106 protein-coding genes, 3 tRNA genes, 1 other RNA gene and 2 pseudogenes (2 of these 112 running past the window's edge) are annotated in these 113,075 nt (G+C 62.3%); 68 read left to right on the forward strand and 44 right to left on the reverse strand.

Features of this window, described 5'->3' with window-relative positions:
* Positions 1-192, reverse strand: the 5' end (the start) of a protein-coding gene (gene aroC / locus BLQ76_RS08750; RefSeq protein ID WP_090672008.1) for a chorismate synthase. The gene continues 903 nt to the left of window position 1, outside the view; 192 of the gene's 1,095 nt are visible here — the first part of the coding sequence; its start codon is at positions 190-192; its stop codon lies off the left edge, out of view.
* A 156-nt stretch (positions 193-348) separates the two neighbouring features.
* Here aroC and BLQ76_RS08755 point away from each other — a divergent pair, with 156 nt between their 5' ends.
* Complete coding sequence (locus tag BLQ76_RS08755; RefSeq protein ID WP_090672011.1) at positions 349-564, forward strand: DUF1344 domain-containing protein; 216 nt, start codon at positions 349-351, stop codon at positions 562-564.
* Positions 565-579: 15 nt separating this feature from the next.
* On the opposite strand, the gene BLQ76_RS08760 is transcribed toward BLQ76_RS08755, so the two are convergent.
* The 4 genes from BLQ76_RS08760 to BLQ76_RS08775 all read right to left on the reverse strand — a co-directional run bounded on the left by BLQ76_RS08760 (position 580) and on the right by BLQ76_RS08775 (position 3,622).
* On the reverse strand, positions 580-1,179 hold the full coding sequence (locus BLQ76_RS08760; protein WP_090672013.1) for a histidine phosphatase family protein: 600 nt from the start codon (positions 1,177-1,179) through the stop codon (positions 580-582).
* Between the two features lie 10 nt (positions 1,180-1,189).
* Positions 1,190-2,008, reverse strand: coding sequence for an enoyl-ACP reductase FabI (gene fabI / locus BLQ76_RS08765; protein WP_090672015.1), 819 nt, complete (start codon positions 2,006-2,008; stop codon positions 1,190-1,192).
* Positions 2,009-2,141: 133 nt separating this feature from the next.
* A complete protein-coding gene (locus tag BLQ76_RS08770) occupies positions 2,142-3,074 on the reverse strand; it encodes a DnaJ C-terminal domain-containing protein (protein WP_090672018.1) in 933 nt (310 codons plus the stop codon).
* Between the two features lie 125 nt (positions 3,075-3,199).
* On the reverse strand, positions 3,200-3,622 hold the full coding sequence (locus BLQ76_RS08775; protein ID WP_183193115.1) for an RT0821/Lpp0805 family surface protein: 423 nt from the start codon (positions 3,620-3,622) through the stop codon (positions 3,200-3,202).
* Positions 3,623-3,699: 77 nt separating this feature from the next.
* On the opposite strand from BLQ76_RS08775, the gene pdxH reads away from it, so the two are divergent.
* Positions 3,700-4,314, forward strand: a complete 615-nt coding sequence (gene pdxH / locus BLQ76_RS08780) for a pyridoxamine 5'-phosphate oxidase (RefSeq protein WP_090672024.1) — start codon at positions 3,700-3,702, stop codon at positions 4,312-4,314.
* A gap of 26 nt (positions 4,315-4,340) precedes the next feature.
* Here the strand turns inward: pdxH and tldD are convergent, their stop codons facing one another.
* Together tldD and BLQ76_RS08790 are read right to left on the reverse strand one after the other, a co-directional pair.
* Positions 4,341-5,756, reverse strand: coding sequence for a metalloprotease TldD (gene tldD, locus BLQ76_RS08785; RefSeq protein WP_090672027.1), 1,416 nt, complete (start codon positions 5,754-5,756; stop codon positions 4,341-4,343).
* A gap of 71 nt (positions 5,757-5,827) precedes the next feature.
* Positions 5,828-6,319 carry an invasion associated locus B family protein gene (locus BLQ76_RS08790; RefSeq protein ID WP_090672030.1) on the reverse strand — a complete coding sequence of 164 codons (492 nt, stop codon included), beginning with the start codon at positions 6,317-6,319 and terminating at the stop codon, positions 5,828-5,830.
* Positions 6,320-6,618: 299 nt separating this feature from the next.
* Between BLQ76_RS08790 and coxB the strand changes: the two genes are divergently transcribed.
* The 10 genes from coxB (at position 6,619) to rnhA (ending at position 15,759) form a co-directional block, all read left to right on the forward strand.
* Positions 6,619-7,563, forward strand: a complete 945-nt coding sequence (gene coxB, locus BLQ76_RS08795) for a cytochrome c oxidase subunit II (RefSeq protein WP_244519543.1) — start codon at positions 6,619-6,621, stop codon at positions 7,561-7,563.
* A 22-nt stretch (positions 7,564-7,585) separates the two neighbouring features.
* On the forward strand, positions 7,586-9,190 hold the full coding sequence (ctaD, locus tag BLQ76_RS08800) for a cytochrome c oxidase subunit I (protein ID WP_090672033.1): 1,605 nt from the start codon (positions 7,586-7,588) through the stop codon (positions 9,188-9,190).
* 102 nt (positions 9,191-9,292) lie between these two features.
* Positions 9,293-10,252 (forward strand): heme o synthase, encoded by a 960-nt coding sequence (locus BLQ76_RS08805; RefSeq protein ID WP_170842548.1) that lies wholly within the window; start codon positions 9,293-9,295, stop codon positions 10,250-10,252.
* A 140-nt stretch (positions 10,253-10,392) separates the two neighbouring features.
* Positions 10,393-10,989, forward strand: coding sequence for a cytochrome c oxidase assembly protein (locus BLQ76_RS08815; protein ID WP_090672676.1), 597 nt, complete (start codon positions 10,393-10,395; stop codon positions 10,987-10,989).
* Positions 10,990-11,100: 111 nt separating this feature from the next.
* The gene (locus BLQ76_RS08820) at positions 11,101-11,991 is read left to right on the forward strand and encodes a cytochrome c oxidase subunit 3 (RefSeq protein WP_090672041.1); all 891 of its coding nucleotides are present in this window, start codon (positions 11,101-11,103) and stop codon (positions 11,989-11,991) included.
* A gap of 161 nt (positions 11,992-12,152) precedes the next feature.
* Positions 12,153-12,461 (forward strand): DUF983 domain-containing protein, encoded by a 309-nt coding sequence (locus BLQ76_RS08825; protein WP_342028250.1) that lies wholly within the window; start codon positions 12,153-12,155, stop codon positions 12,459-12,461.
* Positions 12,458-13,240, forward strand: coding sequence for an SURF1 family protein (locus BLQ76_RS08830; protein WP_244519545.1), 783 nt, complete (start codon positions 12,458-12,460; stop codon positions 13,238-13,240). Before BLQ76_RS08825 ends, BLQ76_RS08830 begins: the two co-directional genes overlap by 4 nt.
* 22 nt (positions 13,241-13,262) lie before the next feature.
* Positions 13,263-14,324 (forward strand): 4-hydroxy-3-methylbut-2-enyl diphosphate reductase, encoded by a 1,062-nt coding sequence (gene ispH / locus BLQ76_RS08835; RefSeq protein ID WP_170842549.1) that lies wholly within the window; start codon positions 13,263-13,265, stop codon positions 14,322-14,324.
* Positions 14,324-15,289: a homoserine kinase gene (locus BLQ76_RS08840; RefSeq protein WP_090672050.1), complete on the forward strand. Its 966-nt coding sequence runs from the start codon at positions 14,324-14,326 to the stop codon at positions 15,287-15,289. Before ispH ends, BLQ76_RS08840 begins: the two co-directional genes overlap by 1 nt.
* Positions 15,290-15,297: 8 nt before the next feature.
* On the forward strand, positions 15,298-15,759 hold the full coding sequence (gene rnhA / locus BLQ76_RS08845; protein WP_090672682.1) for a ribonuclease HI: 462 nt from the start codon (positions 15,298-15,300) through the stop codon (positions 15,757-15,759).
* A gap of 9 nt (positions 15,760-15,768) precedes the next feature.
* Here rnhA and BLQ76_RS08850 read toward each other — a convergent pair whose 3' ends face one another.
* Complete coding sequence (locus tag BLQ76_RS08850) at positions 15,769-16,254, reverse strand: peroxiredoxin (RefSeq protein WP_090672053.1); 486 nt, start codon at positions 16,252-16,254, stop codon at positions 15,769-15,771.
* A 17-nt stretch (positions 16,255-16,271) separates the two neighbouring features.
* A complete protein-coding gene (locus BLQ76_RS08855) occupies positions 16,272-16,988 on the reverse strand; it encodes a protein-disulfide reductase DsbD domain-containing protein (protein WP_210184157.1) in 717 nt (238 codons plus the stop codon).
* 177 nt (positions 16,989-17,165) lie between these two features.
* On the opposite strand from BLQ76_RS08855, the gene BLQ76_RS08860 reads away from it, so the two are divergent.
* Complete coding sequence (locus tag BLQ76_RS08860) at positions 17,166-17,774, forward strand: YqgE/AlgH family protein (RefSeq protein WP_090672059.1); 609 nt, start codon at positions 17,166-17,168, stop codon at positions 17,772-17,774.
* An 8-nt stretch (positions 17,775-17,782) separates the two neighbouring features.
* Here the strand turns inward: BLQ76_RS08860 and BLQ76_RS08865 are convergent, their stop codons facing one another.
* From BLQ76_RS08865 to thrC, 4 genes are read right to left on the reverse strand one after another with little or no spacing between them, the layout of a single operon-like run.
* Positions 17,783-20,677, reverse strand: a complete 2,895-nt coding sequence (locus BLQ76_RS08865; RefSeq protein WP_280140059.1) for an EAL domain-containing protein — start codon at positions 20,675-20,677, stop codon at positions 17,783-17,785.
* A gap of 37 nt (positions 20,678-20,714) precedes the next feature.
* Positions 20,715-21,278 carry a GNAT family N-acetyltransferase gene (locus BLQ76_RS08870; protein WP_244519546.1) on the reverse strand — a complete coding sequence of 188 codons (564 nt, stop codon included), beginning with the start codon at positions 21,276-21,278 and terminating at the stop codon, positions 20,715-20,717.
* A gap of 55 nt (positions 21,279-21,333) precedes the next feature.
* Entirely contained in the window at positions 21,334-22,638 is a 1,305-nt protein-coding gene (locus tag BLQ76_RS08875) for a M16 family metallopeptidase (protein WP_090672068.1), read from the reverse strand.
* Positions 22,635-24,044 (reverse strand): threonine synthase, encoded by a 1,410-nt coding sequence (thrC, locus tag BLQ76_RS08880; protein ID WP_090672685.1) that lies wholly within the window; start codon positions 24,042-24,044, stop codon positions 22,635-22,637. Before thrC ends, BLQ76_RS08875 begins: the two co-directional genes overlap by 4 nt.
* 146 nt (positions 24,045-24,190) lie before the next feature.
* On the opposite strand from thrC, the gene BLQ76_RS08885 reads away from it, so the two are divergent.
* Positions 24,191-24,766, forward strand: a complete 576-nt coding sequence (locus BLQ76_RS08885; protein ID WP_090672070.1) for a hypothetical protein — start codon at positions 24,191-24,193, stop codon at positions 24,764-24,766.
* A gap of 4 nt (positions 24,767-24,770) precedes the next feature.
* Here the strand turns inward: BLQ76_RS08885 and BLQ76_RS08890 are convergent, their stop codons facing one another.
* Positions 24,771-25,454, reverse strand: coding sequence for an HAD family hydrolase (locus BLQ76_RS08890; RefSeq protein WP_090672073.1), 684 nt, complete (start codon positions 25,452-25,454; stop codon positions 24,771-24,773).
* 156 nt (positions 25,455-25,610) lie between these two features.
* Here BLQ76_RS08890 and BLQ76_RS08895 point away from each other — a divergent pair, with 156 nt between their 5' ends.
* On the forward strand, positions 25,611-26,753 hold the full coding sequence (locus BLQ76_RS08895; protein ID WP_090672076.1) for a site-specific DNA-methyltransferase: 1,143 nt from the start codon (positions 25,611-25,613) through the stop codon (positions 26,751-26,753).
* 280 nt (positions 26,754-27,033) lie between these two features.
* Here BLQ76_RS08895 and mutY read toward each other — a convergent pair whose 3' ends face one another.
* On the reverse strand, positions 27,034-28,209 hold the full coding sequence (gene mutY, locus BLQ76_RS08900) for an A/G-specific adenine glycosylase (protein ID WP_244519547.1): 1,176 nt from the start codon (positions 28,207-28,209) through the stop codon (positions 27,034-27,036).
* Here mutY and BLQ76_RS08905 point away from each other — a divergent pair.
* The 7 genes from BLQ76_RS08905 (at position 28,187) to BLQ76_RS08935 (ending at position 37,057) form a co-directional block, all read left to right on the forward strand.
* The gene (locus tag BLQ76_RS08905; protein WP_170842529.1) at positions 28,187-28,924 is read left to right on the forward strand and encodes a glycosyltransferase family 25 protein; all 738 of its coding nucleotides are present in this window, start codon (positions 28,187-28,189) and stop codon (positions 28,922-28,924) included. The genes mutY and BLQ76_RS08905 overlap by 23 nt on opposite strands.
* Positions 28,921-30,144 carry an O-antigen ligase family protein gene (locus tag BLQ76_RS08910; RefSeq protein ID WP_139183963.1) on the forward strand — a complete coding sequence of 408 codons (1,224 nt, stop codon included), beginning with the start codon at positions 28,921-28,923 and terminating at the stop codon, positions 30,142-30,144. Before BLQ76_RS08905 ends, BLQ76_RS08910 begins: the two co-directional genes overlap by 4 nt.
* Positions 30,144-30,671 (forward strand): DUF721 domain-containing protein, encoded by a 528-nt coding sequence (locus BLQ76_RS08915; protein WP_244519548.1) that lies wholly within the window; start codon positions 30,144-30,146, stop codon positions 30,669-30,671. The genes BLQ76_RS08910 and BLQ76_RS08915 overlap by 1 nt, the downstream gene beginning before the upstream one ends.
* 102 nt (positions 30,672-30,773) lie before the next feature.
* Positions 30,774-31,454 carry a DsbA family protein gene (locus BLQ76_RS08920; RefSeq protein WP_090672086.1) on the forward strand — a complete coding sequence of 227 codons (681 nt, stop codon included), beginning with the start codon at positions 30,774-30,776 and terminating at the stop codon, positions 31,452-31,454.
* Between the two features lie 116 nt (positions 31,455-31,570).
* Positions 31,571-34,252 (forward strand): pyruvate, phosphate dikinase, encoded by a 2,682-nt coding sequence (gene ppdK, locus BLQ76_RS08925; protein WP_090672089.1) that lies wholly within the window; start codon positions 31,571-31,573, stop codon positions 34,250-34,252.
* A 304-nt stretch (positions 34,253-34,556) separates the two neighbouring features.
* On the forward strand, positions 34,557-36,176 hold the full coding sequence (locus BLQ76_RS08930) for a long-chain-fatty-acid--CoA ligase (RefSeq protein WP_090672092.1): 1,620 nt from the start codon (positions 34,557-34,559) through the stop codon (positions 36,174-36,176).
* Positions 36,177-36,217: 41 nt separating this feature from the next.
* Positions 36,218-37,057 carry a DUF1499 domain-containing protein gene (locus BLQ76_RS08935; protein WP_090672096.1) on the forward strand — a complete coding sequence of 280 codons (840 nt, stop codon included), beginning with the start codon at positions 36,218-36,220 and terminating at the stop codon, positions 37,055-37,057.
* Here the strand turns inward: BLQ76_RS08935 and BLQ76_RS08940 are convergent.
* Positions 37,041-37,892, reverse strand: a complete 852-nt coding sequence (locus BLQ76_RS08940; protein WP_090672099.1) for an MBL fold metallo-hydrolase — start codon at positions 37,890-37,892, stop codon at positions 37,041-37,043. The genes BLQ76_RS08935 and BLQ76_RS08940 overlap by 17 nt on opposite strands.
* An 82-nt stretch (positions 37,893-37,974) precedes the next feature.
* Between BLQ76_RS08940 and trhO the strand changes: the two genes are divergently transcribed.
* Together trhO and BLQ76_RS08950 are read left to right on the forward strand one after the other, a co-directional pair.
* A complete protein-coding gene (gene trhO / locus BLQ76_RS08945; protein WP_090672102.1) occupies positions 37,975-38,871 on the forward strand; it encodes an oxygen-dependent tRNA uridine(34) hydroxylase TrhO in 897 nt (298 codons plus the stop codon).
* A gap of 90 nt (positions 38,872-38,961) precedes the next feature.
* Positions 38,962-39,363, forward strand: coding sequence for a hypothetical protein (locus BLQ76_RS08950; protein WP_139183964.1), 402 nt, complete (start codon positions 38,962-38,964; stop codon positions 39,361-39,363).
* A gap of 89 nt (positions 39,364-39,452) precedes the next feature.
* On the opposite strand, the gene BLQ76_RS08955 is transcribed toward BLQ76_RS08950, so the two are convergent.
* The 4 genes from BLQ76_RS08955 to BLQ76_RS08970 form a co-directional block, all read right to left on the reverse strand.
* Positions 39,453-40,325 (reverse strand): metal ABC transporter permease, encoded by an 873-nt coding sequence (locus BLQ76_RS08955; protein ID WP_090672108.1) that lies wholly within the window; start codon positions 40,323-40,325, stop codon positions 39,453-39,455.
* Positions 40,322-41,014: a metal ABC transporter ATP-binding protein gene (locus BLQ76_RS08960; protein ID WP_210184158.1), complete on the reverse strand. Its 693-nt coding sequence runs from the start codon at positions 41,012-41,014 to the stop codon at positions 40,322-40,324. Before BLQ76_RS08960 ends, BLQ76_RS08955 begins: the two co-directional genes overlap by 4 nt.
* Positions 41,015-41,254: 240 nt before the next feature.
* A complete protein-coding gene (locus tag BLQ76_RS08965) occupies positions 41,255-43,027 on the reverse strand; it encodes a DEAD/DEAH box helicase (protein WP_090672111.1) in 1,773 nt (590 codons plus the stop codon).
* A gap of 811 nt (positions 43,028-43,838) precedes the next feature.
* Positions 43,839-43,913 (reverse strand) — tRNA-Gln (locus BLQ76_RS08970).
* A gap of 141 nt (positions 43,914-44,054) precedes the next feature.
* Here BLQ76_RS08970 and BLQ76_RS08975 point away from each other — a divergent pair.
* From BLQ76_RS08975 to BLQ76_RS08985, 3 genes are all read left to right on the forward strand, one after another.
* Positions 44,055-44,131 (forward strand) — tRNA-Pro (locus tag BLQ76_RS08975).
* Positions 44,132-44,303: 172 nt separating this feature from the next.
* Positions 44,304-44,759, forward strand: a complete 456-nt coding sequence (locus tag BLQ76_RS08980; RefSeq protein ID WP_090672114.1) for an RrF2 family transcriptional regulator — start codon at positions 44,304-44,306, stop codon at positions 44,757-44,759.
* A 105-nt stretch (positions 44,760-44,864) separates the two neighbouring features.
* Complete coding sequence (locus BLQ76_RS08985; RefSeq protein WP_090672117.1) at positions 44,865-45,500, forward strand: alpha/beta hydrolase; 636 nt, start codon at positions 44,865-44,867, stop codon at positions 45,498-45,500.
* Between the two features lie 11 nt (positions 45,501-45,511).
* Here BLQ76_RS08985 and BLQ76_RS08990 read toward each other — a convergent pair whose 3' ends face one another.
* The 4 genes from BLQ76_RS08990 to BLQ76_RS09005 form a co-directional block, all read right to left on the reverse strand.
* Positions 45,512-46,330: a VOC family protein gene (locus tag BLQ76_RS08990; protein WP_170842530.1), complete on the reverse strand. Its 819-nt coding sequence runs from the start codon at positions 46,328-46,330 to the stop codon at positions 45,512-45,514.
* A 142-nt stretch (positions 46,331-46,472) separates the two neighbouring features.
* Positions 46,473-47,597 carry a 3,4-dihydroxy-2-butanone-4-phosphate synthase gene (gene ribB, locus BLQ76_RS08995; protein WP_090672123.1) on the reverse strand — a complete coding sequence of 375 codons (1,125 nt, stop codon included), beginning with the start codon at positions 47,595-47,597 and terminating at the stop codon, positions 46,473-46,475.
* Between the two features lie 32 nt (positions 47,598-47,629).
* The gene (queF, locus tag BLQ76_RS09000) at positions 47,630-48,091 is read right to left on the reverse strand and encodes a preQ(1) synthase (RefSeq protein WP_090672126.1); all 462 of its coding nucleotides are present in this window, start codon (positions 48,089-48,091) and stop codon (positions 47,630-47,632) included.
* The gene (locus BLQ76_RS09005) at positions 48,088-48,753 is read right to left on the reverse strand and encodes a TerC family protein (RefSeq protein ID WP_090672129.1); all 666 of its coding nucleotides are present in this window, start codon (positions 48,751-48,753) and stop codon (positions 48,088-48,090) included. The genes queF and BLQ76_RS09005 overlap by 4 nt, the downstream gene beginning before the upstream one ends.
* A 332-nt stretch (positions 48,754-49,085) precedes the next feature.
* On the opposite strand from BLQ76_RS09005, the gene BLQ76_RS09010 reads away from it, so the two are divergent.
* Genes BLQ76_RS09010 through BLQ76_RS09030 form a run of 5 tightly spaced genes read left to right on the forward strand, consistent with a single transcriptional unit; the run spans position 49,086 to position 54,918 of the window.
* Positions 49,086-49,460: an NAD(P)H-dependent oxidoreductase subunit E gene (locus BLQ76_RS09010; protein WP_244519565.1), complete on the forward strand. Its 375-nt coding sequence runs from the start codon at positions 49,086-49,088 to the stop codon at positions 49,458-49,460.
* A complete protein-coding gene (locus BLQ76_RS09015; protein WP_090672135.1) occupies positions 49,457-51,013 on the forward strand; it encodes a formate dehydrogenase beta subunit in 1,557 nt (518 codons plus the stop codon). The genes BLQ76_RS09010 and BLQ76_RS09015 overlap by 4 nt, the downstream gene beginning before the upstream one ends.
* A gap of 10 nt (positions 51,014-51,023) precedes the next feature.
* Positions 51,024-53,873, forward strand: coding sequence for a formate dehydrogenase subunit alpha (gene fdhF / locus BLQ76_RS09020; protein ID WP_090672138.1), 2,850 nt, complete (start codon positions 51,024-51,026; stop codon positions 53,871-53,873).
* A 6-nt stretch (positions 53,874-53,879) separates the two neighbouring features.
* The gene (gene fdhD, locus BLQ76_RS09025; protein ID WP_210285765.1) at positions 53,880-54,707 is read left to right on the forward strand and encodes a formate dehydrogenase accessory sulfurtransferase FdhD; all 828 of its coding nucleotides are present in this window, start codon (positions 53,880-53,882) and stop codon (positions 54,705-54,707) included.
* A gap of 13 nt (positions 54,708-54,720) precedes the next feature.
* Entirely contained in the window at positions 54,721-54,918 is a 198-nt protein-coding gene (locus BLQ76_RS09030; protein ID WP_244519549.1) for a formate dehydrogenase subunit delta, read from the forward strand.
* Between the two features lie 40 nt (positions 54,919-54,958).
* Here BLQ76_RS09030 and BLQ76_RS09035 read toward each other — a convergent pair whose 3' ends face one another.
* On the reverse strand, positions 54,959-55,411 hold the full coding sequence (locus BLQ76_RS09035) for an NUDIX hydrolase (RefSeq protein ID WP_090672142.1): 453 nt from the start codon (positions 55,409-55,411) through the stop codon (positions 54,959-54,961).
* Between the two features lie 366 nt (positions 55,412-55,777).
* Between BLQ76_RS09035 and BLQ76_RS09040 the strand changes: the two genes are divergently transcribed.
* A complete protein-coding gene (locus BLQ76_RS09040) occupies positions 55,778-56,020 on the forward strand; it encodes a hypothetical protein (RefSeq protein ID WP_139183965.1) in 243 nt (80 codons plus the stop codon).
* 69 nt (positions 56,021-56,089) lie between these two features.
* Entirely contained in the window at positions 56,090-56,335 is a 246-nt protein-coding gene (locus BLQ76_RS09045; RefSeq protein WP_090672149.1) for a DUF2188 domain-containing protein, read from the forward strand.
* Positions 56,336-56,343: 8 nt separating this feature from the next.
* On the opposite strand, the gene BLQ76_RS09050 is transcribed toward BLQ76_RS09045, so the two are convergent.
* Entirely contained in the window at positions 56,344-58,290 is a 1,947-nt protein-coding gene (locus BLQ76_RS09050; protein WP_090672152.1) for a glycosyltransferase family 2 protein, read from the reverse strand.
* Between the two features lie 99 nt (positions 58,291-58,389).
* Between BLQ76_RS09050 and BLQ76_RS09055 the strand changes: the two genes are divergently transcribed.
* Complete coding sequence (locus tag BLQ76_RS09055; protein WP_090672155.1) at positions 58,390-59,217, forward strand: transporter substrate-binding domain-containing protein; 828 nt, start codon at positions 58,390-58,392, stop codon at positions 59,215-59,217.
* 92 nt (positions 59,218-59,309) lie between these two features.
* Complete coding sequence (locus tag BLQ76_RS09060; RefSeq protein ID WP_090672699.1) at positions 59,310-60,968, forward strand: lysine--tRNA ligase; 1,659 nt, start codon at positions 59,310-59,312, stop codon at positions 60,966-60,968.
* Between the two features lie 758 nt (positions 60,969-61,726).
* Here the strand turns inward: BLQ76_RS09060 and BLQ76_RS09065 are convergent.
* Positions 61,727-62,371: a S24 family peptidase gene (locus BLQ76_RS09065; protein WP_090672702.1), complete on the reverse strand. Its 645-nt coding sequence runs from the start codon at positions 62,369-62,371 to the stop codon at positions 61,727-61,729.
* Between the two features lie 227 nt (positions 62,372-62,598).
* On the opposite strand from BLQ76_RS09065, the gene BLQ76_RS09070 reads away from it, so the two are divergent.
* Positions 62,599-63,627, forward strand: coding sequence for a YihY/virulence factor BrkB family protein (locus tag BLQ76_RS09070; protein ID WP_090672158.1), 1,029 nt, complete (start codon positions 62,599-62,601; stop codon positions 63,625-63,627).
* A 48-nt stretch (positions 63,628-63,675) separates the two neighbouring features.
* Here the strand turns inward: BLQ76_RS09070 and BLQ76_RS09075 are convergent, their stop codons facing one another.
* A complete protein-coding gene (locus BLQ76_RS09075) occupies positions 63,676-65,874 on the reverse strand; it encodes a 3-hydroxyacyl-CoA dehydrogenase NAD-binding domain-containing protein (protein WP_090672161.1) in 2,199 nt (732 codons plus the stop codon).
* Between the two features lie 122 nt (positions 65,875-65,996).
* Between BLQ76_RS09075 and BLQ76_RS09080 the strand changes: the two genes are divergently transcribed.
* The gene (locus BLQ76_RS09080) at positions 65,997-66,782 is read left to right on the forward strand and encodes an EAL domain-containing protein (protein WP_090672164.1); all 786 of its coding nucleotides are present in this window, start codon (positions 65,997-65,999) and stop codon (positions 66,780-66,782) included.
* Between the two features lie 23 nt (positions 66,783-66,805).
* Here BLQ76_RS09080 and BLQ76_RS09085 read toward each other — a convergent pair whose 3' ends face one another.
* On the reverse strand, positions 66,806-68,014 hold the full coding sequence (locus BLQ76_RS09085) for an acetyl-CoA C-acetyltransferase (RefSeq protein WP_090672166.1): 1,209 nt from the start codon (positions 68,012-68,014) through the stop codon (positions 66,806-66,808).
* A gap of 60 nt (positions 68,015-68,074) precedes the next feature.
* Positions 68,075-69,871 (reverse strand): acyl-CoA dehydrogenase C-terminal domain-containing protein, encoded by a 1,797-nt coding sequence (locus tag BLQ76_RS09090; protein WP_090672169.1) that lies wholly within the window; start codon positions 69,869-69,871, stop codon positions 68,075-68,077.
* Between the two features lie 188 nt (positions 69,872-70,059).
* Here BLQ76_RS09090 and BLQ76_RS09095 point away from each other — a divergent pair, with 188 nt between their 5' ends.
* On the forward strand, positions 70,060-71,883 hold the full coding sequence (locus BLQ76_RS09095) for an aminopeptidase P family protein (RefSeq protein ID WP_090672172.1): 1,824 nt from the start codon (positions 70,060-70,062) through the stop codon (positions 71,881-71,883).
* 6 nt (positions 71,884-71,889) lie between these two features.
* On the opposite strand, the gene BLQ76_RS22775 is transcribed toward BLQ76_RS09095, so the two are convergent.
* Both BLQ76_RS22775 and BLQ76_RS22780 read right to left on the reverse strand, forming a co-directional pair.
* The gene (locus BLQ76_RS22775) at positions 71,890-72,321 is read right to left on the reverse strand and encodes a BA14K family protein (RefSeq protein WP_090672175.1); all 432 of its coding nucleotides are present in this window, start codon (positions 72,319-72,321) and stop codon (positions 71,890-71,892) included.
* A 120-nt stretch (positions 72,322-72,441) separates the two neighbouring features.
* On the reverse strand, positions 72,442-73,014 hold the full coding sequence (locus BLQ76_RS22780; protein WP_139183966.1) for a BA14K family protein: 573 nt from the start codon (positions 73,012-73,014) through the stop codon (positions 72,442-72,444).
* Positions 73,015-73,029: 15 nt separating this feature from the next.
* On the opposite strand from BLQ76_RS22780, the gene BLQ76_RS09110 reads away from it, so the two are divergent.
* The 3 genes from BLQ76_RS09110 to BLQ76_RS09120 all read left to right on the forward strand — a co-directional run bounded on the left by BLQ76_RS09110 (position 73,030) and on the right by BLQ76_RS09120 (position 75,769).
* Complete coding sequence (locus BLQ76_RS09110; protein ID WP_139183967.1) at positions 73,030-74,691, forward strand: chromosome partitioning protein ParA; 1,662 nt, start codon at positions 73,030-73,032, stop codon at positions 74,689-74,691.
* Positions 74,692-74,735: 44 nt separating this feature from the next.
* A complete protein-coding gene (locus BLQ76_RS09115) occupies positions 74,736-75,209 on the forward strand; it encodes a hypothetical protein (RefSeq protein WP_170842533.1) in 474 nt (157 codons plus the stop codon).
* A gap of 89 nt (positions 75,210-75,298) precedes the next feature.
* Positions 75,299-75,769, forward strand: a complete 471-nt coding sequence (locus BLQ76_RS09120) for a hypothetical protein (RefSeq protein ID WP_139183968.1) — start codon at positions 75,299-75,301, stop codon at positions 75,767-75,769.
* Positions 75,770-75,790: 21 nt separating this feature from the next.
* Here BLQ76_RS09120 and BLQ76_RS09125 read toward each other — a convergent pair whose 3' ends face one another.
* Positions 75,791-78,421: an ATP-dependent helicase gene (locus BLQ76_RS09125; RefSeq protein ID WP_090672187.1), complete on the reverse strand. Its 2,631-nt coding sequence runs from the start codon at positions 78,419-78,421 to the stop codon at positions 75,791-75,793.
* 274 nt (positions 78,422-78,695) lie between these two features.
* Here BLQ76_RS09125 and BLQ76_RS09130 point away from each other — a divergent pair, with 274 nt between their 5' ends.
* Positions 78,696-82,319, forward strand: a complete 3,624-nt coding sequence (locus BLQ76_RS09130) for an AsmA family protein (protein WP_139183969.1) — start codon at positions 78,696-78,698, stop codon at positions 82,317-82,319.
* Here BLQ76_RS09130 and BLQ76_RS09135 read toward each other — a convergent pair.
* From BLQ76_RS09135 to ssrA, 5 genes and pseudogenes are all read right to left on the reverse strand, one after another.
* Positions 82,297-82,542: a ribbon-helix-helix domain-containing protein gene (locus BLQ76_RS09135; RefSeq protein WP_090672193.1), complete on the reverse strand. Its 246-nt coding sequence runs from the start codon at positions 82,540-82,542 to the stop codon at positions 82,297-82,299. The two genes, BLQ76_RS09130 and BLQ76_RS09135, sit on opposite strands and share 23 nt — an antisense overlap.
* On the reverse strand, positions 82,539-82,742 hold the full coding sequence (locus BLQ76_RS09140; RefSeq protein WP_090672195.1) for a DUF4169 family protein: 204 nt from the start codon (positions 82,740-82,742) through the stop codon (positions 82,539-82,541). The genes BLQ76_RS09135 and BLQ76_RS09140 overlap by 4 nt, the downstream gene beginning before the upstream one ends.
* Positions 82,743-82,747: 5 nt before the next feature.
* A pseudogene (locus BLQ76_RS22785) lies at positions 82,748-82,849 on the reverse strand (SspB family protein); the annotation flags it as partial.
* Positions 82,835-83,353: pseudogene (locus BLQ76_RS09145) on the reverse strand (SspB family protein); the annotation flags it as partial. The pseudogenes BLQ76_RS09145 and BLQ76_RS22785, both read right to left, overlap by 15 nt.
* 54 nt (positions 83,354-83,407) lie before the next feature.
* Positions 83,408-83,762: a transfer-messenger RNA gene (gene ssrA / locus BLQ76_RS09150) on the reverse strand.
* Positions 83,763-83,934: 172 nt separating this feature from the next.
* Here ssrA and BLQ76_RS09155 point away from each other — a divergent pair.
* The 5 genes from BLQ76_RS09155 to BLQ76_RS09175 all read left to right on the forward strand — a co-directional run bounded on the left by BLQ76_RS09155 (position 83,935) and on the right by BLQ76_RS09175 (position 89,473).
* Complete coding sequence (locus BLQ76_RS09155; protein ID WP_090672200.1) at positions 83,935-84,729, forward strand: thymidylate synthase; 795 nt, start codon at positions 83,935-83,937, stop codon at positions 84,727-84,729.
* Positions 84,726-85,250 carry a dihydrofolate reductase gene (locus BLQ76_RS09160; protein WP_090672203.1) on the forward strand — a complete coding sequence of 175 codons (525 nt, stop codon included), beginning with the start codon at positions 84,726-84,728 and terminating at the stop codon, positions 85,248-85,250. The genes BLQ76_RS09155 and BLQ76_RS09160 overlap by 4 nt, the downstream gene beginning before the upstream one ends.
* A 195-nt stretch (positions 85,251-85,445) precedes the next feature.
* Entirely contained in the window at positions 85,446-86,648 is a 1,203-nt protein-coding gene (gene hflK / locus BLQ76_RS09165) for an FtsH protease activity modulator HflK (RefSeq protein WP_090672206.1), read from the forward strand.
* Positions 86,648-87,640 carry a protease modulator HflC gene (gene hflC, locus BLQ76_RS09170; RefSeq protein WP_090672209.1) on the forward strand — a complete coding sequence of 331 codons (993 nt, stop codon included), beginning with the start codon at positions 86,648-86,650 and terminating at the stop codon, positions 87,638-87,640. Before hflK ends, hflC begins: the two co-directional genes overlap by 1 nt.
* Positions 87,641-87,814: 174 nt before the next feature.
* Positions 87,815-89,473, forward strand: a complete 1,659-nt coding sequence (locus BLQ76_RS09175; RefSeq protein WP_425285156.1) for a Do family serine endopeptidase — start codon at positions 87,815-87,817, stop codon at positions 89,471-89,473.
* Between the two features lie 10 nt (positions 89,474-89,483).
* On the opposite strand, the gene serB is transcribed toward BLQ76_RS09175, so the two are convergent.
* Positions 89,484-90,365 carry a phosphoserine phosphatase SerB gene (serB, locus tag BLQ76_RS09180; protein ID WP_090672216.1) on the reverse strand — a complete coding sequence of 294 codons (882 nt, stop codon included), beginning with the start codon at positions 90,363-90,365 and terminating at the stop codon, positions 89,484-89,486.
* 22 nt (positions 90,366-90,387) lie between these two features.
* On the opposite strand from serB, the gene miaA reads away from it, so the two are divergent.
* The 10 genes from miaA (at position 90,388) to BLQ76_RS09230 (ending at position 99,111) form a co-directional block, all read left to right on the forward strand.
* Positions 90,388-91,284, forward strand: a complete 897-nt coding sequence (gene miaA / locus BLQ76_RS09185; protein WP_090672219.1) for a tRNA (adenosine(37)-N6)-dimethylallyltransferase MiaA — start codon at positions 90,388-90,390, stop codon at positions 91,282-91,284.
* Between the two features lie 35 nt (positions 91,285-91,319).
* Entirely contained in the window at positions 91,320-92,138 is an 819-nt protein-coding gene (locus tag BLQ76_RS09190) for a DUF1206 domain-containing protein (RefSeq protein ID WP_170842534.1), read from the forward strand.
* A gap of 229 nt (positions 92,139-92,367) precedes the next feature.
* The gene (locus BLQ76_RS09195) at positions 92,368-94,149 is read left to right on the forward strand and encodes an acetolactate synthase 3 large subunit (RefSeq protein WP_090672705.1); all 1,782 of its coding nucleotides are present in this window, start codon (positions 92,368-92,370) and stop codon (positions 94,147-94,149) included.
* 77 nt (positions 94,150-94,226) lie between these two features.
* Complete coding sequence (gene ilvN, locus BLQ76_RS09200) at positions 94,227-94,808, forward strand: acetolactate synthase small subunit (protein ID WP_090672225.1); 582 nt, start codon at positions 94,227-94,229, stop codon at positions 94,806-94,808.
* Positions 94,809-94,883: 75 nt separating this feature from the next.
* The gene (locus tag BLQ76_RS09205; protein ID WP_090672228.1) at positions 94,884-95,477 is read left to right on the forward strand and encodes a LysE family translocator; all 594 of its coding nucleotides are present in this window, start codon (positions 94,884-94,886) and stop codon (positions 95,475-95,477) included.
* A gap of 40 nt (positions 95,478-95,517) precedes the next feature.
* Positions 95,518-96,645, forward strand: coding sequence for an ATP-dependent DNA helicase (locus BLQ76_RS09210; RefSeq protein ID WP_090672231.1), 1,128 nt, complete (start codon positions 95,518-95,520; stop codon positions 96,643-96,645).
* A 68-nt stretch (positions 96,646-96,713) separates the two neighbouring features.
* Positions 96,714-97,361 (forward strand): TetR/AcrR family transcriptional regulator C-terminal domain-containing protein, encoded by a 648-nt coding sequence (locus BLQ76_RS09215; RefSeq protein ID WP_090672234.1) that lies wholly within the window; start codon positions 96,714-96,716, stop codon positions 97,359-97,361.
* Between the two features lie 3 nt (positions 97,362-97,364).
* Positions 97,365-98,384, forward strand: a complete 1,020-nt coding sequence (ilvC, locus tag BLQ76_RS09220; RefSeq protein WP_090672237.1) for a ketol-acid reductoisomerase — start codon at positions 97,365-97,367, stop codon at positions 98,382-98,384.
* Between the two features lie 132 nt (positions 98,385-98,516).
* Positions 98,517-98,915 (forward strand): PilZ domain-containing protein, encoded by a 399-nt coding sequence (locus tag BLQ76_RS09225; RefSeq protein WP_090672240.1) that lies wholly within the window; start codon positions 98,517-98,519, stop codon positions 98,913-98,915.
* Positions 98,916-99,035: 120 nt separating this feature from the next.
* Positions 99,036-99,111: transfer RNA gene (locus tag BLQ76_RS09230), tRNA-Lys, on the forward strand.
* Positions 99,112-99,143: 32 nt separating this feature from the next.
* Here the strand turns inward: BLQ76_RS09230 and BLQ76_RS09235 are convergent.
* Positions 99,144-99,671: a 2'-5' RNA ligase family protein gene (locus tag BLQ76_RS09235; protein ID WP_244519551.1), complete on the reverse strand. Its 528-nt coding sequence runs from the start codon at positions 99,669-99,671 to the stop codon at positions 99,144-99,146.
* A 14-nt stretch (positions 99,672-99,685) separates the two neighbouring features.
* Positions 99,686-100,864, reverse strand: a complete 1,179-nt coding sequence (locus tag BLQ76_RS09240; RefSeq protein WP_139183970.1) for a hypothetical protein — start codon at positions 100,862-100,864, stop codon at positions 99,686-99,688.
* A gap of 203 nt (positions 100,865-101,067) precedes the next feature.
* Here BLQ76_RS09240 and parC point away from each other — a divergent pair, with 203 nt between their 5' ends.
* Positions 101,068-103,311, forward strand: a complete 2,244-nt coding sequence (gene parC, locus BLQ76_RS09245) for a DNA topoisomerase IV subunit A (RefSeq protein WP_090672246.1) — start codon at positions 101,068-101,070, stop codon at positions 103,309-103,311.
* Here parC and BLQ76_RS09250 read toward each other — a convergent pair.
* From BLQ76_RS09250 to hemB, 3 genes are all read right to left on the reverse strand, one after another.
* A complete protein-coding gene (locus tag BLQ76_RS09250; RefSeq protein ID WP_090672248.1) occupies positions 103,304-104,089 on the reverse strand; it encodes an arginyltransferase in 786 nt (261 codons plus the stop codon). The genes parC and BLQ76_RS09250 overlap by 8 nt on opposite strands.
* Before the next feature lie 122 nt (positions 104,090-104,211).
* Positions 104,212-104,682, reverse strand: coding sequence for an RDD family protein (locus tag BLQ76_RS09255; RefSeq protein ID WP_090672711.1), 471 nt, complete (start codon positions 104,680-104,682; stop codon positions 104,212-104,214).
* Between the two features lie 76 nt (positions 104,683-104,758).
* Positions 104,759-105,781 (reverse strand): porphobilinogen synthase, encoded by a 1,023-nt coding sequence (gene hemB / locus BLQ76_RS09260; RefSeq protein WP_090672251.1) that lies wholly within the window; start codon positions 105,779-105,781, stop codon positions 104,759-104,761.
* A gap of 212 nt (positions 105,782-105,993) precedes the next feature.
* Between hemB and BLQ76_RS09265 the strand changes: the two genes are divergently transcribed.
* The 9 genes from BLQ76_RS09265 to nusB all read left to right on the forward strand — a co-directional run.
* The gene (locus tag BLQ76_RS09265; protein WP_139183971.1) at positions 105,994-106,407 is read left to right on the forward strand and encodes a DUF6163 family protein; all 414 of its coding nucleotides are present in this window, start codon (positions 105,994-105,996) and stop codon (positions 106,405-106,407) included.
* 188 nt (positions 106,408-106,595) lie between these two features.
* Positions 106,596-107,108: a transcriptional regulator LdtR gene (gene ldtR, locus BLQ76_RS09270; RefSeq protein ID WP_090672256.1), complete on the forward strand. Its 513-nt coding sequence runs from the start codon at positions 106,596-106,598 to the stop codon at positions 107,106-107,108.
* A 281-nt stretch (positions 107,109-107,389) separates the two neighbouring features.
* Complete coding sequence (locus BLQ76_RS09275) at positions 107,390-108,721, forward strand: L,D-transpeptidase family protein (protein WP_090672714.1); 1,332 nt, start codon at positions 107,390-107,392, stop codon at positions 108,719-108,721.
* A 119-nt stretch (positions 108,722-108,840) separates the two neighbouring features.
* The gene (glyA, locus tag BLQ76_RS09280; RefSeq protein ID WP_090672717.1) at positions 108,841-110,160 is read left to right on the forward strand and encodes a serine hydroxymethyltransferase; all 1,320 of its coding nucleotides are present in this window, start codon (positions 108,841-108,843) and stop codon (positions 110,158-110,160) included.
* A gap of 10 nt (positions 110,161-110,170) precedes the next feature.
* A complete protein-coding gene (gene nrdR / locus BLQ76_RS09285) occupies positions 110,171-110,650 on the forward strand; it encodes a transcriptional regulator NrdR (protein WP_090672259.1) in 480 nt (159 codons plus the stop codon).
* Positions 110,640-111,731: a bifunctional diaminohydroxyphosphoribosylaminopyrimidine deaminase/5-amino-6-(5-phosphoribosylamino)uracil reductase RibD gene (ribD, locus tag BLQ76_RS09290; protein WP_090672262.1), complete on the forward strand. Its 1,092-nt coding sequence runs from the start codon at positions 110,640-110,642 to the stop codon at positions 111,729-111,731. The genes nrdR and ribD overlap by 11 nt, the downstream gene beginning before the upstream one ends.
* The gene (locus BLQ76_RS09295) at positions 111,731-112,375 is read left to right on the forward strand and encodes a riboflavin synthase (protein WP_090672265.1); all 645 of its coding nucleotides are present in this window, start codon (positions 111,731-111,733) and stop codon (positions 112,373-112,375) included. Before ribD ends, BLQ76_RS09295 begins: the two co-directional genes overlap by 1 nt.
* Before the next feature lie 111 nt (positions 112,376-112,486).
* Positions 112,487-112,933 carry a 6,7-dimethyl-8-ribityllumazine synthase gene (locus tag BLQ76_RS09300; RefSeq protein WP_090672268.1) on the forward strand — a complete coding sequence of 149 codons (447 nt, stop codon included), beginning with the start codon at positions 112,487-112,489 and terminating at the stop codon, positions 112,931-112,933.
* 4 nt (positions 112,934-112,937) lie between these two features.
* A protein-coding gene (nusB, locus tag BLQ76_RS09305) for a transcription antitermination factor NusB (protein ID WP_090672270.1) crosses the window boundary here: on the forward strand, positions 112,938-113,075 show its 5' portion. Its footprint extends 363 nt past the window's final position; the window shows 138 of its 501 coding nt (coding positions 1-138); it begins with the start codon at positions 112,938-112,940; its stop codon lies off the right edge, out of view.

Consider the following 113,075-nt stretch of genomic DNA (forward strand, 5'->3'; position numbering starts at 1 on the left):
TTCGTCCGGTTCCTGCCTTTGCGTCGTATAGCGGGACTGACCAGGACGTCGCTCATCGAGGAAGCGCTGAATGAGCTCGCGGGATAGCCGCGTTCCCGGTGGTGTTCCGTCCACGATGCAGCCGATCGCCGGACCATGACTTTCCCCCCATGTCGTCACGCGAAACAGGTGGCCGAAACTATTGTGCGACATGGCATACGGTCCTGGTGGGCGGGCAGGGGCATGTACGATCCGAGGGCGAACCGGTCAAATACCGATCGGCTTCGCGATTCTTTCGGCTGGTGCCCATCGATCGTCACAATTCGGCGTGAACCTCGCAGCCAACGCCATCAGAGCATGAGATCGCCCATGCCGCGTATCGTCGCTTTCTTTGCCTGCTCCGTGGTCTGCGTCGCGTCGAGCCTTCCCGCCCATGCCGAGGAACGGGCGGGCGTCGTCGAGCAGATCGATGCCGAAAGCGGCACGGTCATGCTAGCGGACGGGACGCGCTATCTCCTTCCGCAAACCCTCGACAGTGCAACGGTGCACCGAGGAATGGAGGTCCATCTCCTGATCGCATCCTGACGGCAGACGGGGTCGTCAGATCCAGTCGTAGCGCCCGCTTTCGAAACGCAGGATGAGGTCTTGCGGTATGCCGACATGCGCCGCGTCGTCGGCTTCCATGCCGCAAAAAGCATGCAGGAACGATCGCATGACGCCTCCATGCGCGACGACGAGCGTCGGGCGGGCGAGCGCTCTGAAAAACGGAACCACACGGTCCGTCAGCATGGCGTAACTTTCCGCGCCGTCGCCTGGCGGTAGGAAGCCCCACTTGTCAGCGTCGCGGCGCTCAACCGCATCACGATCCAGTCGTCTCAGGTCCGGAACGACGAAGCCTTGCCAATCCCCGAAATGGATCTCGCGTAACCGCTCGTCGGTCGCGAAGTCGCTGGTAGGCAGCGCCAATTCGCCGCGAACGATCTGCATCGTCTCGACCGCACGCGACATCGGGCTCGCAACGAAGTCGAGTTGACCGATCTCCTCGGAAGCGAGGTGGTTTCGGAGGACCTGACCGTTGCGTCGAGCCTGCTCGCGACCCCGATCGTTCAGAGGAATGTCGCTCTGACCCTGGAGCCGGCCAACGGCGTTCCAATCCGTCTGCCCGTGACGGCAGAGGTAAAGACGCGTCTTGCTCGGCATGATGGACCCGTCAGTCCTTCACGACCGAGATATCGGGGGCATCGACAGCCTTCATTCCGACAACGTGGTAGCCGGAGTCGGCGTGATGGACCTCGCCCGTAACCGATCGTGACAGATCGGACAGGAGGTACAGTCCGACATCGCCCACCTCCTCGATCGTCACGGTACGCCGCAGAGGCGCGTTGTACTCGTTCCACTTCAGAATGTAGCGAAAGTCGCCGATGCCGCTCGCGGCCAGTGTCTTGATCGGTCCGGCGGAGATCGCGTTCACGCGGATCTTCTTCGGACCTAGGTCAACGGCGAGGTACTTGACGCTCGCCTCGAGTGCCGCCTTCGCAACGCCCATGACGTTGTAGTTCGGCATGACCTTTTCCGCGCCGTAGTAGGTCAGCGTCAGCATCGATCCTCCGTCCGTCATCAGCTTCTCGGCGCGCTGTGCGACCGCGGTGAACGAATAAACGGAAATCAGCATCGTCTTGGTGAAATTGCCCTCGCTCGTGTCGACATATCGACCCGTCAGCTCGTCCTTGTCCGAAAAGCCGATGGCGTGAACGAGGAAGTCGATCTTGCCCCAACGCTCCTCGATGGCCGTGAAACAAGCATCGATCGTCGCCGCGTCGCCGACATCGCAATGACCGCAGACGAATGCACCGAGTTCAGCCGCAAGCGGTTCGACCCGCTTTCGCAGGGCTTCACCTTGATAGGTCAGCGCGATTTCCGCGCCCTGGTCCGCCAGAGCCTTCGCAATTCCGTACGCGATCGAGCGGTTGTTCGCGACGCCCATGATGAGGCCGCGCTTGCCCTTCATGAGGCCAACCGAATCCACCATGAGCTCATTCCTTCCGCCGCTTGGCATCCTTGGATGCGGCGGCGGTATGGCATAGCGAAAGCAGGCCAGCAAGAAGAAGCCGGCTTCGCAGACGGGCGATCGGGGTTGGTATCCGGCGGGCTCGCGGTCGTGGCTACTCGACCGTCGCCTGTCGCTTTTCCATGAGCGCGATGAGTTCGGCGTCAGGCTCGGCAGGCAGCGAGATTTGCAGCGTCACGAGAATGTCGCCGCGCGTATTGTCCTTGCGGGTTAATCCCTTGCCCTTAAGCCGAAGCGTTCGGCCCGAATTGGTCCACGGTTGAATGCGTGTCGTGACGCGCCCGTCGAGCGTCTCGATCATGATGCGGCCGCCCAAAACCGCGTCCGAGAGGTGGACCGATTGGCTGAGTTCCAAATCGTGTCCGGCGACCTTGAAGCGAGGATGTTCCGCGAAGGCGATCGTCACAAGGGCGTCGCCAGCCGGTCCGCCAGCGAACACGGCAGGTTGACCCTGGCCCCGCAGGCGAATGACCTGGCCGTCCTCGACGCCAGGCGGCAACCGGATCGCCAACCGCTTGCCATTCGGAAAGACGGCCTCGACCTTCTCGTCCGAAACGGCATCCTCCAGGCGGATTTTCAGCGTCGCGCGAATGTCCTCGCCCTTGGACGGCGTATTGCGTGCTGCGTTGAACCCGCTATCCGCCGCCCGGCGACCACCGAACGCCTGATCAAAGAAATCCGAGAACAAACCATCGCCGCCGCCAAAACGATTGCCCGACGAACGGAAGTCGAAGCTGCCGCTGCCGGTATTGCGACCCGCCGATGCGAACGGATTCTCTCCACCGGCAAAGCCTTGGAAGCGCGGCTTGCCCTCGGCATCGATCTCACCTCGATCGAACTGCGCGCGCTTCTCCTTGTCGCTCAAGATCTCGTAGGCCTGGTTGGCCTCGTTGAAGCGCGCGCTGGCACTTGCGTCATCGCCGTTCGCATCGGGGTGATACTTCTTGGCGAGCTTTCGAAAGGCCGATTTGATGTCCGCGTCGCTTGCAGATTTGGCGACGCCGAGAACGGTATAGGGGTCGCGCATGGACGAACGATCCTGGATGGCGTGAACTCACGGGACATGATGAGAAGGGCCGCCACGGCGAGCGGCGACCCCATCAGGCGTCCAATATGGCTTTGCGCGCACTGCTTTTGAAGAGGTTCGGCTCCTCAGCCGCCTTCCGAGAAGCGCGTCAGCGTCCATTCTCCCGCTCCACGGGTGCAAGCCTCGCCTGCGAAAACGGAGACCCCGTCGAAGCGTTGGCGTGACGTGCGGAAGGTCCGGCACGTCTGGTCGCCAGCCTTGGTCTCGCGAATGTCGGTGATCGCTCCCGTCGCTCCGGTGTCGGTGTTCGACCAGGCAAGCGGTTGCAGTTCGCCGCGCGTCATGTCGGCGGCCGACACGGCGTTGCGAACGGTGCGACTGTCAGACAGCGCATCGGCAACGGCGGGTGCGACGGTTGGAACGGAGTTCGTGACCACCGTGCGGTCGACCGCGCTTTCCTCCAAAGCCGCCCCGTTCATGACCGTGCAACCGGACGCGACCGGCAGGACGGCGAAGATTGTGAGAAGGAAACGGGCGCGTCCTGCCATATCGCTCATACTTCTTTACCGCCCGAAGGCTCCCACCTTAGGAGGCGGAACGGCTGCAAACGGAGACTTTCGCAATCATGGACAAGACCGCCTTAATGGACGATGAAGCGGTGAAGCACAGGGACCCGAATGAGCTGTTCCGAGACTGGATGGCCGATGCCGAGAAGAGCGAGGTCAACGATCCCGGCGCGATGTCGCTGGCGACGGTCGACGGCGACGGGCTTCCGGACGTCCGCATGGTCCTCCTCAAAGAATATGATGATCGAGGCTTTGTCTTCTACACCAATTTCGAAAGCCGCAAGGGACATGAACTCCTCGCTCATCGCAAGGCGGCTCTCTGCCTGCATTGGAAATCGCTTCGGCGGCAGGTCCGGGTTCGCGGTTCCGTCGAGGTCGTGAGCGACGCGGAGGCGGACCGCTACTTCGCCAGCCGGCCGAAGGGTAGCCGGATCGGCGCCAAGGCGTCGGACCAGTCGAGGCCGCTCGACTCGCGAGCGACCCTGGAAAGACGTGTCCACGATTTGGAGGCCCAGTACGGAGATGGCGACGTTCCGCGCCCGCCGAACTGGTCCGGTTTTCGGGTAATCCCCAGCGAGATCGAATTCTGGCGCGACGGCGAGTTCCGCCTTCACGACCGGTTCCGCTTCACGCGGAACGACGACGGTTGGCAGGCGGTACGCCTGTATCCCTGACGGTGCTCCAGCAGTGAGGGACGGAATCAGGCTTCCGTCCCTCCGACCGTCATCGCATTCATGCGCAGATGCGGCTGGCCGACGCCCACGGGAACCCACTGGCCGGCCTTGCCGCAGTTGCCGATCCCGGTATCGAGGGCCGCATCGTTCCCGACCATCGTCACGCGGTGCATCGCCTCGGGCCCATTGCCGATGAGCATGACGCCCTTGAGGGGTTCCGAGACGATACCGCCGCGGATGCGGTAGGCTTCGGTACAACCGAAGACGAACTTGCCGCTGGTGATGTCGACCTGTCCGCCGCCGAAGGACACCGCGTAGATGCCGTCCGAAACCGACGAGATGATCTCCTCGGGTGCGTGCGGACCGTTCAGCATCATCGTGTTCGTCATGCGCGGCATCGGAACATGCGCGTGCGACTGGCGACGCCCGTTGCCGGTCGGGGCCATGTTCATGAGCCGCGCGTTCTGCCGGTCATGCATATAATTGACGAGCTTGCCGTCCTCGATCAGCACCGTCCGGTTGGTCGGGGTGCCCTCGTCGTCGATCGTCAGCGACCCCCGGCGTTCGGTGATCGTTCCGTCGTCGACGACGGTCACGCCCTGCGCTGCGACCTGCTGTCCCATGAGGCCCGCAAAGGCAGAGGTCTTCTTTCGGTTGAAGTCGCCTTCCAGACCGTGGCCAACCGCCTCGTGCAGCATGACGCCCGGCCAGCCCGACCCGAGCACGATATCGAATGTTCCAGCCGGTGCCGCGACGGCCTCGAGGTTGATCTTGGCCTGCCGGAGCGCCTCGTCGGCGATACGGCGCCAGTTGTCCTCGACCATGAACTCGCCGAAGCCCGTGCGACCTCCGGCTCCCGAAGAACCGCTCTCCTGCCGGTCGCCCTGACCCGCGACCACCGAAACGTTGAGCCGTACGAGCGGGCGGACGTCCTGTGCCAACTGCCCATCGGCACGCAGGATCTCGACGACCTGCCATTGCGTCGCAAGGGAGACCGAAACCTGCCGGACGCTGGGATCTCGCCCCCGCAGGTAACCATCGATCGTCTCGAGCAATTGGACCTTGGCCTCGAAGCCGGGAGAAGGAATCGGGTTCTCGGCACCGTAGAGGCGCTGGTTCGTCCCGATCGGCGGCTCGGCAAGGGAGCCACTGTGTCCGCCCTTGACCGCTCCCGCCGCATCGGCCGCGCGCCGCAGTGCCGCTTCCGACATCTCGCCGGAATGAGCAAAGCCGACCGCTTCACCGGCGACGCAACGCAGACCAAACCCCTGATCGGTCGAGAAATCGCCAGCTTTGAGCCGACCATTGTCGAACACGAGCGATTCCTGTTCGCGGTACTCCAGATAGAGTTCGCCGTCGTCCGCACCGCGCAGCGTATCGGAAACGATCCCCTGTAGGGTCGCGGTCGAGACGTCGAACCGTTCGATGAGGGAATTAGTCATGGGATCGTCTCCAAGCCAGTCGGGCACTTCAGATAGGAGACGTCGCGCGCTCTGTCATCGCGCCGGCTGGATCAAGGCAGCGCCGCGAAGCCGTCGGCAAAACCGTTGAGATCGACGGGAATGCCGATACCTTCCTCGGGTGTCTGGAAAACGATGAATGTCGCCGATTTTCCGGACGACAGCGTTTGGCGGAGGTTATCCTCGAGGATAACCTCGGCATAGCACCCGTCTTCGAAACAACGCACGAACTGGGCTCGGCCGATATCCTTGTTGTCGACGTAGAGCCCCAGACCGTTGGGAAGCAGAATCCCGAGCGGAGCCAGAACGCGCAAGATCTGCGCCCGACCATCCGCCGTCTTCAACGCAAGAACGGAAAGACCAACCTCCGGGCGATCCTCCGCCACGACGTTTTGCAGCAGTGCACACTGCTCGCCAGCCGCGCCCGCCGGTTGGTCGCAGACGACAGCCCATGCCCCATGCTGGGACTTCACGGTTCCGGTCTGCGCCCCGGCGGCCATGACGCTGAGCAGGAGGAGGGCGGTGGCCGCCGAAAAACTCTTCATGGGTCTGTCCTGAGAGGCCTGAAAACGGTCGTGGGCATGCTTCCGAGTCCAGGGGTTAGCGCATTCACGGCCGTCCCGTCGAGCAAGGCGACGATGCTTGAAGCCTCACTTGCAACACCCTCATTATGTCGCAAGTGCGGGCACCGGCGTCGTGTTGCGATAGCGGCGGTTTCATGGTTGAAGCGTTCAAAGGTAGCTGCACATTGGCGGCATTCGAATCCGGGCGAATGGCCCACGCTTCGGATCCCGCGATGCGTCCGGCCCACCGGAACAAACCCTGTGCACGAGGGAGAGCATTCGTGAAACGAACCCTTCTGGCGGCGGCCGCGACCGTCGGCCTGCCGCTTGCTGCGTCGGCGCAAGAGGCCGTGCTGCATCCCGGTCAGCCGCACCCTTGGCAGATCAATCTGCAGGAAGCGCTGTCGCCGATCGAGGCTCAGATTCACTGGTTCTCGAACTACACGCTGTGGTTCATCGTCCCGATCACGATCCTCGTCGCGGCGCTTCTGGCCTGGGTCTGCTTCCGCTACAGCGAGACCCGCAACCCGACGCCTTCGCGAACCAGCCACAATACGATCATCGAGGTCGTCTGGACGCTGGCGCCGGTGCTGGTGCTTCTGTGCCTCGCGATTCCCTCGTTCCAGCTTCTGACGGCGCAGTACAACCCGCCCCGCGAGCCGGAGTTGACGGTCAAGGCGACCGGCTACCAGTGGTACTGGGGATACGAGTATCAGCCGGCACAGACCGTTGCGGCCGCGTCCAGTGCCGTAGCAGGCACGGCCGAGAACCCGGCCGATCCGGCGGCGCAGCCGGTCTCGTTCCTTTCCTATCCACTTGCCGACGACGCGCGTGATGCGTCCGGGAAGCAGGATCGCGCGGCCTATCCCCACCTTCTGGCCGTCGACAACGAGATGGTCGTCCCGGTGAATCGCGTGGTGCGTCTGCTGTCGACCGGCGGCGACGTCATCCATTCCTTCGCCATGCCCTCGCTGGGCGTGAAGGTCGACGCCGTTCCCGGTCGCATCAACGAGTACTGGTTCGAGGCTAACCGCGAGGGTATCTTCTACGGCCAGTGCTCGGAGCTGTGCGGGCAGAGCCACTACAACATGCCGATCGCCGTGCGCGTCGTCAGTCAGGCGCAGTTCGATGCCTGGCTCGCGACCGCCGCCACCAGCGTCGAGAACGCCAACGCCCAGCTGACCGCGGAGATCGCCTCCACGAAGTCGGTTGTCGCGTCGCGCTGACCCGCCCATACCGGAGTCCGAGATGGCACACGCCACAGTCCACGACGACGCTCATCACGATCACCGGCCGACCGGCTGGACGCGCTGGGTTTATTCCACCAACCACAAGGATATCGGGACGCTCTACCTGATGTTCGCCATCATGGCGGGCGTCGTCGGCGGCGCGCTCTCGGTCGCCATGCGCGCCGAGCTGCAGGAGCCCGGCCTTCAGATCTTCGGCAATCCGCAGGTCTACAACGTGTTCACGACCGGGCACGGCCTCATCATGATCTTCTTCATGGTGATGCCCGCGCTGATCGGCGGCTTCGCCAACTGGATGATCCCGATCATGATCGGGGCGCCGGACATGGCGTTTCCCCGCTTGAACAACATCTCCTTCTGGCTGCTCGTCCCGGCGTTCCTGCTGCTGATCCTCTCGATGTTCGTCGAGGGTGCGCCCGGCACGAACGGTGCGGGAACCGGCTGGACGATGTATCCGCCGCTCTCGACCGCTGGTCACCCTGGTCCGGCCGTCGACCTTGCGATCTTCGGCCTGCATATCGCAGGTGCGTCGTCGATCCTGGGTGCGATCAACTTCATCACGACGATCCTCAACATGCGCGCCCCCGGCATGACGCTGCACAAGATGCCGCTGTTCGCCTGGTCCGTGCTTGTCACGGCGTTCCTGCTGCTCCTTTCGCTTCCGGTTCTAGCCGGCGCGATCACGATGCTTCTGACGGATCGCAACTTCGGCACGACCTTCTTCGCGCCGGAAGGCGGTGGTGACCCGATTCTCTACCAGCACCTCTTCTGGTTCTTCGGCCACCCGGAGGTCTACATCCTGATTCTACCGGCGTTCGGCATCGTCAGTCACATCATCTCGACGTTTTCGCGCAAACCGGTCTTCGGCTACCTTGGCATGGCCTACGCGATGGTCGCTATCGGCGTCGTCGGCTTCGTGGTGTGGGCTCACCACATGTACACGACCGGTATCTCGCTCAACACGCAGCGCTACTTCGTGTTCGCGACGATGGTGATCGCGGTTCCGACCGGCATCAAGATCTTCTCGTGGATCGCAACGATGTGGGGCGGATCGATCCGCTTCCGCGTTCCGATGCTCTGGGCGATCGGTTTCATCTTCCTGTTCACGGTCGGTGGCGTCACGGGCGTCAAGCTTGCCAATGCCGGTATGGACCGCGTGCTACACGACACCTACTACGTCGTGGCGCACTTCCATTACGTCCTGTCTTTGGGCGCCGTCTTCGCGATCTTCGCGGGCTGGTACTACTGGTTCCCGAAGATGAGCGGCTACATGTACAACGAGCGTATCGGCCAGATTCACTTCTGGATGACGTTCATCGGTGTGAACATCATCTTCTTCCCGCAGCACTTCCTGGGTGCAGCCGGCATGCCGCGCCGCTACGTCGACTACCCGGAGGCGTTCGCCGGTTGGAACCTCGTTTCCTCGATCGGTTCCTACATCTCGGGCGTCGCGGTTCTGGTATTCCTGTACGGCGTGTACGAGGCCTTCGCGAAGAAGCGCATCGCCGGACCCAATCCCTGGGGCGCTGGTGCCACGACGCTGGAATGGCAGTTGTCGTCGCCGCCGCCGTTCCACCAGTGGGAAGAGCTTCCGCGCATCCGCTGAGCGGCGCGAGCCTGACCCGATGACGCGGACGGTCCCGGCTCCAACCGGGACCGTTGCTTTTGCCGAAGGTCATGACGACCGGGCGGCATCCGAAATGGCATGATGATCGACGAGGTACCCTTGAGCACCATCGACCTCACGACGACAGACGCTCGTCCGCTGATCAGCCTGGCCGGGCCCGGCGACTACTTCGCCCTGCTCAAGCCGCGCGTCATGTCGTTGGTCGTCCTGACGGCCGTCGTCGGCTTCCTGGCTGCTCCCGGGGAGATGAACCCGATCCTCGGCTCTGTTTCTCTGCTTGCGATCGCACTGGGCGCAGGTGGAGCAGGGGCCCTCAACATGTGGTACGACGCCGACATCGACCGGATCATGTCGCGGACGGCGAACCGGCCCGTCCCCGCGGGTCGCATCGCTCGAGAGAGTGCGCTGGCGTTCGGCGTCGCGCTTTCGGCACTGTCGGTCATGCTGCTCGGTTTGGCGTCCAATTGGTTCGCAGCCGGCTTTCTGGCCTTCACGATCCTGTTCTATGCCGTCTTCTATACGATGGGGTTGAAGCGTCGGACCGTGCAGAACATCGTCATCGGCGGTGCCGCAGGCGCGTTCCCACCGATGGTCGCGTGGTCTGCCGTCACCGGCGGTCTGGCGTGGGAAAGCTTCGCGCTGTTCCTGATCATCTTCCTTTGGACACCGCCGCACTTCTGGGCCTTGGCCCTTTTCAAGATGAAGGATTACGGCGCCGCGGGTATCCCGATGCTGCCGAACGTCTCGGGCGCCGCATCGACGCGCCGACATATCTTCGTCTACTCGGTGATTTTGGCGCCTGTCGGTGTTCTCCCGTTCTGGCTGGGCATCGCCGGTCCGATTTACGGCGCCATGGCAACGCTTCTCGGTGTGCAGTTCGTCGTCCATGCCTATCGCGTTCTGCGAATGGCGGACGAGGACATTGCCATGCGTCCAGCCAAGTCGTTGTTCGGCTTCTCGATCGTCTACCTCTTTGCTCTCTTCGGCCTGCTACTCCTGTCCACGATCGCCGCAGCGGAGTTCGGTATCCATGTCCTCTGAGCCGGGACCCAATGGCATCCGACTGACGGACGCCGAGCGTCGGGCACAGCGCCGCCGGTCGGTCGCGATTGCCGGCGTCCTCGTTGCACTCGTTGTGATCTTCTACGTTGTCACCTTGATAAAGATGGGTGGGTGATCCGATGACCCGACCGAGCCGTCGCACACCAGCGGAAGCCGCCCGTCGCGCGCGCATGATCGCGCTGTCTTGCCTCTGCTTCACCTTCGCGATGGTCGGCGCTTCCTTTGCGGCGGTCCCCCTCTACCGGATCTTCTGTCAGGTGACAGGGTATGGTGGCACGACCCAACGCGCCGAGATGGCGTCAGCTCGGGTGACGGATCAGGAGATCAACGTGCGGTTCGACGCCAACGCGTCACCCGGCGTTCCCTGGAGCTTTCAACCGAACGAACGTCAGGTTCGGGTCCGGCTCGGCGAAACGCGCCAGATCTCCTATCATGTGCGCAACACGTCCGACCGGACGGTCACGGCGATGGCGACCTTCAACGTCACACCTGACTTGACCGGTGCCTACTTCAACAAGATCCAGTGCTTCTGCTTCAACAATCAGACGCTGAAGCCGGGAGAGTCGGTCGACATGCCGGTGATCTTCTTCGTTGATCCGGCGATTGCCGACGACGTCGACACGCAGGACGCCCATACGATCACGCTGTCCTACACGTTCTTCCCGGCGGACCCGCCGGTTGTGAACGTTGCCGCGGCCAAGCCGAGCGGAAGCTGATCGCGGGAGCGAGCACGTTCCGAGGTGTTGGGGAACACCCGGGGGCGCAAGAGTTTTTGTATTGATGCCCGTCTGCTAAGAACGGGTCGACAGGAAGGAGCGGGGCAAGACATGGCTGACACGACCCATACTGCGCATACCAAGCACCACGACTATCATATCATCGATCCGAGCCCCTGGCCGTTCCTCGCTTCGCTCGGCGCCTTCATCATGATGATCGGCGCGGTCGCGCTGTTCCGGTGGAATTCGGGTTCACCGTTCATGCTGTTCGGCGGCAACATCGCGACGCCTTGGATCTTTTTCATCGGCTTGGCGCTCGTGCTCTACACGATGTTCGCCTGGTGGTCGGATACCATCAAGGAGAGCCACGAGGGCGCACATACGCCGGTCGTGTCGATGCATCTGCGCTACGGCATGATCATGTTCATCGCCTCCGAGGTGATGTTCTTCGTCGCGTGGTTTTGGGCGTTCTTCGACGCCAGCTTGTTTCCGGCCGAGGCGATCCAAGCGTCGCGCACGCAGGTGCTTGGCGGTATCTGGCCGCCGAAGGGGATCGAGGTTCTCGACCCGCTGCATCTGCCGCTTTTCAACACGATCACGCTGCTGCTCTCCGGTACCACGGCGACCTGGGCGCACCATGCCATGCTGGAGGACGATCGCAAGTCGCTGATCACCGGTCTCGCGTTGACCGTGTTCCTCGGAGCGATCTTCTCCTACGTCCAGTATTTCGAGTACGCCCACGCTCCCTTCGCGTTCTCCGGTTCGATCTACGGATCGACCTTCTTCATGGCGACCGGGTTCCATGGCTTCCACGTCATGGTCGGAATCATCTTCCTGGCCGTGTGTCTGCTGCGTGCCATCCGTGGGCACTTTACCCCGCATAAGCACTTTGGGTTCGAAGCTGCGGCTTGGTACTGGCACTTCGTCGACGTCGTGTGGCTGTTCCTCTTCTTCGCCATCTATGTCTGGGGTGGCTGGGGCGCTCCGATCCACGCGGGCTGATCCGCCAGGACGGTGATCATCAGCGAGAGGCGGCCGCGTCTTCCGGCCGCCTCTTTTTCGTTGCAAGGACGGCCATGAGCGATCGAGCACCATCCTATCCCGGCGTCGATCCCGCAAAGGCGGGGGCGGCGGGCCACTGTCCGCGATGCGGCAAGGGGCCGTTGTTTCAGGGATTTCTGAAGCTCAGGTCAGCCTGCGGACGTTGCAAGCTCGACTTCCGTCCCCTTGATCAAGCTGACGGCCCTGCGTTCTTCGTAATGACGGTCGTCGGCTTCGTCGTCGTCGGGCTCGCCCTCTATGTCGAGGTCGCCTACAGCCCGTCGATCGTCGTGCACCTGCTGCTCTGGATCCCGTTGACGATCATACTATCCTTGCCCCTGATGCGGATCGCCAAAGGCCTGATGGTTGGACTGCAGTACCGCAACAAGGCGGCGGAAGGCCGGTGGGCCGGTTCGGACGAGTCACCTTGACGACGGTTGGCCGCGCAAGGCGTGCGGAGCGACGGCCTGCCCTTCGACGTCGCGACGTCGTCATCGGGCTTGTCGGGTTGTTCGGGATTGCCGTTCTCTGCTCGCTCGGAGCTTGGCAGGTCGAGCGCCTGGCCTGGAAGAACGCTCTCGTTGCTCAGATCCATGAGCGGCAGAGATGGCCATCGGTTCCGGTCGAGGAGTTGGCATCCGGGAACATAGAGGGGTCGCAGCTCGATTACCGTTCCGTATCGGCGTCAGGCGTGTTCCACCACGAGGATGAGCGCGCGTTTCTCTCAACGTTCCGCGGCGCCGCTGGCTGGAACATTTATACACCGCTCGAACTCGCCGATGGGCGCTTCGTCTTCGTGAATCGCGGCTTCGTCCCGTACGATCGAAAGGATCCGGCAACACGTGCAGCAGGGCAGATCGTCGGCACTACAGACGTTGTCGGCGTAGCCAGACCCTTTGCGACGGAGAAGCCGGGGAGTTTCGTTCCGGACAATGATCCCCGTACCAACGTCTACTTCTGGCGCCACCTTCCCGATCTTCTGGTCGGGTTGGATCTTGGCGACAGCGCACGGTTCATTCCCTTCGTCATCGACGCAGGGCCCGGGGCGGCGCCCGGCGGTTATCCCGTGGGTGGAACGACGATCGTCGAGATCCCGAACAACCATCTGCAATATGCCATCACGTGGTTCGGTCTCGCCGCGGTGCTCGCGGGAATGCTTGTCGCCGCCGTATTCCGACGCCCTCGATCGTCAGACACGTCGACGGCTTGACAGGCACGACCGCGGTTCCTTGATGACCTCAGAAGACTGCTTACGGAGTATCCCGACCATGTCGACGACCGCGAAACCGGCGCTCACGATTCGCCTGTGCGAGCCGCGAGGATTTTGCGCGGGTGTCGATCGGGCTATCCAGATCGTAGTCCTCGCGCTCAAGCGTTTCGGTGCGCCGGTCTACGTGCGGCATGAGATCGTCCACAACAAGTATGTCGTGGAAGGATTACGCGGTATGGGCGCGGTCTTCGTGCGCGAACTCGACGCCATCCCGGATGATGGGCAGCCGGTCGTCTTCTCGGCGCATGGCGTACCGAAGTCCATCCCAGCCGAGGCCGCTCGGCGAGAGATGTTGTATCTCGATGCGACCTGCCCGCTGGTATCGAAGGTCCACAAGCAGGCCATGCGGCACATGCGCCTGGGGCGCCAGGTCCTGCTGATTGGCCACCGCGGTCACCCGGAGGTCGTCGGAACCATGGGACAATTGCCGGACGGTGCCGTGATCTTGATCGAAACCGAAGAGGACGTCGCAGCGTTCGAGCCGACCGATGCCGCAGCTCTTGGCTTCGTGACCCAGACCACACTGTCGGTAGATGACACGGCCGGCATACTCGCGGCGCTCCAGCATAAATTCCCGTTGCTGCACGCGCCGTCGTCCGAGTCGATCTGCTACGCGACGACCAACAGACAGGATGCCGTCAAGGCGGCGGCGCCCGGGACGTCCCTGTTCCTGATCGTAGGTGCGCCCAACTCGTCGAATTCGAAGCGGTTGGTCGAGGTCGCGGAACGAGCGGGTGCCTCCGTCGCCGTTCTCGTTCAGGGGCTCCAGGACATGCCTTGGGAGCATGTGATACCGGATACGACAATCGCGCTCTCGGCTGGCGCCTCTGCTCCCGAAATCCTGACCGACGCCATTCTAGAAGCGTTGCGAACGCGGTTCGAGCTTCGCATCGAACTCGTCCAGACGGCGATCGAGACCGAGAATTTCCCGGTCATGCGGTCGCTTCGCGATGTTCCATTGGCGAAGGAGGACATGGCCTTCGTCAATGGCCAAGGTGCTGCCGCACAGGCGTTGATCAACTGATGGCGGTCTATACCGACGTCGGCGAAGCGGAGCTTGCCGGTTTCCTCGGGCGATACGATTGCGGACCGCTTTTGAGCTACAAAGGGATCGCGGAGGGTGTCGAGAACTCCAACTTCCTGCTGAGAGCGGGGGGAGGTACGTTCATCCTGACGCTCTACGAGAAGCGCGTGGATCGGGACGATCTGCCGTTCTTTGTTGGATTGATGCGTCACCTGGCTTCCCGCGGTCTGAACTGCCCGCAACCGGTAGTCACGCGGGACGGTGAAACGCTCGGCGAACTGGCGGGACGTCCGGCCGCACTGTTCACCTTTTTGGAGGGGATGTGGTCGCGTCGACCTCATGCCGACCAATGCCGCGAAGTGGGAGTGGCGCTCGCGCAGCTGCATGACCTCGCATCCGACTTCGACCTCCGTCGTCCGAATGCGCTCGGCGTCGCGGGCTGGCGGCAGCTTCTCGACGGCTGTGGACCTCGTGCTGACGATGTCGAAGACGGGTTGCGCGACGAGTTGGACGCGGAACTTCGCTTCCTCGAAGAGAACTGGCCGAAGGGTCTCCCGGCAGGTGTAATTCATGCCGATCTCTTTCCCGACAACGTCTTCTTTCTGTCGGGCGAGCTGTCAGGGCTGATCGATTTCTATTTCGCCTGCAACGATATCCTTGCCTACGATCTGGCGATCTGCTTGTGCGCCTGGTGCTTCGAGCAGGATGGCGCCTACAACGTGACCAAGGGGCGCGCGCTCATAGAAGGCTATCGCAGCGCGCGTGTTCTGTCGGCAGCCGAGCTGGCAGCTCTGCCGCTTCTGGCACGCGGAGCTGCGCTGCGCTTCCTGCTGACCCGCTTGTACGACTGGATTCACGTGCCGGCCAATTCGTTCGTCACGAAGAAGGATCCAAAGGAATATCTCCGTAAATCCCGCTTTCATCGTAGCGTGCGAAGCATTGCCGATTACGGAGTGCACGAGTAGGCATGAGCATGAACGAAGCGACCCGCGTCGATATCTTCACGGACGGTGCTTGCTCCGGGAACCCTGGACCGGGTGGTTGGGGGGCGATCCTGCGTTCCGGCGACACCGAGCGAGAGTTGTCCGGTGGCGAGGCGCTGACGACCAACAATCGCATGGAACTGCTGGCTGCCATCGAAGCGCTGGCGGCTCTCAAACGTGCTTGCGCCGTTCATCTCCATTCCGACTCCCAGTACCTTCGGGATGGGATCACCAAATGGATCCACGGCTGGAAGAGAAACGGTTGGCGTACCGCCGACAAGAAACCGGTCAAGAACACTGAACTTTGGCAACGGCTCGACGCGGAACGCGCCAGGCACGACGTCACCTTTCATTGGGTGAAGGGCCATGCTGGGCATGCGGAGAACGAGCGCGCGGACGAACTGGCCCGCGCGGGAATGGCGCCATTCAAGAAGCGGCCAACAGCCGCGTGAGCCGGACGGTCACAAGCTATCGAGCATCGCCTCAGCGGATGAGGTCTCGGCCCGGCCCGGCGAATCCTCGACGTTGACGGAGCGTACGACACCGTCGTCAACCAACATCGAGTAGCGCTTCGAGCGTGTGCCCATGCCGCCACCGCTCATATCCATCTCAAGCCCGACGGCACGCGCGAACTCCGCGTTGCCATCCGCAAGAAACAGGATGCGTCCGGTGGACCCGGTCGCCTCTGCCCACGCTCGCATGACGTGAACGTCGTTGACTGCCGTGACGGCGATGGTCTCGATACCGCGTTCGCGTAGATCACGCTCATGTTCGAGGTAACCGGGCAAATGGTTCATCGTGCATGTGGGAGTGAAGGCGCCGGGCACGGCGAAAAGGACGACCTTCTTGCCTGAGAAGACTTCCGCGGACGTCAACGTTGTCGGGCCATCCGAACCCGGTGAGCGGAAGTTGACGTCAGGAATTCTATCGCCCGGCCTGATGGTCATGATGGGACTGTCCTTACTCATGGCCGCGCGCCGGCCGGCGACACCGGCGTGACCGGAATGCCCTCATAGGATCGGGCGGTCTCGCCCGACGTCAACACGACATCAATCGATGACGACACCGCGTTTTCCGCGTTGGAAACGGACGCTGGAAACCGCTGTGTGATCAAACCGTCGATTCTGGCAGCTGGTCCGTGCGGCGAGCCGATGCTGAACGTGCCGCTGCTGTCCAGGAATACATCGGGTGCATTGCCAACGTCGGCTGCATCGACCTGAACCGTCAGGCTCGAGCCATCGAAGGAGACGCGGACTGCCGCAGGGTCTCCTGGAACGGGTATGTCGCGCGCAGCGGCCAAAACCAAGGCTTTTGTCGAAAGGCTGGCGGATGCTTCCGCTTCCAGCCGCGCCGTGATCGGCACGCAGAGTTCGCGACAGAGGCCGAGAGTGAGGTCAACGATCGCTTGTAGCGGCGCGGAACCGACGTGGGACGTGGATAAGGGTAACAGCAGGGGTTCGGTGTAACCGACGCTCGCAACGCCTCCTTCGTCGAAACGAACTGGTGCCGGAAAGCGAACGGAGACGGGACCAAGCCCTCGGCTTTGGCGGAAATCGAACGACGGTGCGAGTCCGACAGGTCCCGGATCCGTCCAGTAGGTTTTCCACCCGGGTTCGAGATCGATGGATAGCACGCCCCGAACGAAGCCGTCCGGTTCCGGAGCCATGAGTGACAAGCGCAACGTCGCTCCCGGCAGGCGCACTTGCGACGCATCGTCTCCAGCCCGCGCCAGGGAATGCCGTCCCGCCGTCAGACACAGAAGGGTAACGGCGAGGAAGCAGATGGCGCCCAACCGAATGACCTGCCAACCGCTGCGAACGCCCGTGCAATTCTCGCAGGACGTCTCTATCTTCATGGCATGGACCTCGAAAAGATGCGCAGCCGACCCGACGAGACGTCGTCTCTGGAGGGTCATTTCCTGATCGCTATGCCGGGCATGGCCGACGAACGCTTCGCGCGCAGCGTCGTCTATGTCTGCGCCCATTCGTCCAACGGCGCGATGGGCTTCATCATCAACAAGTCGCAACCATTGAGCTTCGCGGCTCTTTTGACGCAACTCGAAATCGTCGCCGATCCGGAGGAGATCCGTCTGCCCGACAAGGGGCGAGAAGTGTCCGTTTGTGCCGGTGGTCCCGTTGAACGAGGTCGAGGGTTCGTTCTCCATTCCGACGACTACGATTCAGAGTCGACCGTTCCGGTCGACGATGGGATTTCGCTGACGCCGACCTTGGACATCTTGAGGGCCATCTCCAAGGGCATCGGGCCGCATACGGCGATCATGGTTCTCGGTTATGCCGGATGGGAAGCGGGCCAGCTGGAGTCCGAGATCGCGGCCAACGGCTGGCTGACCTGCCCGGCGGACCTCGACATCGTTTTCGACGCCGACCTCGACGAAAAGTACGTACGGGCGCTTGGCATCCTGGGCGTCGACCCGGCGTTTCTAACAAGCGAGGCCGGGCATGCCTGAAACACGCCTCAGCTGGCTCGTTTGACCTGTCGTTCCTGCAGCCGACGTCGCGCCTCTTCGGCACTCAACGGCGGCGCATACAGATAGCTTTGGGCATACTCGCAGTTAAGTAGCTTCAGTTTCGCGGCATCCGCATCTGTCTCAACGCCTTCCGCGACCACCGCCAAGCCGAGTTCGTGGGCCATGTTAACGATCGATTGAACGATGATCGGCCGTTGCGGTTGTGCCTCACCGCGCAGGAAGGTCTGATCGATCTTCAGCGTGTCGAACGGAAAGCGCATCAGGTAGGATAGCGACGAGTAACCGGTGCCGAAGTCGTCGAGGGATAGGCCGACCCCCATCTCCTTCAACCGGACCAGGAGCTTTGCAGACCGCTCGGGATTATCCATCACCAACGACTCGGTCAGCTCCAACTTCACGGTCTCGGGGGCGAGGTTGTAGAGTTTCAACGTCTGACGGACGTCGTTGACGAGATCTTGACGGATCAGCTGCCGACTCGAGATGTTGACCGATACGAAGAGCTTTGCCTGACCCGGCAACTTCTGCCAGTCCGCCAGGCGACGCGCGGCCTCGTCCAAGGCGAACTGACCGAGTTGGACGATCAGCCCGGTCGATTCGGCAATCGGGATGAATTCCGCCGGCGACACGGGTCCCCGCCGGACGTGGTTCCAGCGTAGAAGCGCTTCGAAGCCCGCGATCTGACCATCGGCGAGGCGCACGATCGGCTGGTAGGCGAGCGACAGTTCATTGCGGCCGAAGGCTCGACGCAAATCCGACTCGAGCTCGACCTTTCCCGAACTATGCGTCTTGAACGCCGGGCGGAAGGCCTCGATGCGGTCGCCTCCCAGGCGCTTCGCCTGATACATGGCGAGTTCGGCTTCGCGTAGAACCTCGTCAGCACCGGCACCCTCGCTCCAACCCGTCAGGCCGATCGAAGCGGTCAGGATGATATCGCGGTCCGAAAAGGCAATTGGTGCGCGCACAACGTCACGCAAGGTCTGTGCAAAGGCGCCGACGGCATCGACATCGGTTTCGGACATCAAGATCAGACCGAACTTGTCGCCGGATAGACGAGCCAGCGAGTCCTGTGGCCGAAGCGCGCGCTTGAGCCGGCGGCCCAGGGTCAGCAGAATCGTGTCGCCGGTCGCCATGCCGAAGTCATCGTTGACCTGCGAAAACCGATCGACATCAATCACGAAGAGCGTCGGCCTCACGTCCCGGCGGGTCGTCGCGAGAGCCGAAATGGAATCAAGTCGGTCGATGAAGAGTTCCCGGTTGGGCAGGCCGGTCAGCTGATCGTGCAGCGCGTCGTGCAGCAGACGTTCTTCGGCCTTCTTGCGCTCGGTGACGTCCTTCAACGTGCCGACGCATCGCACGACCTCGCCGGTCGAACCGAGAACCGGCCGGGCTTGCAGGCTGATCCAGTGATAGTGTCCGTCTTCGGCGCGGACCCGGAAATCCTGCGCGATGCGACCGCGACGATGTTCGAGAATCGTGTCGAGCGTGATCTTGAAGCGGTCGCGATCATCCGGGTGCAGGATGGGTAGCCAGTCACGGGCCGGTCCATTCATCGCGGTGATCGGGATACCGATATTGGTGTCCGCGTCGGAGCCCGCGAAGATGCGGTCGCGAGTGACGTCCCAGTCCCAGACAGCGTCGCCGGTGCCCGCGAGCGCCAACGATCGGCGCTCCATATCGGACAGCAGGCCCGTTCCAAAACCACCGCCGGCGAAGGCGTGCTGCATCACGGTGAAACCGATCAGGAGCACGAGGAGCACCAAACCGCCGCCTAATGCCGGTTGGATGATGTCGTTATCGATGCGCCCGGTCACGGTCAGCCATCCGGCGAACAACCAGACCCCGATCAGGATCCAGGTCGGAATGAGCATGATCGCGCGATCGTAGCGTTGCCACGACAGAAACAGGATGAGCAGCAAGCCGGTCCCGACCGTCGCACCCAGCGACATGCGGGCGATGCCGGACGCCATCGGCGGATCGAACGCAGCCAGGACACCGAGGCCGCCCAAACCTGCCAACCAGAGTGCGGTGAAGGCGGACAAAATGCCGTGCCAGCGGTTTAGATTGAGGTAGGCATAGAGGAAAACGACAAGCGTGAAGGCGAGAGCGATTTCGGTACCAGCCCGCCAGATACGCTCTTCACCGGGCACAAACGGGACGAGCTTCTGCCAAAAATCGAAATCAATGCAGATATACGCCAACACCGCCCAGGCGAGCGCGGCGGTCGCCGGGAACATCGGCGATCCCTTGACGACGAAGAGGATCGTCAGGAAGACCGCCAGGAGTCCCGCGATGCCCAGAACAATGCCGCGGTACAACGTGAACGCGTTCACCGTGTCCTTGTAGGCATTCGGCTCCCACAAACGGATTTCGGGGAGTTTCGATGACGCTAGTTCCGCAACGAAGGTGATGGTGGTTCCGGGATCGAGCGTGACAAAGAAGACATCGGCTTCGGGGCTTTGCTGCCGGTCCAACGCGAAGCCTTCCGATGGCGTGATCGACACGATGCGTTGCGATCCGAGATCGGGCCAAAGGATACCGGATTCCGCGAGGCGATAGTGGGGCGCCACAACCAAGCGATCGATCTGCTCATCGCTGTTGTTCGCTAACGCGAAGACCGCCCAGTCACCCGACGCCTGCGCAGAGTTGGACTCGACTTCGATGCGGCGCACGATCCCGTCTGCCCCCGGCACAGTCGACACCTGAAAGCTGGATCCCCGGTCCCGATAGATATCGACCGCCGGTAGGAGATCGATCGCGATATCGTCTCGTCCGATGCTGACCGGCGATAGCGCGTGGGATGGACCGGTGGCTGCGATCAGAACAAAGAGCGCGATCAGCCATGCGAAGTAGGATCGAAGCATCGCTTGGCGGGGAGGGGTCATGGAAAACTTTGGATCCTTGCCTTCGCGACTGAAGACGTCAAACAGCATGGCCACGCCGGATCGGACGATCGTCGGTCAAAAGCCCATACAAACGGTGATCCTCCCACACGCCGGCGATCTTGAGATACTGTCGCAGAAGGCCCTCCTGGCGGAAACCGGATTTCTCGAGCAGTCGGATGGATCGGGCGTTGCTGGGTAGGCAGGCCGCTTCCAGCCGATGAAGGCCCTCGACATCAAACGCGAAGGTCTTCACGAGGTCGAGCGCCCGATACATGATGCCCTGTCCGGCATGGATCTGCCCCATCCAGTATCCGATCGTGGCCGTCTGTGCGACGCCTCGTTGGATGCGTCCAAGGGTGATGCCACCGGCGAGTTGTTCGCCCAATGCATCGAAGATGAAGAAGCTGTAGCCGCACCGCTCGCGCGCTTCTCGTTGATAGCGGCGGAGCCGCATTCGGAATGCGTGACGCGTCAACTCGTCCGGGGTCCATGCCGGCTCCCAAGGTGTCAGGAAGGCTCGGCTCGCCTCACGCAGATCGCGCCATTGTGCGTAGTCGCCACTCGCCGGCAGACGCAACAGAACATCGTTGCCATGAAGCATCGGACGCTCCGCGACGTGCATCCAGTCAAAGAAAGCCACGGGCGGAAAGCCGGTATCAGGAGAGCGCGGCGGCCGGCGCCTTTTCCGGCGCAGCGCCCAACAGCGATGCGAGCTCGTCGAGTCTCGGCAACCGGGAGACCGGTCCAATCGCTGCCAGCGTCGGTCGCGAACCGACAAAGGTGGCCGCCGCAAGGTCTGTAAGCCGCTGAGGCGTGATCGCCGCCAGACGCTCCAGCAACTCAGCGTTGGACAGGATCGCTCCTTTGAACATGAGCTGCCGTGCCATCTGTCCCGCGCGGGAGGCCGGGCTTTCCTGACTCATGAGCAGGCTCGCACGCATCTGCGCACCGGCGCGCTTCACCTCCTGTTCGCCGATGGACTCGGCGGCGCGCATCAACTCCTGCGCGATGACCGGCGCGAGTTCGGCCAGTTCCTCTTCACCCGTCGCGGCATGCACGCCGAAGATTCCGCTGTCCGAGAAGCTCCAATGAAACGCAGAGATGGCGTAGCAAAGCCCACGTGTTTCACGGATCTCCTGGAACAGCCGGGACGACATGCCTCCGCCGAGAATGATCGAGAGAACCTGGGCGGCGTAGAAGTCGCGCTTGTAGTAAGGGCGTCCCTCAAAGCCGAGAACCATCTGCGCGTCGGCGAGCTCGCGCTCTTCTCGAAAGTCGCCCCCGGTGTAGGCGGCGGCCGGGCGAGGTGGCCGCTGTGAAGCCGGCAAGGCCGGAAGACCTCCGAACGCACGCGAGACACGATCCACCACGTCCTGGTGGGAAACCGCACCCGCGGCCGAGACCACCATTTCCCCGGGGGTGTAGTGGCGTTCAAGATAGGTTCGCAGGGTCTCGGGCGTCATCGATCGAACGCTATCGCGCGTGCCGAGGATCGGTCGACCGATGATCTGGTTCCGAAAGGCGCACGCTTGGAAATGATCGAAGACGATATCGTCCGGCGTATCCTCAGCCGCTCCGATCTCCTGAAGGATAACCTGCTGCTCGCGCTCGAGCTCCTCGTCGTCGAAACGCGAGTCCAGAAGGATGTCGGACAGGATATCGATCGCGAGCGGAACGTCGTCCTTCATGACGCGTGCATAGTAGGCCGTCGTCTCGACACTGGTCGATGCGTTCAGTTCGCCACCGACATCCTCGATCTCCTCGGCGATACGCCGAGCGGTTCGCTTTGTCGTTCCCTTGAAGGCCATATGTTCGAGCAGATGCGCAATGCCGTGCTCGCTCTCGGTTTCGTCGCGTGCGCCAGCCTTCACCCAGACACCGAGAGCGGCGCTCTCCAGTTCGGGCATCGTGTCGGTCGCAATCGTCAGTCCATTCGAGAGACGGGTGACCTCGACGCTCACGCGGCAGCCCCAAGGCGCACCGCACGGGACCGGCTTCGAATGAAGTCCTGCACATGAGCGACGTCGTTCGCGACCGTCTCAAACTGCTCGGGCCGCTCCATCAGATCGGTATGGTTGGTCGGCAGAGGCGGATGGATGCCACAGGCCTTCTCGACCGAAGCCGGAAATTTCGCCGGATGCGCCGTCCCGAGCGTGATCATGGGTTCCAAGCCTAGTCGCGCTTCGGCGACGCCGACCCCCACCGCAGTATGGGGATCCAGGAGATAGGACGTGGACTCCAAGGTCCGCCTGATGACGTCTGCCGTCGCCGCCTCATCGGTGCGTCCGGCATCGAACTCCGCTCGGATCATCTCGATGGCCTCCGGTGGGACCGTAAAGGCGCGCGACTGCTGTAGCGTCTGCATCATTCGGACTACGTTGTCCGCGTCGCGTCCGCCGGCCTCAAACAGGAGACGCTCGAAGTTCGACGAGATCTCGATGTCCATGGACGGCGACATCGTGGCTTGAACGCCGTTCATCTCGTAGCGGCCCGTCCGCATCGTACGCTCGAGAATGTCGTTCTCGTTGGTCGCGATGATCAGGCGTTCGATCGGTAGGCCCATCCGCTTCGCGGCGTACCCGGCGAAGACGTCGCCGAAGTTGCCGGTTGGTACTGTGAACGAGACGGGACGGTCCGGCGCGCCGAGCGTCGCCGCGCTCGTGAAGTAGTAGACGATCTGGGCCATGATCCGAGCCCAGTTGATCGAGTTCACACCCGACAACGCGGTCTCGGCGCGGAACGACGCGTCGTTGAACATCGCCTTCACGATGGCCTGACAGTCGTCGAACGTTCCTTCGACAGCGATGGGATGGACGCTCGCCGATCCGAACGTCGTCATCTGCCGCTGCTGGACCGGCGATACGCGATCCTTCGGGAAGAGGATGAAGACGTCGCAGCGTTCGGACCCACCGAATGCCGCGATCGCAGCGCCACCGGTATCGCCCGACGTGGCGCCGACGATCGTTGCGCGCCGCGATCGTTCGCGAAGAACGTGGTCCATGAGCCGTGAGAGCAACTGCATCGCGACGTCTTTGAAGGCGAGCGTCGGACCGTGGAATAGTTCAAGGACGAAGTGCCGGTCGTCGATCTGAACGAGCGGAGCAACGGCCGGATGGCGGAACGTCGCGTAGGCCTCGTGGATCATCGCACGCAGAGCGGTCGGAGCGATCTCGTCGCCGACGAAGGGTTTGAGAACCTCGTAGGCCACGTCCGCATAGGGTCGTCCAGCGAAGCCACGTATGGTCTCAGGGGACAAAACGGGCCAGCTTGCGGGAACGTAGAGTCCACCATCGGTCGCCAAGCCGGCCAGAAGAACGTCGGCGAAACCAAGGGTCGGGGCGTCGCCCCGCGTACTGACATACTTCACGGCCACTCCCCTCGGCCCATCGCGGGCCGCGTCGTGCGGGCGGATGATCCCGAAGGCGCGCGGTGGAATTTCGCGGCGCCGGCGGTCGCCTCGCGGCAAGACGCCTGATATAGACCGGCGCGGTACGGTTAGGGAAGAAGCCTGGGATGCATATGTCTCCGAAGCCCGGCAAGCTGCGCTTCACCGCGCTGCCGCTCCTCGCTTTGGGCCTTTCGGCCTGCAACACGACAACCGCCCCGCAACCTATCCAGCCGCCTTCCGGCACACCGGCTCAGCAACCGATGACGGCGAGCGGTACGATTCCGGATTACTGCCCGCAGGTCTCGTTGCGCGAGGGAACGGCGACGCTCCGCAAAGGAGAGGGAGAGGCGCTTCAATACGTCGCCTCGATCACGTCCAATAGCCGCTCTTGCCGCGTGCGGGACGGCGAGTTCTACATGGAAGTCGGTATCACGGGACGGATCGTGCCTGGACCTGCGGCCAAGGCCGGCAACGTTACCCTACCGGTCCGCGTTGCGATCGTGAATGCCGGTTCGGTTGCCTATAGCGAACTCGGGCAGCAGGGCGTACGGATCGATCCGGCCGGTGGACCCGTGGACTTTACCTACGTCGACCGGAACATTCGCATTCCGCTACCTCAAGGGCGAACGCTTACCGTCTACGTCGGCTTTGATGAAGGCGCCCCTGCGACTGCGAAGCGGACCGCGAGTGCGCGACCCTGACGGGTCAGACGTTCTCCCATCCCGCAAACGCATCAACGACGCCAGGGACGTCGACGAGGCGCCGAATGACGGTCTCGGCGCCCGCCTCAGTCAGGGCGTCGGCATGGCCGGGGTAGGTGTGTGAACCACCCACGAAGCCAACGACCCGGCAACCGGCTGCGGCAGCCGCGGCGACGCCGTGGACGGAATCCTCAAGCACCAGCGTCTCGCGGGGAGCGGTTTCGAACTGCTCGCAACCGAAGAGATAGACGTCGGGCGCCGGCTTCGTACGCTTGGTTCCGACTTCGCCCGCAGCGAAGACGTATGGGCGGAAGCGATCCCATAACTTGGTACGCTCGAGGACGATCCGCAGGCGGTCAGTCGACGAATTCGAGCAGATCGCGCGCGGTAGCTCGAGTTTATCGAGCATCTCGTGCACGCCTGGAATCGCCTCGACCTCGGCGCGCAAACGGTCATCGAGCTCCCGGCGCTGGCGTTCGCGGTAGTCGTCGGGGAAGCGCAGCCCGTGCTCGGCCGTCAGCAACTCCATGATGCGCTCCTGCGTCAGGCCGGAGAAACGAACGCTGATCTCTTCGGGATCGATCTCGTAGCCGAGTTCCTTGAGGAGCGCGGCGTCCGTGCGGGACGCGACGATCTCGGAATCTACCAGAACGCCGTCGCAATCAAAGAGGACGAGAGAAAGAGGCATGCGGCGCTGTCCAGGTGATGTCGAACGTATGCGCGGCGCCTAGCACGAGGTGTGGCATGGCGCCAACGATTGGAGAACGCCCGCCCAACTTCATGGCTCGTTAACTCTGTTCGGTAACCATAAGGCTGTCCCGTCGTCCCGAGTTAACGGTGCCTTATGCCCCAGCTTCGTTCCCCGTCCCGTTCCTCCGCAGCGCTTGCGACAACGCAGCCGGAATGGCTGGATACGATCATCAAGGGCGACTGCGTATCGCGGATGGCGGCGCTGCCAGCGCACTCGGTCGATGCTATCTTCGCCGATCCGCCCTACAATCTCCAGCTCGGCGGCGACCTCACACGTCCCGATCAGTCGAAGGTCGACGCGGTCGACGACGCATGGGACCAGTTCGAGAGCTTCGCTGCCTACGACGCCTTCACTCGGGCCTGGCTCCTTGCGGCGCGGCGGCTGCTGAAGCCCAACGGCACGATCTGGGTGATCGGCTCGTATCATAACATCTTCCGCGTCGGCGCGATCATGCAGGATCTCGGGTTCTGGACGCTGAACGACATCGTGTGGCGCAAATCGAACCCGATGCCGAACTTCCGCGGCCGCCGGTTCCAGAATGCCCACGAGACCCTGATCTGGGCGTCCAAGGACAAGGACGCGAAAGGCTACACGTTCAACTACGACGCGATGAAGGCTGCCAACGACGATACGCAGATGCGGTCGGACTGGCTGTTTCCAATCTGCACCGGCGGGGAGCGGCTCAAGGATGCTGAGGGCTCGAAGACGCATCCGACGCAGAAGCCAGAAGCCCTTCTGGCCAGGGTCATCCTGTCGTCGACGCGTCCGGGCGACACGATACTCGACCCGTTCTTCGGGACCGGTACGACCGGCGCTGTCGCCAAACGGCTCGGACGGCACTTCGTCGGCATCGAACGCGAGGACAGTTACATCGAAGCGGCAACGGATCGCCTCCTTTCCGTCGAGCCCTTGGATGCCGACTTCCTTCAGACATTGACGCCCAAGCGAGCAGAACCGCGTGTCCCGTTCTCGTCGGTCGTCGAGGCGGGACTGCTGCCGCCGGGAACCGAACTCACCGATGCCAAGGGCCGCTGGCAGGCGCATGTCAGAGCGGACGGAACGATCGCAAGCTCGACAGGCGAGGCGGCTTCGATTCATCGCGTCGGCGCACGTGTGCAAGGTCTCGACGCTTGTAATGGCTGGACGTTCTGGCACGTGCGTGACGGTGGTCGCCTGCGAGTGATCGATGAACTCCGCCAGATCGTTCGAGAGAGGATAGCGGTCTCGGGCGCATGAAGGCTGGCCGCGAACACACCTATCTTGCGGTTGCCTAGATTTTTCAGCACCGCGCCGGGTCGACCGAGGCTTTTGCAAACTCAAGCCAATCGATCCGTTCGTCCTGGGTGCCAAAACACGCCGGAGGCGACGGCGTGCCTCCGGTCGGATGGGTAACGTTCCTGACGGACGTGGTTGGTCATCTTTCGCCGGTGCGGAGCGTTGTCCTGTACCGAGCGGCGGTGAGCGCACTGCTTTCTCGAAAAACTGCAATCGAGATTGGGGTCGTGAAGGGCAACGTTTACGATCGAGGACCCCGGATCGCGGATAACTCGGGAAACGCTGCGGCGATGACCGACCGCATCAGCGTCGGAAGAGCTTCCTGATCGATGCTCTCGGCGGGCGCCCACCAGCCATCGTCGTCATCGATATAGTCGATGTCGGCCCGAAAGACCTCGAGCTGGAGGTCGAAATGCGTGAAGCCGTGTTGAACGGTTCCGGCCGCACTCCAATCGGCATCGAACGGAGCAGCCTCGATCCCCAGCTGACCGTCGCTGCGGGAAGACCAGCCGGTCGTCGGCGGCTCCGCCATGCCGCCGAGCATACCTTGGTTCGGTCGTCGACGAAGCCACACCGCCCCATCGCTTCGCCGTCGGGCCACGAAGGCCGCGCCCCGTCGAAACGGTTTGGCCTTCTTCGCGAGCTTATGGGGAAACTCCTCCTGCCGTCCGGTCGCTCTGGCTTTGCAGGCCAATGCGAGCGGACATAGAACGCAGGCCGGGCGGCGCGGCGTGCAGATCGTCGCCCCCAGATCCATCATGGCCTGCGCGAAGTCCCCGGGACGCCGCGAGAGCGTCATGCGCTCTACCTCTAGACGTATCTCGCGCCGAGCGCTCGGAAGCGGCGTCTCGATCAAACAAAGGCGTGTCGTAACGCGTTCGATGTTGCCGTCGACCACGGCGGCCGGCTCGTCGAACGCAATGGCGGCGATCGCCGCGGATGTGTAGGCGCCAACGCCGGGAAGGGCCTGCAAACCTTCTGCCGTCTCCGGAAACCGCCCATTGTGGCTGCGCGTCACAGTGCGGGCGCAGGCCAGGAGGTTGCGCGCGCGCGCATAATAACCGAGCCCGGCCCATGCGCTCATGACCTCGGCATCCTCGGCAGCCGCAAGGTCTTCGACGCGCGGCCAGCGTTCCGTAAAGCGGCGGAAGTAGTCTTTGACGGCCGCTACGGTCGTCTGCTGCAACATCACTTCCGATAGCCAGACCCGGTATGGATCAGGCCTGACCCCAGCCCGGCGATGGGCAGGAGACACGCGCCAAGGTAGTTCGCGAGCATGGCGATCGTACCATTCGAGAAGGGCCGTCGATATCTCGCCGCCTTGACTTGGCTCCGGACGGCGTTCATCCGACGCGTCGAGCGGGACCTCCGGTTCCTGTACCGGGATCGTGCCTTTGCGCATCAGCTTCTTCGTCATCAATCTGGATCGTTCGCCCGAGCGGCTGGGCCACATGTACGAGCAGGCCGCACAGTTGGGCATCGAACTGATAAGGGTGCCGGCTCTGGATGGAAAGAGCGTCCCGCCTGCGGAACGTTCGGTGCTTGACCTGCCAGCCTTCCTGCGTTGGCACGGCAAACAGCCACTCCCCGGTGAATACGGCTGCTACGTCAGTCATCTTGCCGCATTGGATACGCTGGCCAATACGGAATGCGACGCAGGCGTCATCTTCGAAGACGATATCGTGCTTCGGACGGAGCTCGGGGAAGTCCTTCAGGGGCTTCTGGCTCGTGATGACTGGGACGTCGTACGCTTCGCTCATCATCGCAAGGTCCGCCATCGTCCTGTCCGGAACCTGCCGAGGGGGCGACGCCTCATCCGGCCCTTGTTCGGTCCGAGCGGCAGTGCCGCGGGCTATATCGTTCGACAGAACGCCGCAGCGCGCTTGCGCGATGCCCTGACGCCGATGCGTCTCCCATACGATGTCGCACTCGAACGGGGATGGGCGACTGGACTACGGACCTTGGATATTCGTCCCGACTTGGTCGGCTTCTCGGATCATTCGAAGGCAAGCCTGACGCGTGACGGACAACGCTACGCTTCCATGAAGCTTCCCACGCTTCGTCGCTGGACAACCCTGGTCTTCCGCACGAACGAGATCGTGCGCCGCTGGCTTGCGGGAATGCGATCTTGAGTGCGGGGCGGAAATTGACGGTTCGCCGTGTTCTGCTGGCACGCCGCCGCGTCGATCCGTGGATCCTGGTCGGGTCGATGGTTGGTCTCGGTCTGCTGCTGTCGATCGGCAAGGTCGGTTTTGCGTTTTTCGCCGCCTGCGGCATCTATCTTGCGCTTGTCAGACCGCGCTCATGGCGCGCAGCACCCCCTGCCTTTACGATCTCCATCCTCGCGTGGGCTAGCTGGCAAATTGGTCTCAGTCTCTTGCGAGGCGAGCCGATCGCCGGGAACCGAACCCTATCCTATGCCGGTATCGAGCTGGCGGTCGCATTCCTCCCAATGGGTCTCGCTTTGGTGCGCGACCCCATCGGCGCATTGGCGAACGGTGCGCGGATCGGCCTCGCATGTCTTGCGGTCGTCGCGCCAGTGGCTTTCCTGGCTGGTGAGGACCGTGTGGGGCTCGGTGGAAACGAAGCGATTTTCGCTTTCGTCATCGGTGTCGTCGCCCTGGCTGCGCGTCTTACGGTCCGAGATCCAAAGCGATGGCTGCCAAACGCGCGCTGGTGGTCCTATCTTGTCGTCGTGCCGGTTCTCCTCAGCGGAACGCGAGCCGCCTTCGTCATCGTCCTCTTGGTCATGGCAGCGGACGCGATCAGTCTTGCGCGAGGGCGCAGACCGATATGGCTAAGGGGGGCGCGAGGAATTCTAGGCGCCACGATCCTGACGCTGAGCCTTGGCATCACGGCAGCGCTGATCGTCGAAAACCGGATCAGTGCCGGCATCGACGAGTATCAGACCTTCGAGCGAACCGGTGTCGCGGCCGGATCGGTTGATACGCGGATCGTCATGTGGTCGGCTGGCTGGCAGGTACTGCGCGAACACCCTCTGCTGGGAGTCGGCGGAACGCACCGAATGGAAGCGGCAGGCCAGAAGGCGGGTCGCAACGGCTTCATGGTGACGTACTACCAGCATCTTCACAACGTCTTCCTCGATGAGGCCCTGTCGAGCGGACTCATCAGCGTCGCATTTCAGATCGCCACCTTTGCCGCCTTTCTCACGACGTTCTGGCGGGCGCCGTCCCGTCCGAGATTGCAATCGACGGCTGTGCTTCTCGTCGTGTTTTTCGCCATCTTCGGATCATTCCATGGGGTCCTCCTCAACGAGTGGACGCTGATCAGTTTGTTCGGTGTCATGTCGTGTATGCTGACGGATGCCAGACGGAAGGCTTTGAGACGCTGATGAAGGACGATGAGACGCCGCGCGTTCGGCGTGGAGCAAGGCCCCTGGGTGATCTGATCGCGGCCTTGGTCGACCCGATCGTCGCGAAGAAAGCAGGGATGACGGCTGCCCTTATCCAGTCCTGGCCGGAGATCGCCGGAGTTCGCCTGCAGGAAGGTTGCCGTCCAGAAAAGCTGGTCTGGCCCGCCCGTCGCGCGGACGGTACGACCGCGGAGCCTGCGACCCTGGTGGTCGCTTGCGAAGGAGCCTTCGTCCTGCGTTTGCAGCACGAGACGCACGAGGTTCTCGCTCGTGTGAACGCGTTCTTCGGCTACCCAGCCGTCACCAAACTGCGCATCGTTCAGAAGCCGATCCTGCGGATACGGGCGAACCGCAAGCTGCCTCGCGTTCCGCTCAACGGGGCGCAACGTCGTGGTATCGCCGAAGCGACGGCACGCATCGAGAGTCCCAGGCTGCGTTCGGCACTGGAACGGTATGGAGAAGCCGTGCTCGGACGCAACGCGGCCAACCGGAACACGCAAACCTGAACGGTCCGCCCGTTACGCTTCGTCCATGTGCGACGCGCGGCGTTGGAATCGTCGCAATCATCGATTAGGTCGAAATCGTTCGAACCCGATCAGGAAGGCTCCATGTTCAGCATGTTCCGAAATACTGTGTCCGGCGCGGCTGCCGGAGCCGTGCTGCTTGCGCTGGGATCGACCGTTGCATGGGGCCAGACCGCACCTGCGCCGGCTTCGACGGTCGAAGCGCCGGCACCAGAGGGGACCGCGGACGTCGCCAAGCTTCTGGCGCCTCAGGCGCTGCCGGACGTCGTGCTCGGAGATCCGGACGCGAAGGTCACGATCATCGAATACGCCTCGATGACCTGCAGTCACTGCCGGGACTTCCACGCTGAAACTTGGCCGACCATCAAGCGCGATTACGTCGATACCGGGAAGGCGAAGTTCATTCTCCGCGAGTTTCCCTTCGACCCACGAGCTCTGGCTGCCTTCATGCTTGCGCGATGTGCTGGCGACGACAAGCGGACCGCAATGGTCGACGTTCTGTTCGATCAGCAACGTGAATGGGCTGGCGCGGAGAACGCGTCCGTCGCCCTCCTGAAAATCGCACAGCTGTCCGGAATGTCGCAGGACCAGTTCAAGGCTTGTCTGTCGAATTCCGAACTTCAGGGTAAGGTCGTGGCCGTACAAGCTGCCGGCCAGAGCGACTTTGGCGTCAGCGCAACGCCAACGTTCTTCGTCAACGGCGACAAGTATGCCGGAGCGCTGTCGGCCGAGCAGATGGCAGCGGTCATCGAGAAGCACCTTTGAGCGCGGCAGAAGCGCTTTTTGGCACTGCAACAATTGGCGTGGCGTCGATGATCGCCTAGAAACGTCGTGGCTAGCGGCGCATCGGCGTCGCGGCTACCGTTTCCGATCGAACATCGATGGCCAAGAGACTTTTTACGTTCAAGCGCGGACACGCGGATCGTACCGTCGATGCGGCGGAAGCGCTTGGAATGAAAGGGTCGAATCTTGCGGTCCTTGCAGCGCTTGATCTGCCGGTGCCGCCCGGCTTCACGATCTCGACCAGTGCCTGGCGAGAAGCCGGGACGGCGGGTCTGCCACCGGCGGTCCGTAACGAAATCCTTTCCAGCGTCGAATGGCTCGAAGGTGTGACCGGACGTATGTTCGACGGCGCCGACCGACCGCTGTTGCTGGCCGTGCGAACCGGCGCCCGGCATGCCATGCCAGGTCTGGCCGATACGGTTCTAGATGTCGGACTGAATTCGCGAACGGTCGAGCGTTTGGCGCGCGAACTCGGAGATCTCGGGTTTGCATTCCGTTCCTACCGTCGGTTCATCGAGAGCTATTGCGCGCTCGTGCATGGTCTCGATCCCGGTGAATTCGACGATGTGACGGATCGGGAGCGGGACCGAGCCGGTTGGGTCGGTTCTGAACCGCACTCGATCGTCGACTGGCGTGCGCTGGTCGTCGCCTATCTCGAATTCGTTGAAAACGAATGCGGCGCTTCTCTCCCGCAAACTCCCCTGCAACAACTCTACGATGTCGTCGAGGCGGCTTTTGCAAGTTGGCGAAATCCCGTTGCACGAGCCTTTCGCATGGTCCACGGGATCGCCGAAAACGCCGGACTGGCGGTCACCGTCCATGCGATGATCTTCAACGAGCGTGGCGAGAAGTCGGGAACCGGACGGGCCGTGTCGCGCGATCTGAAGTCGGGCGAGCCGCGGCTGACCGGCGAGTTCACGCTCGGTGGACGGGGTATCGGCGAGGCCATCGGTATATTCCCGGACACGCTCAATCTCGCAGAGCTGGCGGGCGACGGCAGGGAGCGGTTTCCAGGCGACCTTGCCGCCTTGTCGGATTACGTCCGTCGGGTCGAGCAGCATCTCGGTGACGCGGCCGAGATCGACTTCATGGTCGGCGACGGCGAGCTCTTCCTCCTCCAGTCGCGGCCGGCAAAACGCGCGGTCGGCGAGGCGGTCCGGATTGCCGTCGAGATGACCCGCGAAAACGTCCTGACGGAAGAAGAGGCCCTTCTTCGTATCGACCCTGCGTCGCTCGACGAATTGCTTCATCCGACCATCGAACGAAGTGAGGAAACGCACGTCCTCGCCAGAGGCATGCCGGCATCGCCTGGAGCGGCCACAGGCGCCATCGTCTTCACGGCTGAGCAGGCCATCGCGCTGGCGGCGGAAGGACGCCGCTCGATACTGGTGCGTAACGAGACGATTCCGGAGGACGTGCACGGCATGCACGTGACCGAAGGCGTGCTGACGATCAGGGGCGGCACGACAAGTCATGCTGCAGTTGTCGCGCGCGGTATCGGCAAGCCATGCGTCACCGGTGCCGGATCGCTGCGCATCACGCAGGACGGCAAGGCTTTGATCGCGGCTGGGCGGACCTTTGAGTTTGGCGATGCCCTCACAATCGACGGTACCACCGGCGACGTCATCGCCGGAACGGCGCGGCTTCGCCGCCCGACCCTGACGGGCGACTTTGCGACCCTGATGTCGATGGCGGATCGTGCACGCCGCATGCGGGTTCGGACGAACGCCGAGACCCCGGCGGAAGCGAGAGCCGCTCGAGCCTTCGGGGCCGAGGGAATCGGACTGTGCCGAACGGAGCATATGTTCTTCGAAGGCGAGCGCATCCGAGTCATGCGCGAGATGATCATGGCCAGCGACGAAGAAGGGCGTCGCTCCGCTCTCGATCGTCTGCTGCCGATCCAGCGATCCGACTTCATCGAACTGTTCGAGATCATGGCGGGCCTTCCGGTCATGATCCGACTTCTGGATCCGCCGCTGCACGAGTTCCTGCCGAAGGGCGAGCAGGAGATTGCGGATACGGCGCAAACCCTCGGTATCACCGAGGCCGTCGTTGCCGAACGCCTTCAGTCGCTTCAAGAATTCAATCCGATGCTCGGTCATCGTGGGTGCCGCCTTGCGGTCTCCCATCCCGAAATCGTCGAGATGCAGGCGCGGGCGATCTTCGAAGCCGCGCTTGAAGCCGGTCAGCGCAAGGGCAAGGCCGTCGTTCCCGAGATCATGGTTCCGCTGGTCGGTCTGCGAAAGGAACTGGACTTCGTGAAGGCTCGCGTCGACGAGATCGCGGAACTCGTGATGGCGGAGCAGGGGCGTAGCCTGACCTACCTCGTGGGTACGATGATCGAGTTGCCCCGTGCCATCGTGCGGGCCGACAGCATCGCCGAGGCGGCTGACTTCTTCTCGTTCGGAACGAACGATCTGACTCAGACCGTCTACGGCATATCTCGAGACGACGCCGCTAACTTCCTGTCGACCTACCAGCGTCTGGGGATCATGGACCGCGACCCGTTCCAGTCTCTCGATGTCGAAGGAGTCGGGCAGCTGATCGCGCTTGGGGTCGAGCGGGCTCGGCGCACCAAACCGGATATCTCGCTCGGGGTTTGCGGCGAGCAGGGCGGTGATCCGACCTCGATCGCTTTCTTTGAAGAGACCGGCCTCGACTACGTGTCCTGCTCGCCCTATCGCGTACCGATCGCGCGTCTCGCGGCTGCGCAGGCAGCAATCCGGTTCGAACGGGCGATGCGTGCAGCCTCTTCACCTAAGACTCGAAGTCGCAGCTAGAAAATGCATAGTTATCGTTGGTTGTGCTGATGTCTTCACGAACCCGATGAATAGCCCGTTCGGCTTCGCTGGACCTTTCGAATAGTTAGCCCTTGTCGGAGGCGATCTCAAAAGCGGCGGTTGCCCGATCAGAGGGCTGGCGCCTCGATCATGGTGCGGTACCGCAGGGCTGATCGCTCAGCGTCCGCGAACCACGGTAGCAGCCGACAGGCTGGTCTCATGCTGGACACATGCGCACTCCGGCGGCACGCTTCCCCTCATACATTCATCGGCGATTCAACGCCGGACCGGGAGAACGTTCCCCATGCTGGGACTGATGCAACAGTGGCCGTTGCTCTGCACGAAGGTCATCGACCATGCCGCGGAGCACCACGGTCGTCGCGAAGTCGTCTCGCGCTCGGTCGAAGGACCCTTGCATCGAACGAGTTACAGCGAGGTGCGTCGCCGCGCCCTTCGTCTCGCAAAGCGCCTGGCACGCGACGGCGTTCAACCCGGCGATCGTATGGCAACCATGGCGTGGAACACGTGGCGCCATCTGGAATGCTGGTACGGGATCGTCGGCGCCGGTGCGGTCTACCATACGCTGAACCCGCGTCTTTTCCCCGAGCAGATCGCATGGATCATGAACGATGCGGATGACCGCATGCTGTTCGTCGATCTGACCTTCATTCCCCTCGTCGAGGCATTGGCTCCCAGCTTACCTCGGTTGCGGCGGATCGTCGTCCTGTGCGCGCGTGACAGTCTCCCGTCGTCGACCCTCGATCTCACCACCTACGAGGATTACCTTGCCGAGGCCGACGAGGACTTTCGCTGGGTCGAGGTCGCGGAAGGAGACGCCGCCGGCATGTGCTATACGTCGGGCACGACCGGCACGCCGAAAGGGGTTGTCTACTCCCATCGGTCCAACGTTCTTCATTCTTTGATCGCGGTCCAGCCGGACGCCATGAACCTGCGGTCGCGCGATCGCGTCATGCCGGTTGTTCCGCTGTTCCATGCAAACGGATGGGGCATCGCGTTTTCCGCCCCGATGGTCGGCGCCGCACTCGTCCTGCCAGGGCCCAAGCTCGACGGAGCATCGATCGGAACGCTCCTTCGCGACGAGAGAGTGACGTTCAGCGCTGCGGTGCCGACGATCTGGCTCATGCTTCTCCAGTATCTCGATGCCAATGGTCTCGATCTCCCGGATCTGCGTCGCGTCGTGATCGGTGGCGCTGCCTGTCCCCGCGTCGTGACCGAGGCGTTTGAAACACGTTATGGCGTCGAAGTCGTCCACGCATGGGGCATGACCGAACTCAGCCCGCTGGGCACCCTCAATGTCATGAACGCGGACACGGCCGATCTCTCGCTCGATGAACAGCTCGCACTCAAGCAGAAGCAGGGTCGCGTTCCCTTTGGCGTTGAGATGCGCGTCGTCGGTGACGATGGCGCCGAGTTGCCTCGTGACGGTCGCACGTTCGGACGGCTGATGGTGAAAGGTCCGGCCGTGTCGGCGTCCTATCATGGAGCGCAAGCTGGGCTCGATGATGCGGGATGGTTCGACACTGGCGACGTTGCGCATATCGACGAGAATGGCTTCATGCAGATCACCGACCGCGCGAAGGACGTTATCAAATCCGGCGGCGAATGGATCTCGTCGATCGATCTCGAGAATTTGGCTGTCGGTCACCCGTCGGTGGCCGAGGCAGCTGTGATCGGAGTTTCGCATTCGCGTTGGGGTGAGCGACCACTTCTCATCATCGTGCCGAAGGCAGGGTGCAGTGTCAGCCGGGACGCAATCTTGGGCTTTCTCGACGGAAAGGTCGCGCGGTGGTGGCTGCCGGATGACGTCGTGATCGTCGATGAGATTCCCCACACCGCGACCGGCAAGATCCAGAAGACCGCGCTGCGGGACCGCTATCGTGACTATCGTCTTCCGACCGCATGAAATGATAGGATCGACCCCGTACGTTCGGAGTTCGCAAGCGCATGGCAGGCCATTACATCGTCGGGCGAACAAAGACCGCGGACTGGGCCTGGTCATGCGCCGCCTTCGCTCCGGCCGTGATGATCAGCGCGATCGTCTTGTTTCGACTGACCGTTCTCGACGAAGAGACGCTGTCCTGGAGCTTCGCCCTGGCGGCTGCCTTGGTTGCAGCCGGTTTTGTTCTGGCGCTCGTCGCCTGCGGGATCGTCTGGCATCGCGGGAAACACGGAGGTGGACGCGCAACAGCGGCCTTGACCGTCGCGCTGGTTGCCGCGGCGCCATTCGCTCTGCTGGGATGGCTCTACAGCCAGTATCCGACCGGCAACTCGGCAGCGACGACGGGACTTGAGCAGCCGGTGACGTCGGGTGATCCGAACGGCGGGGTAAGGCCGCTTGTCGGCCGTGATTTCCAAGCGACAGCGTCGACCGTCTACGGAGCAGCCCGCACGGCGTTCGAAGGAAGCGGTATCGCGATCGTCGACGTCGGAACCTCCAGCCTTCCCCGGCCTGCCGCGGGTGATCTCGGCGTCAGCGGACTCGTGACGACGCCGGTTCCAACGCCTCGCGACAGCATTGACCCCACGCAGCCCTTTGATCGGTTCGCAGGTCTTGATGCAACGGACTACACGATCCAGGGCGTTGCGACCGTACCGATCCTCGGGTCGCCAAGTGATGTCGTGGTGCGGATCCAGGAAGATAACGGGGAAACCTACGTCGATATGACCTCGCGTTCGCGCACCTTGCCACTCGACCTTGGTCAAAACCGTCGGATCATCGAAGGTTTCATGGCGCGACTCGAAGAGGCCATGAACGTTCTGGAGGGCGTTACGCCGGAGGAGTAGGCGCCGGCGTCAGTCGGAATCGGTCGCCTGTGCTTTCAACCAAACCGCGCTCGACCAAATCATCGAGATGGGCGCGGGTCGAGAGCGTGGCAGCTCGCGTCAGGGATGCATCGAGATCTCGATAAAGGTCTGCGACGATGTCACCGACCCTAGCAGGACCAGCCGCGAGACGCTGCAAGACGGCCGACTCGCGCATCCTGCGGTGAGTCCGCAACGCCCGCAGTAGCGGTTGCGGCCTTTCTACGGGGCCGCCATGGCCTGGGAGATAACGCGTCTCCGACCTCCGCATAAGGCGATCGAGGGATGCGAGGTAGTCCCGTATTCGTCCATCCGGTGGAACGATAACGCTCGTCGACCATGCCATGACGTGGTCCCCCGAAAAGAGGATCGACGTGTCCGGCAAAGCGAACGAGAGGTGGTCCATCGAATGCCCCGGCGTCGCGATAACCTCGATGTCGGTGTCTCCGAGCAGATGGCGTGAACCATCCTCGAGGTGTCGATCCATCGGGCCGTCGTATCGGGGCGATGCGAAGATGGGTGCGCCGACCTTGTTCTGAAGCGAGACTGCCAGATCGCTATGGTCCCGATGTCCGTGCGTTAGCAGGATGCCGGACACATGACGGCCATCTAGGGCGGCCAGCAACGCCTTCAGATGACGCTGATCGAGAGGACCTGGATCGATGACAACGAGTTTTGCGGATCCGACGAGGTAGGTATTCGTCCCATGAAAAGTCATGGGACCTGCATTCGACGCCGTCAGTCGCAGGACATTCGGCGCAACGGAAACCGGTGTGCCATGGCAGGGGTCGAACTCGCGGTCCAGCGGAAGGCTCATTCCTGCGAATTAGCGTCGTTCAACACGGATGAGAAGCGTCGGGCTCACTGGTCACACCTGACCGCAGATTTTAAGAAGCGGCATGACCTATTCCGTCGCAGCATTTTACCGCTTCGTTGCGGTCGATGACCCCCAAGCTGAACGAGACGAGCTCGACGCGTTTTGTCGCGAGGCCGGCCTGATCGGCACGATCCTCCTAGCGCATGAAGGTATCAACGGAACCGTCGCCGGCGCGGCCGCATCGATCCACGAACTCCTGTCGAGATTGGGCGAACGGCTCGGCCTCAGCGACCGAGATATCAAGCGATCCGAAACCGAGATCGCGCCCTTCAAACGACTGCGTGTTCGGGTTCGCCCGGAGATCATCACGATGCGGGCGTCCGAGGCCGATCCGGCTCAACGCACGGGGCGACATGTATCGGCAGTGGAATGGAACGAACTTATCGCGAATCCCGACGTTCTGATCCTCGATACGCGCAATCGGTACGAGACGGTCATTGGTACGTTCGAGCGCGCCATCGTACCGCCAATCGACCAGTTCACGGAGTTCAAGGACTTTGTCGACCGCGAACTGGACCCCGGAAAGCATCAGCAGATCGCCATGTTCTGTACCGGTGGCATCCGTTGCGAGAAGGCGTCGGCGTACATGTTGGCGCGTGGCTTTGCTGAAGTCATGCAACTCGACGGCGGGATCCTCCGCTATCTCGAAGACGTCCCGAGTGGCGCGTCGCGCTGGAAAGGGGATTGCTTCGTCTTCGACGGCAGAACGGCCCTGGGAGCCGACCTCTCGCACGGTCGCTGGGAAAGCTGTTTCGGTTGCGGAGGGCCGGTTGGTGAAACCGAACGCGCGTCCGACCGGTACGAAGCTGGCGTCTCCTGTCCACGTTGCCATGCCACGCTCACCCCCGATCGGGCCGAGAGGCTTCGCCGTCGACACCGCGACCTGCGCCGAGGGATCGGGAGCCGCGACGAGACTTAACTCCGTCTTATCCTGCCGTGCAGCTATTGCCCTGCAACATGGCAGAGTTATCTCCGTTCGAGCGGAGGACCCGGGATCGACGGAGTCGTTATGAGTGCGCTACGGCAACCACGCCGGCATCTCTTCCGAATTTTGGGCGCCGGCGGCACCGCCGCCTTGCTGACCGCGTGGCAAACAGCCGATGGGTTTCCGTGGGCTGAGAATGCCATGGACGTTCAAGGGCGTATCGCGGAGATGCGGCGTGCGACACCGCTCGACATGGCCAACGGATCGACCCTCGAAGACATCCAGTTTGATGGTAACCGTTTGACCATGCGCTTGCGGGTCGATGACCGCCTCGACTTAGCTGGCGTTCGCGACGGTGATCGAGACGATCAATGCGACGTCTGGCGTAGCGCGCTTCGGAGCCGCGAGCTCAACACGGTCGAATATCGGTACACGCAGACCGGAGCGACGTCCTCGCTTTTCCTCGACCGCACGGTTTGCAACTAGACCACAAAACGCATGCGTGCCTTGCTTGAGCAACGCAATTCCGGAGGACCGCTTGCGTATGCTGTCGTACCCCTCGTACGCCACTCACGCTAAGCGCGGTTGAAGTTCGGAGCAAAGGCTTGGCGGATCAGTCCCCCGCGTGGGCCGGCAACCAGGGACAGAAGATAACCGACGCTCGCAGACAGGATGATCGCAGGCGACGACGGCAGATCGTGGTGGAACGAGATCAGCAAGCCCGCCAGCGACGACGCAATGCCGAGCGCAGCGGCAACGATCATCTGACCCGAGACGCTTGCTGACCAGAAACGACTCGACGCGGCCGGAAGCATCATGATGCCGATGACCATGAGCGTACCCAGCGCCTGAAACCCGCCGACGAGGTTCAGAACGACCAGCACAAGAAAGATACCGTGGGCCACGCCGCCTGCGGGGCCAAGCGTGCGCAGAAACGCCGGGTCCAGGCACGCCGCAACGATCGCACGGTAAAGCAAGGCAATCAGAATCAATGAAACCGTCGCGACGCTCGCCATCAAGAGCAGCGCTGCATCGTCCAACGCCAGGACCGTTCCGAACAGGACGTGGAGAAGGTCGATATTCGAACCTTTGACCGACACCAGAAGGACGCCGAGCCCGAGCGACGCGAGATAGAAGGCCGCGAAGCTCGCATCCTCTCGAATAGTCGTGAATCGCGAAACGAGGCCGGCGAGTGCCGCCACGAGGAGTCCGGAAACGAGTCCGCCCAGCGCCATCGCGAACAAGGAAAATCCGGCCAGGAGGAAGCCGATCGCGGCTCCGGGAAGAATGGCGTGCGACATCGCATCGCCGATCAAGCTCATTCGTCGGAGAACGAGGATGACGCCGAGCGGACAGGCCCCGAGCGAAAGCGCCACACATCCCAGAAGCGCACGGCGCATGAACCCAAAATCCGCAAACGGTGCGATCGCAAACTCCCAGACACTCATTCCGCCGCGAACCTTGCTTCGTTCCCCTCACCGGACAGCATGGCCGCAAAGGCTGTGTCGGTCGGGCCATGTGTAACCAGGCGGTGCCGAAGCAGCATGACTTGAGCGAACTCGCGTCTCACCAGGGCCATGTCATGCAGGACGGCGACAATGGTACGACCGTTCATGTGCCACTCGCGAAGCAGCGCCATCAGCACGTTTGTCGTCTTTGCATCGACGGCCGCAAACGGTTCGTCCAGGAGCATGAGGGGAGCGTCCTGAAGGATCAGGCGAGCAAAAAGGGCGCGTTGAAACTGCCCGCCGGACAACTGGGCGATCTGGGTGCGGGTTTGGGTTGTGAGTCCAACGCGTTCGATAGCGGCGAGAAGCCGGTTCTCCTCAGATGCGGCAAGACTGCGCGACAGGCCGATACGCGGCCAAGCGCCTAACGAAACGAAATCGGCCACGTCGATCGGGAAGCTTCGATCGATCTCCTGCGCCTGCGGCAAGTAGGCGATGTCCGCACGCCGCAGACCGTCAAGCGAGATGCGACCTGTCGTCAATCGAACGATACCCATGATCGCGCGAAGGAGGGTCGATTTCCCGGCTCCATTCTCGCCGACCACAGCCGTCATCGAGCCACGCTCGAACGTCGCATCGACGTCTGAGAGGGCGAGCGTTCGGCCGAACCGTACGCCGACGTTCTCCAAGCGAATAGCCGCCGACACGTTAGCCGCCGATCGTGAGACCGACGCCAAGCCACAGCATCATGAGCGGCACGGCGACAAGGAGCAGCCGGCGCAACGCTGAACTCCGGAGAACGGATCGGGGAAGGGAAGACGACATAAGCGTCCCATCATGTGCGTGATACGGCGTGTTATAACATAACGCCGCGTCGCGGAAGTGTCTTGGATGATGGGACGCAGGGTCGCTCGTTCTCCGGAACGACCTCAGGCGTTGCGGGCCTTCGGACGCCGCGGTTTGCCGTTACCCTTCCCCAGCGACTCGCGAGGGGCGGGAGACTTCGAACGCGCCCCGTCTGACTTTTTGAAGGGCTTGCGGTCAGGCCGGTCACGCCGTTCGGCCGGACCAACCTCGCCGTCGAACCGGGTGATGGTGATATCGTCGAGCGTTCCCTGCGCCGCAGCGGCGAATTTATCGGCCGAAGCCTCGCTGATCTGGAACTTCGTTTCCCGGTCGAACACGCGGATCGCTCCGATGTCGTCCCGCGTCACGCGTCCGCGCCGGCAGAGAAGCGGGAGCAACCATTTCGGGTCGGCGTTGTTGCGCCGTCCGATATCCAGCTTGAACCAGACGGTCGGGCCGTCGTTACGACGTGCCGAACGAGGCGCGTCGTGGCTCGCGTCTTGTGTCGGCTTCGGTCCACGACCTCGCTGCGGGCGCTCCGCTTCGAAGCCGGGATCGTAGACGTCCTCCGGTGCCGGCAAGCGAAGGCGATAGATACGCGCCAATGCCGCGGCGACTTCCTCGGCCGGCCGACGCTCGAGCAGAACACGCCCGACCTCGATATCCTCTTCGCTGGCTTCCTCGGTCAAAAGAGGATCGGACAGCAGCCGCTCCCGATCGAGAGCGCGAATCTCGTCGGCTCGTGGCGCACCGCTCCAGGATGGGCGGATGTGCGCTTCCGCCAGCAGGCGTTCAGCCTTGCGGCGTCGCGACAGTGGTACGAGCAAAGCCGAGATGCCCTTGCGCCCCGCGCGTCCGGTTCGCCCGCTGCGATGCTGCAATGTTTCGGCGTCGTTCGGTAGCTCGGCATGGATCACCAAGCCCAGAGACGGCAGGTCAATGCCTCGTGCCGCGACGTCGGTCGCGACGCAGACCCGTGCGCGTCCGTCGCGCAACGCCTGCAGTGCCTGATTGCGCTCGGACTGTCCAAGTTCTCCGGACAGCGAGACGGCCGCAAATCCGCGATCCAGCAACCCGGAATGCAGGTGGCGGACTTGCTCGCGCGTGTTGCAAAAGACGATGGCGCTCGGAGCTTCGACCTGACGCAAAAGATTGACGACTGCGAGTTCGGTTTCCGTGGGAGCGATCCGAATGGCTCGATACTCAATGTCGGCATGGCTCGAGGTACCCGCACTGGCCTCGATCCGTACGGCATCGCGCTGATAGCGTCGCGTCATGGCAACGATCGGCTTCGGAAGGGTCGCGGAGAAAAGGAGCGTACGTCGTTCGCTCGGCGTCGCTTCCAGGATGAATTCGAGGTCCTCGCGGAAGCCGAGATTCAGCATCTCGTCAGCCTCGTCCAGAACCAAGGCCCGCAGATTGCCGATCAGCAGGCGTCCTCGTTCGAGGTGGTCGCGAAGCCGACCCGGTGTGCCGACGACGATATGGGCGCCTCGCGCAAGAGCACGCTGCTCGGACCGCGGATCCATGCCGCCAACGCAGGTCACAACACGCGCGTCGGCCTTTTCATAAAGCCAAGCGAGTTCACGCTGAACCTGCAACGCCAGTTCGCGGGTCGGCGCGACGATCAACGCCAGCGGCTCGCCAGCTTCCGGCAGGCCACCGTCACCGAGCAACGTGCTGCCGAGCGCGAGACCGTAGGCAACCGTCTTGCCGGATCCGGTTTGTGCCGAAACGAGAAGGTCACGCCCCTCGGCTTTGGGCTCCAGCACCGCATCCTGGACCGGCGTAGGATCGGCATAGCCACGAGCAGCGAGCGCATCGGCAAGCGCGGGATAGTTCGTGCGAAAGGGCACTGATGAATTCCTTAGAGCTGAGCACGGACGAGCGCGCTCATGCGAGGTCGTTCATGACCCCGCTTCCCGTTCGATGGGCAGCGACGAATGCCCGAACGGTTCAACGCCCTAGGTCTGCGGCTGACTCAGCCGCGTGCGGACAAACCGCGATATCGCTGATCGAGCGCCAGCCTATAGACGGTTTGTCAATGCTTGGCGAGGCGTCGGTGACGCTCTCCGTTACATCGCGAGGCCCAGGTTCAACCCGACCAACCAGAACAACGCCGAGATCGTCAATCCGTAGTAAAGCCCGCGATAGGGGCCCAAGGTTTCCTGCCGCATGATTCTCCTCCCGTCCATGGAGCCTCTCCGGCATCTTGCGCACCGGTCGATTGATTCAAAATTGACGCAACCGATGTGATTCTTCAACTGGCAGAATGGTTTGGCAGCGCGTTCGTCGGCTCGGTACAAGACCGATGCCGCTTGCGTTGCCGTCTGCCCGCCGTCGTCCGGTACCAAGACGTGGTCAAAGGGTCGCCGACGCACCTTGCTGTATCGTTACGAACGCTGCGATGTCCGTCGATGTCAGGCGAAAGCAGGCACTATCCTGCAAAACGGCGAGAGAACTGCGGCGACCGATACTGGTTAGGGGAGGGGTTGGTCGTCGTCCAACGCCGAGCTTGTAGGGTCGCGGTTGATACCGGTCTTGAGCCGCAAACAGACCGGTCGCGCAATGGCGCCCAGGTAGTCAATCCGTTGACAACGTTACGATTGTGCTCGCTGCAAGACGGTCGATTTCTAGGAAAGCAGGCCTGCGTTGGAGATCGCTCGGTGGCTGGGGCGCCTGGATTCGAACCAGGGAATGGCGGTACCAAAAACCGCTGCCTTACCGCTTGGCTACGCCCCATCACAACGCGTCGCGCACCGGTCCTATAGGAGAGCCGTGAAGCGGTTGCAACATCGAAGGGTTGCGCCAACCTTGCTGGCACAGATGCTGCGACACCCCGTTGCAAGGCGACGCGACCTTGGCTATACACCGCGTCGGTCGCGGAGTGTAGCGCAGCCTGGTAGCGCACCTCGTTCGGGACGAGGGGGTCGCAGGTTCAAATCCTGCCACTCCGACCAATCTTCAAACAGACAAGTTTTCCTAGTCGATGCCGTCTTGCGGTCGTAGGAACCGTGGCTGCAACGATGGCTGCTCCAGCCCTCACATGGCTGGACCGTGCTGGCATTGACTTTGTCAGTCCCTTATTGAGGCGACAGTTCGGTTGATCCGGTATGAACGGAAGTCGCCTCTATGCTGACCATGAAGGGAAAATACGGTCTTAAGGCGATGTTGCACCTCGCGCGACTGCCTGCTGGCGAGCGAGCGCTTTCGGAAGAGATCGCGACCGCGCACAACATTTCCAAGAAGTTCCTCGACGCCATTCTCGCTGATCTGCGCCTGGCAGGCCTCGTTCATGCCCGTAAGGGGCGGGGCGGCGGCTACCTACTGGCGCAGGACTCCTCGCAAATTCGGATCGGGCAAATTCTGCGCGTCCTCGACGGCCCGCTTGCGCCGATTCCATGTGCGAGCCGAACCGCTTACCGACGTTGTGACGATTGTCGAGATGAGCGGTCCTGCGCCGTGCGCCGTATGATGCTGGAGGTCCGCAATGCCATTTCGGCCGTGCTGGACGACAAGACGCTCGCAGAGGCGGCAGGTAGCTTCACCGAACACGACCTCGAATTCCGCGAACTGGCGGTGGTTTGATCACCCGTTCCCCGTCAGTCTAGTAAATTAGTAAACCTTGGTTCCCCGTCCTGCGCTGCGTTGGCTATCGTCATAGCAGGTCACAGTCAGGCGCGGAGACCATCCATGACTCAGACGTTGCTCATTCCCGGTTTGAACGGCTCGCCGGACGGCCACTGGCAGCGTTTCTGGACGCAGGACGAGCCTCATGCGGAACTCGTTGAACAGGAGGACTGGGCGTCGCCCCGCCTGACCGATTGGTTGCACGCTCTCGAAGCGCAGATCGCCGCAAGTGCACCCGGTGTCATCCTTGTTGCGCACAGTCTGGGATGCGCACTGGTCGGGGCGTTGGCGCGACGTCCAGCCGGTGCGCATGTCGGTGGCGCCTTGCTGGTTGCGCCAGCGGATACAACGGCATTGGCTAACACTCTACCAACGGTTGCCGCGTTCGAAGCTGGGACGCAAGCGACGCTACCCTTCGCCTCTATCGTCGTGGCAAGTCGCAACGACCCCTTCATGACTTTCAGCCAAGCCGAGGATCAGGCACGCCGCTGGGGATCCGCGCTGGTCGATCTCGGTGCAGCGGGTCATATCAATATCGGTAGCGGATACGGGCGTTGGCCCGACGGCATGACCCTGGCGGATGGACTTCGCGGTCGCCCGTCCAGGCAGCGGAATGGTGTCGACCATGCGCGTCGATGGTGGAGTGAGGTCCACCCATCCAACGCTTCCGCTCACGATGTCGGTCTGGGGATCGTTTGACCTCAAACGCCCTACGCGATCCGAATTCGGTTCCCCGCCGGATCCACGACTTCGGCGTGATCGCTGTGGCGTGCGACGAGAACACCCGCCCGCGATGCTCGGTCCGCGATGGCGTCGACCCAAACCCGCTCTCGCGCGAGAAACTCGACGGACTTGAGACCGGCGTCGCCTTGCTTCCGTGTCGCGGCGCCCCGGCTATGCCAGACGTTGACCGCCAAGTGGTGATGATAACCGCCGGAGGACAGGAAGGACGCACCTGAAACCTCTACGGTCAGATCAAGCCCGACCACATTCCGATAGAAGTCAGTTGCAGACGTCAGGTCGCCGACGCGCAGATGAACGTGTCCGATTGTGGTTCCCGACGGCGCCCCATGCCAGGACGTCGATCCAGCCGCCGTCAGAACTGAGGGTATCGACAGGCGCTGCGTCGTCATCCGCAGAGCGGTCCCATCGCGTGGCCACAGCGAGGCTGGACGATCGACGTAGATCTCGATGCCGTTGCCCTCCGGATCCGAAAGGTAGACGGCCTCGCTGACCCCGTGATCAGATGCACCCGCGATTTGGAGGCCTATCGACGACGCGTGACGTAGCCACCGTCCAAGATCCGCCCGTGAGGGCAGAAGGAAGGCGGTATGGAACAACCCAGCCTCGCTCGCCGCCCGCCGATTGTCTTCCGGCGCGCGGTGCAGCTCCAGAAAGCCGTATCCGTCGACGCCCAGACGCAGAGCGTCGTCGGTCGGCGCGATGTCCTCGAGCCCGAGTGCGGTCCGATAGAATTCCCGTGCGCGCTGAACGTCACGGACGGCGAGTGCAACGCGGCCGATGCGCAAAGGTGGGTTCGAAACGGTCGACAAGGGTGTCATCATCTTCACTCCGAAGCCGACATGACGGCTTACGGGCAAGGAGATGATGACATCACCGCTGGCTCGGATAGGGGCGTAACGGACGACGCACTGTCGCCCGCCGAGCCGTTCACTCCCGCAGCAGCGTGGTTCCGGCGATCTCGATGCCGAAACCCGTCAGGCCGACATAGCCTCGCTCCTGCGAGGTCAACACGTCGATGGACCGGACGTCGAGATCTCGGAGGATTTGGGCTCCGACACCGACCTCACGCCAACGTTGAGATCGGACCTTCGCACTGCCATGCTGTTCGCCGTCTGCAACGCCAGCTGCGTTGACGTTGGTTGCCAATTGCGCTGGGTCGAAATCATCGATCTGCGCGTTTCGAAGCAGCATGAGAATGCCGCGCCCCTTGGTGCGGATGTGGTCGGTCGCGATATCGACCCAGCTGCGCGCACCCGATTTGCGAAGAAGCTCTTCGACCGGCTGTTCGCGATAGATCCGAACCGGCACATGCTCTGCGGTCCGGACATCCCCGAAAACAGCGACGACATGCTGCACATCGTCGAATGGCGTCTGGTAGACCAGGACCCGCGCCGGTAGACCAGCGATCGTCACCGCATCGTCGCGAACACGACGCACGAAACTCTCACGCCGAATGCGATACGAGATCATATCCTCGATCGAAACGATCTTGAGACCGTGTTCCTTCGCGAACGGGATCAACTCGCCGAGACGCTTGACGGTACCATCGTCGTTGACGATTTCTGCAAGGATCCCGGCCGGCGGCAGACCAGCGAGGCGCGCGAGATCGACACCCGCCTCGGTATGTCCCGACCGGGTAAGGACACCGCCCTCGCGAGCGATGAGCGGGAACATGTGTCCGGGCCGGATGAAGTCGGACGGAGCAACGTTGTCGTTGACGAGCGCACGTGCGGTATTGGCCCGTTCTTCCGACGAGATGCCGGTCGTCATTCCGACACGATAGTCCACGGATACCGTGAACGCCGTGCGCATCGGGTCGAGGTTGTTGGCGACCATCGGCGGCAGATTGAGGCGTTCGGCGCGCTCAGCCGTCATCGGAACACACAAGATGCCGCTGGTATGGCGGATCATGAAGGCGATCTTCTCGGGCGTCGCCTTGGACGCCGCCATGATCAGGTCGCCTTCATTCTCCCGGTCCGTGTCGTCGACGACGACGACGAGTTCGCCCGCGGCGATCGCGGCGATCGCATCCTCGACCTTGTTCAGTTCCATGTCCGATTCCTGCGCTTCTCTCGCAGGATGGCTTAACCGCGTCCGCGATAGGGCGGAACCCCCTGATCCGGAATGAACAGACCGTCCGGTGCGGGACCCGTTTGCCAGAAGACGTCGATGGGAATGCCGCCGCGCGGATACCAATAGGCACCGATCCGCAACCATCGCGGTTCCATCGCGGCGACAAGCCGTTTGGCGATCGAAACCGAGCAGTCCTCGTGGAAGGCGCCATGGTTGCGATAGCTGACAAGGAACAGCTTGAACGATTTGGATTCGACGAGGCGTCGATCCGGAACGTAGTCGATGACGAGATGGGCGAAGTCGGGTTGGCCCGTGACCGGACAAAGCAATGTGAACTCTGGCGCGGTCAGGCGTACGAGCGTCGGAGCTCCGTCGCCATGCGAGAAGGCGACGGTTTCCAGCAACGCGTCCTCGGGACGCGCGGCCGGGCGGGCGTCGGCGCCGAGTTGGGTCAGTTCGCTTTCGCTCGTCACGGCGTCGTACCGGCTACGGGTTCCGCCAAGCAATAGCTCGACAGGAACTGGACGTAACACGCGACCTCGTCCCACCCGTGATAGATCATGCGCAGCGCCACGAACAGGATGACCGCAAGGCCGATCCAGGCAATGAAACGGTACTTGTTGAGAACATTGGCAATCAGCGTCGCCGCGGCGCCCATCAGCACGACCGATATCAGCAGGCCAACGACCAGGACTTCGACGTGGTCCTGGGCGGCGCCAGCCACCGCGAGAACGTTGTCGAGCGACATCGAAACGTCGGCGATGATGATCTGCAGCATGGCCTGACCAAAGGTCTTGTGCTGCCTGGAGGCGTTGGCCAAGGCTGCCGCCTCTTCCTCCTCATGCGATCCTGCGCGGATCTCGCGGAACATCTTCCAGCAGACCCACAGAAGCAGGATGCCGCCGGCGAGCGTCAGACCAACGATGGCCAACAGCTGGACGGCGACCAACGCGAACAGGATGCGAAGGACGACGGCGCCACCGATGCCCCAGAAGATCACGCGCCGGCGGATGGCCGGATCGACCCCCGCCGCCGCCATTCCGACGACGACCGCATTGTCGCCCGCCAGAACGACGTCGATGAAGAGGACCTGCAGGAGCGCAGCCAGTTCGGCCGACAGGAAAGCTTCGGTCATGCGGGAAGTGTCCGGAACAGAAGGAGACGTTCGTCCTCTTCGATCACGAAGACCTGTTTGTCGACCATATTTTCGTTTGCGCCTCAATTCACGAGATCACGCGACCGTGACATCAAGCGGCGGTGGGTAACTTTGGTCAAGGCGCTGTCGGTTTATCGTTGAGGTTTGTCGTATTCTAACGTTGCAGGCGTGTTGAGAGAGGCTCTAAGCTCCCCGGCAAGACAGCCTGGGAGGCAACGCTGCGAAACACGACCTTCGACCGGGAGGAGGCGACCGGAATCGTCCGGTCACTTGGCCACCTCGAGGGACCCCTGCTGCCGGTACTGCACGCGCTGCAGGATCGCTACGGCTACATCGACGAAGACGCGATGCGCCTGGTTTCAGCGGAACTCAACCTCTCCCGTGCGGAGGTCTACGGCGTCGTCAGCTTCTATCATGACTTCCGCATGGCTCCGGGTCCTGTGCACCAGGTCAAGCTCTGCCGAGCCGAAGCCTGCCAAGCTCGTGGTGGCGATGGCATCGCTCTCTGCTTCGAGAACAAGCTCGGCGTTCGCTTGGGCGAGCCTGCGGTCGGCGACGTCGTATCGCTGGAAGCGTGCTATTGCCTTGGCCTATGCGCAATCGGCCCTAACGCAATAATCGATGGCGCGCTCGTCGCGCGCCTCGATGAAGCGAAGGTTGCAAAACTCGCCGCGGAACTCGGCTGATGGTCCGCATCTTCGTGCCGTTGGATTCGTTCGCCGTCGCCTCCGGTGCTGACGAGGTCGCGCGGCGCCTATCCCTTCAGGCGGCGAGCAGGAACGAAGCGGTCACGATCGTCCGCAACGGTTCACGCGGGATGGCTTGGCTCGAACCGCTCATCGAAGTCGAAACGGTTGACGGGCGTCTGGCTTACGGACCGATCGAGCCGGGCGACGTTGACGAGGCATTCTACGAAGCGCTCGTGTCGGCGAGCGGTCATGCCCGATGCATTGGGAACCCGGAGGCTCACCCATTTCTGAGCCGGCAGACGCGGCATACCTTCAAGCGCTGCGGTATCATCGATCCGCTCGATATCGCCGACTACGAGCGCCACGGCGGTCTGGCTGGACTGCGTCGCGCCCTCGCAATGGGGCCGACGCAGGCGATCGAAGAGGTGACGCGATCCGGCCTGCGCGGTCGCGGCGGTGCAGGCTTCCCGACCGGCGTCAAATGGAAGACCGTTGCGGAGGCTCCAGGCGACCGACGTTACATCGTGGCCAATGCCGACGAGGGCGACTCCGGGACTTTCGCCGACCGTATGCTGATGGAGGGCGATCCTTTCTGTCTCCTCGAGGGGATGGCAATCGCGGGAGTCGCAACCGGCGCGACGAAGGGTTTCATCTATCTCCGCTCGGAATACCCGGTAGCAATCGACGTCATGTCGCGGGCCGTCATTCTGGCACGACGCGCGAACTTGCTCGGACCATCGCTACTCGGAACCGACACGGCTTTCGATGTCGAGGTTCGGGTCGGCGCGGGCGCATACGTTTGCGGGGAGGAAACGGCTCTTCTTGACAGTCTCGAGGGTAAGCGAGGACAGGTGCGGGCCAAACCTCCCTTGCCGGCGCATAAAGGCCTGTTTGGTTACCCGACGGTCGTGAACAATGTCGTGACGCTTGCGTCGGTGCCGGAAATCTATCGCACAAGTGCGGAAGCCTATGAAGAGCTTGGGATAGGGCGCTCCCGCGGAACCATGCCGCTGCAGATCGCCGGCAACGTCCGTTTCGGAGGCCTGTTCGAAGCTCCGTTCGGACTAACCCTCGGAGAGATCGTCGACGATATCGGCGGCGGAACGCAAAGCGGGCGACCGGTCCGGGCGGTTCAGGTCGGCGGACCGCTCGGTGCGTATTTCCCTCGAAGTCTGTTCGATACCGTAGTCGACTACGAAGCGTTCGCTGCCCGTGACGGATTGATCGGGCATGCTGGGATCGTCGTCTTCGACGAAACAGTCGACATGCTTCGGCAAGCGCGCTTCGCGTTCGAGTTCTGTGCCGCCGAGAGTTGCGGCAAATGCACGCCGTGCCGGGTCGGTGCGGTACGTGGGCTCGAGACGATGGACAGGATCATCGCCGGTTCGCCCGGGACGACACAACTCGAACTCGTCGAGGATCTTTGCAACACGATGAAGTTCGGTTCGCTCTGCGCTCTCGGCGGCTTCACGCCCTATCCGGTCATGAGTGCGATCAATCACTTCCCGGAGGACTTCGATACCGCGCCACAGCGGTTGGCCGCGGAGTAGGGAGGAAGCCATGTCGCTGATCCGGGAAATCGACTACGGCACGCCCGCATCGCGGAACGGGACCGACGTCACCCTGACGATCGACGGTCGCACCGTTCGCGTTCCGGCGGGAACGTCCGTCATGCGGGCGGCCATGGAAGCGGGTATCGGCGTGCCCAAACTCTGCGCGACCGACATGCTCGACGCGTTCGGGTCCTGCCGCCTTTGCGTTGTCGAGGTCGAAGGCATGCGAGGGACGCCCGCGTCCTGTACGACGCTTGTTGCCGAGGGTATGCGCGTCTCGACGCAGACCGATCGGCTCAAGCGGATCCGCAAGGGCGTGATGGAGCTCTACATCTCCGATCATCCGCTCGATTGTCTGACCTGCGCGGCGAATGGCGATTGCGAGTTGCAAACGCAGGCCGGAGCGGTGGGGCTGCGCGAAGTTCGATACGGCGCCGAGGGCGAGAACCATCTCGGCCAGCCGAAGGACATCTCGAACCCCTACTTCCAGTTCGATCCGTCGAAATGCATCGTATGCTCGCGTTGCGTGCGCGCCTGCGAAGAGGTGCAGGGGACGTTCGCACTCACTATTGCCGGACGCGGCTTCGATGCGACCGTGTCCGCCGGATCGGTCTCCGATGACTTCTTCTCCTCGGAATGCGTCTCGTGCGGTGCTTGCGTTCAGGCCTGCCCGACGGCGACACTGGAAGAGAAAGCCGTCGTCGAGATCGGATTGCCCGAACACTCCGCCGTGACGACCTGCGCCTACTGTGGGGTTGGCTGCTCGTTCAAAGCCGAGATGCGAGGCGAAGAACTGATCCGCATGGTGCCGTACAAGGACGGCAAGGCCAATCACGGACACTCCTGCGTCAAAGGCCGTTTCGCGCTGGGCTACGCGACCCATCGCGATCGTGTGCTCAAGCCGATGATCCGCGAGCACCATACGCATCCCTGGCGCGAGGTGTCCTGGGACGAGGCCATCGGCTATGCCGCCCGCAAGTTGCGCGACATTCAGGCTCGATATGGACGCGGAGCTATCGGCGGGATCTCGTCGTCACGCTGCACGAACGAGGAAGTCTTCCTCGTCCAGAAAATGGTCCGCGCCGGCTTCGGCAACAACAACATCGATACGTGCGCCCGGGTCTGTCACTCACCGACCGGTTATGGCCTCTCGACCACATTCGGGACATCGGCGGGTACTCAGGACTTCGACTCGGTGGAGGAAGCCGACGTCATTCTTGTGATCGGTGCCAACCCGACCGACGGGCATCCCGTCTTTGGCTCACGACTCAAGAAGCGTTTGAGGCAGGGCGCGCGATTGATCGTCGTGGACCCGCGTCGCATCGATTTGGTGCGCACGCCCCATGTGGAAGCGGCCCACCATCTGGCACTCAAGCCCGGCACGAATGTCGCGATGCTGACCGCACTCGCGCATGTCATCGTGACCGAGGGACTGGTGGACGAAGCCTTCGTGCAGGAACGCTGCGAATGGGATGCGTTCCAGGATTGGGCCGCGTTCGTGGCGGACCCGAACCGGTCTCCGGAAGCTGTCGAAGCGACAACCGGCGTTGCTGCCGCCGATGTTCGAGCGGCTGCCCGACTGTATGCGACGGGTGGAAACGGAGCGATCTACTACGGTCTCGGCGTGACCGAGCACAGTCAGGGATCGACCAGCGTCATGGCGATCGCCAACCTCGCCATGGCGACCGGGAACATCGGGCGCCGAGGGGGCGGAGTGAACCCGCTACGCGGTCAGAACAACGTCCAAGGCTCCTGCGACATGGGTTCGTTTCCTCACGAACTCAGCGGCTATCGTCACATCAGCCGTGACGACGTACGCGAGACGTTCGAGAGCTTGTGGGGCGTTCATCTCGATGCCGAACCGGGCCTGCGCATTCCGAACATGTTCGATGCGGCGGTCGAGGGGACCTTCAAGGGCCTGTACGTCCAGGGCGAGGACATCCTCCAATCCGATCCGGATACGAAGCATGTCTCGGCGGGGCTGGCCGCGCTGGAATGCCTGATCGTGCAGGACCTTTTCCTGAACGAGACCGCAAACTATGCGACCGTCTTTCTGCCGGGATCGACGTTCCTCGAGAAGGACGGGACGTTTACGAACGCGGAGCGGCGCATCAATCGCGTCCGCAGGGTCATGTCGCCTCGCAGCGGATATGCGGACTGGGAGGTCACACAGCTCCTCGCGCGCGCGCTGGGCATGGACATGGACTACCGGCATCCGTCGGACATCATGGACGAGGTCGCGCGTACCACGCCGAGCTTCGCGCATGTCAGCTACGCGCTGCTCGAAGAACGTGGTTCGGTGCAATGGCCGTGCAACGAACAGCATCCCGACGGAACTCCGATCATGCATGTCGACGCTTTCATGCGGGGCAAGGGACGCTTCATCGTGACGGAGTATGTACCCACCGACGAACGCGTGGGTCCACGTTTCCCGCTGCTCCTGACGACGGGTCGCATCCTTTCGCAGTACAACGTCGGAGCTCAGACGCGACGGACCGCCAATGTCGTGTGGCATCATGAGGATCTCTTGGAGATCCATCCGCACGACGCCGAGCAAAGGGGCGTGCGCGACCGAGATTGGGTGCGGCTCGACAGCCGGGCAGGGTCCACGTCGCTACGAGCTTGCATCACGGATCGGGTGGCACCCGGCGTCGTTTATACGACGTTCCACCACCCGGCGACGCAGGCCAACGTCATCACGACCGACTTCTCGGATTGGGCGACGAATTGTCCGGAGTATAAGGTCACTGCGGTTCAGGTTTCACCGTCGAACGGACCCACCGACTGGCAGGATGCCTACGAAGCCTTGAGCCACGAAAGCCGACGCGTAGCTCGCGAGTTGGATGCGGCGGAGTAAAAGCACTTGCTCGAAGACCCGTTCGAAACGCGACGGTCGATCAGCTTCCGCAAGGGTGCGTTCCATTTGGAACATCGAGCCGTGCCGCAGGAAACGGCGATCGCGATCACCGTGAACGGCACGACGCACGCGGTCATGATGGCGACCCCCGCCGACCTGCGTGATTTTGCGTTCGGGCTCATCCTCAACGAAGGCATTGCGAAAACACCGGCGGATGTCGCCGATCTCTCTATCGTGCGCCTGGAGAATGGAATCGACTGCCGGATCTGGCTGACGCCGGAGCGGGCGGCCGGGTATGTCGCAAGGCGCCGTCAGATGACGGGACCGGTCGGATGTGGTCTCTGCGGCGTCGATAGTTTGGCGCTGGCGTCTCCTGATCTACCTCCGGTGGAGGCTATGCTCGCCGTTCATCCCCAAGCGATCCGGCGGGCCTTCGACAGCTTGCAACTCGAGCAGCAACTCGGGCGACGTACGAGAGCTGTCCACGCTGCCGGGTTTGCAGACGCTGACGGAACTCTCGTTGTCGTGCGCGAGGATGTCGGACGACACAACGCCTTAGACAAGGTAGCGGGCTCGCTCGCGCTGAACGGTCGGCCAGCCAACGAAGGCCTTATCGTCGTTACCAGTCGTGTTTCGGTCGAACTCATTCAGAAAGCCGCGCGAATGGGCTCCCCGCTCCTGGCGGCGGTGTCCGCGCCGACCGATCTGGCCATACGCACCGCCACAGCGCTCGGAATCTGTCTCGTCGCAGTCGTCAGGGGCGACGAGTTCGAAATCCTCACTCACGCACACCGCATCGTAGGGACTGCAGGGATCGACAGCGATGCCGCGTGAGAAGCTCATCCATATGGCCAACCAGATCGCGACATTCTGCCAGTCCAACCCGCAGGGCGCGCGCCATACGGCCGACGTAGCCGATCATATCAATAAATACTGGGATCCACGCATGCGGCGCCAGTTATTGGAAGTCGCAACATCCGGACCAACCGACGACATCCATCCACTCGTCCTCGCGGCGCTTCCCGCTGTTCGAGTTCCGCCTTGACCGGACGGAGAGTGATACTCAAGCGTCCGTTCGGCTTACATCAATTGGTCGGAGATACCGGCCCGGCTGCTTCTCGTACCAGACCGGTCGCGAAATCTCGCAAAGCCTGTGCAAGATCTGGCTCATTGACGGCGTTGGCAGCATCTTCGGGTGTGAACCAACGACGATTGCGCTGCGTGGCTTCCGGCCAAACTTCCATCTCTTCTCGAACCTGCAACGGGAAGAGGCGAACGCGGCATGGAACGATATCGCCGTTTCCCAAGACTTTCGGGTAGCGGTAGCTGCCGCTAGCCTTTTTTCGGATACGACCGTGAACGCCTGCCTCCTCGAACGCCTCTTGGGCGGCGGCTTGATGGGGACGCTTGGATTTCATCGGCCATCCCTTCGGAATGACCCACCGGCCAGTCTCTCGTGATGTGATCAACAGAATGCGCAGCCCACCTGCGTCGCTCTCGCGATATGCGATGGCTCCGACTTGGCGGCGCGTTTTCATCGTAACACCTCTTCGGGAAGGCTTGTTCATAGCCGAACTGATCGCTCGTTCAAACCAGTTTGTGCCTGCTTTCTTTCGCGAGCGTTGCGCCAAAGAGGCCGGAGGAGGTTGGCATTCGCTACTCTCCGCAGTTGAATAAAAGCCGTGCTTGGTGGAGTGTATGTTGTCCACCACCGCACCGCGTTTACATGTTCCTAGCCGATGGTGCTTCGGTGGTCAGACGTGGACAGGTGTGCCGAACGAACGCTTGTCAGGTGGCGCCCTGCAACCTATCGTTGATATGCTTCTATCAGATTGCTTGAATGCTGACGTTGATTGCCCGATCAACGGTTTGAAGTTCGCGACAGATGACTCGCCGGGGGGAACGTGCGCAGCGACCGTTACGAAGCCATCCCAGGAACGCCTTGGTTCGATGCGACCGAGATGAACCGCGGGTCGGGTGAGGGGGCCGGTGACGACGAGAAGCTCGTAACGTCACTAGAGACGGATGAGCAGATCGCTGTTGCGTTGATGGCGCTCGCATCGAGTCTCCTCAAACGTCGGCATCCATCCGTCGCCGCGATGCTGCAATACGCGATGACCGACATCGTCGCATCCGATCAGGAGTGAATGGGGATCACTTTCGGGTCCGAGCGCGTTGCAGCCGATCGAAAACGGACAGCAGCAAGGGGTAACGCCGTGACCGACATTCACTATCAGGTCGTTCAGCACGACGGGGGATGGGCCTACAAACTCGGAGATGTCTATTCCGAGACCTTTCGAACCCACGAGGCGGCGACAGCGGCGGCAAAAGAGGTAGCCCAGCGCCAGGAACTCGCCGGTGAGACGGAAGGCATCGTCTATCAGGACCGAAGCGGCACCTGGCATGAAGAAGTCTCGAGAGGCGACGATCGCCCCCATGCCGACGTCAAGGACGAAGGCTAGGCGTCGTCTTAGCTAAATGAGATCGGCTTATCAGCAGGTCCTGAGAGCGCTGGCACAGCTCCAAAAGAGCTGTGCGGCGTCTTCTCCCAGAGGTGCGGAGATCGCCATAGCTGCCATATCGCGCGTATGCCGGCGTAGCTGACAAGGGCCCAGTAAGCCCACAACCCCCATAGCTTGCTAGCCAACCGTTGCTCGTTGGGAGACGCAACTCGAAGGAACGAGGCGCTAAAAACAAGGCATGCGAAGACGAGATTGACCGCATCTATCGCATACAGCCAGCCATGAGATGGCATGGCTTCGAGAAGGCCCCCATAGACCGCAAAGCCCGCCAGTTGCGTCAAAAGCGCGATATGAGCGAAGCTTGACGCGACCATACCGAGAAACACGATCTGAAAGGCGACCATACCGCCCAGCCCTAATTGGCGTGTGGTCAACACAGGGTCGCGCATATGAACGAGCCACGTCTGTATCCAACCCTTGATCCAGCGGGTCCGCTGATTGCGCCAGTCAGGCCAGCGGACCGTTGATGTCTCGAGCGTCGGACTGGAGATGGTCCCGGTCGTCAGACCCAGGCGTGCGAGGCGAATACCCAAATCCGCATCTTCCGCGACGTTGTGACTATCCCAGCCGCCAGCCGACACGAGGTGGTCACGGCGGAAGTGGTTGGATGTTCCCCCGAGTGGTAACGGCAGTCCGCGTGCTGCAAGCCAGGGGAGAAGCATTCGGAATAGGACCGCGTATTCCATTGCGTAGTGCGCTTGCCGCCAACCCGAGTCGCCGTTCGTGACGACGAGCGGGGCTTGCAGACAGGCAAGCGTATCGTTGGATCTGCGGAAGGTAGCCCAAGCGTCGCGGAGTTGATCGGGACGAGGGATATCTTCCGCATCATAAAGCACCACGAACTCCCCTCGCGTAAGCGGCAACGCGAAGTTGAGGGCTTTGGGCTTCGTGGTGGGCTGGCTAGCTGGTGTCACGACAACGGAGAAATGGGGATAGGGGGCGATCGCCCGCTCGATAGCCGCAATCGTATCCGGATCGGTCGCCTCGCAAACGAAGAAGACTTCCAGGCGAGATGTGGGCCAGTCGAGCATGGCCATCGCATGAACGAGCGGCTCGGCCATATCGGCTTCCCGGTGCAGTGCGATCAACACGGAGTAGACCGGGAAGGTCGTGGGCTCGCCATCGTCCGGGGCGGCCGTGTTCGTTTCATTCTGGGATCGGGAACCCAAGAGAACGATGGCGCGGAAGCCCGTACAAAGGAAGGCGACGCAGGTGAAGCCGATATGGAGACCAAGGCCAACGCCGCTTCCCCAACGCATGACGGCCGCGAAAAGCCCGATGGCGGCCAATGTCAACGCACCGCCCTGGAATGCCGTCAGGACCTCTCGAGCGGACCACCGGTTGAGCTCTGCTGCTAAACTCAGACGTGCGGCTTCGGAACGCTCGCGAACCGTATCGAAGTCTCGAACGGCTGCGATGGTTGTTGGTGTAGCAATGCAGACAAGGTGACGCTCCAGGTCGAGGCGGGGCAGGGCGTCTGCCACGTCTTGTAGTCTCTCGAGGTCGGGAGCGATGTAGGCTCGCACCTGATAGTCCGGAGTCATGCCGACGATGTGCTTGGAGCCGTGTTGCCCCATGCCGCGGGCATCTTTCATCACGGTGACTTCGACTGACGGACAGTCCGCAGCCAGATCGAGAACGCCCGCGATTCGGTGCGCGATCTCAGATTCCGTAGCCCAACCTGCTGCGACGATTTCCTCCGCGAGGGTCGATCCGTGCCGTTGCGCGCGGGCGATCAGCAGCGAAGTGGCTTCGTAATTAATCTCCAGGCCTTCCAGGACCTCCGTCAGGTATGGGTTGAGTTCTGCTGCGAGCTTGCCGTCATCGGCCTTGGTTCCGTATGAGTACGGGCGCGTTCCGGCAATCCGGATCTGCGTGGGGTTCGACGGCGGCACGTGACCTCGGCAAGCGAATGGAACACGTTCATGCTGATGCGATTGATGGACCGTCGAAATCGACCAGGGCGTGTATGTCGCCACAATCCACAGTTATGCATGCACGTCTTGGTTGTGTTATTGTCTTTTGGTTCGCCGATGCTCGCTTGGGCGCAGTCGGTCGAGCTTCCGAACTTTCGGGACCAGACGGAACGCGCGGCGGAACCTCAACTCACCGGCCGTGAGCGGATACGCTTCCTGACTTCCACTGACTACCCGCCCTTCAACTTCCTCGATCAGGCCGGACGTCTGACCGGGTTCAACGTGGACCTTGTCCGCAGCATCTGCGATGAACTGCGCATCTCTCCGCTTTGCCAGATCGAAGCACGACCATTCGACCAGCTACCGAAGGCCCTTGCGGACGGTGAGGGCGATGCCATCGCCGCCGGTATTGCGATCTCGGCCGACAGTCGGAGCCGCTTTGCCTTCACGCGTCCATTTCTTCAGTATCCGGCGAGGTTCGTCGTGCGGCGCGGCAGTTCGCTGTCGACGCAACTCGATACGGGGCTGCGTGAGATAAAGCTCGGCGCTGTCGCGGGCTCGGCCCATGAGGCCATGTTGCGCGCGTTCTTCCCCAACAGCGTGCTCGTCGATTTCGATACGCGTGATAACGCTCTAGCCGCGCTCCAATCCGGGGCGATCGAAGGCTTCTTCGGTGATGGTGTCGGCCTCTCGTTCTGGCTCGCGAGCGAGGCCGCAGCCGACTGCTGCATGTTCGCAGGTGGGGCATACCTGTCCGATCGCTTTCTCGGGGAAGGGTTGGCGATTGCGGTGCGACGGGACGACGAGGAGTTGGCGGACGCCTTCGACTACGCGATCAACCGCATCGTCGCGAACGGACGTATGGCGGAGATCATGTTGCGCTATTTCCCGGTAAGCGCCTTCTAGCGGCGTCCGGTTGACCGGTCGTCTGCGCGGACCCATACACCGGCTATCGTCCGTGAGGACGAACCTGCCACCGGATGGGACGAACCACGACGATGCATTTCGCGCAACTTCCGATCGATCAGGAGACCCGGGACGAGGCCCTTCGCTCGGGGGCTTGGCCGTTCGAGGAAGCGCGGAAGCTCGTCACTCGTATCGAGCGTTCCGGCAAGTCGGAGGTGCTGTTCGAGACGGGGTACGGACCGTCTGGGCTGCCACACATAGGCACGTTCGGCGAGGTGGCGCGCACAACCATGGTGCGCAACGCGTTTCGAGTGCTGACAGGTGATGCGATTCCGACTCGTCTCATCTGCTTCTCCGATGACATGGACGGGATGCGCAAGATCCCCGACAACGTGCCGGACCGATCAGTGCTCGAGCCCTATCTCCATCAGCCGCTGACGGCTGTGCCCAACCCGTTCGGCGGTCCTGAGCGAAGCTTCGCAGAACACAACAACGCAATGCTGCGTCGATTCCTCGATACGTTCGGCTTCGATTACGAGTTCGCGAGCGCGACGGACTACTATCGATCGGGCCGGTTCGACACCGTTCTGAGACTGGCGGCGGAACGCTACGATGAGATCATGAGCGTCATGCTGCCGACACTTGGCGCCGAGCGACAATCCACCTACAGCCCTTTCCTCCCGATCTCGCCGACCACTGGCCGAGTCCTCTACGTCCCCATGAAGGAGGTTGACGCGAAAAACGGGACGGTCACCTTCCAAGACGAAGACGGGCGGGATGCGACGGTGCCAGTGACAGGTGGTTCCGTCAAACTCCAGTGGAAGCCTGACTTCGGCATGCGGTGGGCGGCTCTGGATGTCGACTTCGAGATGTTCGGCAAAGACCATCAGACCAATGCCGCGATCTACGATCGCATCTGCAAGCTGTTGGGTGGGACCCCGCCCGAGCACTTCGTCTACGAACTGTTCCTCGACGCGGACGGTGCGAAGATTTCCAAGTCGAAGGGTAATGGCTTGAGCATCGAGGAATGGCTTACCTATGCCGCTCCTGAGAGCCTCGGCCTCTACATGTTCGGCAAGCCGCGCGCTGCGAAGCGGCTGCACTTCGACGTCATCCCGAAGGCTGTCGAGGACTACTACCAATTTGCAACGAGCTTCGAACGGCAGGATACGCGCTCACGTTTACAGAACCCCGTTTTTCATATCCACGGCGGGGCACCGCCGGTATCCGGTGTCGCGGTCCCTTTTGCCCTCTTGCTGAACCTCGTTTCGGCGTCCAATGCCTCGAACAAGGACACGCTATGGGGTTTCATCTCGCGATACGCCCCCGGTGTTTCCGCGCAGACGGATCCCGAACTCGACCGCCTTGTCGGCTACGCCTTGCGCTACTTCGAGGACTTCGTCCGTCCCAACAAGCGCTTTCGAGCCCCTGATGCCGTCGAACGTCAGGCCCTCGAAGCCCTGTCTCGCGAGCTGGCCGAGTTGCCCGCCGATGCCGATGCGGCCGCGATCCAAGACGCTATTCTTGACGTCGCTCGACCGATCGAACGCTATCAGGACACGAGAAAGCTGGGGCCCAACGGTGGTCCTGGTGTATCGGGTGATTGGTTCCAGATGCTCTACCAGACCCTTCTCGGCCAGGAACGCGGACCGCGGTTTGGTTCGTTCGTCGCGCTCTATGGTATCGAGGAAACCCGAAAGCTGCTTGCCGAGGCGCTGGCAGGACATTTGGCCAGCGCAAAGGCTGATTGACTCAGCGTCCGACCTCGAACGCCCAAATGCCCTTGCGTGTGCTACGGGCAGCTGCCTCAAGCTCCGCGTAGCGGCCATCGCTCGTCGCCGCCGCCCAACCGTTCGCGACCAGCCACTCACCGATATCCGCTTCGCCGGCCAGGCACGAAACGATCAAATCGGCAGTATCATTCTGATCAGCTGGGACCGAACATAGGACCGATCGACCTCTCAGCCACGATCGGAAGGCTGTTCGGGCTCGGATACCACAAGGCCACGTTTGGGGTCCATCGGAGCAACGCGCGTCCGGTGAGATCGGCTGAATGTCAGCAATGCGCAGGGTCGTGCGTCCGGCCTTCATCGTACCGGCGTCGACCGCGACCGGGCGATTGAAGAGTTCCAGTTTCGGCGCCGCTTGCGCTGCCGCGACGACTGTCGGAGCACTGTCGCCACGGGTCAGGACATCCGCATTATCCATTGTTGCGGGCGCGGGATCAGGTGCTCGGGGGCCATCACCTGCAAGCGGCGATCGCGTTGGCTCCTGCGTCCCGCTCGTTGGCCGAACCGTTCGAGTTGTATCGGACGAAGCTGGTTGATCGGCAGCGACGGTTTCAGGTTGCGACGCTGATATGAGTGTCGGGGCCGCCGGTGCGATCGCCAACAGGAAGACCGTGCAGGCACAAATGCCGAGGGAAATACGGAGTTCGTTCATGTGATGGTCCGTCGCGGCATCGTCGTCATCGGTTCTGTGGCCGGCAGTTCAATCGTTTGCGAGGGCCTTACTGGCTGACCCAGACGACCCGCGCGATCCACTCGAGGTCCTTCGGATCGAACGTGCGGGTCGGAAAGTCCGGGTTGATCGACGCGAGTTCGACCGATCCGGCGGTACGTCTTTGAAGAATCTTCACCATGACCTCGCCTTGGCGCGTCCGAGCCACAACGCGGTCACCACGGCGGATCTGCGCACTCGGCGAGACGACAAGGATATCGCCGTCTCGATAAAGGGGCTCCATGGACCGCCCTGCGACTTCCAACGCATAGGTGCCCTCGCTCGCCTCGGGAAGATCGACGCGATCCCAGCCTTCGCCGGTCGGGAAACCGGCATCGTCGAAGTATCCATCATGACCGGCTTGGGCATGGCCGAGAAGAGGCACGCCGCGCGTCGTCCTTACGGATCGATCACCGGTCGCTTCCGATGATGCAAAAAGCGTCGCAAACTGGTCGAACGACATCCCGCCTGCTTCCAGCACCTTCGCAATCGATTCCGTCGAGGGCCAACGTGGGCGCCCATCCGCGGAGAAACGTTTCGAACGGTTGAAGGTCGTCGGATCTAGGCCGGCGCGACGGGCGAGTGCCGAAGGCGAAAGTTCGCAGGTCTGCGCGACGCGATCGATCGCCGTCCAAATACGGTCGTGAGAGAACATACCGTCTTGCCCCATGGCGCCCATCCCGACTGGACGGATACAACACAAGGAATATATCCCTTTTCCCAAGATGGTAAGGGTCCCCGCAGCCGGCCGGGACTGGTCACGCACGGCATGCGGGTTTTGGTTGTCCACAGAAGCGTCGGAACCGTGCGTCGGAGCTCGCATTTTGTCGCAAATACGCAAGACAGCGGTCAGTTGGGCTTTGCGTAACGCTGGAGGGACTGATGGGAACGCCTGGGCTCCGGTTCGCGCCCAATACCACCGAGGAGGTGCGACGGCGCGCGAGCGAGCCGGGACGAGGGCGGGATGCCGCAGGGCCTTTCGAGATCCCGTGGAAGGGTTGGAAGGATATCGCCGTCCGACTCTGGTACTCGTTCTTCGAGGACCGTGTCATGCTGATCGCGGCTGGCGCGACCTTCTATCTGCTCCTGGCGTTGTTCCCGGCCTTTGCCGTCTTCGTTTCCCTGTACGGCATCGTCGCCGATCCCAACACGATCGCCGAGCATATCGCATTCATCGGGCGGTTTCTGCCACAAGCGGGAACCGACATCCTCACATCCCAGCTCCAGTATCTGGCGAGCCGAGATCCAGCATCTCTCTCCCTCAACTTCCTGACCGGCCTGCTGTTTTCGTTGTGGAGTGCCAACAACGGCATCAAGACCCTGTTCGAGGCGATGAACGTCGCCTATGGCGAGCATGAGGAAAGAAGTTTCCTCAAACTGAATGCCGTCGCGTTCTGCTTCACGATCGGGGCGGTCTTCATCGGCATCGTGATGATCGTGACGGTCGGCGTCGTTCCCATTCTCATGGGAGTCTTCGGTGCCTCCAGTTGGTCAGACGAGTTGATCGCGGCTGCCCGCTGGCCCGTCGCCCTTGTCGTGATCGTCGGCTCCATCAGCCTCATCTATCGCTACGGTCCCAGCCGGAATCGTGCTCGATGGATCTGGGTACTTTTTGGCGCCGTCCTCACCGCGTTGGTCTGGCTCGCCGCATCGATCGCCTTCTCGTGGTACTTGCGCAGCTTCGCGAACTACAACGCGACCTACGGTTCTCTCGGAGCCGTGATCGGCTTCATGATGTGGGTATGGATCTCGTCCACGATCTTCATCATCGGCGCGGAGATCAACGCCGAGATGGAACACCAGACGGCCCTCGACACGACCGATGCCCCTGACAAACCGATCGGCACACGTGGCGCTCGCGTTGCCGACACGATCGGCCGCTCCATCGTGCGCGAGAAGCGGGAGGTTTGAGGAAACTGAGTAGGGTGGGAGTGCCCGAACGCACCCCCACCCACCATGTCAGGCCGCTTCGGCAGGAGCAAAACGCTTGTAGAAGGTGTCGCCCTTTGCCGCCATGTCGCGCAGAAGAGGCGTCGGCCGGAAGCGCTCACCGTACCGGCTCTCCAGCTTCTCGCAAAGCGCGACGAATGCCGGTACGCCCATTCCATCTATGTAGCTGATTGTTCCACCGGTGTATGGCGCGTAGCCGAACCCGAGGATTGATCCGACATCCGCCTCACGAGGGTCGGTTACGACACCTTCCTCCATGGTCCGGGCAGCCTCGAGCGCCATGGTGACCAGAAACCGGTGTTTCAGTTCCTCGAAGTCGACCTCATCGGCGGGCTTCTGCGGGAAGCGCTCCTTCAAACCCGACCAAAGCTTCTTCTTCGCTGGCTTGGCAGGATAGTCGTAAAACCCTTTGCCGGCCTTTCGACCGAGGCGTCCCTCCCGATCGACCATATCGTTGACCAGCGCCAGATGACGCGGATCGACGGCCTGTTCGCCCATGTCATGGATCGTCGCCCGCATGATCTTCTGGCTGAGGTCGACAGCAGTCTCGTCGTTGAGTGCGAGCGGACCGACCGGCATGCCGGCAAACTTCGCAGCGTTCTCGATCATCGCGGGGGGAACGCCCTCGACCAGCATGTCGTAGGCCTCCGAGATGTAGCGAAGCACGCAACGGTTCGCGAAAAACCCGCGTGTGTCGTTCACGACGATCGGCGTCTTCTTGATGGTGCGAATAAAATCCAGCGCGACGGCAAGCGCCTCGTCGGCGGTCTCTCGTCCAAGGATGACTTCGGTCAGCATCATGCGGTCGACCGGCGAGAAGAAATGGATGCCGATGAAACGCTTTGGGTCCGGGAAGGCTTCCGCAAGGCCGGTGATCGGCAGCGTCGACGTGTTGGACGCGTAGATGGCGTCCGGCTTCAACACCGCGGCAACCTGGCGTGTGACTTCGGCTTTGATGTCGCGGTCTTCGAACACGGCCTCGATCACCAGATCGGCGTCGGCCAGTGCGCCGTAGTCAGGGGTTGCCGTGATGCGCGCCAGTACGGCTTCCGCCTCGGCTGGTGTCGAACGACCCTTCTTTGCAGCGGCTTCGAGCAACGATGCGGAATGGGCCTTGCCCTTGTCGGCTGCGGCTTGGTCGCGGTCGAGGAGAACGACCTCGATGCCGGACTTCGCGGCGACGTAGCCGATACCGGCGCCCATGAAGCCTGCGCCGATGACCCCGATCTTGCGAATTGCCCTCGCCGGGACGCCCGACGGTCGGCGGGCACCCTTGCCAAGCGCTTGCATCGAAACGAACAGCGAGCGGATCATCATGGCTGCTTCGGTCGTCTGCAGAACGTTCGCGAAGTAGCGTTGCTCGACCTTCAATGCGGCATCGATGGGAAGAAGCAATCCCTCATACACGCATTTCACAATCGCACGGGCGCCTGGGTAGTTGTCGTTGGTTTCCTTGCGATACAGGGAGGAGACCGCCGGCCATGTTTGTGCACCGGTAGCCGAATAGACGGGGCCTGACGGCAGTTTGAAACCCTTCTCGTCCCAGGGCTTGATGGGTTTGACACCAGCACGCAGCATGCTCTTGGCACGCTCGATGAGATCGTCCGCCGTCACGACCTCGTCGATCAACTTCATTGCCTTCGCCTTCGAAGCGGAGAGCGTTTCACCCTTGAGCAGCATTTGCAGGGCCGACTGGGTATCGGCCAAACGCGGCGCGCGTTGCGTCCCGCCAGCACCCGGGAAGATGCCGACCTTCACCTCAGGCAAGCCCATCTTGGCATCCGTCGCAGCGATGCGCGCATGGCATGCGAGCGCCAGTTCGAAGGCCCCGCCCATGCAGACACCATTGATCGCGGCAACGAACGGCTTTCCGCATGTCTCGATCTTGCGGTAGAGCCACGACATGCGACCCGCCCGTTCGAAGAGTTCGGCAACCGCACCGGCACGATCCGTCGCGAGCTGGGCTTCATACGCATCGAACATCGCGCGAAGCATCTTGAGGTCGGCGCCGCCCGAGAAGGTCCCGGCCTTTCCGGAGGTGAAGACGACGCCCTTCACCCCGTCGTCAGCAACGACCTGGTCCGTAATCGCGTCGAGTTCCGTCATCACCTCTTCCGTGAAGACGTTCATTGACCTGTCCGGCATGTCCCATGTGACAAGGGCAACACCGTCGGCGTCGGTCTCGATCGTGAAGTTCCGATAGCTCATAGGGAGACTCCCAAGATGCGACGCGGCCGTTGGCCGGCTGTGGAATGACGTGGGCAGTGGTAGGACTCGGGAAGGATCGTGCTGTCATAGTTCGTCGACGACCTTCTCGACGGACCCGAGCCATGACCGCCAGCTGCGAGGGATGCCAAAGCGGCGCCCGTCTCGACTTCGACTTCTCGATGGCGTTTCAGCCAATCTACGATCTGCAGGCCGAACGGGTCTGGGGTTACGAAGCGCTGGTTCGCGGTATCAACGGGGAGGGCGCGTTCACCATTCTGTCCCGTGTTTCCGCGGAGCAGAAGTACCGCTTTGACCAGGCGTGTCGTGTCAAGGCGATCGAGCTTGCGTCTCGTCTCTTCCCGAGCGATGCGCAACTGCGCCTGTCGATCAACTTCCTGCCCAACGCCGTCTACGACCCGGCTGCGTGCCTGCGAGCGACGCTCGGTGCGGCTCGTCGGCATCGTTTCCCGCTTGGAGCCATGATGTTCGAGTTCACCGAGAACGAGGAGATCGTGGATACCGGCCACCTGCAGAACATCCTGACCGAATATCGGCGTCAGGGTTTCATCACCGCTCTCGACGATTTCGGTGCGGGCTATGCCGGGCTTGGCTTGCTGGTCGAGTTTCAACCAGACCTCATCAAGATCGATATGAAGCTCCTGCGAGGCATCGACCGGAGCCGACCGCGCCAGGTCGTCGTCGCCTCGCTCGCCGCAGCCGCACGCGAACTCGGCATCGCGGTGCTGGCCGAGGGCATCGAGACGGAGGGTGAGTTCAGGGTTGCGCACGCGGCCGGCATCAACCTCTTCCAAGGCTACTACTTCGCGCGCCCGGAGTTCGAGCGGCTCCCGTCTCTGAGCGACCAGTCGATCGCCGTCATGAACGAAGGCGTGCTGCTGCACCACTGATCGCTCAAGGCTCGTCACCGGGTTCAAATGCGTTCGATGACGGTCGCCGTTCCCATCCCCGCCCCGATGCACAGCGTCACGAGCGCACGTTCTTTGCCCTGGCGCTCGAGCTCGTCGAGAACGGTACCGAGGATCATGGCGCCTGTTGCTCCCAGGGGATGCCCCATGGCGATCGCGCCGCCGTTGACGTTCATCTTTTCCATCGGGATGTCGAACGCCTGACAGTAGCGAAGCACTACGGCGGCAAAGGCTTCGTTGAGTTCGAACAGATCGATATCGGCAAGCAACAAACCGGTTTTGGCCAGCAGCTTCTTCGTCACGTCGACCGGACCCGTCAGCATGAGCGCAGGATCGGAACCGATGTTGGCGAAGGCGCGAATACGAGCACGCGGACGCAAACCGAGCATCTCGCCGCCCTTCTTGGAGCCGATCAGCACCGCCGCCGCGCCGTCCACGATGCCCGATGAGTTGCCCGCGTGATGGACGTGCTCGACGGTCTCGAGCTCGGGATGAGCCTGAATGCCAACCACATCGTAGCCACCCATCTCGCCGAACATGGCGAACGACGCGTTCAGGCTTCCAAGAGATTGCATGTCGGTCGACGGGCGCATGTGCTCGTCGCGGTCGAGGATGACCAGTCCGTTCTGGTCTCGGACCGGTACGACCGATCGGGAGAAGCGTCCCTCCTGCCAGGATTGCGCCGCGCGCTTCTGCGACTCGACGGCATAAGCGTCGACGTCATCGCGGGTGAAACCGTATTTGGTCGCGATCAGATCGGCCGAGACGCCCTGGGGCATGAAGTAGGCGGGGATGGCTACGGACGGGTCCATGATCCACGCGCCACCCGACATGCCCATGCCGACACGCGACATAGACTCGACGCCGCCCGCGATCACCAAATCGTCGGCTCCAAAGGCGACCTTGGCCGCGCCCAGATTGACGGCGTCGAGCCCGGACGCACAGAACCTCGAGATCTGCATGCCGGGCGCGGCGAAGTCGTATCCAGCTTCGAAAGCGGACGCCTTCGGGATCACGGAACCCGCTTCGCCGACCGGATCGACGCAGCCGAAGATGATATCGTCGATCTTAGACGTCTCGATACCGTTGCGGTCGCGCAGCGCCTCGAGAACCTTGGCGCCAAGCCGCACCGCCGGCACCTCATGCAAGGCGCCATCCTTCTTCCCACGACCCCGTGGCGTGCGGACGTGATCGTAGATGAAGGCTTCGGTCATGATCGTATCTCCTGGCATGGCGCGTGGCGGCACTTGCTGATCAACCCGTAACGTCGCGCTTCAGAACGCGTCCGCGTTCATCGTCATCATGGAGTCCGCCCCGGATGAAATCCTGGCGAGATGGGCTGCGGTCTCCGGCATCAGTCGATCCATAAAGAACCGCGCGGTTGCGAGCTTGTTCTCGTAGAATGCCGAATGGCCGTTCGCGCCGTGCGACAGCTTCTCCTGCGCCACCTTGACCATGCGTCCCCACATGTAGCCAAGGGCGACAAGTCCGAAGAGGTGCATGTAGTCGGTCGACGCCGCGCCGGCGTTGTCGGGCTTCGCCATGGCGTTCTGCATCAACCACATCGTTGCGGCTTGCAGGTCGTTGAGGCCCTTCTTCAGCGGCTTCGTCAGAGGAGCCATGGTCTCGTCGTGGCGGTTCTCCTCGCAGAACGTGCCGACTTCTTTGAAGAACGCCTGCAGTGCGCGGCCGCCGTTCTGTGCGAGCTTGCGGCCGACGAGATCGAGGGCCTGAATGCCGTTCGCGCCCTCGTAGATCTGTGCGATGCGCGCGTCGCGTACGAACTGCTCCATGCCCCATTCGCGCACGTAGCCATGGCCGCCAAAGATCTGCTGCGCGAGTACGGCGTTGTCGAAACCCTTGTCGGTCAGGACGCCCTTGATGACGGGTGTCATCAGACCCATCCAGTCGTCGGCAGCCTCGCGCTCTTTCTCGTCGCTGGCCAGATGCGACAGGTCACCACGAAGCGCTGTCCAGAGCACAAGCGCGCGTCCCGCCTCGTTGATTGCCCGCATCGTCATGAGCATGCGCCGCACATCGGGATGCACGATGATCGGATCGGCCGCCTTGTCCGGCGCCTTCGCGCCGGCAAGAGAGCGACCTTGCACGCGTTCACGAGCGTAGACTACCGCGTTCTGATAGGCGATCTCCGAGATGGCCAAGCCCTGAATGCCAACTCCTAGCCGTGCCTCGTTCATCATCGTGAACATTGCGCGCAGGCCCTTGTCGGCTTCGCCGATTAGGTAGCCCGTCGCTTCGTCATAGTTCATGACGCAGGTTGCGTTGCCGTGGATGCCCATCTTCTCTTCGATCGAACCACAGGTGACGCCGTTGCGAGCACCCGCGGACCCGTCCTCGTTCACGATGAACTTCGGTACGATGAACAACGAGATGCCCTTCGTCCCAGCCGGCGCGCCGTCGATGCGCGCGAGCACGAGGTGGATGATGTTCTCAGCCATGTCGTGCTCGCCGGCCGAGATGAAGATCTTCTGGCCGGAGATCGCATAGCTGCCGCCGGGCTTGGGCGTCGCTCGGGTGCGAAGGAGACCAAGATCCGTGCCGCAATGCGGCTCGGTCAGGTTCATGGTCCCGGTCCAGGTGCCCTCGATCATCTTCGGCAGGTAGCGAGCCTTCTGAGCCACGTCGCCATGCGTCTCGATCGCCGCGATCGCACCGCGCGTCAGTCCGGGATACATGGAGAGCGCCATGTTCGCCGACGACAGGAACTCGTTGACGACAGCCGACAGCGTATGGGGAAGCCCTTGGCCACCATACTCCGGGTCCGTCGAGATCGTACCCCAACCATTATCCCGAAACTGAGCATAGGCTTCCTTGAAGCCCTTCGGCGTGCGTACCGAACCATCTGCGGCGCGATGGCAACCTTCGGCGTCGCCCGACTGATTCAGGGGAAAGAAGACCTCGGTCGCGAACCGTCCGGCTTCTCCAATGATCGCTTCGACGACGTCCGGAGAAGCGTCCGAAAATCGGGGGAGATTGTTGTAGCGATCGATTCCCAAAAGCTCGTTCAGGACGAAGAGCGTATCGGCGACAGGGGCCTGATAGGTCGGCATCTCGCTACTCCCAGACTTTGACGTTTGCGTAAACGTAAGATGGCAATCCATACCGCGCAGGCGTGCCTGCGGCAAGCGGGATGAGCCGTCGGTTCGGCACGAGAGGCTTTCGGAGCGCGACGGCTTGCCCTAACGCTGACGCCAATGGCCACTCGGTCTTCGCCCAGCCTTCAGGAAAGGTCTCCCCGATGTTTCAGAGTTTCGAGGATGCGTCGGAGGGTCACGAAAGTGCTGGGCGCATCGCGCGTTTGCGCGAGGCCCTGGGCACGGACGGGCTCGACGGCTTCATCGTACCTCGTGCCGATGAGCATCAGGGCGAGTACATCCCGCCATCGGCGGCCCGGCTGGCTTGGCTGACCGGCTTCACAGGATCCGCGGGCAACGCGTTGATCCTGCAGGAAACTGCGGTCCTCTTCACGGACGGGCGCTACACGGTTCAGGTTCGCGCACAAAGCGATGGTTCGGTCTTCGAGTTCGTGAACTCGGTCGAGATGTCGCTGTCCGACTACCTTGCGGAACACGGCGCCGGACTGAAGATCGGAATCGACCCGTGGCTCCACACGATGGGCGAGGTCGGCAGGTTGCGTGCCGTGCTCGGGAAGGTTGGCGGAGAGCTCATACTTCTCTCGACCAATCCGATCGATCGGCTCTGGCAAGACCGTCCGCTTCCGCCTATCGGACAGGTCACACTTCACCCGACGCTGCATGCCGGTCTGCCAGTGGGCGACAAGATCGAAATCCTGCGAAACAAACTTGCATCCGCCGGGGCCGATGCCGTTCTGCTGACGGATCCGTCGTCGATGGCGTGGGCGTTCAACATCCGCGGCTCGGATGTACCCCATACGCCTCTGCCGCTCGGCTTCGCCCTCGTTCCCGCATCCGGCAATGCAGTGGTCTTCCTCGATGAGCGCAAGATCAGTGCTGCAGTCCGTGGAGCCCTCGCTGACCACATCGAATTCGCCCCGCCGACCAGCCTTGAGGCGCGTCTCGGTGAACTGGCGACCGGGACGCGGTTTCTGCTGGACCCGAACCTTGCCGCACAACACCTGGCTGATGTCATCCGAAAGGCGGGTGGAACGATCGTTGAGGGCGAAGATCCGGCGCGATTACCGCGTGCGATCAAGAATGAAACGGAACTCGACGGAGCCCGGCGGGCCCATCTGCGCGACGCGGTCGCGATGGTCACTTTCCTCGCCTGGATGGACGCGCAACCGCATGGCTCGCTGACCGAGATCGATGCAGCCATGCGTCTTGAAGCCATTCGGGCGGAGACGGGTGAGCGGGATGGTATGCCTCTACGAGACATATCCTTCGACACGATCTCGGCCGCCGGTCCGAATGCGGCCCTGCCACACTACCGGGTCAACGCGTCATCGAACCGAAGCATCGAAGGGGGCGAACTCTTCCTGGTCGACTCGGGTGGGCAGTACGAGGATGGAACCACCGATATCACACGGACAATCGCAGTCGGCACGCCGTCCGATGCGATGAGAAAGCATTTTACCCTCGTCCTGAAGGGAGTGATCGCGGTCAGTCGCGCTCGCTTCCCTGTCGGAACGCGGGGCATGGATCTCGATCCACTGGCGCGTTTCGCACTCTGGCAAAACGGTTGCGACTACGCTCATGGCACCGGACACGGTGTCGGGTCTTTCCTCGCCGTACACGAGGGACCACAGTCCATCTCACGACGTGGCACGGCAGTTTTGGAGCCGGGCATGATCGTATCGAACGAACCGGGTTACTACCGCGAGGGCAGCTACGGCATTCGAACGGAGAATCTGCTTGTCGTCACTCAGGCCGAGGACGTATCGGGCGGCGATCTCCCGATGCATCGGTTTGAGACGCTCACCTTCGTACCGATCGACAACCGCCTTGTTGCGCGAAGTCTGTTGAACCCGGATGAGATAGCTTGGCTAGATGCGTATCACCGCGACGTCCGCGAGCGTCTCATCGCCAGGCTGACCGCGGGGGCGAGGGAATGGCTGGAGAACGCGACGCGTCCGATTGGGTAAGCGAACCTAGCGGCAGATCCGACGCACGCCGCGCGTTGTGACATACGTCCCGGTCGCTGCATCATAGGACCTGAACCGAGCGGCGCAACGAGGACTTGGGATTGCACCTTGCTCTGCCGCACCAAGAGCGGCGTCGGTGTCGAAGGCAAGAATCGCACCTGCTCTAACCGCCGGATCGGGACGATAGAAACCTGGGATCGGCGGAGCAGGTTCCGCATAGTAGAGCGGCCCGGCAACGTCGGGTCCGGCAAAGGGACCGGGCGTGCGCTGGAACACCGGTCCGCGGACGCGGCTCGGAACGATGGGTACCGGACCCGACGGGGCGAATACCGCTCGGCCGTACGGGTCGATGCCGATGAATTCCCCAGCCAGAGCCGACTGAGAGGCCAATAGCCCAACAGTGAGAGCGGCTAGTACCCGTCCGGTTCGAGGTATCATGGTCACGACTCCCGTTGGCCTATGGCGCGGTAAGCGGCCGTCCGGCGAGTCGGTTCCCGTTATGGAAAAAGCCACGCATCGTTCGCGACGCGTGGCTTATCAATCAGCTACCAGCGGCGTTTAGCGGCAGAGCTGGCGCGGCCCGTTGTAAGGCTGGAAGGTGCCGCTGCGAGCATCAAACGAGCGGTAGCGAGCGGAACAGTAGTTGTACCATTCCCGCGTCCACGGCCTCGGTCCGTACGCTGGCGCGGCGGCATAGCGCGGGGCACCGTAGTAACGCGGCTGAGCGGCACTGGCGATCGCCGCGCCGACGCCAAGACCGACGATCGCACCTGCTATGGCCGGACCTGCCGAACCGCGGTGGCGCCGATAGTATCCATCCCGGTGATAGCCCCTAGGGCCGCCATAATAGCCGCGAGGGCCACCATAGTAGCCACCCCGATGGCCGCGCCAGTAGCGTGGACCGCCGCCGTAGTATCCGCCACGGTGACCACGGTAGAAGGGATCTGCGTGTGCGGCACTGATACCAACCAACGGTACCTGGTTCGGCACGGCAGCCGGAAGCATTGTGAGGGCGAGGGCACCGGCGAGCACCTTCGCACCGATCAGTTTGGCGAGTTTCATCGCAATTCTCCGAATGTGACCCTTCGTTACCAAACCGACGCTCGACTGAACGGTTCCTGAACGTTCCATCCTCACGACGACGTGATGCTGGATCGCGATATCTGCGGACTGCCATGTCACCCAAAGGATGCGCTCTGCAAAACTTTCTTAAAAATCCATAAAGGTCGTTGCAGCGACGCGGGCGAACCGCCAAACACAAAGCTTGCGCAGAGTGGTTTGCCGGAGGAACCCGACCCGATGAATTCCCCGTTGTCGTTCCTGTTCAGGCGCGAGGGTCGGACGACCGACAAGGGCGAGCCTGCCCGACGCGTACTGCCCTCGATCGGCGACGATCCGAACCGAGAGGAAACGCGCGTACGCTTTCAACCGCAGATCCCCCCGCTCGACGGGATCGGCCAGCGCAACGAGATGCTCAAGGTCCGCATCGGCGAGATGTCCGAGCGCTTGGGCGAACTGCGCACGCTGACGGACGACTTCTCGGCGCTGATCAACCCCATCGAGGCGATTGCCGAGGAACTGCCGAAAGCGCAGGCACGGATCCTCGAACTGGAAGCCATCCTTTCTCAGGAGATGGAGGGCAATCAGTCGCTGCGGCGTGAAGTCGACAGTTTGCTCGGTCGATATTCGGCAGCCTCGAGCGACCTGGCGACAGCGGTCGCGCGGGTCGGCCGGCTCGAAACGTCGGCACGCGAACAGGAGGCGGCGTTCGAGGAGCAACGCCTTCTTCTGCGAGAGAAGACGACTCACGCCAATGCGCTCGAACGCCAGCTCCTGGCGGAAGCGGAGCATAACCAGTCGCTGAACCTCGAGGTCAAGACGCTACGGGCGGAGGCGACCGTCGCCGAGCAGGCCCTCTTGGATGCCGAACGCATGTTGGGCGAGGAGACCGAACAGCGGCATTTGGCCGAGCAGGAAGGGCGCCGACTTCAGAGCCTGACGGAAGACCAAGCCGCCGAGATCCTGCAGTTGACCGCGCGCGTGGAAGAGTTCGAGCAACTTGCGGACGCCCACTTGCAGCAGGTGCGGCATCTGCAGGCCCAGCTCGCTGTGGAGCAGGCTGCGCGACAGAAGCAGGCCGCCCAACATGAAAACGATCTGACGGCACTCAAGACGGAACGGTCGGGTGCAAACCTCAAACTCGAGTCGTTGACGGCAAGATTAGCCGCGACCGATCAAATTCTCGGCCAGGTGCGCCATCAGCTCCGCGAGCGTGAGGAAGCCTTCCGAGCGAGCGAACGGGCCAGCAAGGAAGCCATCGCAGAGAAGGCGAGCTTCGAACGCCGTCACGACGGCATACGCAACGATCTGACGCGGGTAACCGCACAACTCGGCGAGAGCCAGAAGGCGCGAGCCGAGCTGGAAGCGCGCTGCGATATGCTGATTAAAGCCCTCGCTGCCAAGGACTCGCAGCTGGAGGGCGTCACCACGCGGGCCAACAATCTTTCGGAACGGGTCGAAGCGCTCACGCAGCGATTCGAGAAGGATCGCTTGGCGTTGGAGGCGACCAACCGCCGTCTGATCGAGGAGTTGCAGAACGAGAAGGCCGAGCGCACTCTGGCGCAAGGTGCTCTCGATATTGCTCGTGAGAGCCGTACGGCGTTGCAACGCCAGAACGAGAACCTGAAGCGTGCGACGCGGGGACGGTCGGTCGAGGGACTCGGGATGGACGTCGGTTCGGAGGCGTCCCGCTACGAGGAACGACCTTCGAACGTTCGTCCTTTCTCGACGCCGGATCGTGAGGACTAAAAGCGATGGCCGCCTTTCGGAATGGGAATGAGGAGTCGGACGGCATGGTGAACGCGGCAAACGAGGACTTGGGCCTGAACTTGCGTCAGAGCGTATCGGACCCGGTCGGTAGTGCGCGACCCGAACCGAACTTCTCGCTCGTGTCGAACGAGGAGCGGGACGCGGTCTCGAAGCGCGACTGGTCGGCGGCGCTGGATTTGGTGCGCGAGGCCAGCGAAGCCATTCGGATTCGCGATGAGCGCGCGACCGAGATGGAGATCGAGCATCGACTCGACGCCGAGCGCGCCAGCGACGAGATCCGTACATTGCAGGAGCAGATCGAGGAAACGGAACTGCGACTGGCCGAGACGGAGGGACGGCTCCGGGTCGCCGAAGCACGAGCGGCCGAGGCGGAGGCGTGGCTCGCCCGTATGCACGATGCGATCGTCACGAGCTTCAGTCGCGTCGTCTCGAGTGACGATGCCGACGAGGCTGAATTGCGCGCGGCATTCGCCAATAGCTTGGGCGAGACGAGATGAGCGCCGTTCTCCAGCATTCCGCAGATGTCCTGCCGATCGATCCGGAGGGAGCGCCGGATCGAAGCGGAGCGCAGCCGAAGACGTCCGATATGGACGGAATCATCGGCAGCGAGATGATGCGCTCGCTGGAGGACTCGGTGAAGTCGATGGTGGAGAAGGAGGTTGCGGGGAGCGCGCTGGCGTTGTCGTTGCCGCACATTGCCACCAATGCCAGCGACTGGAACACGACGCTTTCCATGGTCGAGCGGGCGGCGGCTACGATCCGCACCTACGAGAAGCGCTACGTTCAACTCGAGAAGCAAAGTCGCTCTCTAGCCGATCGCGCTGCCGAAGATCATCACAGGATGCAGACCCATCTGCGCTCGCTGGAGGAGCGCCTCAAACAGGCCGAAGCTCGCGCAATCAAGGCCGAGACCGCCGCGCGAGACGCCGAATACGAAGAATGGGAAGCTGAGACGCGCGCCAAGAAGGCGGAACAGCGCGCGGCCGAGGCAGAGGCGCGGGCAACCCAGGCAGAAGCGTATCTACGACGCGTTCACGAGCTGTTGTCGGGCGTCTGAGGCCGCCCTGCAGGCGCACCTTCAGTTACCCGTTTCCAGAAATCCGTCGAGAACGCGCTTTTCTCCGGCCTTGTCGAAGTCCACGGTCACTTTATTGCCTTCGACCGTGGTGACGGTCCCGTGACCGAACTTCATGTGAAACGCACGGTCTCCGATCTTGAAGCGGCTGACCTCGTCCTGCACGGATTTCGCGACGAGTTGCCCCTCGATCTCGCGCGGTCCGCCCGCGCGCGCAGATGAGTAGAGGCCTGCGCCCTTGCGGGGTGGCTGATTGGTTCCGCGCGAGCGATTGGCCTCGACTGGTGCTTCCATGCGCCCGGCAAATCCGCCGCGGGCGCCCGATGGATCGCCGGCGTTCACACCATCGCGGGAGATATACTTGTCAGCGGTTGCCGCCGCGCGCGCACGCGATCCTGACTGGATACCTTCTTCGCCATAACTGATGCCCTGGCCTCGCCCGCCGCGATAGGTCTCGCCACCTTGCGACGCCTGTGCGCGCCGCCAACCCGGCGTCTGGTAGGACGATGTCGAGAACGCGTTGGCATCCCAGCGAGAGGCACCGTACCCGCCCATGCCACCGGCACCATATCCGCCGTAGGAGGTCGACGGTTCGAGAACGTCGACATGCGCTTCCGGCAACTCGTCGAGAAAGCGCGACGGGATAGTCGATTGCCACATGCCGTGGATACGACGGTTCGATACGAACCAGATTTTCACGCGTCGCTTGCCGCGTGTGAGGCCCACGTAGGCAAGACGCCGCTCTTCCTCGAGGCCTGAGCGTCCGCCCTCGTCCAATGAGCGTTGATGCGGGAACAGGCCTTCTTCCCATCCGGGAAGAAAGACCGTCTCGAATTCGAGACCCTTTGCCGAATGCAGCGTCATGATCGACACGGCATCCGTCTCGCTGTTCTGTTCCGCATCCATGACCAACGCGATATGTTCGAGGAACGCCGGCATGGAGTCGTAGTCGTCCATCGAACGAACGAGCTCCTTGAGGTTCTCGAGACGTCCCGGTGCTTCGGCCGAGCGATCGGCCTGCCACATCTCGGTATAACCCGACTCCTCCAGGATCATCTCGGCGAGATCCGTATGGCGCATGTTCGACAACTGGTCGCGCCAACGGGTGAAGTTGCGCGCGACGTCTGCAAGTGCCGATCGCGGACGCGGCTTCAACTCGTCGCCCTGCACGATCAGGCCGGCAGCCGCGAGCAGTGGAAGCTGCTCGCGCCGCGCGAATGTGTGAAGCATCTGAAGAGCGGCATCACCCAAACCGCGCTTCGGGGTGTTGACGATCCGCTCGAACGCCAGATCGTCGGCGGGTTGGCAGACGCAGCGGAAGTAGGCGAGGGCGTCCCTGATCTCCTGTCGCTCGTAGAAGCGCGGACCGCCGATGACGCGGTAGTTCAATCCGAGCGTCACGAACCGGTCTTCGAACTCGCGCATCTGGAACGACGCCCGAACGAGGATCGCCATATCATTAAGCTTGCAGCCCTTGCGCTGCAGCTGCTCGATCTCCTCACCGATGGCCCGGGCCTCCTCCTCGGAGTCCCAACCCGCGCTTACGCTGACCTTTTCGTCATCCGCATCGCGCAGGTCCGTGAAAAGCGTCTTCCCGAGTCGATCTTCGTTGTTGGAAATCAGTCCCGCGGCCGCGCCGAGGATATGGGCGGTCGATCGGTAGTTCCGCTCGAGACGAATGACGGTCGCACCGGGGAAGTCGCGTTCGAAACGGAGGATGTTATCGACTTCGGCTCCACGCCAGCCGTAGATCGATTGGTCATCGTCGCCCACGCAGCAAACGTTGACGCCCTCTTGGCCCACAGCGCGGCGCGCATCCGACGACTGCGCCAGGAGTCGGAGCCACAGGTACTGCGCGACGTTCGTATCCTGATACTCGTCGACCAAGATGTATCGGAACCGGCGATGATAGTCGGCAAGGACGTCGGGGTGATCGCGAAAGATCGCGATCGGATGCATCAGAAGATCGCCGAAGTCAGCCGCATTCAGACTGGTCAAGCGAGCCTGATAGGCTTTGTAGAGCTCCCGGCCACGCCCATTGGCGAACGCACGGGCATCGCCTTCCGGCACCTGATCGGGCGTCAACCCTTTGTTTTTCCATCCGTCCATCAGGTTCGCAAAGCTGCGGGCCGGCCAACGTTTGTCGTCCAGATTCTCGGCCTGGATCAACTGCTTGATGAGGCGGATCTGGTCATCCGTATCCAGAATCGTGAAATTGGATTTGAGGCCTACGAGCTCCGCGTGCCGTCGCAGAATCTTGACGCCGATGGAATGAAAGGTCCCAAGCCAAGGCATTCCTTCGACCTCGCCGCCGACCAGATGCCCGATCCGGTTTTTCATCTCGCGCGCAGCCTTGTTGGTGAAGGTGACGGCGAGGATCTGCGATGGGTAGGCGCGGCGCGTGGCGAGGATATGCGCGATGCGAGTGGTCAGAACACGGGTCTTACCGGTGCCGGCGCCCGCCAGAACGAGCACCGGACCCTCGGTCGTCTCGACTGCGGCGCGCTGTTCCGGATTTAAGCCGTCGAGGTAATTCGCTGGTGACGCCGGCAAGGCGGAGCCGCCACGCGCCTTTAGTGCGCGTGCGGCAATGCCGCTACCTGAGGACGGTCTTGGGTTTGGAGCGTCGGTCATGCGTCCGTATCTAACCTATCGGCTGCAGAACACTAGGGGAACATCGCCTAGCGCGGACGCACCCGATCGGGTAGGTCGATCTCGTTCAAAGCAGCTTCATCCCGACGTCGACCTCGCCTATTGACGGGAAGCGGAATGCTAACCCTGTGACAGGTCACGGTCTTTCGTCGATGCAAGCCCCTCGACACACCGGGCACACATAGGCCAACGTCGTATCGTCAGCTGAGACGAAAATCTCGCCTTTCACCTTTGTTTGGAGTTCCGGCATCTCGCCATGAAGGCCTTCATTGCCCTGGGCAGCGTGATCGTTGTGGCGCTTGTCGTGCTTCTCGTCGGACCGCTCTTCGTCGACTGGACCGTCTATCGTAGCCAGTTCGAGGAGGAAGCATCTCGGCTTCTGGGCCAAAAGGTCGAAGTGCGAGGCAAAGCCTCCGCCCGTCTACTGCCGTTCCCGAGCGTTACCTTCGACGATGTCGTGATCGGAGACCGCGCCGACCCAATTCTTTCGATCGCTTCGTTCCGCATGGATGCCGAATTGGCACCCTACCTGTCGGGGGAAATTCGCATCTTCGACATGCGTCTGGATGCTCCCCGCCTGACGATACCGATCGAAGCGGATGGAAGCGTGCGCTGGCCGGTGACCGATGGTGCAAGCGCAGACGGCACGAGCGTTGTCCTTGAGAGCGTTGCGATAGCGGGTGGTTCGATCGTTCTGGAGGACCGGCGCGCGGGGCGGCGCTTCGCGTTCACAAACGTGAATGCGGAATTAGCGGCACAATCGCTGGCTGGTCCCTTCGTCGGAACGGCGACGTTGAATGCCGACGATGAGCCGCTGACCCTGAACCTCTCGACAGGGCGCGTCGATGCCGCTTCGGGTCTGCCGGTACGCCTAACCACGATCTCGACACGGCTCGACGTATCCGCATCCGTCGATGCTGTTTTCTCAAACAAACCGGACCGACCGATCGTGGACGGCAAGATCCGGATCGCAACGCCCGCTACCGCCGAACCTGACGAGGCTGAGACGACGCGTTTCCTGCCTCCGGGTGAAGCGACGGCGGCCATTCAACTGACGACGCATGAGGCATCCCTGACCGATGTGCGGATCGAGGTCGGCAACGCAGCGCAGCCCTACGTCGTTGAAGGAAACGCGCGTCTCGCCATCGGCGCTATTCCGCATTTCGATCTCACGGTCCGCGGTCAGGCGACGGACTTCGATCGACTGGCGCCTTCGAACGGGTCTTCGTCGCCAACCTTCCAACAGCGACTGGCGAGCTTGCGCGGTCTCATCGAGAGACTTCCCACCTCGGACATACCTGGCCGCGTTCAACTCTCGCTTCCGCTCCTGACCGTTGGGGATACAACGCTCCGCAATCTTTCATTTGTCGGCTCACCCACCGCGGATGGCTGGTCGGTCGAGACGTTCTCCGCGGAGCTTCCAGGCCGCTCGCAGATCGAAGCGTCAGGTCTTGCCGCATTGCGCACCGACCCGTCCTTCAAAGGCTCGCTGCTTCTTGCAGTCCGTCAGCCTGCAGCCTTTTTCAATTGGGTTGGCCTGGCCTCCGCAACAGAACTCGTCTCGCTCTCGCGTGCCGGCTTGCAAGCCGATGTCGAGTTCTCGACGGATACCCAACGCCTTTCGGGACTAGAGATCGATCTCGACGGCGGCACCCTGACAGGGTCGGTCCAACGTACCATGCGACCGGAAGGCACCGTGAATCTGGTTGATCTGAAAGGAGGAAGCGTCGATCTACGACCTCTTGCGGCAGTCGTCCGGACCCTGCCAAACGCCGACACGATCTCCAGCGAGCGTTTCGATGTCCAGTTCGACGCCGGACCCGTCACGTTTGCAAGCTATCGGGCCAATCATCTCGCGGCAGATTTCATGTTGCAGAACGGCCTGCTCGAAATCGCCGATATGACCGCCGACGACTTTGCCGGTGCATCAATCCATGCCGAGGGGACGATCGCCGATCTATTTGACGCACCGAAGCCCGACCTGGGTATCGACGTGCACGCAGAGGAGCCGAGCGGTCTGTTGTCGCTTCTTGCCGATCTTGCGCCCGACAGCCCGTTCTTCCGGACGCTACAGACACGCGCTGGGACGATCGCGCCGCTTACGCTCGCCGGCACATTGGCATCGCCAACCGGCGAGCAGACACGAGATCTTCTTCTCGCGCTGTCCGGTACCGCCGGAGGAACGGCGACTGACCTCCGCCTCGCGCTGGAAAACGGGCTTGCGGCCCAGTCCTTGGATGGCCGATTCGGCCTCGACGCAATGCTTGAGAACGACAATGCCGCCATTCTGTTGGGACAGTTGGGGCGACCTGTCGTCGCCATCGATGGCCTTTCGCCCCTTCGGATTTCTCTCAGCGCCAGTGGCGCGCCGGATCATCCGATCGCGACTTCACTCGTCGTCGAAGCGAACGACACGAAAGCATCGTTGAATGGTTCGATCACGCTCGACGCCACGGGCGTCACCAGTGTCAGCGCTGAGGTGTTGGCGCGCAGCGAGGATGTGGCGCCGTGGCTGACGACGCTCGGGATCGCTGCCGGTCAGGGTTTGGAGCGGGTGCCGTTGGATGTGGCCGGTCGACTGACTTGGAGCCCGCATGCCTGGGAAATGAGCGCATTCAAAGGGGCCGTCGCGGACGAACGGGTCATGGCGACGCTGGCGGCGAACGGTTCGGCGCCTGTTGTCGGAAGTCTTGAGGTTTCGGCGCTCGCGGCGGATTGGCTGCAGCGCGTTGCGTTGGGCTTAGAACAGCGAACGGTCGATACCGCGTTTGGCCGGTCCCTTATGCCGAAGAGGGCATTCAGCGTCGATGTCGCCGCAGATCGCTTGACGAACGGCAACGAAACGGTCGGCCGCGATCTCCAACTGCTGCTATCGGGAGACGGATCCGGGCTTCTCCAAGCACAAGAGGTGTCGGTTTCAACCGGGACGGCACGCGCAACTGGCGAGATTACCTTGCGAAATGTCGACGGTCTGGTGAATGTCGAGGGAAACGGTGCTCTGCTTCAGTTGGAACTGCCGAACGAAGGCGTTCTAGCCGGACAGATGGATGTGAGCGGCCAACTTGCGGGCGCGGGACGCAATCTTAGCGAGATCATCTCGTCCCTGAACGGCTCCGGTATGGCGACCCTGCGGAACGCTCGGATCTTCGGACTGTCTCCGGATATCCTGACACCAGTGATGTTAGCGGCCGATAGCCAGACGGCGGCTCTCGACGCAGCGACCGTGGCGCAACTCGTTTCGGAAACCGGCGACGGGTCGAGCTTCAGTTTGGGTAGTCGTACTCTATCGTTCCAGATCGGGGCTGGTACACTTCGTACCGACCCGTTCGAAGCGAACGATGATGGTGCGGACCTGCAAGGCGATGTCGCGATTCGCTTGTCCGATGGCGAGCTATCCGGACAGCTGACGCTACGTCCGAAAACCAGCGACGTCGTCCCGGGTTCTGAGCCGCCACGCGTCGATTATCGCATTGCTGGGACAGTTGCGACGCCAGATCTGGAAGCGAGAACCGAGGCGCTGACGAGCTACGTCGGGATCCGCGCGTATCAGCGAGAACAAGCTCGTGTCGATGCGTTGCGCGAAGACTTGAGTGAGACCGCACGCTTGCGTCGCGAAGCACGGCTGTACCGGGAGCGCACAACCATTCGCGACGAGCGGACGCAAGCTAGACAGGCGGCGGAAGCCGCATCCCGTCGGCAGCTGGTGGAAGAGGAAGAGGAGCGTCGAAAGGCTGCACAGGCGGCGGCACAGTCCATCGAACCAATCCCCGCGACCCCACCGGGCTTGCCCGACCTGTCAGGTACGGTCACGCCCCAAGGGCCGTCTCCTCCCGGCTCATCGAATGGCCTGCCCGGCGTCAGGGCATTCCCGAGTTTTTGACGTCCCCTTCGGGAATACGCGCGGTGACATCCGTCAGGACGAACAGGCGCAACGCCGATGACAAGTTGGTTGTCGGCGCGCGGTCGGCATCGATGCGAGCAACAAGTTGAGACAGGCTGCTCTGCTCTCTCTCCGCGATGGAACGTAGTTGATGCCAGAACGCGTCTTCGATGCTGATCGACGTTCGGTGGCCTTGTATCGACAGGGAGCGTTTCGTGATCACGTCACGTCGTCGGGGTCATGGCGACTGTCGATGCGACTGGCATCAAGGTGCCGATCGCGCGTCTCCATCTCGTGCTTGATGCGCGCGCGTTGGCCTGCCGTCTGCCCATGCAGCAAACGGTTCTGTTCGGCTACCTGGTCATCCGACTTTCGCTTGGCACGCTTGCGCGCCAAACGCAGGTTGACGACCTCGGCAACCATCGCGCTTACGGCTTCTTGCGGAACGCATCCAGGGAGACGACATCGGCCGATCCCTTGTCAGCCTTCTCGGAGGGCGCCTTCTCGGCGTCGGTCTTGGCCGCGACCTTTTCGCCAGTGCTCCTTAGAGCGGGCTTCGCCTCCGGCGTGACAGGCGCTGCAGCGGGCGCCGGCTTGACCGCGACCGGACCGGAAGGCACCGGCGCGAGCGCCGTCGGTGCCGGCGCGTCCTCGCTCTGGGTATTTGCCGCATCCATATCCCGCACGTCGAACTCCAACTCGAAGTTCACTGCCGGATCATAGAAGCCACGAATGGCACTGAAGGGGATCAGCAAGCGCTCGGGTATATCCGAGAAGGAGAGACCAACTTCGAACGAGGATTCGGTGACCTGCAGGTCCCAATACTGATGCTGGATGACGATCGTCATCAGTTCGGGGTACTTTTCGCGCAGGCGCGACGAGAGACGCACGCCGGGTGCCGACGTCAGGAAGGTGATGAAGAAATGGTGGTCGCCCGGCAAGCCGGTCTTCACGACTTCGCTGAGCACCTTCCGGATCACGCCTCTCAGCGCGTCCTGAGCCAGAACATCGTAACGGATAAGATCCTGACCCATCGGGTGTCCTGCAACTACGCGCCCCTCGCGAAGCCACCCGGCTTCAGGCAATAAGGTGGAGGCTTCTGTTGCCAGGCGCCTCCGGGCCCCGCCTAGGAGTGCGAACCCCCAGGGCTTAATTTGAAGCTATCGCACCGCTTTACGCGGCGAGACGGGCTTCCGCATAGTTGTCGTTGGCAACTATTTTTACAGCCCGATGACGGTGGTACCATGCCGAGCGAAAGAACGATCTTTACACCCTCGTCGATCCTATTTCGCCCCCGCCTCAGCCCTTCCAACGAAGGGTTCAGGTGGAGGCGCCGGGTACCGCCCCCGGGTCCGAAAGGTTTATTACACCGGCCGTTTATCGCCATAGCCGGGTTGCCCCGGCGAGCGGAATATAGGCGCTCCGCCGCGCCGTGAAAAGCCCGGAACCGTCCGGCAAATCAGGTTCGGGACTGGCTCGCCTTCCAAGCGGCGAAATCGAACCCGTCCTCGTTTTCGCCCGACCTATGGCGTCATCGCAATGGACGCCGAGCGGCACGACGCTCATGCTTCTCTAACGATTCCCGGCGTCAATTCGCGGCACAACGGAGTACGCCATGCGCGCCTATCTCGAATTGCTCGATCGCGTCCTACGGGACGGTACCGATCGAATGGATCGAACGGGAACGGGAACACGCTCGATCTTCGGGCATCAGATGCGCTTCGACCTCGGCGCTGGTTTCCCGCTCGTGACGACCAAACGATTGCACCTGCGGTCGATCATTCACGAACTGCTATGGTTCCTGAAGGGCGAGACCAACATTGCGTACCTACAGGCGAACGGGGTCCGCATCTGGGACGAGTGGGCGGACGAGAGCGGTGAACTCGGACCGGTCTACGGATCCCAGTGGCGCTCTTGGCCCGACGGGCGGGGCGGCCACATCGACCAGATCGCCGCCGTCGTCGACGCAATCCGACAAAATCCTAGCTCGCGCAGGCTGATCGTATCGGCCTGGAACCCGGCGCAGGTCGACGAGATGGCGCTTCCGCCGTGCCACTGCCTCTTCCAGTTCTACGTCGCCGAGGGCCGGCTTTCCTGCCAACTCTATCAGCGATCCGGCGATATCTTCCTTGGGGTACCGTTCAACATCGCGTCCTATGCTTTATTGACGGCAATGGTCGCACAGGTGACGAACCTGAAACCGGGTACCTTCGTCCACACGTTGGGGGACGCGCATCTCTACGCCAATCATTTCGAGCAGGCACGCCTCCAACTGAGTCGTGAGCCGCTTCCGCTCCCGACCCTCAAGCTCAATCCGGACGTCCATGATCTGTTTGGTTTCCGATACGAAGATATCGAGATCAGCGGTTACCAAGCTCACGAGCATATCAGGGCGAAGGTCGCCGTATGATCGGCGAGATCGAGGTCTTCGCGGTCGTCGCCATGGCTCGGAACCGCGTGATTGGCGACAGAGGAGGCATGCCTTGGCGCCTCCCTGGTGACCTGCGGCGTTTTCGCGAGCTCACGACCGGGCGCCCCATGATCATGGGACGACGAACGCTCGATTCGATCGGTCGGCTTCTGCCGGATCGAGACACCATAGTCCTGACGAGAGGCGACTCCCTGAATTTTGCAGGGGCCGTTCTCGCCAAGACGCCGGAGGAAGCGCTGCAACGGGCGGCCGATGCGGCCCGAGCGCGAGGCACGAACGGAATTGCGGTCGTCGGCGGCGCGGAAATCTATACGCTTCTGATGCCGGCAATCGACCGTATCTACCTGACGAGGATCGACGCGGAGCCGAGCGGCGATACACGCCTCCAGCCGTTCGAGCACTCGTTCGAACTTACCGAACAGACGCCGCTGGTGATGGGTGAGCGCGACTCCGCCGCCTATCGCGCCGAAACATGGGATCGCCTCTCGGGCTCGGTGTAACTCCATCACGTCTTCGACATACCGAGTTCTCATCGTCCGATTTCACCGCGATCCCGGTAACCATGGGGCATCGTGCCCGTCTGCGGCGGCGGATCATCGCGTTGAAACAAGGTTTTGCTCTTCCTATAAGTGAGCGGATCGTACCGACGCGCTATCCCGCTGCTTCGGAGCGTCTCCCGAATTGGAAGGAAATACATGCCCTGGAGCAATCAGACGGGGAACGGCGGCTGGAAGGGCGGCGGTAACAACGGTGGTCCTTGGGGGCAGGGGCCGCAAGGGCCACGCCCTGGCAACAACGGATCACCGGACCTGGAGGATATCCTGCGTCGCGGTCAGGATCGTCTTCGCCGCGCGATGCCGGGCGGACCCCGCGGAGGCGGCAGCGGTGGCAACCTCGCGTTCGGCGGACTGCTCGTTGCGGGACTGGCGGTGGTCTGGCTCCTGAATGCGGTCTACACCGTTCAGCCGGACGAAGTCGGCGTCGAACTGCTGTTCGGCAAGCCCCGAGCCGAACTCTCGCAGCCCGGCCTCCACTTCGTCATGTGGCCGTTCGAAACCGTGGAAACGGTTCCGGTGGTCGAGAACCAGATCACGGTTGGTAGCGGGCAGCGCGGCGATGGCTCCGGCTTGATGCTGTCAGGCGATCAGAACATTGTCGACGTGCAGTTTGCCGTTCTCTATGCGGTCGCGGATCCGAAGGCCTACCTCTTCAACGTCCAGGACCCGCAGTCGCTGTTGCGCCAGGTCAGCGAGAGCGCCATGCGCGAGGTCGTAGGACGGCGCCCGGTCGAAGACGTTTTCCGCGACGATCGGGCCGGTATCGCCGAGCTCGTTCGCAGCATCACGCAGGAGACGCTCGACAGCTACGGTGCCGGCATCAACGTGAATGCGATCTCGATCGAGGAGGCAGCGCCTCCGGCAGACGTCGCCGACGCCTTCGAGGAAGTGCAACGCGCCGAGCAGAACGAGAACCAGTTCATCGAGGAAGCCCGGCTTTATCAGAACGAGCAGTTGGGCCGCGCGCAAGGCGAAGCCGTTCAGATTCGGGAAGACGCCGCAGCATTCAAGAACCGTGTCGTGCTGGAGGCGCAGGGTGAGTCGCAGCGCTTCGGTGCCGTGCTCGACGAATACGAGAAGGCCCCGGAGGTCACGCGTCAGCGGCTGTATCTCGAGACGATGGAACAGGTTCTGCGTGGTTCGAACAAGGTCCTGATGGATCAGGGCTCCGGTTCGGGTGTCGTGCCGTATCTTCCGCTCAACGAACTACAGCGCGGCTCGCAGGCCCAACCCAACGGAAACGCAGCGTCTCCGACAACGCTTCCGCGCCCATCCGGTAGCGCGACGCCTTCGCCATCCGGGCAGACCCTGTCGTCCAACACGTTCGGGGGCGTCAACTGATGGCCAACCGCTTTACCAGCCTCCTGATCGTTCTAGCCGTCGTGGTTCTGGCGCTATGGAGTTCGCTCTTCGTCGTGCGCGAAGGCACCCAGGCCATCGTCACGCGCTTCGGTGAAATTCAGCGCGTCGTCAACGAGCCCGGCTTGTACTTCAAGCTGCCGTTCAGCTTTGCCGGAGCCGACAATATCCAGGTCCTGCCGACGCGCCTGCAGCGTCTCGACCTGGATAACCTGCGAGTTCAGGTTTCCGGCGGAGCCTTCTACGAGGTCGACGCGTTCCTCGTCTATCGCATCTCGGACGCTGCCGTGTTCCGGCAGACCACGTCCGGCTCGATCCCGCAGGCCGAGCAACGCTTGCGCACCCGTTTCAACAACGCGGTGCGTCAGGTTTATGGTTTGCGCAACTTCGAAGCGGCGCTGTCCGAGGAACGTGGGCAGATGATGGTCGAGGTCCGCAATCAGATCCGTCCGGAAGCTCGATCGCTCGGCATCGACCTGCAGGACGTGCGCATCCGTCGCACCGATCTGACTGCCGAAGTCTCGCAGCAGACCTTCGCGCGGATGCGTGCCGAGCGTCTCGCAGAAGCCGAGCGGGTGAGGGCACGTGGTCGGGTTTCCGCTCGGGAGATCCGCGCAGCAGCGGACCGCAATGTGTCCGAGACCGTTGCCGCAGCCCGGCGCGACGCCGAGATCCTGCAGGGTGAAGGTGAGGCCGAGCGCAACGCCACCTTTGCCAATGTCTACCAGCGCGATCCGGCATTCTTCGAGTTCTACCGGTCGATGCAGGCGTATCGCACGGCTCTTGATAACGGCAACACGACTATGGTGCTGTCCCCGAACTCGGACTTCTTCCGGTTCTTCGATAGCAACACGCTGCCGACGACGGGTTCAAGCCAAGGAGCGGCAGGTGCAACGTCGTCCCCCAGTGCTTCCGCTCCGCAGGGCGGTTCAACAGCGACATCACCCAGCGTCGCGCCTACACCGTCGAACTGACCATCACTGCGCCGCCTACGAAACCCCACTCTTGCTGACGCAAGGGTGGGGTTCTTTCGTGGGCCGGCAACGACACACCGTTGCGTTGCCCTTGATTCGGTCGCAGTTTTTGGGTTGCCTTCCGGTCGACGACCCGCCTGCACGCCAGTACACGCCGTTGGGTACGCTGGCTTCCTGGCGCCCCCCCATTTCCGGACAGGATACGACATGTCAGCCAGCCGAAGCCTGCTCCTGCGATCTGCTGCGCGCGGCGTCGTAGCCGTCGCCCTCTCATGCTCGACAGCAGGGTTTACCACGTCGGGTCAGGCGCAAGGGGTCATTGCGCCACCGCCGAACGACCAACCCATCGCGCCTCAGGCACCCCCTGCGCTTGTCGCGCCGCCCCCCGTCGATGCCGTTTCCGGTTCGGCTCAACCACGCATGGTGGGTCCCGCATCGGTTGCCGATCTTGCGGATCGCTTGTCGAACGCGGTCGTCAACATTTCGACCTCGCAGAAGGTCGAGGGTACGGAACCGTCGCCGGGCCCAGCCGTGCCGAAACTCGAAGCTCCGGACGGATCTCCGCTCCAGGACTTCTTCAATGACCTCCTTCAGGGCAACGGTGACGACGACGCTCAGCGCGTTCAGTCCTTGGGCTCGGGCTTTGTCATCGATCCGAGCGGCATCGTCGTCACCAACAATCACGTCATCCAGGACGCAGACGAAATTACGGTCAACTTCGCGGACGGGACCAAACTTGACGCCAAGATCGTCGGCATCGATCCCAAGACCGATCTGGCTGTCTTGAAGGTTGAACCCAAGGCACCGCTCGCTGCGGTGGCCTTCGGCGATAGCGACAAGGTTCGTATCGGCGACTGGGTCATGGCGATCGGCAACCCGTTCGGCCTGGGCGGAACGGTGACCGTGGGCATCGTTTCGGCGCGCGGGCGGAACATCAACGCAGGTCCCTACGACAACTTCATCCAGACCGATGCCGCGATCAACCGAGGCAACTCCGGCGGGCCGCTTTTCGACATGTACGGCGATGTAGTCGGTATCAACACGGCGATCATTTCGCCGACCGGTGGTTCCATCGGCATCGGATTCTCGATCCCTGCGCTTCTCGCGCAGAACGTCGTGTCTCAACTACGCGAATTCGGCGAGATGCGTCGCGGTTGGCTCGGACTGCGCTTGCAGGCGGTCACCGACGACATTGCGGAAGGGCTCGGTTTGCCGAACGTCCGTGGCGCTCTGGTCGCCGGCATCGTGCCGCGCGGTCCAGCGGACAACGGCCAGATCAAGGTCGGCGACGTGGTCACGCGCTTCGACGGTCGAGATGTCGCAACATCCCGAGATTTGCCCCGCATCGTGGCTGAAACGCCAGTCGGCAAGGCGGTCGATATCGCGGTCCTTCGAAAGACCGCCGTGGATCGTCCTGTCGAGACGGTCAACGTTCAGGTGACGCTGGGTCGACTGGAGGACGGCGAGAAGGAGGTGGCCAGTGCCGAGCAGCCTCCAAAGGACACGGCGACCGTCGATCCCGCACCGCTCCCTGACGCAGCGACACTTGGAATGCGGTTTTCCGACATGACGCCTGAACTGAAGTCGCGCTACGAACTCGCGGACGAGCTCTCCGGCGTCGTCGTGACCGATGTCGCACCGCAGTCAGCCGCGGCCGACAAAGGGATCGAAGCTGGCACCGTTGTGAAGGAGATCGCTCAGGAAGCGGTCACGACGGCGGACGATGCCCGCACGAAGCTTGCGAAGCTACGCACCGATGGGCGTCGCAACGCGCTCATGTTGATGGCCGACAAAGCCGGCGACCTGCGTTTCGTTGTCGTTCCGATCGACTGACGGCGGCGCATCAACTCACGAATTCGTCTGCACGATAGCCTTGCATGAACAAGAGCGCTGTCAGATCACCATGATCGATGCGGTATGGCGCCTTGGCGGCGACCGCGGGTTTGGCATGGAGCGCGACGCCCGTCCCGGCCGCCATGATCATGGGAAGGTCGTTGGCACCGTCCCCGACAGCCAGAACGTCCTGTGACGTGAGATTGAGGTCGCGGGCGATGCCGTTCAACGCCGCGAGCTTCGCCTCCGCGCCGAGGATCGGTTCGGCAACAGTCCCGTCGAGCCGACCATCGGCGACGTTGAGCACGTTGGCCCGGTTCTCCGCGAAACCGAGCCGGTCGGCCACGACCTGGGTGAACGCCGTGAACCCGCCAGATACCAGAGCTGCATGAGCGCCGGCCTTGCGCATCGTCCGGACAAGCGTCGTACCACCGTCAGTCATGGTGATCCGCTCTGCGATGACGCGACCGATCGTATCTTCCGGCAGACCACGCAGGAGAGCAACGCGTTCCCGCAGCGCCGGCTCGAAGGCGATTTCACCGTTCATCGCTCGCGCCGTGATAGCGGCAACCTCGTCCTTCAAGCCCAGCACGTCCGCGAGTTCATCGATGCATTCCTGCTCGATCATGGTGGAGTCCATGTCGGCAAGAAGGATGCGCTTGCGTCGACCCTCGGCATGCTGCACGACGCAATCGATGGCCTCGGCTTCCGCAAGCGAACGCAAGCGGCGAAGGGTATCATCCGCTAACGGTTCGACGGTCGTCAGATCGCAGGCGACATCCCGCTCCAGCCACCGCAGTTCGGCTTCGCCGATCTCGTCCCGGGCAGCGTCCGCGAGGGTGCGCGAGACGCGGGGATCCCGCCGCGCGGATATGAGCGTCACGACATGCATGATGTAAGGAGACCCGAGGCGAGTGAGACCGGACGCGATCCTGATAGCGGGGCCGACTGCGAGCGGCAAGTCTGCGCTTGCCGTCCGGCTGGCCAGCCACTTTGACGGCGCGGTTCTCAATACGGATGCGCTACAGGTTTACGATGGACTGCGCATTCTCACCGCTCGCCCGCGAGAGAGCGAAATGGGGAACGTAGCCCACCACCTGTACGGGCACGTTTCCCCCCACAAACCGTATTCGGTGGGGGAATGGCGGCGTGACGTCGAGGCGACGCTGTCGGCTCTGCCTCCCCAAACGATCCCCGTGTTCTGCGGCGGGACCGGACTCTATTTTCGAGCCTTGCTGATGGGGCTCGACGACTTTCCGACCGTACCGGAGCCTATCCGTTCGTATTGGAGGAATCTTGGTGAGACGACCGCGGTCGCGAGTTTGCATGCAGAACTCGTACGTCGCGATCCCGACGCCGCCTTGACGATCCGCCCGACCGATCGCCAACGGATCGTCCGCGCCCTCGAACTCATCGACACGACGACGCGGCCGCTCGCCGAGCTCAGGACGAATCTGACGGGTGGATTGTTCGACCCGGCACGTGTCATGGCGATCGTGCTGGTGCCGCCGAGGAATGAGTTGCGTGAGCGGATCGCTCAGCGATTTCACGCCATGCTCGCGGACGGCGCGCTGGACGAAGCGGTCGAGTTTCGCGAGCGGTTCGGCGATGGAGCTCCACTTGCGGAAAAGGCGATCGGACTTCGCGAACTTCTCGGCGTCGCAAACGGTACCTCATCGCTCGAACAGGCAGCTGAATCGGCGATCACGCGGAGCCGACAATACGCCAAACGGCAGGAAACCTGGTTTCGCAACCAGTTCGGGCCGACATGGTCCCGCTATGCCTCCCCCCTCGACGTTCCGGTCGGGTGACTTACTGTTGCAGCGATCAAAGCAGGGGAGCGACAATGAGTACGGTGATCGTCCGTGACCATCGAGACGCCATCGAGAAGGGGGCGCGTCTCGGGTATCTCGCTCGCGCTGCCATCTTCATCGTCATCGGCTTCTTCGCCTTCCGGACCGCCTTTGCCGGCGGAGACACAATCAGCGAACGCGAGGCGATCTCCGAGATCATCGCGACCCCATTCGGAAGCATCTCTCTCGTACTTCTCGTCATCGCACTGCCAGCCTTTGCGATCTGGCGACTCGTGCAGGCCGTTCTGGATGCCGATGGCTACGGCACAAGTTTCAAAGGACTTGCGACACGGGCTGGTCGGTTGGTCTCGGCCTTCGCGTACTCATTCCTGGCCGTCTATGTCGGCTCAATCCTCTTCGGCGTGTCGGTCGGAGGGAGTGGTGGCGGCAGCCAGATCCTCGAGCGCTGGGCGCAAGTCTTCGGCCCCTGGCTGACGATCCCACTCGGGCTGATCATGCTGGGTGTCGCTGGGTCGCAGATCGGAAAGGCGTACACGGGCTCGTTCCTCAGGTTCGTATCGCTACCGCCCGCTCAGGCGGCATGGATGACAATCGTCTGCCGTATGGGCCTCGTTGCGCGTGGCATTGTCTTTGCAGCGATTGCTGTCCTGCTGTTGACGGGCGCGTCTCGCTGGAACGCAGCCCATCCGCCTGGCCTCGAAGATGGTCTCGAGGAGATCGGCTCGTGGCCTTACGGCTGGCTTTTGCTGTCGGCGACTGGGGCTGGACTCATTGCGTTCGGGATCTACGCAATCATCTTGGCGCGTTACGGACATATCCGCTCGCCTGACATCTCGTCGGCTCTGAAGTAGGCCCTTGACGCTTTCGTAGGGCTCCGCTAGCGTCTGTCCCCATGTTCAAGAAGCTCATTCTCGTAAGGTGGCGCACACGCGAGACGGTCTGACGACCGTCCGGCTCTTGCCACGTGTGCGCAGTACAAAGGCCCCTCGAGGGCCTTTTTTGTTGCCCGCAAGTTCCCGTATCCATCAACGTCCCGCAACTCGGACGTGCAGCGAACGATAAGGCCGCGCGATGAACGACATGACGATCGACACCGGTATCCGCAAGATGACGGGTGCCCAGATGGTGGTCCAGGCCATGAAGGATCATGGCGTCGAGCATCTCTTCGGCTATCCCGGCGGCGCGGTCCTGCCGATCTACGACGCGCTGTTCCTGCAGGATGACGTGAAGCACATCCTCGTTCGCCACGAGCAGGGTGCAGGCCACGCGGCGGAAGGCTATGCCCGCTCGACCGGAAAGCCTGGCGTGATGCTGGTGACCTCCGGGCCTGGTGCGACCAACGCCGTCACACCTCTGCAGGATGCCTTGATGGACTCCATCCCGCTCGTCTGCATCACAGGTCAGGTCCCGACGACGCTGATCGGATCGGACGCCTTCCAGGAGTGCGATACGGTCGGCATCACCCGGCCCTGCACGAAACACAACTGGCTGGTGAAGAGCGTTGAGGATCTGGCCGAGATCCTGCACGAGGCCTTCCACGTCGCGACGTCCGGCCGTCCCGGTCCGGTCGTCGTCGACATCCCGAAGGACGTCCAGTTCGCGACGGGAACGTACACGCCGCCGACCCTGTCGCGCGCGACGCAACGCTATCAGCCGCGCCTTGATGCCGATGCGGGTCGCATCCGTGCAGCCGTCGAACTGATGCGTTCCGCACACCGCCCGATCCTCTATACCGGCGGGGGTGTCATCAATTCCGGTCCGGAGGCGTCGCGCCTCCTGCGCGAGCTAGTCGAGATGACGGGCTTCCCGATCACCTCGACGCTGATGGGCCTCGGTGCCTATCCGGCATCGGGCGAGCGCTGGATGGGCATGCTCGGCATGCACGGCACGTTCGAGGCGAACATGGCGATGCACGAGTGCGACGTCATGATCTGCGTCGGTGCGCGGTTCGACGACCGCATCACCGGCAGGCTCGACGCCTTCTCGCCGAACTCAAAGAAGATCCACATCGACATCGACCCATCGTCGATCAACAAGAACGTGCGCGTCGACCTGCCGATCATCGGCGACGTCGCCCATGTGCTGTCTGCGATGGTCGAGGCATGGCGCGAGGGCGGACCGCAGGAGAGCGGTCGCCTCGACGACTGGAACGAGAAGATTCGGGTCTGGCGCGCGCGCAACTCGCTGGCATTCCGGCAGGAGGGCGACATCATCCTGCCCCAACACGCGGTGAAGCGCCTTTATGAGCTGACGAAGGATCGCAAGACCTTCATCACCACCGAGGTTGGCCAGCACCAGATGTGGGCGGCCCAGTTCTACGGATTCGAGGAGCCCAACCGCTGGATGACCTCAGGCGGCCTCGGCACGATGGGCTACGGTCTGCCGGCGGCGGTCGGCGTCCAGATTGCCCATCCCGATGCGCTCGTCATCGACATCGCGGGCGACGCCTCGATCCAGATGATGACACAGGAACTCTCGACCGCCGTTCAGCATGGCGCGCCCGTCAAGGTGTTCATCCTGAACAACCAGTACATGGGCATGGTGCGCCAGTGGCAGCAGCTGCTGCATGGCAACCGCTTGTCGAACAGCTACTCGGAGGCGATGCCGGACTTCGTTAAGCTGGCGGAGGCCTACGGCGGCGTCGGTTTGCGGGTCGAGAAGGCGGGCGACCTCGATGCTGGTATTCAGGAGATGATCTCGGTCGATCGACCGGTGATCTTCGACTGCTGCGTCCAGAACCTCGCCAACTGCTTCCCAATGATTCCGAGCGGGAAGGCGCACAACGAGATGCTGCTTCCCGACGAGGCGAGCGACGACGCGGTCGCCAACGCCATCGACGCGAAGGGCAAGGCGCTGGTCTAGCGCCAAGACGGGAAGGGGCTCACGGAAGTCCCTCCCTTTTCCATTGCATCCGATCCCATGCCGATAAGGTCCGCCCGATGAACCTACCCGTCCAGCCGCCCGCGTCCGCCTACTTCATCACCGACGAGAAGCCGCCGATCGAGACGCGGACGCTCTCGATCATCGTCGACAACGAGCCCGGCGTGCTGGCCCGTGTGATCGGTCTGTTCTCCGGAAGGGGCTACAATATCGAGAGCCTGACGGTCTCCGAAACCGATCACAACAAGCACTTGTCTCGGATCACCGTGGTGACGAAGGGCGCGCCGAGCGTCATCGAGCAGGTGAAGAGCCAGCTTGACCGCATCGTGCCGGTGCATCAGGTCCTCGATCTGACCAAGGCGGCGGCGGGTCAGGGCGAGGACGGCCCGATCGAGCGCGAGCTGGCGCTAGTCAAGGTCGCGGGCGCAGGAGACGACCGAGTCGAGGCGTTGCGTCTGGCGGACGTCTTCCGCGCAAAGGTTGTCGATTCGACGACCGACCATTTTGTCTTCGAGATCACGGGCAAGACGTCCAAGATCGAGAAGTTCATCCAGATCATGGCGCCGCTTGGGCTGGTGGAAGTGTGCCGCACGGGCGTCGCCGCCATGAGCCGCGGCAGCGAGGCGATGTTCGCCGGCTAACCCTGGGGTCACCTTTAGTCTTCAAACCTTGCACGGCAGAGCGGCCGGGCGGGCTTCTCCTGAAAGCATCGGGTCATGTCGGCCGACGTCTTTGCCGCGCTCCTTGCCTACGCCTTCGTCACGTCCGTGACGCCGGGTCCCAACAACATGATGCTGATGGCGTCGGGCGTGAACTTCGGCTTTCGTCGGACAATCCCGCATATGCTCGGCATCGCGGTCGGCTTCTTCGTGCTGCTGCTGGCGGTCGGCTTCGGACTGGGCGCGCTGATCCATGCCGTACCAGCCCTTCAGACAGCGATGCGCGTCGCGAGTGTTGCCTACATGCTGTGGCTCGCCTGGAAGATCGCAACGTCGAAGCCGGCGGGTGAAGCCCAGGCGGGAAGCCGTCCGATGACGTTTCTTCAGGCGGCGGCGTTCCAGTGGGTCAACCCGAAGGCCTGGGCCATGGGTCTCGTCGCCATGGGAGCCTATACCAACGCAGAGAATCCCGTTCTGTCGGTCTTGCTTGTCGGCACCGCCTTTGCGCTCGTGAACTTCCCGTCGGTCTCCGTCTGGGCGGGGTTTGGCGTAGCCCTTCGAGGTCTGCTTGCCGATCCAAAGCGCCTGCGGATCTTCAATGTCACGATGGCCCTGCTGATCGTCGCGACCCTCTGGCCCATGCTGCGCTGAACCGCTTGCCGAACAGCGCCAATTCTGCGACGCCCGGCGCATGAAGTTCTCACCGCAGCAGGACGAGGCGCTGGTCCGAGTCGCCGAATGGCTCGATCGGGGCGATCAGCCGATCTTCCGGCTCTTCGGCTATGCCGGGACCGGCAAGACGACGCTCGCACGGCATTTCGCGGAAGGTATCGACGGCGCGGTCCAGTTTGCCGCCTTCACCGGCAAGGCGGCGCAGGTGCTGCGCTCGAAGGGCGCGAAGAGCGCCAAGACGCTGCACTCGTTGATCTACCGGCCGCGCGGTGAGGATACGGTGTCCGATGAGGAGACCGGCACGTCGCGTGTTTCTCCGACGTTCTCGCTCAACCGCCAAAGCCCTGTCGCGAAGGCGAAGCTCGTCGTCGTTGACGAATGCTCGATGGTAGACGAAGCGCTCGGTCGCGACCTCATGAGCTTCGGGACGCCGATCCTCGTCCTCGGCGATCCCGGACAACTGCCGCCGGTATCGGGGGGTGGGTTCTTCACAGAGGCCGAGCCGGACTTTCTGCTGACCGAGATCCATCGGCAAGCGCGCGACAATCCCATCATCGAGCTGGCCCTGGCGGTACGTGAAGGGCGCGACGTTCCGCTTGGCTCCTACGGCACGTCCAAAGTCATCGGTCGGCGAGATGTGGATCGCGACGAGGTCCTGGCGGCCGATCAGGTATTGGTCGGCACCAACCGGACACGGCGGCTCTACAACGGTCGGCTGCGGGAGCTGAAGGGTTTCACCGGTGCCCTGCCGCAGGCGGGCGACAAGCTCGTGTGCCTGCGTAACGATCCGACCAAAGGTCTGCTTAACGGCTCGCTGTGGCAGGTCATGACGGCCTCGCCCGAGAAGACGAAGCCCGGTACGAACCTGATCGTGAAGCCGGACGACGACGACATCGACAAGGGCGCAGCAAAGATCAAGCTGCTGAAACGCGCCTTCGAGGAGCCGGATGCCGAGATCGCCTGGGCCGAGAAGAAGCGGTACGACGACTTCGACTACGGCTATGCGCTGACGGTCCACAAGGCTCAAGGGTCGCAATGGGATGACGTCATGCTGTTCGACGAGAGCTGGGCCTTTCGTGACTCGCGAGAGCGTTGGCTCTACACCGCGGTCACGCGCGCCGCCGAGCGGCTGACGATCGTCCGTTGAACCCTTGCCCGTATCCACGCGATCGGATATGCGAACCGTAACGTACGGTACGGACTAGTGAGGCGTGAATGGCGGAAGGAGAGCTCAGCGACAGGCAGCGCGCCGTGCTCGACGCCGCCCTCGCACTCCTGGTCGAGCGCGGTGACAAGCTGACCATGACGGCGGTCGCCCGCGAGGCGAGCTGCTCGAAGGAAACGCTCTACAAGTGGTTCGGCGATAGGGACGGACTACTTGCCGCGACCGTGCGCCATCAGGCCTCCCGCATCCGAGGCGTCGCACTCGACGAGGGCCGCCTCGACCGGACGTCACTGCGCGAGGGCCTGGAGCGCTTCGCTCTCGACTGGCTCGAGGTGATCACGGGCCGCACATCGATCGCGTTGAACAGGCTCGCGGTCGGTCAGGCTGGGACGAGCAGCAATGATCTCGGGCTTATTGTGTTGCGCAACGGACCGGACGGTCTGCGCAAACGGCTGACGCCGCTTCTGCTCGGGGCACGCGAGCAGGGTTTGCTTGCATTCGATGAACCAGACGAGGCCTTCGGTACGTACTTCGGCTTGGTCGTCGGCGACGTTCAGCTGCGGATGCTGCTTGGCGACCCCGAGCCCATCGGCGCCCGCGACTTGGCGGCCCATGCGGCCGCGGCGGCGCGACAGTTTCTCACCCTCTACAGCACCATCCGACCGGCGGAGACCGGCGGCTCAAACGGAAGGACATGACCCATGCGCGTCTACTATGATCGCGACGCTGATCTGAACCTCATCAAGGGCCGCAAGGTCGCGATTGTCGGCTATGGCAGCCAGGGCCGGGCCCATGCGCTGAACCTGAAGGATTCCGGCGCGCAGAACGTGGCGATCGCCCTCAAGGCCGGTTCGCCGACACGCGCGAAGGCCGAGGCCGACGGCTTCCAGGTCATGACCGTCGCGGAAGCCGCCTCCTGGGCAGACCTTCTCATGATGGCAACGCCGGATGAGCTCCAAGCGGACATCTACAAGGCGGATATCGAGAACAACCTGCGCGACGGCGCCGCGATCGCCTTCGCACACGGCCTCAACGTGCATTTCGGTCTGATCGAGCCGAAGAAGAGCGTCGACGTCGTCATGATCGCGCCGAAGGGCCCGGGCCACACGGTGCGTGGCGAGTACCAGAAGGGCGGCGGCGTTCCCTGTCTCGTCGCGGTACACCAGGACGCTTCGGGCAACGCGCTCGATCTCGCGCTCTCCTACGCCTGCGGCGTGGGCGGCGGTCGGTCCGGCATCATCGAGACCAACTTCAAGGAAGAGTGCGAAACCGATCTCTTCGGCGAACAGGTCGTCTTGTGCGGCGGTTTGGTCGAACTCATCCGTGCGGGCTTCGAGACGCTCGTCGAGGCGGGCTACGCCCCCGAGATGGCCTACTTCGAGTGCCTTCACGAGGTGAAGCTGATCGTCGACCTCATCTACGAAGGCGGCATCGCGAACATGAACTACTCGATCTCCAACACCGCAGAGTGGGGTGAGTACGTGACGGGTCCGCGCATCATCACCGACGAGACGAAGGCCGAGATGCGCCGCGTTTTGCGCGACATTCAGACGGGCAAGTTCACGTCGGACTGGATGCAGGAGTACCGGTCGGGCGCGGCCCGCTTCAAGGGTATCCGCCGCGTCAACGACTCGCACCAGATCGAGGAAGTCGGCGAGAAGCTGCGTGGCATGATGCCGTGGATCGGCAAGAACAAGCTGGTCGACAAGGCCCGCAACTAAGCTGCGTTCAGGCTCGGAGGCGAAATCATCGCCTCCGAGCCAGCGGACTGCTCCGATAGGAGAAATGATTCAGCATTTCTCAAAGCCTCGTCGCGATGATCGCCTTGTCCGAATGTCGGAAAGTCGCAGGTCATGGTCGCCACCGCTGAGAACGCTGAGAATGAACGTCGCGTGGCGCCACGCGCCCGCACGCTCAAGCGCGGGAAGATCCTGTCGAATAATCGCTTCTCGACCTACGACTGCATCGTTCGCAACATATCGGCCACTGGCGCCCTGCTGACGATCGATCCGGCCGTGCCGTTACCCAAGGAGTTCGAGATCCGGATCGGAGAGGACGACGCGATCCGGCCCGCAAAGTTGGTTTATCGCCGCGAGCTGTTTGCGGGCATCCATTTCCTCGACTCGACGGATGATGAAAGCCGGGTGGATATCGTTCCAGCGACGGTGAGCGATGCGCAGCCCGACCTTCTTCGTTGGCCCGTCGAAGCGCTGCCGCATTCCATCACGTCACGTATGCCGTGGCGTTTCTGACTGCGGACCAGAACGGCAAAAAGAAATCCACCGATCAGCCTTTCCGGGGTGGACATGTGAGGGTCCGATCACTATAAACCGCCTCGTCAGCGCCGGTTGGTCTTCCACCGCCTGACCGATGGGTGATTAGCTCAGTTGGTAGAGCAGCTGACTCTTAATCAGCGGGTCGTAGGTTCGAACCCTACATCACCCACCAATTCCCAAACTCGAAAGCGTGCTCGATTAGTTTTAGTCGTCGGTTCGTAGATCGAACCGCCGTTCGAGACTCCATGGACCGTCAAGGTATCGCCAAAGGAGTAACGCCCGGCCTTCGACGGTGAAGGGTTCGAACTCGGCATCCAATCGATCGAACAACGATCGGGCAACCGGTGCCCCGACCTTATTCTGGATCGTAACATGCGGTTTGAAACGCTGGGCGTCCTGCGGACTTAGCGTGCTCGTCCAACGCGTCGCAAGGTCCGCCCGTAGCCGGATCAACTTCGGTGACTCAAGTACGTAAGCGGTCCCGTATCCGAGGAACCGCAGACCCCCGACCTGTATCGGAAACACCGACGTCGTGCTGGCGACCTCTTCGATGTCTTGCGTGAAGCTCTCAAGGTTCTCGCCGGGAAGCTTGTGAAAGAGCGTGAGGTGAGCCGGTATGAGGTTACGCTTGGCCGGGAAATGGGCTCGACGCATCCCGTCGAGCCGTTTGAAGCCCACTTCGTCGAAGCCGAGCGTCAGAATGAAGACCGCGGCCTCGTTCGATTGGTTCACGGACTCCGCCTAGCCTAGCGACCGGATTGCACGGACAGGTTCAAAACCTGTGGCAAAGTTTGCGGAGCTCCCATGGCCGCGCCGAGAATCTGCGTCGCTGGAATAGGGGCGGGCGGTTCGATCGCGAGCCGGATCGAACGAGGATTGTCGAGGAAGTCGTTGACGGCTTCGCCGACCTGCGCCTGGAACGTTGGGTTCTGCAGATATGCAAGTCCGAGAGGCACGGTGGCTTTCACCGTCTCAACGAACTGCTCGCGTGGTTGACCGTTCTGCTTCGCGAAATAGTCCAGGACCCGGTTGGTCAGGGACTGATCCTCAAACGCCAATGTCGCGGACTGCAGGTAGAGCTGCGAGATCAGCCCGATGACCGCCATCCCGGCGTTCTGATTTTGACCGTCGGACGCTTCGAGTTGTTGCGAGACCTGAGACAGGGACTGTATGAAGTTCGGGGTGTAGCCCGTGATCGTGTAGGCCAGATTGAGCTGACCAGCGTTTTCGACCGCAATCTTCAAATCGCTCAATGACAAGGCGCCCGTTTGCGGCTGCCAGGAACCCGCACCTTGGAGTGAGCCGGTCAACTGCGCGTAACCCAAGTCCGCCATCACCTGCGTCAGTCCCGCATTGCCCGTAGCGGCGGTGTCGAAGGTGAATTTCCCGAGCGCGATGCTGGACGCAAGACCCTCGCCCTCGCTGGGTTGCGTCACGACCGAAATGTCGTTCACCGACACAACGCTGCGATCAGCCTTCGCAACCGAGATCGATCCGATGGTTGAACGCTCCAGGAAGAGCGGCGAAAGGACGGCGGTATTAGCGGTGTCCGGACGGATCGTTAGCCCTTCCAATATGGCGTTGGAAACATTCGTCGCCACGTCGCCACTCGTCTGCCGAATGTCGCCGAGTTGGACGCGTGCAACGCGCCAGCCATCCGCGTTGGATCCCGTTACGTTCTCGAAGCGCAGCGTTCCCAAATCGAAGGGTTCGCTCCCGCCTTGCGCAGGCGTCACGCGGGCATCGTTCATGACGACATCGTCGCCTTCGTTCGAAACTGCGCCGAACTCCAGCCGCGTCGATGGTGCCATGACGGCCTTGAGACGCTCCGCGAAGGCTTGACCATCCGCGGCGAGGGCGACGCCCGAGCTGAACAAAAGACCGGTGAGCGCTGCAAGCACGGAACGGGTACGGATTGACGACATAGGCCGGGTTGTCCTTCTCACGACGCCGATTGACGCGGCGGTCAGCCGGGCTCGGGCAAGTCGATGCTATTATGGGGAACGCGCTACGGAGGGAAAGCCGCTCGGCAAGGCGAACCGACACCTTTCCGTGGTCGAATGAGTTTGAGTATGACCTTTATGTTCTCCACTTGTTCCCGTTTTGACGATGTCTTATCGCTAATCTTATGACCAAGATCTCCGATCCTCCGAGCGGCGGCGACATCGAGCCGATCGATCTGCGCACGGCACTCGAAGAGCGCTACCTGGCTTATGCTCTTTCAACGATTATGGGGCGTGCGCTCCCCGATGTTCGGGACGGACTGAAGCCCGTGCATCGACGCATCGTGCATGCCATGCGTGTGCTCAAGCTCGACCCCGGGCAAGGCTACAAAAAATGCGCGCGAATTGTCGGCGATGTCATGGGCAAGTTTCACCCGCACGGCGATGCGTCGATCTACGACGCCTTGGTACGGCTCGCGCAAGACTTCGCCATTCGCTACCCGATCGTCGATGGACAGGGTAATTTTGGCAATATCGACGGTGATAGCGCCGCGGCCATGCGGTACACGGAAGCGCGGATGACCGATGTCGCCACGCTGCTTCTGCGCGGTATCGACGAAAACGCCATCGACTTCCGTCCGACCTATAATGAGGAGGACCAAGAGCCGATCGTCCTCCCCGGTGCATTCCCAAATCTTCTGGCGAATGGGGCATCCGGCATAGCCGTTGGCATGGCGACGTCGATCCCGCCGCATAACGCGGCGGAGTTATGCGATGCTGCGCTCAAGCTGATCGCTGAACCCGATACCGATCTGGATGCCCTCCTGCGGTTTGTCCAGGGCCCTGACTTCCCGACCGGCGGTGTCGTCGTCGACACGCGTGCCGTCATACGAGAGGCCTATGCGACGGGACGCGGCTCGTTTCGGGTGCGCGCGAAGTGGGAGAAGGAGGATCAAGGGCGCGGCGGCTTCGTCGTGGTTGTGACCGAGATACCCTATCAAGTTCAGAAGTCGCGTCTCATCGAGAAGATCGCCGACCTCTTGATGGCGAAGCGTCTCCCTCTGCTTGCCGACATTCGAGACGAATCCACCGAGGATGTTCGCATCGTTCTCGAGCCCAAATCCCGGTCGGTCGATCCCGGCATCCTGATGGAGTCGCTGTTCCGCCTGACCGACCTCGAAGCGCGTATCCCGCTCAACATGAACGTGTTGTCGGGTGGGCGCGTACCCAAGGTTCTCTCGCTGAAGGAGGTGCTTAGTGAATGGCTCGCGCATCAGCGCGACGTCCTTGTGCGGCGGTCTCAGTTTCGGCTCGATCAGATCGAGCGGCGGCTGGAAGTGCTGGCCGGCTACCTCATCGCCTTCCTCAACCTCGATGAGGTCATCCGGATCATCCGCGAAGAGGATGAGCCGAAGCGCGTGATGATGCGGACCTTCGAACTGACGGACGTTCAGGCCGAAGCGATCCTCAACATGCGACTGCGCTCGTTGCGAAAGCTCGAGGAATTCGAACTGCGCCGGGAATTCGATGCGCTGACAGCCGAAAAGGCGGAGAAGCAGGCGCTTCTCGGTTCCACGGAACGGCAGTGGGAGCGTGTCGCCGGAGAAGTGCGAGAGGTTCGCGACGCCTTCTCGAAGAAGACTCGCCTCGGTCGCCGCCGTACGAACTTCGCCGATGCGCCTGGTCATACGGCTGACGATATCGCCGAGGCACTAATCGAGAAGGAACCGATCACGGTCGTCCTGTCCGAGCGCGGCTTTCTTCGCGGGTTGAAGGGGCATGTCGCCGACCTGTCGGGTTTGTCGTTTCGCGACGGCGACAAGCTCAAGTTCAGCTTTCATGCGTTGACGACAGACAAGCTCGTATTCCTGTCGACGGACGGTCGCGCCTATACGCTCACGGCCGACAAGCTTCCGGGCGGGCGAGGTCAGGGTGATCCGATCCGTTTGCTGATCGATCTCGAAGACAGTCAGGATCTGGTCTACGGCTTCGTTCCCGACACCGCTTCGAAGCGCTTGATTGCGTCCACGGATGGGAATGGCTTCGTCGTCAACGAGGGCGAACTCGTATCCGGTATGCGGAAGGGCAAGCAGGTCCTCAACCTCGCGGGAGCCTCACGCCTCGCCATCGCAGAGCGCATCCAGGGTGATACGGTCGCTGTGATCGGGGACAATCGAAAGCTTGCGGTGTTCCCGTTGGTCCAGGTTCCGGAGATGACGCGAGGCAAGGGCGTACGGTTGCAACGCTACAAGGATGGCGGTCTCGCTGACCTGAAGACGTTCCGCCTAGCAGACGGCCTGACGTGGACGGATACGGCTGGCCGCGTCTTCAACCGCAGCGAAATTGAACTGCGGGACTGGTACGCCGATCGAGCTCAGGCCGGTCGCCTCGTTCCGAAGGGCTTTCCCAAGAGCGGTCGATTCACGTGACCGTGGTCGGCGGCTCGGTGGGGTGAGGGACACTCGCGTCGTAGCGTTCCCAGCCGCGCGCCATCAAGTGTTCTTGGGGCTGGAAGCGGATCTTGTAGTCCATCTTTCGAGATCCGCGCACCCAGTAGCCTAGGTAGAGGTATGGCAGCCCAAGCTCCCGGGCCCGACGGATGTGGTCGAGAATCATGTAGGTCCCGAGGCCACGGTGATGCTCTGCGGGCTCGAAGAAGGAGTAGACCATCGAAAGCCCGTCGCCCATGACATCGGTCAGGGCGACGGCGACCAGATCGCCATCGGACCGGTTCGTGAAACGCGAATCCGGCCCTTTGCGTCGATACTGGATGACGCGGGTATCGACCTGACTGTCCTCGACCATCATCGCATAGTCGAGCACCGACATCTCGGACATGCCACCGCGTGTATGGCGGGCCTCCAGATAGCGCCGAAACAGCGCGTACTGTTCGGACGTCGGCTCTGGTTCGCCCATTCGACCGATGAGATCGGAGTTTGTCGCGAGCGACCGGCGCATCGACTTTGTCGGCTCGAATTCATCGACGAGGATGCGCACGGATATGCAGGCTCGGCACCGCTCGCAGGCCGGGCGGTAGGCGATGTTTTGACTACGCCTGAAGCCGCCCTGCGTCAGCAGATCCAGAAGATCCGACGCACGCGCCCCAATCAGATGTGTGAAGACTTTTCGCTCCAGTTGCCCCGGCAGATAGGGGCAGGCCGACGGCGAGGTCAGGAAAAACTGCGGCGTCTGCGGATGAGCAGTCATGGGGTAGGGAGCCGCCTTCCGAAAGCGCCGGTGCGATCACCGCCCGCGTCCATAGTGTGGCGCGGGGCGATGGTTTTGGGAAGGTGCGAAACCGACCGCGTCGGGCTGCCGCAGCTTGGACATTACGGTGCGCGGCGGACGACCACGGTTCCGAGCAACAGATCCTGCACAAGCTGCTTGCGCGGCGTGAACAGGCCGACAAGCAGGATGAATCCGCCTGTCGCCACGTTGCCCACCCAAAACAGGATGGTATGCGCGACCGCCAGCGCCGGATCGACGCGACCACCGTCGTTGCGCTCGAGCCGTATGCCGACGACACGCATTCCAGGGGTTGCCTGCGCATCGCCGCCCAACGTGAAGGCGACGTAAGGGATGGCGACGAGCGGCAGGAGGATTCCGTAGAGACCCCATCCCAAACCGAGCGTCAGCAGGCCGAGGATCGTGACCAGAACGAACGCCGGTACGCAAAGAATGAGTACCATCGCGTAGTCGAACAGAAAGCCGAAAACGCGGCGGGTTCGCACGCCTCGATAAGCGGCCGGTTGTTGCAACCAAGCTCCTGGCTGTGTGCGAAGCGTATCGGTCGCCGTCATGCCCGGCATCCTTTCATCTCCCAGTGTCTTGCCTGAGATATGTGATCGCTCAACCGACTTAGCAATGCGTTCAGGGTCAGCGAAGCAGCGCTGCCGCGCTGGGGGCGAAGTAGGAAAGGATGCCGGCAGCTCCGGCACGCTTGAACGAACGCAACGACTCCATCATCGCGCGCTCGCCATCAATCCAACCGTTCTGCGCTGCCGCCATGATCAATGAATACTCGCCGGATGTCTGGTAGGCGAAGGTCGGCACCGCGAACTCGTCGACAAGCCGCGTGAGGATATCGAGATACGGCATACCGGGTTTGACCATGATCATATCGGCGCCCTCCAGGATGTCCTGACGCGCCTCGCGCAGAGCCTCATCGGTATTGCCCATATCCATCTGATATGTTCGCTTATCGCCCTTCAGCGCACCGGTCGATCCGACTGCATCGCGGAAAGGGCCGTAGAAGGCGGAGGCATACTTCGCCGCGTAGGACATGATCATCCTGTCGCGAAAGCCGGCACCATCCAATGCTGAGCGGATACAGGCGATGCGCCCGTCCATCATGTCGGAGGGACCGAGAATGTCGCAACCAGCCTCGGCCTGCACCAGAGCTTGCTGACACAGGATCTCGACGGTCTCGTCGTTCAGAATTCGACCGTCGTGCAATAGACCGTCGTGCCCGTGGCTGGTGTAGGGATCGAGCGCCACGTCGCACAGAACGCCGATGTCCGGCACCGCGGCCTTGATTGCCCGCACGGCACGACAGACGAGATTGTCTGGGTCCAAGGCTTGGCTTCCGCGCTCGTCCCGTTGTCCGGGGCCCGTGAACGGGAACAGGGCGACAACCGGAATACCCAGATCGTAAGCCTCGCTCGCTGCCTCGGCGCACCCGCGCACCGAACGACGGAACACGCCAGGCATGGACGCGACGGGCTCGGGATCGCCGTCTCCCTCCCGGACGAAAATCGGCCATATCAAGTCGTTCGGGGTCACGTCAGACTCCCGGACGAGACGGCGCACCCAATCGCTTTGTCTCAAGCGACGTAGCCGCGTGCCGCCGGTCGCACGGTCAATGGCTGCGGACAAACGCGGAGGCGTGGGTGACGACATGGGTGGATCTCCGCAAGGTGCCTGCGGAGCGCGCGACGTTCCGCAACTGGGGACAGGCTCGGCGCGGCCACGGCAGCGCGTTGACGTGACCCGGACCTAATCCTAGCGTTGGGCGACGACAAGTCCGTCGCCCGGCAAAGGCGATGACGAACTGGAATGAACCGCATGATGGGGCGAATGGATGGTTTGGGTCGCCCCGTGACAGGCGTGCCGTGAGAGGCAAGACCGGGCGTCCGGAACGCGCACCTTTCATCAACGATCGCCTTCGAGACGTCGTTTGCCGGTTGGCATCCGTCGCGCTCTTTGCAGGCGGCCTATTTTACTGGACGCGCCTGATCGGCGTCTACGATGGACTTCTTTGGCGGTTCGATACGATGCCGATCTGGTGGCGGATCGCAACGCCGGTTCTTGCCGTCTTATATCCAATCGCCGGAGTCGGGCTTTGGTTGATCGCGTCATGGGGCATCGTGATCTGGACCCTCGTCTTCGCCATTGAAGCGATCATGCATCTGGGTTTTGCTCGCTTGTTTGGAACGGCTCCAGCACAAGTCGGTCTACACGCCTTCGGATTGGTTGCTCTTTTGATGCTGCGAGTCGCTGCACTGCCCGAACAACGGCGCAAGTAAAACGCTCCACTAAGCATCGTACCTACGATTTTCGGGATCTTGTACGGATTTCATTAAGGCCATTCGAGCCTCTGCGCTCGCTGCAAATCATTTACTTTGAGTTTTAAAGCGAATTAGACGCGTCCGATATAGCTTCGTGATCAAGACGGGACCACGAGAGTTCCGAAACAGACAGTGGAGCCGGCGAGATGAGCAACCTGAAGACCAAGCGCGATACGCCCGACACGTCCGACGACAAGGTCGAGCTGAAGAGTCTTTATCTGGAAACGCTGCAACTCGTGGAGCGTTTGCATCGCCGGTTGCTCGATGTCATCAAAGACGAATTCGACCGCGCCGGTCGGACCGACATCAACGCGGTCCAGGCGCTGCTCCTGTTCAATATCGGCAACTCGGTTCTGACGGCGGGCGAGTTGAGGACGAGGGGGTTCTACCTCGGTTCGAACGTTTCCTATAACTTGAAGAAGCTCGTGGAGCTTGGCTTCATCGATCACCAGCGTTCGCGCGTTGATCGTCGCGCGGTTCGCGTCTCGCTGACGAAGGCTGGACTTCAAGTCGCCGATATCGTCGCCGTTTTGTACGACCGTCACATCGGATCGATCGATAAGGTTGGCGGGCTCGACGAAGGCGAGTTCCAGAAGATGAACAAGTCGCTGCAACGGCTGGACCGCTTCTGGAACGACTCCATCATGTACCGTCTCTGACCGTTTTGCGAACGCGCGGCAGCGTTCCTCCAGTCCGCTGTCGATCGTCAAACCCCGCGAAGGCCGGCAGGCCATCGCGGGGTTTTTTCGCAACATGCTGCGCGCTCCTCAACACAACGGAGCGCAAGCAATTGAGCATCCACGCTTTTGCCTCAATCGAATGGCCTGCCTTTCCTCATGGATGTGTAGATCAGAGCGACGTTCAGTGTTGTCGTTTGATTTACCACAAGCGGCATATGTTGCGCCGCAAGCGACCTGACACTGACCGTCGAGGAATGAACATGACCAAAGGCATCCCAGACCGTAATCGACCGACCCTTTCCCGTCGGACGTTCGTCGCGGGCGCCGCAGGCTTGTTTGGCGCCGGTGCCATCTCAGGCGTGGCGCGTGCGCAATCTGCGCTCGAGGGCGTACTCAGCGCTCCAAACCGTGGTGGGTGGACCGATCAGTTCGATACGCGTGCGGCCAGCGTTCGCAACGTTGCATCATACCAGCCGGTTTTCTCACCGAACACCCTGTCTGCTATGCAGCAGGCCGTTGGTACGTACAATCAGATCGCCATGAGCGGCGGTTGGCCTCAGGTTCCCGAGACCGGCAAGTTGCAGATCGGCGCACAGAATCAGGCGGTATCGCTCCTGCGCCAGCGTCTGGCCGCGTCGGGCGACCTCGACCGCTCGGCCGGTAACTCGACTGCCTTCGATACCTATGTCGATGCGGCCGTTAAGCGCTTCCAGGCGCGACATGGTCTTCCGGCCGACGGAGCGGTGGGTGAGTACACCTACAAGGCCCTGAACGTCCCGGCAGACGTTCGTCTCATGCAGCTTCAGACCAACATCCAGCGTCTTTCCGCGATCCAGCCGGATCCAGGTCGCTTCGTGATGGTCAATATTCCGGCAGCCTCGATCGAAGCCGTCGAGAATGGCCGCGTCGTTCAACGCCATACGGCGGTCGTCGGGAAGATCGATCGTCAGACGCCGATCCTGGACTCCAAGATCACGAACCTGAACCTGAATCCCTATTGGCATGCACCAGCATCGATCGTCCGCAAGGACATCATCCCGCTGATGCAGAAGGATCCGACCTACCTCACACGCAACGATATCGTCATCTACGCAGCCGATGGCAGCGTGATCCCGCCGGAAACCATCAACTGGAACACCGACGAGGCGGTGAAGTACCTGTTCCGCCAGAACCCCGGCCGTATGAACGCGATGTCTTCGGTGAAGATTAACTTCCCGAATCCGTATGCGGTCTACATGCATGATACGCCGCAGCAGAGCGTCTTCTCTCAGCTGATGCGCTTTGAATCGTCGGGCTGCGTGCGAGTGCAGAACGTGCGAGATCTCATCGTCTGGTTGGCACGCGACACGCCGGGATGGGACAGGTCTGCGATCGAACGCACGATCTCGGCTCGCACTCGGCAGGATGTGAACCTGACCAATCCGGTCCCGCTGCACTTCACCTATCTGACCGCCTGGGCGACTGACCCGACCGTCGTGCAGTTCCGGGATGACATCTATCGCCGCGACGGCGCCGAGCAGTTGGCAATGTCGGAGGCGCAGCCAACGGCTTATGCCGCCGGTGAGCAAGCCTACGCCGATCTGCCGTACTAGGTCGCAAGCTGCCCGCCGCAAAGCCCGTTGGCGCGGCGTCGCAATATGTGATAGTGCGCACGCAAACACCGGTTGAGGGGGCCCTTGTGGCCCCCGTTTCGTTCCAGGGAGTTCGGATGATGTCGCAAGCTCTTGCCGCTGCCCCGGCTACGCATCAGAACGGCTTTTTCTCGGATGGCATCGCTGCAGGCGATCCGGACCTCTTCGCGGCGATGCGGGCCGAACTTCATCGTCAGCAGCACGAGATCGAACTAATCGCATCGGAGAACATCGTATCGCGCGCCGTTCTGGAAGCGCAGGGATCGGTTCTGACGAACAAGTACGCCGAGGGCTATCCCGGCCGTCGCTACTACGGCGGCTGTGAGCATGTCGATGTCGTCGAGCAGCTGGCAATCGACCGTGCCAAGACACTCTTTGGTTGTGGCTTCGCCAACGTCCAGCCCAACAGCGGCAGTCAGGCAAACCAGGCCGTCCTCTTGGCTTTGTCCAAGCCCGGTGCGACGATTCTTGGTATGAGCCTCGATGCCGGCGGACACCTTACCCACGGTGCCAAACCGAACCTGTCAGGTCGCTGGTTCAATGCCGTCCAGTATGGCCTCGATCTCGAAACGGGTTTGATCGACTACGACCAAGTCGAGCAGCTCGCGCAGGAAATGCGGCCGGACATCATCATTGCCGGTGGTTCCGCCTACAGCCGCATCATCGATTTCGCACGTTTTCGAGCCATTGCGGATGCCGTCGACGCTTTCCTCTGGGTCGACATGGCGCATTTTGCCGGTCTTGTGGCAGGTGGTCAGCACCCCAGCCCCTTCCCACATGCGCATGTTGCGACTTCGACGACCCATAAGACGCTTCGCGGCCCGCGCGGCGGCCTGATCCTCACCAACGACGAGGATATCGCGAAGAAGATCAACTCGGCGATCTTCCCAGGCCTTCAGGGTGGACCTCTCATGCACGTGATTGCTGGGAAGGCAGTCGCCTTTGGTGAGGCGCTGCAGCCCGGTTATCGCAGCTACATCGCCTCGGTCGTGGAGAACGCCAAGGTTCTCGCCGAGACCGTGCGAGAGGGCGGGCTCGACATCGTCTCTGGCGGTACCGACACGCATCTGATGCTTGTCGATCTGCGTCCCAAGATGTTGACGGGCAAGAAGACCGAGATCGCGCTCAGCCGAGCCGGTATCACCTGCAACAAGAACGGCGTACCCAACGATCCGGAGAAGCCGACGGTCACGTCCGGTATCCGCCTCGGTACGCCCGCTGCGACCACCCGTGGCTTCGGAGCGGCGGAGTTCCGGGAGGTCGGGCACATGATCGTGGAAGTGCTCGACGGCATGAAGGCTGCCAATTCCGAGGACGGCAACGCCACGGTCGAAGCTGCGGTGAAGGCGCGGGTTCAAGCGTTGACCGACCGCTTCCCGATCTATCCGAACCTCGGCTGACCCGCTCGCCTTGCGCTGCCCGTTCTGCGGTTCGCCTGACAGCCAGGTCAAGGACTCGCGTGCCGCCGAAGATGGCATTGCCATTCGACGGCGGCGCATATGTCCCGATTGCAATGGACGCTTCACGACATTCGAGCGCGTCCAGTTGCGCGAGCTGGTGGTTATCAAGAAGTCGGGGCGGCGGGTTCCATTCGATCGTGAGAAGTTGGCTCGATCCATTCGAACCGCCTTGCGCAAGCGGGACGCTGAACCGGAACGCGTCGAGCGAATGATCTCTGGCATCGTCCGCCAACTGGAATCAACGGGTGAGGCGGATGTGCCGTCGGCAGCGATCGGTCGATTGGTGATGGAAGCTTTGCTGGGTTTCGATGATGTTGCCTACGTTCGCTTCGCATCCGTTTATCAGGATTTCCAGCACGCTGCGGATTTCGCAGGCGTTCTCGGCGAATTGACCGCGGACGAGCGCGTCGAAGCGGACGATGCAAACTGAGTCTCTCAGCGAGGAAGACAGACGCTATCTTCACGCTGCCAGCCGTTTTGCACTGCGACACGCGGGACTTACGGCCGAAAATCCAGCCGTCGGCTGCCTGATCGTTCGCGATGGGCGCATCGTTGGGCGCGGTGTGACAGCCTTTGGCGGCAGACCCCATGCAGAGCGGGTCGCCCTGGACGAGGCTGGTCCATTGGCGCAGGGCGCAACTGCCTACGTCACGCTTGAGCCATGCGCCCACCATGGTCGTACACCACCCTGTGCCGATGCGTTGGCAAGCGCAGGCGTTGCTCGGGTCGTTATCGGTGCAAACGACCCCGATCCTCGTGTCGATGGTCAGGGTATCGAGCGGCTTCGCTTGCAGGGCGTCCGGGTCGCTGTTGACGCAAGTTTTAGGGGCAATATCGGGGTAGAGGGTTTCCTCACGCGTATGCGGCGCGGACGACCGTTCGTGACACTGAAGCTCGCAGTGTCGGCGGACGGCTACATCGGTCATGTCGACCGAGGGCAGGTCGCCATCAGCGGTGCTATCTCCAATCGCCAAACCCATCTTTTGCGCGCCCGAAGCGATGCCATCATGGTCGGCATCGGAACTGTGCTGTCCGACGATCCGCTGCTGACCGTGCGGCTCGACGGTCTATCCGAGCGCAAACCAAAGCGCCTCGTGATCGATCCCAGTCTTCGCACGCCACGTACTTCTCGATTGATGCAGACTGCCGGGGACGTTCCGCTTCTCATCGCAACGACGCGCGCTGACGACGTTTCAGTAGCGGTTCTCGAACCTCGACCAGTTCAGCTTGTTCCCTTTGGGAGTGAACTAGATGCGCTTCGCCGCCTGTGCGCGCATTTGGGCCAAGATGGGATCGGTTCCATTCTCTGCGAAGGCGGCGCACGCTTGGCGGCCTCGCTTCTGGCACAAGATCTGGTTGACCGTATCGTCATCATACAGTCTCGCAACGAGATCGGAGGGAAGGGGGTCTCGGCACCGGATCTTCGCTCCTATCTATCCGCTTTCGAAGCGACCCGCCGTTTGCATTTCGGCGATGACCGCTGGGTCGAATACGACAGGAAGTCGCACTGATGTTTACAGGTATCGTTTCGGACGTCGGCCGCATCGCCTCGGTCAGCCAGCTGCCTATGGGTCGACGCTTTCGCATCGAGACCCGTTATGATCCGAGCGACATACTCATTGGCGCATCCATCAGTTGCTCCGGCGTCTGCCTGACTGTGGTCGAACTCGCCGCGACGTCCGAGCCTCAGGCATGGTTCGACGTCGAGGCATGGGAAGAGGCTTTGAGGTTGACCACGGCAGGAGTGTGGGAAACCGGGTCGCTCGTGAATCTGGAAAGGGCTCTGAAGGTCGGCGACGAACTCGGCGGCCACCTTGTATCGGGCCATGTCGACGGACAAGCGACGATCGTCGCAAAGAAGGACGAAGGCGAAGCGATCCGCTTCACGCTTCGAGCACCACGCGAACTCGCACGATACATCGCCCAGAAGGGATCGGTTTGCCTGGACGGCACGTCGTTGACGGTCAACGGCGTTGCCTCCGATCTGTTTGATGTCCTTCTGATCCGGCACTCGCTGCAGGTGACGATCTGGGGCGAAAAGCGCGAGGGCGATCGGGTCAACCTTGAGGTGGACCAGATTGCGCGGTATGCGGAGCGCCTGTTCAGCGTTGGGGCGGTTCGCCCAGATGAGCGTACCGGTTCCGGGCTAGAGTAGAGTTCGGCCGTGGTTCGCAACACGCCGTATCACATCGTCATCTGAGACCGCAGCGGCATGCGGCACCCACCGGGTCGACGCCGCTTGGTCGCTCGAAGGATTCCTTCTCCCATGTCCGCGCCCCATATCCTGATCATCGAGGCTCGATTCTACGATCACATCGCGGACCACTTGCTGGATGGCGCGAAGGCGCACCTGGACGCGGCTGGAGCAACCTATGACGTCGTGACCGTTCCCGGCGCTTTGGAAGTGCCGGCTGCCATCACCTTCGCGCTGACGGGAGCGGACGCTGGTCGTCGTGACTATGACGGGTACGTTGCGCTTGGCTGCGTCATTCGCGGTGAGACCTATCATTTCGACATTGTCGCCAATGAATCGTGCCGCGCTCTCATGGACCTTTCGATCGATGAGGGACTGGCGATCGGGAATGGCATCTTGACCGTCGAGAACGAGGATCAGGCGCTTGAACGAGCTCAGGTCGATCGAAAGAACAAAGGTGGCGGTGCGGCCGAAACGACGCTCGCCATGATCGCCCTTCGCAGCCGATTGGGAGCCTGAGGCCATGAGCGACGGGACAGCTCGCACCGCCCGGCCTGCCAACAAGCGCGGCGCCGCTCGCCTTGCCGCCGTACAGGCGCTGTATCAGATGGATGTTGGTGGGACAGGCCTTCTCGAAACCGTCGCCGAGTACGAGGCCTTC

The organism is Aureimonas jatrophae (assembly GCF_900104035.1).
GTDB lineage: Bacteria > Pseudomonadota > Alphaproteobacteria > Rhizobiales > Rhizobiaceae > Aureimonas > Aureimonas jatrophae.

Coding starts and splice junctions, on each gene's coding strand:
- BLQ76_RS08755 (WP_090672011.1), top strand. CDS start 349: ATGCCGCGTATCGTCGCTTTCTTTGCCTGCTCCGTGGTCTGCGTCGCG.
- BLQ76_RS08760 (WP_090672013.1), bottom strand. CDS start 1,179: ATGCCGAGCAAGACGCGTCTTTACCTCTGCCGTCACGGGCAGACGGAT.
- fabI (WP_090672015.1), bottom strand. CDS start 2,008: ATGGTGGATTCGGTTGGCCTCATGAAGGGCAAGCGCGGCCTCATCATG.
- BLQ76_RS08770 (WP_090672018.1), bottom strand. CDS start 3,074: ATGCGCGACCCCTATACCGTTCTCGGCGTCGCCAAATCTGCAAGCGAC.
- BLQ76_RS08775 (WP_183193115.1), bottom strand. CDS start 3,622: ATGGCAGGACGCGCCCGTTTCCTTCTCACAATCTTCGCCGTCCTGCCG.
- pdxH (WP_090672024.1), top strand. CDS start 3,700: ATGGACAAGACCGCCTTAATGGACGATGAAGCGGTGAAGCACAGGGAC.
- tldD (WP_090672027.1), bottom strand. CDS start 5,756: ATGACTAATTCCCTCATCGAACGGTTCGACGTCTCGACCGCGACCCTA.
- BLQ76_RS08790 (WP_090672030.1), bottom strand. CDS start 6,319: ATGAAGAGTTTTTCGGCGGCCACCGCCCTCCTCCTGCTCAGCGTCATG.
- ctaD (WP_090672033.1), top strand. CDS start 7,586: ATGGCACACGCCACAGTCCACGACGACGCTCATCACGATCACCGGCCG.
- BLQ76_RS08805 (WP_170842548.1), top strand. CDS start 9,293: ATGATCGACGAGGTACCCTTGAGCACCATCGACCTCACGACGACAGAC.
- BLQ76_RS08815 (WP_090672676.1), top strand. CDS start 10,393: ATGACCCGACCGAGCCGTCGCACACCAGCGGAAGCCGCCCGTCGCGCG.
- BLQ76_RS08820 (WP_090672041.1), top strand. CDS start 11,101: ATGGCTGACACGACCCATACTGCGCATACCAAGCACCACGACTATCAT.
- ispH (WP_170842549.1), top strand. CDS start 13,263: ATGACCTCAGAAGACTGCTTACGGAGTATCCCGACCATGTCGACGACC.
- BLQ76_RS08840 (WP_090672050.1), top strand. CDS start 14,324: ATGGCGGTCTATACCGACGTCGGCGAAGCGGAGCTTGCCGGTTTCCTC.
- rnhA (WP_090672682.1), top strand. CDS start 15,298: ATGAACGAAGCGACCCGCGTCGATATCTTCACGGACGGTGCTTGCTCC.
- BLQ76_RS08850 (WP_090672053.1), bottom strand. CDS start 16,254: ATGACCATCAGGCCGGGCGATAGAATTCCTGACGTCAACTTCCGCTCA.
- BLQ76_RS08860 (WP_090672059.1), top strand. CDS start 17,166: ATGGACCTCGAAAAGATGCGCAGCCGACCCGACGAGACGTCGTCTCTG.
- BLQ76_RS08865 (WP_280140059.1), bottom strand. CDS start 20,677: ATGACCCCTCCCCGCCAAGCGATGCTTCGATCCTACTTCGCATGGCTG.
- BLQ76_RS08870 (WP_244519546.1), bottom strand. CDS start 21,278: ATGCTTCATGGCAACGATGTTCTGTTGCGTCTGCCGGCGAGTGGCGAC.
- BLQ76_RS08885 (WP_090672070.1), top strand. CDS start 24,191: ATGCATATGTCTCCGAAGCCCGGCAAGCTGCGCTTCACCGCGCTGCCG.
- BLQ76_RS08890 (WP_090672073.1), bottom strand. CDS start 25,454: ATGCCTCTTTCTCTCGTCCTCTTTGATTGCGACGGCGTTCTGGTAGAT.
- BLQ76_RS08895 (WP_090672076.1), top strand. CDS start 25,611: ATGCCCCAGCTTCGTTCCCCGTCCCGTTCCTCCGCAGCGCTTGCGACA.
- mutY (WP_244519547.1), bottom strand. CDS start 28,209: ATGACGAAGAAGCTGATGCGCAAAGGCACGATCCCGGTACAGGAACCG.
- BLQ76_RS08915 (WP_244519548.1), top strand. CDS start 30,144: ATGAAGGACGATGAGACGCCGCGCGTTCGGCGTGGAGCAAGGCCCCTG.
- BLQ76_RS08920 (WP_090672086.1), top strand. CDS start 30,774: ATGTTCAGCATGTTCCGAAATACTGTGTCCGGCGCGGCTGCCGGAGCC.
- ppdK (WP_090672089.1), top strand. CDS start 31,571: ATGGCCAAGAGACTTTTTACGTTCAAGCGCGGACACGCGGATCGTACC.
- BLQ76_RS08930 (WP_090672092.1), top strand. CDS start 34,557: ATGCTGGGACTGATGCAACAGTGGCCGTTGCTCTGCACGAAGGTCATC.
- BLQ76_RS08935 (WP_090672096.1), top strand. CDS start 36,218: ATGGCAGGCCATTACATCGTCGGGCGAACAAAGACCGCGGACTGGGCC.
- BLQ76_RS08940 (WP_090672099.1), bottom strand. CDS start 37,892: ATGAGCCTTCCGCTGGACCGCGAGTTCGACCCCTGCCATGGCACACCG.
- trhO (WP_090672102.1), top strand. CDS start 37,975: ATGACCTATTCCGTCGCAGCATTTTACCGCTTCGTTGCGGTCGATGAC.
- BLQ76_RS08950 (WP_139183964.1), top strand. CDS start 38,962: ATGAGTGCGCTACGGCAACCACGCCGGCATCTCTTCCGAATTTTGGGC.
- BLQ76_RS08955 (WP_090672108.1), bottom strand. CDS start 40,325: ATGAGTGTCTGGGAGTTTGCGATCGCACCGTTTGCGGATTTTGGGTTC.
- BLQ76_RS08980 (WP_090672114.1), top strand. CDS start 44,304: ATGCTGACCATGAAGGGAAAATACGGTCTTAAGGCGATGTTGCACCTC.
- BLQ76_RS08985 (WP_090672117.1), top strand. CDS start 44,865: ATGACTCAGACGTTGCTCATTCCCGGTTTGAACGGCTCGCCGGACGGC.
- ribB (WP_090672123.1), bottom strand. CDS start 47,597: ATGGAACTGAACAAGGTCGAGGATGCGATCGCCGCGATCGCCGCGGGC.
- BLQ76_RS09005 (WP_090672129.1), bottom strand. CDS start 48,753: ATGACCGAAGCTTTCCTGTCGGCCGAACTGGCTGCGCTCCTGCAGGTC.
- fdhF (WP_090672138.1), top strand. CDS start 51,024: ATGTCGCTGATCCGGGAAATCGACTACGGCACGCCCGCATCGCGGAAC.
- BLQ76_RS09030 (WP_244519549.1), top strand. CDS start 54,721: ATGGCCAACCAGATCGCGACATTCTGCCAGTCCAACCCGCAGGGCGCG.
- BLQ76_RS09035 (WP_090672142.1), bottom strand. CDS start 55,411: ATGAAAACGCGCCGCCAAGTCGGAGCCATCGCATATCGCGAGAGCGAC.
- BLQ76_RS09055 (WP_090672155.1), top strand. CDS start 58,390: ATGCACGTCTTGGTTGTGTTATTGTCTTTTGGTTCGCCGATGCTCGCT.
- BLQ76_RS09060 (WP_090672699.1), top strand. CDS start 59,310: ATGCATTTCGCGCAACTTCCGATCGATCAGGAGACCCGGGACGAGGCC.
- BLQ76_RS09065 (WP_090672702.1), bottom strand. CDS start 62,371: ATGTTCTCTCACGACCGTATTTGGACGGCGATCGATCGCGTCGCGCAG.
- BLQ76_RS09070 (WP_090672158.1), top strand. CDS start 62,599: ATGGGAACGCCTGGGCTCCGGTTCGCGCCCAATACCACCGAGGAGGTG.
- BLQ76_RS09075 (WP_090672161.1), bottom strand. CDS start 65,874: ATGAGCTATCGGAACTTCACGATCGAGACCGACGCCGACGGTGTTGCC.
- BLQ76_RS09080 (WP_090672164.1), top strand. CDS start 65,997: ATGACCGCCAGCTGCGAGGGATGCCAAAGCGGCGCCCGTCTCGACTTC.
- BLQ76_RS09085 (WP_090672166.1), bottom strand. CDS start 68,014: ATGACCGAAGCCTTCATCTACGATCACGTCCGCACGCCACGGGGTCGT.
- BLQ76_RS09090 (WP_090672169.1), bottom strand. CDS start 69,871: ATGCCGACCTATCAGGCCCCTGTCGCCGATACGCTCTTCGTCCTGAAC.
- BLQ76_RS09095 (WP_090672172.1), top strand. CDS start 70,060: ATGTTTCAGAGTTTCGAGGATGCGTCGGAGGGTCACGAAAGTGCTGGG.
- BLQ76_RS22775 (WP_090672175.1), bottom strand. CDS start 72,321: ATGATACCTCGAACCGGACGGGTACTAGCCGCTCTCACTGTTGGGCTA.
- BLQ76_RS22780 (WP_139183966.1), bottom strand. CDS start 73,014: ATGGAACGTTCAGGAACCGTTCAGTCGAGCGTCGGTTTGGTAACGAAG.
- BLQ76_RS09110 (WP_139183967.1), top strand. CDS start 73,030: ATGCTGGATCGCGATATCTGCGGACTGCCATGTCACCCAAAGGATGCG.
- BLQ76_RS09115 (WP_170842533.1), top strand. CDS start 74,736: ATGGTGAACGCGGCAAACGAGGACTTGGGCCTGAACTTGCGTCAGAGC.
- BLQ76_RS09120 (WP_139183968.1), top strand. CDS start 75,299: ATGGACGGAATCATCGGCAGCGAGATGATGCGCTCGCTGGAGGACTCG.
- BLQ76_RS09125 (WP_090672187.1), bottom strand. CDS start 78,421: ATGACCGACGCTCCAAACCCAAGACCGTCCTCAGGTAGCGGCATTGCC.
- BLQ76_RS09130 (WP_139183969.1), top strand. CDS start 78,696: ATGAAGGCCTTCATTGCCCTGGGCAGCGTGATCGTTGTGGCGCTTGTC.
- BLQ76_RS09140 (WP_090672195.1), bottom strand. CDS start 82,742: ATGGTTGCCGAGGTCGTCAACCTGCGTTTGGCGCGCAAGCGTGCCAAG.
- BLQ76_RS09155 (WP_090672200.1), top strand. CDS start 83,935: ATGCGCGCCTATCTCGAATTGCTCGATCGCGTCCTACGGGACGGTACC.
- BLQ76_RS09160 (WP_090672203.1), top strand. CDS start 84,726: ATGATCGGCGAGATCGAGGTCTTCGCGGTCGTCGCCATGGCTCGGAAC.
- hflK (WP_090672206.1), top strand. CDS start 85,446: ATGCCCTGGAGCAATCAGACGGGGAACGGCGGCTGGAAGGGCGGCGGT.
- hflC (WP_090672209.1), top strand. CDS start 86,648: ATGGCCAACCGCTTTACCAGCCTCCTGATCGTTCTAGCCGTCGTGGTT.
- serB (WP_090672216.1), bottom strand. CDS start 90,365: ATGCATGTCGTGACGCTCATATCCGCGCGGCGGGATCCCCGCGTCTCG.
- BLQ76_RS09190 (WP_170842534.1), top strand. CDS start 91,320: ATGAGTACGGTGATCGTCCGTGACCATCGAGACGCCATCGAGAAGGGG.
- BLQ76_RS09195 (WP_090672705.1), top strand. CDS start 92,368: ATGACGATCGACACCGGTATCCGCAAGATGACGGGTGCCCAGATGGTG.
- ilvN (WP_090672225.1), top strand. CDS start 94,227: ATGAACCTACCCGTCCAGCCGCCCGCGTCCGCCTACTTCATCACCGAC.
- BLQ76_RS09205 (WP_090672228.1), top strand. CDS start 94,884: ATGTCGGCCGACGTCTTTGCCGCGCTCCTTGCCTACGCCTTCGTCACG.
- BLQ76_RS09210 (WP_090672231.1), top strand. CDS start 95,518: ATGAAGTTCTCACCGCAGCAGGACGAGGCGCTGGTCCGAGTCGCCGAA.
- BLQ76_RS09215 (WP_090672234.1), top strand. CDS start 96,714: ATGGCGGAAGGAGAGCTCAGCGACAGGCAGCGCGCCGTGCTCGACGCC.
- ilvC (WP_090672237.1), top strand. CDS start 97,365: ATGCGCGTCTACTATGATCGCGACGCTGATCTGAACCTCATCAAGGGC.
- BLQ76_RS09225 (WP_090672240.1), top strand. CDS start 98,517: ATGGTCGCCACCGCTGAGAACGCTGAGAATGAACGTCGCGTGGCGCCA.
- BLQ76_RS09240 (WP_139183970.1), bottom strand. CDS start 100,864: ATGTCGTCAATCCGTACCCGTTCCGTGCTTGCAGCGCTCACCGGTCTT.
- parC (WP_090672246.1), top strand. CDS start 101,068: ATGACCAAGATCTCCGATCCTCCGAGCGGCGGCGACATCGAGCCGATC.
- BLQ76_RS09250 (WP_090672248.1), bottom strand. CDS start 104,089: ATGACTGCTCATCCGCAGACGCCGCAGTTTTTCCTGACCTCGCCGTCG.
- BLQ76_RS09255 (WP_090672711.1), bottom strand. CDS start 104,682: ATGACGGCGACCGATACGCTTCGCACACAGCCAGGAGCTTGGTTGCAA.
- hemB (WP_090672251.1), bottom strand. CDS start 105,781: ATGTCGTCACCCACGCCTCCGCGTTTGTCCGCAGCCATTGACCGTGCG.
- ldtR (WP_090672256.1), top strand. CDS start 106,596: ATGAGCAACCTGAAGACCAAGCGCGATACGCCCGACACGTCCGACGAC.
- BLQ76_RS09275 (WP_090672714.1), top strand. CDS start 107,390: ATGACCAAAGGCATCCCAGACCGTAATCGACCGACCCTTTCCCGTCGG.
- glyA (WP_090672717.1), top strand. CDS start 108,841: ATGTCGCAAGCTCTTGCCGCTGCCCCGGCTACGCATCAGAACGGCTTT.
- ribD (WP_090672262.1), top strand. CDS start 110,640: ATGCAAACTGAGTCTCTCAGCGAGGAAGACAGACGCTATCTTCACGCT.
- BLQ76_RS09295 (WP_090672265.1), top strand. CDS start 111,731: ATGTTTACAGGTATCGTTTCGGACGTCGGCCGCATCGCCTCGGTCAGC.
- BLQ76_RS09300 (WP_090672268.1), top strand. CDS start 112,487: ATGTCCGCGCCCCATATCCTGATCATCGAGGCTCGATTCTACGATCAC.